The following is a 114,286-nucleotide window of genomic DNA, read 5'->3' on the forward strand; positions in this document are numbered from 1 at the left end:
TGTCGCTGTACAACGCCGGTGTGCCGCTGAAGGCGCCGGTCGCGGGCATCGCCATGGGCCTGGTCAGCGACGAGGTGGAGGGCCAGACCCGCTACGTCGCGCTCACCGACATCCTCGGCGCCGAGGACGCGTTCGGCGACATGGACTTCAAGGTCGCGGGCACCGCCGAGTTCGTCACGGCGCTGCAGCTCGACACCAAGCTCGACGGCATCCCGTCCGAGGTGCTGGCCGCGGCTCTGTCGCAGGCCAAGGACGCGCGGCTGACGATCCTCGAGGTCATCGGCGAGGCGATCGACCGCCCCGACGAGATGAGCCGCTACGCCCCGCGCGTCGTGGCCATCAAGGTCCCGGTGGACAAGATCGGCGAGGTCATCGGCCCGAAGGGCAAGATGATCAACTCGATCACCGAGCAGACCGGTGCCGACATCTCCATCGAGGACGACGGCACGATCTACGTCGGTGCGTCCGACGGCGACTCGGCCGAGGCGGCGATCGGCATGATCAACGCCATCGCCAACCCGCAGCTGCCGAAGATCGGTGAGCGGTTCCTGGGCACGGTGGTCAAGACCGCCGCGTTCGGTGCCTTCGTGTCGCTGGTGCCGGGCAAGGACGGCCTGGTGCACATCTCGAAGCTGGGCCAGGGCAAGCGGATCGCCAAGGTGGAGGACGTCGTCAAGGTCGGCGACAAGATCCGCGTCGAGGTCACCGACATCGACAACCGCGGCAAGATCAGCCTGGTGCCGGTCGGCGAGGACTCCGACAACGGCACCGCGCCCGCGGGCACCGGCGCCGACACCGGCGACGCTGCCGACATCGACGCCACGGCCGCCGAGGTCTCTCCGAATTGACCGACGTTCTTCTGACGCCGGGGGCGGGGGCAGCTGCCCCCGCCCCCGGCGGCGTCTCCCGCACCGCGCTGCCCGGCGGGCTGCGGGTGCTCACCGAGACCGTGCCGGGCGTCCGTTCGGTGTCTCTCGGCATCTGGATCGGCATCGGCTCGCGTGACGAGACGCCGCGGCAGGCCGGCGCCGCCCACTACCTCGAGCACCTCCTGTTCAAGGGCACCCGGCGGCGCACGGCGGTGGACATCGCGGAGCAGTTCGACGCCGTCGGCGGCGAGCTCAACGCGTTCACCGAGAAGGAGCACACCTGCTACTACGCGCAGGTGCTCGACACCGATCTCCCGCTCGCGGTGGACGTGCTGGCCGACGTCGTCACCGCCGCGACGATGGCCCCGGCCGACGTCGAGGTCGAGCGCGGGGTGGTGCTCGAGGAGATCGCGATGCGCGACGACGACCCCGAGGACCTGCTCGCCGAGCTGTTCGACGAGACGATGTTCGGCGACCACCCGCTGGGCCGGCCGGTGATCGGCTCGGAGCAGTCGATCCGGGCGATGAGCCGGGAGACCCTGCACGACTTCTGGCGCGGCAAGTACACCACTCCGCGGATGGTCGTGGCCGCGGCAGGCAACCTCGTGCACTCCGACGTCGTGGAGCTGGTGACGGCGGCACTGGGTGACGCGGCGGCCGCTGCCGGTCCGGCCGCTTCCGTCGGCCCCCGCCGGCCCGCGCCTGCCGTGCTGGCCCCCGGTCCGCGGCTGGTGCTGCAGTCCGAGGACACCGAGCAGGCGCACCTCATGCTCGGCGTCCCCGGTCTGTCGCGCCACCACCCGCTGCGCACGGTGCTCACCGTGCTCAACACCGCGCTCGGCGGCGGTCCGAGCTCTCGGCTGTTCCAGCAGGTCCGCGAGCAGCGCGGGCTGGCCTACTCGGTCTACTCGGCGGTCACCAGCTACTCCGACGCGGGCCACCTCGCCGTCTACGCCGGGTGTGCGCCCGAGCGTCTCGACGAGGTCGTCGCGGTGGTGCGGGGGGTGCTCGCCGAGGTCGCGGCCGACGGGCTGACCCCCGCCGAGGTCGCCCGCGCCAAGGGCAACCTGCGCGGCGGGCTCGTCCTCGGGCTGGAGGACACGCCGTCACGGATGAACCGGCTCGGCCGCGGCGAGCTCGACCACGGCCGGACGCGCCCGGTCCAGGAGAGCCTCGACCGGATCGCGGCCGTCACGCCCGAACAGGTGTCCGACCTGGCCCGCGAGCTTCTCGCCGTCCCCCTCACCGCGGCCGTGGTGGGCCCCTACGACGAGGAGCGGGACCTCCCCGCGTCCCTGCGCTCCCTGGCCTGACCGCGCGGCGCGAGCGGCCCTGCCGTCCGGACGTATCGGACGGCGGAGCCGTTCGTCCGCGTGCCAGGATCGCCCGGTGACGCCCGAGACGCTTGTCGCCGCGCTCCTGATCGTCGTCGGCATCGTCGGGATCCTGCTGCCGGTGCTGCCCGGGTTGGTACTGGTGCTCGCCGGGATCGCGGTGTGGGCGGTCCCGCGGGCCGACGCCCTCGGCTGGACGGTGCTCGGTATTGCCACCGCGATCGTCGTGCTCGGCAGTGTCGCGAAGTACCTGCTGCCCGGCCGCAGGCTGCGCGACTCCGGGGTCCCCGGCCGCACGATCGCGGCGGGTGCGGTGCTGGGCGTGGTCGGGTTCTTCGTGATCCCCGTGGTGGGGCTGCTCCTGGGGTTCGTGCTCGGGGTCTACCTCGCCGAGCTGGCGCGGCTCCGGGACAACCAGCAGGCCTGGCCGTCCACCCGGCAGGCACTCTCGGCGGTGGGCTGGAGCGTCGTCATCGAGCTGGCCACCGGGCTGCTGGCCACGGCCGTGTGGATCGGCGGGCTCGTCATCGGCTGACCCCCGGGCGCTGATTAGTCTGCGGGGCGTGACGGAGAACGGGATCCCGGTCGGTGTGGTGGGTGCGCGGGGGCGGATGGGCGCCCAGGTGTGCGCGGCCGTCGAGGCGGCGCCGGACCTGGTGCTCGTCGCGCAGATCGACGAGGGTGACCCGCTCACCACGCTGGTCGACGCGGGCGCGCAGGTGGCCGTCGACTTCACCCACCCCGGCGTGGCACTCGACAACGTGCGGTTCTGCGTCGAGCACGACATCGCCGCCGTGGTGGGCACCAGCGGGTTCGACGAGGCGAAGCTCGACGCGGTGCGCGCGCAGCTCGCGCAGCGCCCGGGGCACGTCCTCGTGGCCCCCAACTTCGGCATCGGTGCCGTGCTGTCCATGCAGTTCGCGCGGCAGGCGGCGCGGTTCTTCGAGTCCGTCGAGGTGATCGAGCTGCACCACGCGGGCAAGGTCGACGCCCCGTCGGGCACCGCCGTGCACACGGCGGCACTGATCGCCGCGGCGCGGGCCGAGGCGGGCGCGGGCCCGCTGCCGGACGCCACCACGAGCGAGCTGCCGGGCGCCCGCGGGGCCGACGTCGACGGCATCCACGTGCACTCCGTGCGGCTGCCGGGCCTGGTGGCGCACCAGGAGGTCATCCTGGGCACCACGGGGGAGACCCTCACCATCCGCCACGACTCGTTCGACCGGGCGTCGTTCATGCCCGGCGTGCTGATGGCGGTGCGTGCGGTGCGCGACCGCCCCGGCCTGACGGTCGGCCTGGACGACCTGTTGAACCTGACCTGAGCGGCGCCCCCAAGGTTCAGGAAAGCCACGATGCTGCCCTCTGCGGGCAGGAAAGTGGCTTTCCTGAACCTCGCGCTACGCCAGTTCCAGGTCCAGTGAGCCGGTGATCCGCACCTCGCGCAGCTCGCCGTCGCCCGTGTCGAGCACGCGGACCGTGCCGTCGGGCTCCCAGCCGGCGCGGGCGTAGAACCGGCGCGAGGCCTCGTCGGCCTCCGGCACCCAGGCCAGCCCGTAGAGGGCTCCGGAGCGGCGCAGCGCCTCCGCCGCCGTGGCGAGCAGCCGCCCGCCGTGGCCGCGCCTGCCCCACCGCGGCTCCACGAGCAGGGCGCTGATCTCGGCCCAGGCTTCCGGGCCCAGCGTGGGCTCGCTGGTCGGCGTCGACCGCTCCGGCGCCGCGGCGGGCGCGGCGGCGCAGAACCCGACCGTCCACTCACCCTCGGTGGCCACGAGCACGTGGTGGTCGCCGCCTGCCTCCACCGCTGCCGTCCACGCCCGGTGCGCGGCCTCGCTGCGCAGCTGGGCGAGCGCCGCGGCCGGGACGAGCGTGGCGTAGGCGGCCTCCCAGGTGCCGGCCTGGATGCGCACGATCTCGCCGACGTCGGCGGCGGTGGCGAGGTGGACGGTGGCGGTGGCCATGCGCGCCATTCAAGCCGGACACCCGGACGACCACGCACACCGGGTGGCCACCGTGCACACCGCCGGACATGTGTGCGGTGGCCACGATGTGTGCACGGTCATCCCGATTCGGCGCGACATCCGGTTGTTGCCTATGGCAACGTCTGGCCGGTGGACGCCGCCGTCTCTCCCCGCCCGCCCGCTCTCGCCTGGGTGGCGCTCGGCGTCGTGTACGTCCTCTGGGGGTCCACCTACCTCGGCAACCGCCTGATCATCGCCGACGTCCCGCCGCTGTTCGCCGGCGGCGCCCGGTTCCTCGTCGGGGGCTCGCTGCTCGCTCTGGTGGTGCTCGCCGTCGCCGGGCGCAGCGCGTTCCGGATGACGCGGCGCCAGCTCGCCACCATGGCGCTGTCCGGGCTGCTGCTGCCCGCGTGGGGCAACGGCCTGGTGACGCTGGCGCAGCAGAAGGTGGCCTCCGGGCTGGCCGCCCTCCTCATTGCCGCGGTGCCGCTGTACATCGTGGTGCTGCGCGCCCTCACCGGCGACCGGCCGCGGCCGGCCACGCTCGCCGGTGTCGCGGTGGGGGTGGTGGGGCTCGCGATACTGGTGCTCGCCGTGCCGTCCGGCGGCTCCGGCGGCGTGCAGGGCAGCGCGTGGTGGGGGCCGTGGCTGGTGTTGCTGGCCGGGCTCGGCTGGGCGACGGGGACGTTCGCGACCACCCGGCTCCCGGTGCCGGCCAACCCGTTCGCGCTGGCCGCGGGCCAGATGTTCGTCGGCGGGGCGATCCTGATGACGGTCTCGCTGGCCACCGGTGACCGGCTGGACATCGGTTCCGTGTCGGTCGTGGCCTGGTGGGCGTGGGCCTACATGGCCGTGGTGGTCTCGCTCGCCGCGTTCGGCGCCTACGCGTTCGCACTGGCGTCGCTGCCGGTGTCGACGGTGGCCACCTACGCCTACGTCAACCCGGTGATCGCCGTCCTGCTGGGCGTGCTCGTCGTGAACGAGCGGTTCTCGGCGGTCCAGCTCGTGGGGGGCGGGGTGGTGCTGGTGGCGGTCGTGCTGGTCATCGCGGCGGAGCGGCCCCGGAAACGTCGGGGTGAACTGGCACCATCCGGGGCGTGACGTTCCCGTCCCCCGAGATGATCGGACCTACCGAGACGATCGGTCCGGCCGAGACGATCGGACCCGCCGCGGCGCGGCGCGCCGTCCTCGCCGCCCAGGGCTTCGCCGATCCGCGCCCGTCCGGGCCGGTCACCCGTCGCCACCTGGTGCGCACCCTCGGCCGCATCCGGCTGCTGCAGCTCGACTCCGTCAACGTGGCCGTGCGGGCGCACTACATGCCGGTGTACAGCCGGCTGGGCCCCTACCCGTCCGAGCTGGTCGACGAGGCCGCGTGGTCCCACTCGGCGCGCAGGCCGCGCCTGCTCGCCGAGTACTGGGCCCACGAGGCCAGCCTGCTCCCGGTGGAGGACTGGCCCCTGCTGCGTGCCGGGGCGAAGCGCGACGGCTGGTGGCGCCACTACGGCGCGCTGGTGGAGAGCCACCCCGGCCTGGTCGACGACGTGCTCGCCGCGGTCAAGGAGCTGGGCCCGATCGGAGCGGGCGCGCTCGAGACGGCGCTGGGCGGGCAGACGCGGCCGCGACCGCCCGGCGCGTCCTGGTGGGAGCGGTCCGACGTCAAGCGCATCTGCGAGTACCTGTTCGGCATCGGGGCGCTCACCACGGGCACGCGGCGCCACTTCCAGCGGCTCTACGACCTGCCGGAGCGGGTGCTCCCGCCCCACGTGCTCGCGGCGCCGCCCCCCTCGCAGGAGGAGGCGGCCCGCGCGCTGGTCCTGCGCTCGGCGTCGGCGCTGGGTGTGGCCACCGAGGCCGACCTGCGCGACTACTACCGCATCGCGCCCGACCACAACCGTGCGGCGCTGCTCGCGCTGGTGGAGGCGGGGGAGCTGGAGCAGGTGGAGGTGCGCGGCTGGGCGCGTCCGGCCTACCGGGTGCCGGGCGCTCGCGTCCCGCGCCGGATCGCCGGGCGCGCGCTGCTCTGCCCGTTCGACCCGCTGATCTGGGAGCGCCGGCGCACCGAGCGGATCTTCGGGTTCCGCTACCGCATCGAGATCTACGTGCCGGAGCCGAAGCGCGAGTTCGGCTACTACGTGTTCCCGTTCCTGCTCGACGGCGAGCTGGTGGCCCGGGTCGACCTCAAGGCCGACCGCCGGGCGGGGGTCCTGCGGGTGCAGGGGGCCTTCGCGGAGCCGGAGGCCGGGGTGGCGCGGGTGGCCGCCGAGCTGGCGGGGGAGCTGCGGGAGATGGCCGCGTGGCTCGGCCTCGAGGACGTGGTGGTGGGTGAGCGGGGCGACCTCGCCGTCCCGCTCGCCACCGCGCTGCGCTGACCCGCGCGTGCGCGGTGGCGGGTGCCGCAGCCACCCGCCACCGCGCACGACCCCCGCGCCGGCCGGTCAGACGGTCACGGCCGCCCGCGTCACGAGCACGTCGCCGCTGCCGGTCCGGCCGTGCACCTGCAGCGTGGCGGGCCGTTCCGGAGCCACTGCGGTCACCTCCAGGTCGCTGCTGGCCCGGCCCGACCCCGACGTGAGGTCCAGCTCGGCGCCGACCCCGGGGTGCACACCGATGCGCAGGCCGCCGGAGCCGCTGGTGAGATCCAGATGTCCGCTTCGGGCGTCGGCGATCACCACGTCGCCGGAACCGGTGCGTACCCCGAGGTCGCCTGCCACCTCGCCAACCGACACGGTCCCGCTGCTGGCCCGGATCTCGCCGGGGCCGCCGGTGGCGGCCACCGACACCTTGCCCGACCCCGTGCGCACCCGCGTGCGGCCGCTCACCGGTCCGAGCTCCACGTCGCCCGACCCGGTGGTGACGTCGGCGTCACCGTCGACGGCGGCCACGGAGATCTGGCCGGAGCCGGTGCGCACCCCCGCCCACCCGGCGCGCCCGGTCACGCGGATGTCGCCAGCGCCGGCCCGGGCGGCGAGCCGCGAGCCGGCCGGGGCCGACACGGTGATCGCCAGCGGCACCACACGCAACGGGAGGTCCTGCGAGGAGCGGACGATGAGCCGCCTGCCCGACTCCGACCAGGTGATCTCCGCTGCCCGGACGGCCTCCGCCGCGAGCTCGTCGGCGTTGCCGGCCCCACCCGTGCCGCCGGGACCGCCGGGGCCCCCGAGCCAGTTGATGATGCCGGTGAGCCCCTGGGTCCAGGTGTTGCCCGCCGACGGGTCGTGGCGCACCTCCACGCGCACGTCGCCCGCGCTGCCCTCCCCGGTGCCCCCGACCTGCTCGTCGAGATGCACCCGGATCCGGCCGACGTCCACCGTCAGCTCCAGCTCGGCGGTGCCGTCCACGGGCCAGCTCTGCCGGCGCACCAGCTCCGCAGCATCGCCGGCCTCGTCCTTCGCGAAGTCCACCATGTCGCTCATCCCTCGACCCATCCGCGCAGGCGCCGCTCGTCGCGTTCGCCCGGCCCCCCGCTGCGGCGTCCGGGACGCCGCCCGCCCCCGGCCAGTGCTCCCTGCACGGCCTGCGCCACCCAGGAGTTGAGTGACACACCCTGCGCGGCCGCCGCCTGCTCGGCCTGGTTCTTGATCTGTTCCATCATCCGGAGCGTGATCCGGCTGATGTCCCCGGCGTCGGCGCCACCCGGGAACCCGCGGAAGGACGGCGGCTCCTCCGGGGTGGGTTCGGCGGCCGGGTCGGCGGTGACCGCGACGCGGACGTCCCGGCCGTCGAGGCGCACCTCCACCACACGGTCCGGCAGCGCGGCGGTGACCTCGGCCGCGAGGTCGGAGAGCGCGTTCATGAGGGCCAGCCGGGCGGCCGGCTCGATGGCGGCGCCGAGCAGCGCCGCGGTGCGCTGCGTCTGCTCGTCACCCGCCCCGGCTGCGGAGGCGAGATCCTCCCGCAGCTGCGTGACGTACTGACTGAGATCCATGACATCACTGTGACGTCATCTGTGACGCCGGTCAAGGGAATCCATGACATCAGTGATGTCACGGAGTTGCGTCACGCCGTCCGGTTACGCTGCCGACATGCCGCAGATCGTGCCGCTGGGCGTCCAGCTCGTCGCCAAGACCGAGTTCGTCGTCCCCGAGGGCGTGCCGTGGAGCACCGACGCCGACGGGGGACAGGCACTCGCCGAGTTCGCCGGGCGGGCGTGCTACCAGTCGTGGACGAAGCCGAACCCGGCCACCGCCACCAACGCCGGGTACCTGCGTCACATCCTCGAGGTCGGCCACCTGTCGGTGCTCGAGCACGGCACGGTGAGCTTCTACCTCACCGGCGTCTCGCGGTCGCTCACCCACGAGCTCATCCGCCACCGGCACTTCTCCTACAGCCAGCTGTCCCAGCGCTACGTCCCCGAGCGCGACGCCGCGATGGTCGAGCCCGACGTCATCGCGGCCGATCCCGAGCTGCACGAGCTGTTCGCCGAGGCCGCGCAGGCGTCCGTCACGGCCTACGAGCGCCTGCTGGAGGGGCTGGAGAAGCGGTTCGCCGACGTCCCCAACGCCACGCTCCGGCGCAAGCAGGCCCGCCAGGCCGCCCGCGCGGTGCTGCCCAACGCCACCGAGACCCGCATCGTGGTCACGGGCAACTACCGGGCATGGCGGCATTTCATCGCCATGCGGGCCACCGAGCACGCCGACGTCGAGATCCGCGAGCTCGCCGTCGAGTGCCTGCGCCAGCTGCAGCGCGAGGTGCCCAACGTGTTCGGCGACTTCGACATCGCCACCCTGGACGACGGCTCCGAGATCGCGTCCAGCCCCTTCGTCACCGAGGGATGACCCGCACCCTGGCCGGCTCCGGCCTCCACGGGTGGCCGCGGCACCAGGGGCCGCCACACTAGGGTCTGGGCGATGACCCTGGCGAGCAGTGAGCGTGCGGCGATCAGCGACGAGCTCGAGCGGGTGGGACCCGACCGGCCCACCCTGTGCGAGGGCTGGACCACCCGGCACCTGCTGGCCCACCTGCTGGTCCGCGAGCGGCAGCCGTGGGCCGCGCCCGGCATCGTGGTGCCCGCGCTGGCCCCGCTCACCGAGCGGGCGATGCACGGCTACGACACCACCCCGTGGGCCGAGATGGTGGGGCAGCTGCGGGCCGGGGCGCCGGTCTGGTCGCCGTACCGGATCGGGAAGCTCGACGAGGTCGCCAACGGCGTCGAGTTCTTCGTCCACCACGAGGACATCCGCCGTGGCGAGCCGGGCTGGGAGCCGCGGGCGGCCGACCCGACCCGTGACGCCCGCCTGTGGGCCGCAGTGACCCGGATGGGTCGCGCGCTGTACCGGCGCACGCCGACGGGCATCGTCCTGCGCCGGCCCTCGGGCGAGCAGCACGTCGTCAAGACCGGTTCCGGGCTGGTCACGATCGTGGGCGAGCCGGGTGAGCTCGTCCTGCACGCGTTCGGGCGCGACGCCGTGCGCGTCGAGCTGGAAGGTGACACCGCCGACGTCGAGTCGGTGGCCGCGGTGCAGCGGGGCGTCTAGGCGTCCAGGCGACGGTCCCGGGGACTGCTCGCACGCCACCGTCGCCACGCCCGGATGGCCGATCCGGGCGGAGTTGGTGCATCCGGGTGCGGCGCTGGGGGGCACCCGGGGACCCCCGGGCGGTACCGTCACCACATGAGTCCCACCCCTGCTGGAGCGCGCCCGCCGGGCCGGCCGTTCGGCCGGGTGCTGACCGCGATGGTCACGCCCTTCGACGCCGACGGTCGCCTCGACCTCGACAAGGCCGAGGCACTGGCCGCTCACCTCCTCGACCTGGGCAATGACGGACTGGTGGTGAACGGCACCACGGGGGAGGGGCCGACCACCACCGACCAGGAGAAGTCCGAGCTGGTGCGTGCGGTGGTGAGCGCGGTGGGGGACCGGGCCACGGTGGTCGCGGGGGCGGGCACTTACGACACCGCTCACAGCATCGAGCTGGCCCGCTCGGCCGAGAAGGCGGGCGCACACGGCCTGCTGGTCGTCACGCCGTACTACTCGCGGCCGCCCCAGTCGGGGCTGGTGCTGCACTTCTCGGCGATCGCCGACGCCACCGACCTGCCCGTGATGCTCTACGACATCCCGCCGCGCAGCGTCATCCCGATCGAGATCGAGACGCTGCAGCGGCTCTCCGAGCACCCGCGGATCCTGGCCGTCAAGGACGCCCGCAACGATCTGCGCGTCGGTACCCAGATCATCGCCACCACGCCGCTGGCCTACTACTCCGGCGACGACCCGGTGAACCTGCCGTGGCTGGCGGTCGGTGCGGTCGGGTTCGTCAGCGTGATCGGGCACGTCGTGGCCGACCGGCTGCGCGACATGCTCGACGCCTACGAGGCCGGCGACGTCGCCCGGGCCAGGGCGGTCAACGCGAGCACCCTGCCGGTGACCCACGCGATGGGCCGGGTCGGCGGGGTGGTGTTCTCGAAGACGGCGTTGCAGCTGCGCGGCGTCGACGTCGGGAACCCCCGCCTGCCGCTGCCGCCGGCCACGGAGGAGCAGGTGGCGGCCGTCGCGTCCGACCTGCGTGCGGCCGGGGTGTCGCTGGGCCCCGACGCGTACCGCTCGGCCGGTCGCGTCGATCCGGGGCTGGGTGCCTGCGCCCCCGCCGACCTCGACGTCCAGGTCGCCTACCGCTGAGAGCACCCCTGCTTCCCCACTATCGCGAGGACAACTAGTTGAGTCGCCCCCCTGCCCGGTCCGACCGTTCCCGGTCCGATCGCCGTTCCCGGCCGCCCCGGCGTGACCAAGGCCGACCCGTTCCGGCTCCGCCCGAGGAGGTCAACCCGGCCGAGCTCCCCGCCGGCCCCCCGCCGCCCCTGCCCGAGGGCGCCTTGCGGGTGGTCGCGCTCGGCGGGATCGGTGAGATCGGCCGCAACATGACCGTGTTCGAGTACGAGGGCAGGCTGCTCGTCGTCGACTGCGGCGTGCTCTTCCCTGCCGAGGACTCACCCGGCGTCGACCTGATCCTGCCCGACTTCCGGGCGATCGAGGACCGCCTCGACGACATCGACGCCCTGGTGCTGACCCACGGTCACGAGGACCACATCGGCGCGGTGCCGTTCCTGCTGCGCCAGCGGCCCGACCTGCTCATCGTCGGGTCGCGGTTCACGCTCGCGCTGGTGGCCGCCAAGTGCAAGGAGCACCGGCTGACGCCCCACCTCCTCGAGGTGAAGGAGGGGACCAGGCTGCGGCACGGGTCGTTCGACTGCGAGTACTTCGCGGTCAACCACTCGATCCCGGACGCGCTGGCCGTCGCGATCCGCACGCCGGCGGGTCTGGTGCTGCACACGGGCGACATCAAGCTCGACCAGCTCCCGCTCGACGGGAGGCTCACCGACCTGGCCGGGTTCTCCCGGCTCGGCGACGAGGGCGTCGACCTGTTCCTGGTGGACTCCACGAACGCCGACGTCCCGGGGTTCGTGATCGCCGAGCGCGAGATCGGCCCGGTGCTCGACGGGGTGTTCCACAACTCGCCCGCGCGGATCATCCTCGCCTGTTTCGCGAGCCACGTGCACCGCGTGCAGCAGGTGCTCGACGCCGCCGTCGCCCACAAGCGGAAGGTGTGCCTGGTCGGGCGGTCCATGGTGCGCAACATGGGCCTGGCCGCCGAGCTGGGCTTCCTCACGGTGCCCGAGGGTCTGCTCGTCGAGATCGACGATGCGATGGAGCTGCCCGACGACCAGCTGGTGATCGTCTCCACCGGGTCGCAGGGCGAGCCGCTGTCGGCGCTCGCGCGGATGGCGCGCGGCGACCACCGCTCGGTCCGCATCCGGCCGGAGGACACGATCATCCTGGCCAGCTCGCTGATCCCGGGCAACGAGACCGCGGTGTTCGGCGTGATCAACGGGCTCACCCGGCTGGGGGCCAAGGTCGTGCACCAGGGCACCGCGAAGGTGCACGTCTCGGGGCACTCGCCCGCCGGGGAACTGCTCTTCCTCTACAACGCGGTGCGGCCGAGCAACGTGATGCCGGTGCACGGCGAGTGGCGCCACCTGCGGGCCAACGCCGCGCTGGCCACGAGGACCGGCGTGCCGGAGGACTCCGTGGTGCTCGCGGAGGACGGCGTGGTGGTCGACCTCGTCGACGGCAAGGCGTCGATCACGGGGCGCGTCGAGGTGGGCCGTGTGTACGTCGACGGGCTCGCCGTCGGCGACATCGGCGAGAGCACCCTCGGCGACCGGCTCGTGCTGGGCGAGGGCGGGTTCATCTCCATCACGGTGGCGGTCGACTCCACCACGGGCCGCGCCGTGTCGCGCCCGACCCTGTCGGGCCGCGGGTTCTCCGACGACCCCAAGGCACTGGACGCGGTGCTGCCGCTGGTGGAGGACGAGCTGTCCCGCACCGAGTCCGAGGGCATCACCGACACCCACCGCATCGCGCAGTCGGTGCGCCGCGTGGTGGGCAAGTGGGTGGGCGAGACCTACCGCAGGCGTCCGATGATCGTGCCCACGGTCATCGCGGTCTGACCGACAGCACGGCCTGCCGCCGCGCCGGCCCGTTCCGGGTCGGCGCGGTGGCAGGGCTCCGTCAGTCCCCGCTGGGCCCGCCGCGGCGCGGTTCGTGGGGCTCCTGACCGGGCGGCAGGTTGGAGCGGTCGGGAGCGATCACGGTGGACATGTCGCCGGAGTCGGGCAGCCGGACGTGGGGCACGGGGTCGTCCGCACCGATCAGCAGGTCGGCGGTGCCGGGCTGCAGGGTCTCCCCGCGGAAGAACGGCGGTGCCACCCGGCTGTAGATCAGCATCAGCACGGCGCCGAGCAGCAGCGCCCCGATGCCGATCAGGAACACCCCGCCGATGCCGAAGACCGTGGTGGCGCCGGCGTCCGCCGCGGCGTAGTCGATGCTGGAGAGCACGAACGCCACGAGCAGCATCACGCCGCCGAGGCCGGGCAGCACCCCCTTCACCCACAGGTCCCGCCCGTGCAGCTGCCTGCGGTAGTACCAGACGCAGGCGAAACCGGTGAGCCCGTAGTAGAAGGCGATCAGCAGGCCGACGGCGGAGATCGAGTCGGCCAGCACGTTCTCGCTGATCAGCGTGAGCCCGACGTAGAACACGATCGACGCGATGCCCATGGCCCAGGTGGCGTAGCCCGGGGTCAGGTAGCGCGGGTGGATGCCGGCGAAGCGCCGCGGGATCGCCCGGTAGGCGCCCATGGACAGCGCGGCGCGGGCCGTCGGCAGGATCGTCGTCTGGGTGGACGCGGCCGACGACGTGAGCACCGAGATGATCAGCAGGACGACGAAGAAGTGGCCGAGGCCGCTCTCGCCGAACACGGCCGGGCCGATCGCGGCGAACACGTCGTCGGAGTTCTCCGGGTTGCCCAGCCCGATGCCCTCGGTGCCGGTGCCCGCGAAGGCGACGGTGGCCACCGACACCAGTGCGTAGGTGACCAGCAGCAGCAGGGTGGACAGCACCGCGGCGCGTCCCGGGGTGCGTCCCGGGTCGTCGCTCTCCTCGTTGACGGCGACGGCGGTGTCCCAGCCCCAGTACAGGAACACGGCGATCAGCACGGCGTCGACGAGGTCGGACAGGTCCATGCCGCTCGGCCACAGCCACGCGAGACTCGGGACGATGGAGCCCTCCGGGGCGTCTCCGGAGTAGACCTTGACCAGTGCCACCACGGCGAACGCCGCGAGCACCACGAGCTCGATGCCGAGCAGCGCGTACTGCAGCCGCGCCGAGACCTCGATGCCTCGGTAGCAGATGTAGGTCATCACCGCGATCCACACGACGCCCGCGACGGTCGTCCACAGCGTGCTCGCGGCCAGCGAGTCGGCGCCCACCAGCAGGAACGAGTACTGGCCTGCGATCTGGGCGAGGTTGGCCATCACGATGACGTCCGCGGCGATGATGCCCCAGCCGCCCATCCAGCCCATCCACGGCCCGAAGGCGCGCCCGGCCCAGGTGAACGTGGTGCCGCAGTCGGGCTCGGCGCGGTTGAGCTCCCGGTAGGCCACGGCGATCAGGTACATCGGGACGAACGCCAGCAGCATGATCGACGGCGCCTTCTCACCAGCCAGCACCACGATGAGACCGAGGCTGGCGGCGAGACTGTAGGCGGGGGCTGTGGACGCCAGCCCGATCACGACGCTGGACACGAGGCCGAGGGCGCCGCCCTGCAGGCCTTTTGCGCCGGGCGCCGAGCCGTCGGGCGCTGTCACCGGTGGCGTTGCCTCTGTACTCATCGAATCCTCCGGTCGGCCGACGTGTCACGCGCTGTGACGCACGGCGGACCTTAACGCTGCCGACGACGGATTTCGATACCGTCTTTGATCAACGCGATGAAATCCGTGTTGCACCTGTTGATCATCAACTGATTCCGTTCCGAAGTGGGGATCGGGCGTCTACGCTCAGGATCGTGGTCACCACCCCGGAGCCGCACTCCGCCGTCCATGCGTTGCTCGACGACGTCGGCAAGGCGATCGTCGAGCAGCTCCAGGAGGACGGCAGGCGGCCCTACGCCACGATCGCCCGCAGCGTGGGCCTCTCCGAGGCCGCCGTCCGGCAGCGGGTGGCCCGCCTGCAGGAGGCGGGCGTGATCCAGATCGTCGCGGTCACCGACCCGCTCCAGCTCGGCTTCCGCCGCCAGGCGATGGTCGGGGTGCGTGCGGACGGCGACGTCGTCGAGCTGGCCGACGCGCTGGCCGCGATGCCGGAGGTCGACTACGTGGTGATCACCGCCGGCAGCTTCGACGTGCTGGCGGAAGCGGTCTGTGAGGACGACGAGCACCTCCTGGAGCTGGTCGGCAGGCGGATCCGGGCGTTGCCCGGCGTCCGCAGCACCGAGACGTTCGTCTACATGAAGCTGCGCAAGCAGCATTACAACTGGGGAACCCGTTGACCACGACACCCGAAACCGTCACGAGTACCGAGCCGGGCCGCACGCCCCGGGGCACCGACCGCGTCGAGGCCGCGCGCGACCACCTGTGGATGCACTTCACCCGCCACTCCACCTACGAGGAGGGCGGGCAGGTCCCGATCATGGTGCGCGGCGAGGGCTGCCGGGTCTGGGACGCCGCGGGCCGCGAGTACCTCGACGGGCTCGCCGGCCTCTTCGTCGTGCAGGCGGGCCACGGCCGTCGTGAGCTGGCCGAGGCGGCGGCGCGGCAGGCGTCGGAGCTGGCGTACTTCCCGATCTGGTCCTACGCCCACCCGGGCGCGATCGACCTCGCCGAGCGGCTCGCGGCGTACGCGCCGGGGGACCTCAACCGGGTCTTCTTCACCACCGGCGGCGGCGAGGCCGTCGAGAGCGCGTGGAAGCTCGCGAAGCAGTACTTCAAGCTCGTCGGCAAGCCCACCAAGCACAAGGTGATCAGCCGCTCGATCGCCTACCACGGCACCCCCCAGGGAGCGCTCGCGATCACCGGCGTGCCCGACCTGCGCATCCCCTACGAGCCGCTCGTCCCCGGGGCGTTCAAGGTGCCCAACACCAACGCCTACCGGGCGCCGAGCCACGTCGGCGGGGACCTCAAGGCGTTCGGCCGGTGGGCCGCCGACCGCGTCGAGGAGGCGATCCTCGCCGAGGGCGCCGACACCGTCGCCGCGGTGTTCGTCGAGCCGGTGCAGAACGCGGGTGGCTGCTTCCCGCCGCCGCCCGGCTACTTCGAGCGGCTGCGCGAGATCTGCGACACCCACGACGTCCTGCTCGTGTCCGACGAGGTGATCTGCGCGTTCGGGCGGATCGGCAGCATGTTCGCCTGCGACGACTTCGGCTACGTCCCCGACATCATCACCTGCGCGAAGGGGATGACCTCGGGCTACTCGCCGATCGGCGCGATGATCGCGAGCGACCGGCTGTTCGAGCCGTTCCGCTCGGGCACCACGTCCTTCCTGCACGGCTACACCTTCGGCGGCCATCCCGTCTCGGCGGCGGTGGGGATGGCGAACCTCGACATCTTCGAGCGGGAGGGGCTCAACGACCACGTGCGGGCGCAGTCCCCGGTGTTCCGGGCGACGCTCGAGAAGCTGCTCGACCTGCCGATCGTCGGCGACGTACGCGGGGAGGGGTTCTTCTTCGGCATCGAGCTGGTGAAGGACAAGGGCACCAAGGAGACGTTCGACGCGGAAGAGAGCGAGCGCCTGCTGCGCGGGTTCCTCTCCAGGGCCCTGTTCGAGGCCGGGCTCTACTGCCGGGCGGACGACCGTGGCGACCCCGTCATCCAGCTGGCCCCGCCGCTCGTCGCGGGTCCCGCGGAGTTCGACGAGATCGAGGGCATCCTGCGGGGGGTGCTGACGGAGGCGTGGGCCCGACTCTGAGCTCACTGTCGCTGTGGCACGAGCAGGTCGTCGCCGACGGCGACCCGCTCACGCCCCGGCCCCCGCTCTCCGGCGACACCGAGGCCGACGTCTGCGTCGTCGGGGCCGGGTACACCGGCCTCTGGACCGCGTACCGCCTGCTGCGCGGTGACCCCGGCCTGCGTGTCGTCGTGGTCGAACGCGAGGTGGCGGGGTTCGGGGCGAGCGGGCGAAACGGCGGCTGGTGCTCGGCGCTGTTCCCGGCGAGCGCCGCCGCCCTCACCCGGCGGCACGGCGCCGCGGCCGCGCCCGCCATGCGGGCGGCGATGCGCGCCACCGTCGACGACGTGGGTGCGGTGGTGGCCGAGGAGGGCATCGCCTGTGACTGGCGCAAGGGCGGCACGGTGGCTCTCGCGCGCACGCCGGCCCAGCTCGTCCGCGCCCGGGCCGAGGCCGCCGAGTCGGGAGCCGACGAGATCGCACTGGTCGGGGCCACGGAGGCGACCGCGCTGGTGGGCGCGTCGGACGTCCTGGGTGCCACGGTCACCCCGCACTGCGCGCGCATCCAGCCGGCGCGTCTCGCCCGCGGGCTGGCCCGGGCCGTCGAGCGCCGGGGCGGCTGCATCGCGGAGGGCACCACGGCACTGTCGATCGGGCCACGGCAGGTCGAGACCGACCGGGGGGTGGTCCGGGCGCGCGCCACCGTGCGCGCCACGGAGGCGTGGAGCGCCGGGCTCGCGGCGCGCTCGGTCGCCCCGGTGTACTCGTTGATCGTCGCCACCCGGCCGCTGCCCGCGTCCTTCTGGGACGTGGCCGGGCTCGCCGGCGGCCAGACCTTCACCGACCACCGCCACCTCATCGTCTACGGCCAGCGCACCGCCGACGACCGGCTCGTCTTCGGCGGCCGCGGGGCCCCGTACCACTGGCGCTCGCAGATCCGGCCGGCGTTCGACCGTGATCCGCGGGTGTTCGCCGGGCTGCGGGCGGCGGCGGTCGACCTGTTCCCGGCGCTGCGGCCGGACGACTTCACCCACGCCTGGGGCGGCCCGTTGGGCATACCGCGCGACTGGCACGCGGGCGTCGGCCTCACCCCGGACGGCGCAGGCTGGGCGGGTGGCTACGTCGGTGACGGCGTGGCCACGTCCCACCTGGCCGGCGCCACCCTGGCCGCGCTGATCCTCGGCCGCGACGACCCGCTCACCAGACTGCCGTGGGTGGGGCACCGTTCACGGCGCTGGGAGCCCGAGCCCCTGCGCTGGCTGCTGGTGAACGCGGGGCTGCGCCTGATGACCCTGGCCGACGGGGAGGAACGCCTCACCCGGAGACCCAGCGTGGTTGCTGCCTCGCTGTCCCGCGCCCTTGGTGGCTGATCCCCCGGTGCGGGTGCGGGTGCCGCAGCACCCGCACCCGACCCCCGGGGTCACGGCAGACGGAAACCGACGTCCGCCGGAAGCTGCGCGGTGTCCATCTGGGCCTTCTGCAGCTTGCCCGCGAAGTCCCAGTTCATCGACTGCCAGCGGGTGAACTGGTCGAGCACCCACACCCCCGACTGCCGGCTGCCGTTGCCGGAGCGACCGTTGCCGCCGAACGGCAGGTGCGCCTCCGCGCCGGAGGTCGAGTTGTTGACGCTCACCATCCCCGCGCTCACCCGCTCGCGGAACCGGAACGCGTGCACCGGCGTGGAGGTGTAGATCGACGCCGAGAGCCCGTAGCCGTGCCCGTTGGCCAGCTCCACCGCCTCGTCGAACGTGCCGAACGCGGCGACGCCGACGATCGGCCCGAACGTCTCGGTGCGGTAGAGCTCGTCGTCGGCCTGCACGCCGTCGACGACCGTGGGGTGGGCGTAGAGGCCCGCCGCCGCGTCGCCCACGAAGCCCTCCCGCGGGTTGGCCGCGGTGATCCTCCCGGTGCCGGTGGAGCCGTGCAGGGTGTGGTGCGGGCGCACGAGGTCGAGGTGGCGCTCGAAGCTCTGCAGGAAGCGCGTGGAGATCATCGGCCCGTAGAGGACCTCGTCCCGGGTCGGGTCGCCGATCACGGCGGCGCGCACGGCGGTGTCGAAGCGGCGCAGGAACTCGTCGTGCACGCTCTCGTGCACCACGACCGTGCCCAGTGAGGTGCAGCGCTGCCCGGCTGTGCCGAACCCGGAGAACAGGGCGCCCTCCACGGCGAGGTCGAGGTCGGCGTCCGGCATCACCACCAGCGGGTTCTTCCCGCCCAGCTCCAGGCACGGGTTCTGCAGGTGCCGCCCGGCGAGCTCGCCGATCCGCACGCCCACCGCCGACGAGCCGGTGAACCCGATCTTGTCGACCAGCCCGGCGTCGAGCGCCGTCTCGAGCCCCTCGAACGTGGCGGGCCCGTCGGTCAGCACCGTGTTCAGCACGCCGTCGGGGAGCCCGCCGCGCACGAACAGCTCGGTGAACGCCTCCGCGATGGCCGGGGTGTACTCGGCGGGCTTCCACACCACGGCGTTGCCGCAGAGCAGCGCGGGCACGAGATACCAGGACGGCACCGCCACCGGGAAGTTGCCCGCCGTCACGATCGCCGCGACGCCGATGGGCACGCGGAACGTGAAGAGCTGCTTGTCGGGCATCTCGCTGGGGACGGTCTGCCCGTAGAGCCGTCGGCCCTCCCCGGCGAAGAACGTGCAGGTGTCGACCACCTCCTGCACCTCGCCCCTGGCCTCGGCCAGCGGCTTGCCGATCTCCCGGGTGACGAGGGCGGCCAGCGCCTCGGCGTTGGCCTCGACGAGGCGGCCGATCTGCTCGACCACCCGCCCCCGCACGGGGGCCGGGGTGGCGGCCCAGGCGCGCTGGGCCGCGCGGGCGGCCCGGCACGCCTCGACGAACGTCCCGGCGTCGCCGAGCAGCGCCTCGGCCACCGTGTCGCCGCGCGACGGGTCCACCGAGGCGAGGCGCCCGCCCGGGGCCTCGTCGCGCCACTTGCCCTCGACGAACGAACCGATGCTGCGCGGTCCGGTCATGCCGCCACCGCCCGGCTGATCGCGCCGACGGCCAGCGCGAGCTCGTCCTCGCCGATCGTCAGGGCGGGCCGCAGCCGGATCGACCGCTCGCCACCGCCGAGCACCAGCACCTTCTCGTCACGGTGCAGCTTCTGCAGCGCGGCGGCCCGGGCCTGCGGGGAGGGCAGGTCGAAGGCGACGAACAGCCCGCGGCCGCGCACGTTGTCGATCCCGTCGACGGCACGCAGATCATCCAGCAGCCGCTTACCGAGCACCGCGGCCCGGTCCACCAGCCCCTCGGCCTCGATCACCTCGAGGTAGCGCCGCGAGCGGACCATGTCGGTGAGCCCGCCGCCCCACGTCGAGTTGATCCGCGACGACACCCGGAACACGTTGCCGGGCACCTCGTCCACCCGGCCGCCCGCCATGATCCCGCAGACCTGCAGCTTCTTGCCGAACGCCACGATGTCGGGCTGGACGTCGAGCTGCTGGTAGGCCCAGGCCGTGCCGGTCATCCCGCAGCCGGTCTGCACCTCGTCCAGCACGAACAGGGCGTCGAACTCCCGGCACAACGCCTGCATCGCCTGCAGGAACTGCGGGCGCAGGTGGTTGTCGCCGCCCTCGCCCTGGATCGGCTCGGCGATGAAGCACGCGATGTCGTGCGGGTTCGCCTCGAACGCGGCCCTGGCCTGCGCCAGCGCGCGGTCCTCGGCCGCCTGCACCTGCGCGACGTCCATCGGGAACCGGATCGCCGGCACGTCGATCCGCGGCCAGTCGAACGTCGGGAAGCGGGCGGTCTTCACCGGGTCGGTGTTGGTGAGCGAGAGCGTGTAGCCGCTGCGGCCGTGGAAGGCCTTGCGCAGGTGCAGCACCTTCGTGCCGAGCGTCTCGGGGCGCCCGTGCAGGGCGTTGTGCTGCTGCTTCCAGTCGAACGCGGTCTTCAACGCGTTCTCCACGGCGAGTGCCCCGCCCTCGACCAGGAACAGGTGCGGCAGCGCGGGGTCACCGAGCACGCGGCTGAACGTCTCCACGAACGACGCCATGTGCGTGGTGTAGATGTCCGAGTTCGAGGGCTTGTTGACCGCCACCTGGGTGAGCTCGGCCAGGAACGCCGGGTCTCCGGTGAGCGCCGGGTGGTTCATGCCCAGCGGCGCCGAGGCGAAGAAGCTGAACAGGTCGAGGTGGCGCGTCCCGTCCCGCGCGTCGACGATCCAGGAACCCCGGCTCTCCCGGGTGTCCAGGACGAGGTCGAAGCCGTCCACCAGGAGGTGGCGACGCAGGGTGTCGTGCACGTGCTCGGGAGTGACGGTCTCGGGCATGCGTCCAGTGTCTTGACGCGATCCTGACGGCGCAGCCAGCCGAGCGTCGGTATTGCCCGGCGAAGTGCCACCATGTCGGCCGTGACGCCGACGGATCGTCAGATCGACGACCTGGACCGCCGACTGCTGATGCTGCTGGCCGCTGACGGGCGCGCCCCGATGGCGGAGCTGGGGCGCAGCATCGGGCTGTCCCGCACGGCCGTGCTCGCCCGCGTGCAACGCCTCGAGCGCGCCGGGGTGATCCGCGGCTACCGCGCGGACGTGGTGCTGCCGGGGGACGCCGCCGCACACCGGGCCCGCGTCGGGCTCGTGATCCGGACGCCCGACGTCGCCGGGTACGTGCAGCGGCTCCGCGAGCTGCCCGGAGTGTCCGAGATCGAGACGGTGACCGGGGAGTTCGACCTCATCGTGCTGGTGTCGGCGCCCGGCGCGGGAGAGCTCGACGCGGTGCTGGACCGGATCTCGGGCTGGCGCGAGACCGTGCGCACCACCACGTGGGTGGTGCTCACCCGGTACTCCTGACCGTTTCGGGGTAGTCCCTGGGCCACAGCCCCGAACCCAGGAGCAGCCATGACCGTGGCCTCGATCCTCCGCAGGCTCCCGCTCCGGACGTCTGCGGGAGCGTTCATCCTCGACTCCGGACTGCAGAAATGGAGAGCCGACGAGCAGACCGCGGGCGCACTGCACGGCATGGCAGGCGGCAGCTACCCGATGGTCAAGAAGGTCGACCCGCCGCTGTTCCTCCGCGGGCTCGCCCTGACCGAGATCAGTGTGGGCGCCGCACTCCTGCTGCCCGTGGTGCCCACGCTACTGGCCGGGGCGGCCCTGACCGCGTTCTCCGCCGGCCTGGTGGGGCTGTACCTGCGCACCCCCGGACTGCGCGAGGAAGGCAGCGTGCGCCCCACCCAGCAGGGCCTGGCGATCGCCAAGGACGTCTGGCTGCTGGGCATCGGCACCGGGCTCGTGCTGGACGCCCTCACCTCCCGCCGGCAACGCCCGGTCGCCGGCTGAAGTCCATCACCCAGTTGACCTTCCAGGACTGCCCGCCGTCGTAGGAGAAGGACTGCTGCCACCGGGGGGAGGCCCCGGCGAGCCACTCGAAGCGCACCGTGACCGCGTGGCCGCCGACGACGTCGTCGGCGAGGAACACGCCCTGGTCGCCCACGAACGACCCCACCATCGGCGGGTCGAGGTGCCCCGGCCTGCGGCTGGAGCTCCACCAGATGCTCCAGGTGGCCGCCACCGGATCGAACAGCCGCAGGGTGAAGCCCTCGAACGGGTCGCCGTCGGGTGGGTCCGGGACGTCCATGCGGTCGACGTGCCCGACGCCGCGCAGCACCGGGAACACCTCGCTGCTGGCATCGAACTCCACCCACTCCTCGCAGCGCGGATCGGTGTTGTCGCGGAGCTTCGTGTTGTGCACCCGCCATGAGCCGTGGATGAAGTCGAACGCGTGCGCGCCGTGGTCCGTCACGTGGATCACCCTCCCAGTGACCCCCGACACTCTGTGCGGGGGCGTCCGCACCGGACGCGACCGGCGGGTGTCGGTCACCGGACAGGGGCGTCGTTCCGGATACCGTGGGGACATGGCAGGACGGACCACCGCAGGCGGCGGCAGGAGCACCGCGGCGTCGTCGTCCCGGGCTGCGTCGTCGTCCCGGGCGGCGGGCGGCCGCAAACCCGCTGCCCGCAAGGCCGCCGTGCGTGAGCCGGCCCGCTCCACGGCGCGCCGTCCGTCCGGTTCCGGCCGGCGCCCGGCCCCCCGGAAGCCGCCGCCCCGCCGCGGTCCCGACCTGCTCGACCGTGGTCTCGACGCCGTCGGCAGGGGCATCGCCCGGCTCGGCCGTTCGGCAGGCCGCACGATCGGGCGCACCCGCGAGCTCGACCCCGCCCACCGCCGCGACGGGCTCGGCGTCGTCCTCCTCGTGCTGGCCGTGGTGAGCGCCGCGGGCATCTGGTGGGGGGCCGGTGGCCCGGTCGGCCGCGGGTTGTCCGCCGCCGTCGGGTACGTCATCGGGCTCGGATCCACGGTGCTGCCCGTGCTGCTGGCGCTGGCCGGCATCGCGTTGATGGCCACGCGGCCGCACCCGGAGGCACGGCCACGGGTCGCCGTCGGTTCCCTGCTGCTGACCCTCGGCGTGCTCGGGCTCGTACACCTCGCCGCGGGGCGCCCCGACGCGCCGGGGCTCTGGGTCGACGGCGGGGGGGCGCTGGGCTACCTGGCCGCCACGCCGCTCGCCACCGGCCTGACGGCGTGGGTCGCGGTGCCCGTGCTCGTGCTGCTGTCCGGGTACGCGCTGCTGGTGCTCACCGGCACCCCCGTGCGGGAGGTGCCCGAGCGCCTCCGCCGGGTGGGTGGCCAGGTTCCCGACGAGGCCCTCACCGACGCCGGCGAGCTGGACGCCGCCGACCCCGTCATCGAGACGCCCCCCGTCGCACTGCGGCGCCCCTCCCGGCGGCGCCAGGCGTCGCGGGTCGAGGACGCGGCCCCCGACGACTCCGTCGCGAGAGTCGAGTTCGCCGAGGCTCCCGAGGAGGCGCCTGCTCCGCGCCCGAAGCGCAGGCCACCGGCCACCGTGCCGGCCACGCCCCCGGCCGAGCCCGAGCCCGACGGCCCCGTCGGCGAGCAGCTGCGCCTCACCGTCTCCCCGAGCGAGGGCGAGGGCACCTACGTCCTGCCGCCCAGCGACCTGCTGCCCACCGGGCCGGTCGCCAAGACCCGCAGCAGCGCGAACGACGCGATGATCGAGTCGATCACCGGCGTGCTCGACCAGTTCTCGGTGGACGCGCAGGTCACCGGCTTCACCCGCGGCCCGACGGTCACCCGCTACGAGATCGAGCTCGGCCCGGCGGTCAAGGTCGAGAAGATCACCCAGCTCACCAAGAACATCTCCTACGCGGTCGCCACCGACAACGTGCGGATCCTGGCGCCGATCCCCGGCAAGTCCGCCGTCGGCATCGAGGTGCCCAACACCGACCGGGAGATGGTCCGCCTCGGTGACGTGCTGCGCAGCGGCAACGCGCGCGCCGAACAGCACCCGCTGGTCATCGGCCTGGGCAAGGACATCGAGGGCCACTTCCTCACGGCCAACCTGGCGAAGATGCCGCACCTGCTGGTGGCCGGCTCCACCGGCTCCGGAAAGTCGAGCTTCGTCAACTCGATGCTCGTGTCGCTGCTCTCGCGGGCCACACCGGACGAGGTCCGGATGATCCTCATCGACCCCAAGATGGTCGAGCTCACCCCCTACGAAGGCATCCCGCACCTGATCACGCCCATCATCACCCAGCCGAAGAAGGCGGCCTCAGCGCTCGCCTGGCTGGTGGAGGAGATGGAGCAGCGCTACCAGGACATGCAGGCCAACAAGGTCCGCCACGTCGACGACTTCAACCGCAAGGTGCGCTCCGGCGAGATCACCGCGCCGCTGGGCAGCGAGCGGGAGTACCGGCCCTACCCGTACATCCTCTGCATCGTCGACGAGCTGGCCGACCTCATGATGACAGCGCCACGCGACGTCGAGGACGCGGTCGTGCGCATCACGCAGAAGGCCAGGGCCGCGGGCATCCACCTGGTGCTCGCCACGCAGCGGCCCTCGGTGGACGTCGTCACGGGCCTGATCAAGACCAACGTGCCGTCGCGGCTGGCGTTCGCCACCTCGTCGCTCACCGACTCGCGCGTCATCCTCGACCAGCCGGGCGCCGAGAAGCTCATCGGCATGGGCGACGGCCTCTACCTGCCGATGGGAGCCGGGAAACCCACCCGCATGCAGGGCGCGTTCGTCGGCGACGAGGAGATCTCCTCGGTCGTCACGTTCGTCAAGGAGCAGGCCGAGCCGACCTACACCGAAGGGGTCACCGTCCAGAAGGCGGGCGAGGCCAAGGAGGTCGACCCCGACATCGGCGACGACCTCGACCTCCTGGTGCAGGCCGCCGAGCTGGTGGTCACGTCCCAGTTCGGGTCCACCTCGATGCTGCAGCGCAAGCTCCGGGTGGGGTTCGCGAAGGCGGGGCGGCTCATGGACCTGCTCGAGTCGCGAGGTGTGGTCGGGCCGTCCGAGGGGTCGAAGGCCCGGGACGTGCTGATCAAGCCCGACGAGCTCGAGAGCGTGCTCTGGCTGATGCGCGGCGGCGGCGGTCCGGAGCCCGACGACTCCGAGGACTGACGGCTCACCGGTCCGTCCGCTCACCGTAGGAGACGGCGCCACCCGCCGAATCGATCGGCATGTCCCGATCGGGTGAGCAGGGGAGGGGCCGGTCGTTGCGTCATCACAGAGCGTGCCAGAGTGTGCCCGATCGGTCGATTCCGGCTGAGCGGCAACACATCGGGAAGGTATCCGGGGCATGTTCTGGACCGGTCGTCGCCGGAGAGAAAAGAAGCAGGTCACCGGGGGTCGGCAGGCTCTCATGCCGATCCCGCTCACCGGCGGCCTCGTGAGCGGCGAGGTGCGCGACAGCGAGGGGAAACCCCTCCCGGGAGCTGATGTCTCGATCTTCGACCGGAGCAACAAGCGGGTCGCGTGGTCGGAGACCGACGTCTACGGGTTCTTCGCGGCGGCCGTGATGCCCGGCTCCTACCGGATCCGGGCCGAGGCGGGCGGCTACCAGAGCTTCCACGAACGCACCGAGGTCGAGTGGGGCACCCACAACGCACTCGGCAAGCTCACCCTCGTGCCCGACGAGACACTCACCGTCCCCACCTCCGGGCTCTACGAGATCGACCCCGAGCACTCGGCCATCCGGTTCATCGCCCGCCACATCGCGATGTCGAGGGTGTACGGCCAGTTCATGGAGTTCGCCGGACAGATCTACATCGCCCCGCGCTTCGAGGACTCCCAGGTGGAGGTGCTGATCGACGCCGCGAGCGTCTTCACCAACGCCGAGAAGCGGGATGCGCACCTGCGTTCGGCCGACTTCCTCGACGTCGCCCGCTTCCCCAAGCTGCACTTCACCAGCCACCGCTTCTCCCGCCCCGGCGGCAACCGCTGGCTGATCGACGGAGAGCTCACCCTCCACGGGATGACCAGCGACGTTCAGCTCGATGCCACCTACCTCGGCATGCAGGAATGGAACGGGATGCGCGCGGGCTGCACCGCCACCACCGAGCTGCACCGGGAGCATTTCACCGTGAACTGGCAGCAGATCCTGGCCCGCGGGGTGCCGGTCGTGGGCTCGACGATCCAGATCAGCCTCGACATCCAGGGCATCCTGCAGCAGCGCTGACCAGCGCTGACCAGCGCTGACCCTCCCGCGAGCCGCCCGGATCCCGCGCGCGAGTCGCCCGTCCCGGTTCCGCGAGTCGCCCGGTACGGGCGCGCGAGTCACCCGAATCGCGTGCGCGAGTCGCCCGGATGCCGTCGGTGAGTTGCCGCCCGTGGCGGTCCCGCGCGTCCCCCGGGCCGTACGGGCTGATCGCGGGTCCCTGCTCCGCGACTCCCGCACCGGCTCGGGCGACTCGCGCGCGGAAACGGGGCGACGCGCGGACCTGGATCGGGCGACTCGCGGGGCGGCGGGGGTCAGGCGTGCCGGCGTTCGGCGAGCCAGGCCGTGGCGGTGGTGCCCGCGAGCTCGCGGAAGTCGCGGGACAGGTGGGCCTGGTCGACGTAGCCGGTGTCGCCCGCGGCCCGGGCGAGAGCGGGCCGGCGGGGACCCAGCAGCAGGTCGCAGGCCCTCTCGAACCGCATCACCCGGGCCGCCGCCTTGGGGGCGAGGCCGGTCTCCTGGCGGAACTTCTCCGCCAGGTACCGGCGGCTCCAGCCGACCTCGCGCGCCAGGTCGGCGATGCGCAGGTTGCCGCCCGTCTCCTCCAGCCGGTCCCAGGCGTAGCCGACCTCGGGGAGCACGCCGGATGCACCGCGCCCCCGGCCGGCGAGCGCCGCGAACTCGGCGTCGAGAAGCGCGAAGCGCTCCGGCCACCCGGGTGCGGCGGCGAGCCGGGCCAGCAGCGTGCCGGCGCGTCGTCCGAGCAGCGCCTCGAGATCCACGACGTCACCGGCGAGCTCCCCGGCGGGCACCCCGAGCAGCGCGCGGGCTCCCCGCCAGGTGAGCCGCAGCTGCAGGCCGGTCTGCGGGTCGCCCTGGGCAATCCGGGCCGGCCGGGTGTGGAGGCCGGCGACCATCGCGGCGAACGCGCCGGGCGGCTTGCCCGGGTCGGCGTTGGCGAGCATCTCGACCTTCCCGTCGAGACACAGCACGAACGTGAGATGCGGCGACGGCACCCCCAGATGGACCGACCGCGGTGCGGCGTCCATCCGGTAGCCGGTGTACGCGCTGACGTACGGGCGGAGCGCAGCGGCCGGCCTGCGCCCGTGCATCTGCCACGCGGCCGGGACGGGGACGAGCTCCGGGTCGCTGACCGGTGCGGCCATTCCCGCAGGCTACCGGCCCCGTCCGACAACGGCGGCCGGAAACCGTCAGGGGCCTGCGGGAAGCTGCAGGAGCATCCGCACGTTGCCCAGTGTGTTGGGCTTCACGTGCGCGAGGTCGAGGAACTCGGCCACGCCGGCGTCGTAGGAGCGCAGCATCGCCGCGAAGACGTCCGGCTCGACGGGGGTGCCGTCGATCTCGGCGAACCCGTGGTGGGCGAAGAACTGCTTCTCGAACGTCAGCACGAACAGCCGGCGCAGGCCGAGCTCGCGCGCGTTGGCGATGAGCGCGCTGACGATGGCGTGCCCCACCCCACGGCCCACGACGTGGGGATGCACCGCCACCGTGCGGATCTCGCCGAGGTCCTCCCACAGGACGTGCAGGGCGCCGCAGCCGACGACCTCGCCGTCGAGCTCGGCGACCACGAACTCCTGCACCGACTCGTACAGGGTGACGGTTTCCTTGGCGAGCAGCAGACGTCCCGCGTAGGAGTCCACGAGCTGCTTGATCGTCGTCACGTCGGCGGTTCTGGCCCGCCGTACGGCCATCGTTGCCACGACGGGTCAGACTAGATCACCGATGGCGGATACCCTGGTGCCCGTGCCAGAAACCCGCAGCGTCGAGGCCCGCTCCGCTGACGCTCCGCGGCGAGACGACGAGCGCTCCCCGGTCGCTCCACGCCGTGCCGCCCTGCTGACCCTGGGCTGTGCCCGCAACGAGGTCGACTCCGAGGAGCTCGCCGGCCGGCTGGAGGGCTCCGGCTGGGAGCTGGTCACCGCCGACGGCGACGACTCACCGGACGTGATCGTCGTCAACACCTGCGGTTTCGTGGAGCAGGCGAAGAAGGACTCGATCGACACCCTCCTGGCCGCCTCGGACGCCGCGAAGGCGAGCGGCGCGAAGGTCGTGGCGGTCGGGTGCCTGGCCGAGCGGTACGGCGCCGAGCTGGCCGAGAGCCTGCCCGAGGCCGATGCCGTGCTCGGCTTCGACGCCTATCCCGACCTCGCCGAGCGCCTCTCCGACGTCATCGGCGGCCACGCGCCCGCCCCGCACGTGCCGGTCGACCGGCGCACGCTGCTGCCGATCTCGCCGGTCGAGCGCCCGGCGGCCGCGGTCGACGTCGCCGTGCCCGGGCACGCCTGGCTGCCCAACCTCGCGCGCACGCGCCTGTCCGACGGCCCGGTCGCGCCGGTGAAGCTGGCGTCCGGCTGCGACCGCCGCTGCGCGTTCTGCGCGATCCCGTCGTTCCGCGGCTCGTTCGTCTCCCGGCCGCCGGACGACGTGGTGGCGGAGGCCGCGTGGCTCGGGATGCAGGGGGTGCGCGAGCTCGTCCTCGTCAGCGAGAACTCCACGTCCTACGGCAAGGACCTGCCCGGCGGCACGCGCGCGTTGGTGCAGCTCCTGCCGCGGCTGGCCCACGTGCCGGGCGTCGACCGCGTCCGCCTCAGCTACCTGCAGCCCGCCGAGGTCCGTCCCGACCTGCTGCGGGTCATCGCGACCACGCCGGGCGTCGCGCCCTACTTCGACCTGTCGTTCCAGCACGCGAGCCCGGCGGTGCTGCGGCGAATGCGCCGGTTCGGGTCGCGGGAGGACTTCCTCGACCTCTGCGCCCGTATCCGCGCCCTCGCTCCCGAGGCCGGGATCCGCAGCAACGTGATCGTCGGCTTCCCCGGCGAGACGGAGGACGACCTCGCGGAGCTGGAGGCATTCCTCGTCGGGGCGAGGCTCGATGCGGTCGGGGTGTTCGGCTACTCCGACGAGGACGGTACGGAGGCGGAGACCTACGACGGCAAGCTGCCTCCCGAGGAGGTCCTCGCGCGCGTCTCCCGGATCAGCGCGCTGGTCGACGAGCTCATGGCCCAGCGCGCGGAGGACCGCGTCGGCACGGAGGTCGAGGTGCTCGTCGAGGCGGAGGAGGACGAGGACTTCGAGTGCACCGGCCGCGCGGCGCACCAGGCACCCGAGGTCGACGGCGAGTGCGTCTTCGAGCGCGGGTCCGGGCTGGCGGTCGGCGACATGGTGCGCGCGGTCGTCGTCGGCACCGAGGGCACCGACCTCGTCGTGTCCCCCCGCGAGCTGCTGCCCCGCAGCGACCTGCAAGGCACCGCTGTGGGCGCCGCCGCGCGGGAGTCCGGGTGAGTTCTGCACCCGCGGGCCCGCCGCCGCTGCTGAACATCGCCAACGTGCTGACCGGCGTCCGGCTGGCGCTGGTGCCGGTGTTCGTCGTCGTGCTGCTCGTCGACGACGGCACGAGCACGGAATGGCGGCTCGCGGCGTTCGGTGTGTTCGCGCTCGCCGCGATCACCGACCGGTACGACGGTGAGCTGGCGCGGCGCCGGGGCCTCGTCACCGCGTTCGGCACGATCGCCGACCCGATCGCCGACAAGGCGCTCACGGGGGCGGCCCTGATCGGGCTGTCGGTGATCGGGCTGGTGCCGTGGGTGGTCACCATCGTGATCATGGCCAGGGAGATCGGTGTGACGGTGCTGCGGTTCTGGGTGCTGCGCCACGGCATCATCCCGGCCAGTCGCGGCGGCAAGGCCAAGACGCTGGCGCAGGCGCTGGCGATCGGGCTGTACCTGCTCCCGCTCGAGCTGCTGGGAGCGGCCGACGTCGTCGACAAGCTGAGATGGTCGGTGCTCGCGGTGGCCATCCTGCTGACCGTCGTCACCGGGCTCGACTACGTGCTGCGGGCGATGCGGCTGCGCTCCGCGGCCGCCGCGGCGCTTCCCGAGCGCTGACCCACGCGTCGTGTTCGCCGTGGGCGGACGCGACCGGCCGCCGCGTCCGGCGACGCCGCGGGTCTGGAATCGGTACGGTGATCTCACCGGCGCGGTGTCCACCTTGGCCGGCGGACGACGAGGAGGGTCGCATGGCGGTGCTGATGCGGGAGGCGATCGGCGGCAGTCTGCGGCGTGCTCGTACGGCGCGCAGGCGGACCCTCCGGGACGTCTCGCGCCGGGCGCGGGTGAGCCTCGGTTACCTGTCCGAGGTGGAGCGCGGCCGCAAGGAACCCTCCAGCGAGCTCCTCGCCGCCATCTGCGACGCACTCGACATCGCGCTGCACGATCTGCTCACCGAGGCCGCGGAGGCCATGGCCGCCGACGCGCTGGCCGCCGACGCCGTGCCGCTGCGCCGCCCCGTCGGCCTGCGCCACATGGACCTCCGGATCGCCGGGGCCACGGACGACCCGTCCGCGATGCCGCTGGCGCCGATCACGCCGGTCGCCCCGCGTCATCCCGTTCCGCAGCCCGCCCCGCAGCCCGTGGCGCTGAAGCCGGTCGACGCGGTGTGCGCCGCCGCCTGACCCAGCCGCCGCCTGCTCCACCGCCCACGTCATCGGCACCCGTCACTCCGGCGGGTGCCGATACGTATCTGCACGTCGTCGTCACCGTGCGGAGCGTCCGAGCGGTAGCCTGACCTCCGGGTCGCCCCGACGGCGACCTCCGGATGATCCCCGATATCGTCGGCGAGCGGTGGAAGCCGGGCCGGTCCGATGCCACGATGGGAACCGGCGCACCGGCGGACATGCCGGACGGCCCGGACAACGACATGCAGCGACGAGCGGCGTCGCACTCGGAGGGCGGAGCAGATGGCCAACGGTTTCACGAAGGCCTGGAAGTACCTGATGGCGCTGTTCTCGTCCAAGGTCGACGAGTACGCCGACCCCAAGGTGCAGATCCAGCAGGCCATCGAGGACGCTCAGCGGCAGCATCAGGCGCTGTCCCAGCAGGCGGCCGCGGTGATCGGCAACCAGCGTCAGCTGGAGATGAAGCTCAACCGGCAGCTCGGAGAGATCGAGAAGCTGCAGGCGTCGGCCCGGCAGGCACTCGTGCTCGCCGACCAGGCCCGTGCCTCGGGCGACGAGACGAAGGCGCAGCAGTACGAGCAGTCGGCGCAGGCCTTCGCCACCCAGCTGGTCACGGCCGAGCAGTCCGTCGAGGACCTCAAGACGCTGCACGACCAGTCGATCCAGGCTGCCGGCCAGGCCAAGACGGCCGTCGAACGCAACTCGATGATGCTGCAGCAGAAGATCGCCGAGCGCACCAAGCTGCTGAGCCAGCTCGAGCAGGCGAAGATGCAGGAGCAGGCCGCGGCGTCGCTGCGGTCGATGACCGAGCTCGCGGCGCCGGGCAACACCCCGTCGCTGGAGGAGGTCCGCGACAAGATCGAGCGGCGCTACGCCAACGCCATCGGTTCCGCGGAGCTCGCGCAGAACTCGGTGCAGGGCCGCATGCTGGAGGTGCAGCAGTCCACGGTCGACATGGCCGGGGCGAGCCGTCTCGAGCAGATCCGCGCGTCCCTGCACGGTGCGCCGGTGGCGGGTGAGGTCACGGGCGGCGACACGGCCGCCATCCCGGCCTCGCCGCAGACCAACAAGCAGCAGCAGCCCGGCACCGCCTGACGGACACGCACAACCACCGACGCCGCCCGCCCCCGCAGGGGACGGGCGGCGTCGTTGTTGCCGGATCCGAACCGTGGAGGGGGCGACTCGGGCGCAGAATCCGGGCGACTCGCGGGCAGGATTCGGGCGACTCGCGGGCAGGGGGGTCAGCGGCGGCGCGGGGCGCGCGGGGGAGTGGGGCCGGGCTGGCAGCGGGGGCACCAGTAGGCGAGCCGGGCGTAGACCCCGTCCCCCTGCTCCGCGGTGCGGATCCGCGTGCCGCAGCGGCGACACCGCTGACCACCCCGCTCGAACACCCAGGTCTGACGCCCCCGCGCCAGCTCACCGGTGGTGGACTGCTGGGGGCGGTCGGCGTTGCGCAGCAGCAGCTCACGCGCCAGCGCGATCACCGCGGCTGCATCCGGGACGTCCCGTACGAGGGTCCACGGCGAGAGCCCGAGCAGGAAGCACACCTCGGTCTTGTAGAGGTTCCCGACGCCCGCCATCACCCGCTGCTCCAGGAGCACCAGCCCGAGCTCCGACGCACCGCGCGCGGTGAACCGGCGCAGCGCCTCCGCGGCGTGCGCGTCGTCCCAGGCGGGGTCGAGCAAGTCGGGACCGAGGTGCCCGACCAGCCGGTCCTCCTCAGCGGTCGGCAGGAGCTCCAGGTCGTGCAGCAGGAACCCGACGGCGGTGCGCTCCGCGGTCTCCAGCACCGCGCGGGCCTGGTGGGAGGGCCGCTGCCATGCCATCCCGGGCCGGTAGAGGTGCCACGACCCGTCGAGGCGCAGGTGGCTGTGCAGGCTGCGGCCGTCGTCGAAGCGGGTGAACAGGTGTTTCCCGATGGTGGCGACGTCGAGCACGGTGCGGCCGGCCAGGTCGTGCTCCGCGAGCTGCGGATGGCGGAGCTCGCCCCGCAGGAGCGTCCCGCCGGAGAGCGCGGCGCGTAGGCGCTTCCCGGTGAGGTAGACGGTGTCGCCCTCCGGCACGGGCCGACGGTAGCGCGGGTCGCGCCGATCCACCGATCGGTGGATCGGCGGTCCACCTCGGGTGCCGGGTACTCCGCCGCGACGGTCGATCTCCACGGGCCTGCGGGGCAGCACGATCGTTTCATGCCCGTCATCGAGGTGGACCACCTGCACAAGCGGTACCGCGACCAGGTCGCGGTGCACGACGTCTCCTTCTCCGTGGAGGAGGGGGAGATCTTCGGCGTCCTGGGTCGCAACGGCGCAGGGAAGACCACCACCGTGGAGTGCATCGAGGGGTTGCGCTCCCCGGACGGCGGCTCCATCTCGGTGCTCGGGCTGGATCCCGGGCGCGACCGCGCTGCGCTGCGCCGCGTGCTCGGCATCCAGCTGCAGGCGAGCGAGCTGCCGGAGAAGCTGCGTGTGGGGGAGGCGCTCGAGCTCTACGCGTCGTTCTACCCGTCGCCGCTCGACCCCGGCGAGCTGCTCGAACGCTGGGGTCTCGCGGCGAAGCGGGACACCGCGTTCGGGAACCTGTCGGGAGGCCAGAGGCAGCGGCTGTCGATCGCACTGGCGCTGGTGGGGAACCCGCAGGTGGCGATCCTCGACGAGCTGACCACCGGGCTCGACCCGCAGGCCCGGCGCGACGCCTGGGAGTCGATCGAACAGTTCCGCCGCGGCGGCGTGACCGTCGTGCTGGTCACCCACTTCATGGAGGAGGCCGAGCGGCTCTGCGACCGGATCGCCGTGATCGACGCGGGGCGCGTGGTCGCGATCGACACGCCGGCCGGGCTCGTGGCCGGGCTCAGTGACGGCCAGCGGCTGCGGTTCCGCCCGTCGGTCCCGTTCGAGGACGCGGTGCTCACGCAGCTGCCCGAGGTGGCGTCGGTGCAGCGGAACGGGCCTCAGGTCGAGGTCAGAGGCGGCGGAGACCTGCTGACCGCGGTGACGTCCACGCTGGCCCGCCACCAGGTCGTGGCCATCGACCTGCGCCTCGAGCAGCCCACCCTCGACGACGCGTTCGTCGCCCTGACCGGCCGTTCTACCGAGAACTGAGGAGTCGACCGATGACCGAGACCACGACCGCAACCCCGACCCCGACCCCGACCCCGCAGCACCGCGCGCCGCGTCCGCTGCGCGCACTCGCGCTGGCGGAGACCCGGCTGTTCCTCCGCGACCCGATGACCCTGCTCATCGCGGTGGTCCTGCCGACGGTGGTCCTCGCGGCCCTCGGCGCCGTGCCGGCGCTGCGTGAGCCCAGCGAGATTTTCGGCGGGCTCCGGTTCACCGACTACTTCGCGCCGTCCCTGCTCGCGATCAACATCGCCGTACTCGGCCTGCAGAACCTCCCCACCGGGCTCGCCACCTACCGGGAGAAGGGGATCCTGCGACGGCTCTCGGCATCTCCCATGCACCCGGCGGCGGTGCTGGTGGTGCAGCTGCTGATCAACGTCGTGACCGTGGTCATCGGCACGGTGCTGATGCTCGCCGTCGCCGTGTACGTCCTCGACGTGCCGGCGCCACGGCACCCGGTCGCGTTCGCCCTCACGTTCCTGCTCGGCACGTCGGCGGTGTTCGCGCTCGGGCTCGTGATCGCGGCCGTGACACCGCGGGCCCGGCTCGCCACCGGGATCGGTGCCGTCGCGTTCATGCTGACGCAGTTCTTCGCCGGGGTGTACCTGCCCAAGTTCCTGCTCCCCGAGGCGCTGGTGCGGATCGGGGAGTTCGTGCCGCCCGGCGTCGGGGCCTTCCAGGCGGCCTGGATGGGGGACGGGCCGGCGCCGCTGCACCTGGTGGTGATGGCGGTGATCGCTGTGGCGGCGACCACTGTTGCCGCTAGGTTCTTCCGGTGGGAGTGAGATCATGAGCGGCGCACAGCGCGGTGCGGCGGTGACGCAGGGCTGCGGGCCGGCGACCGGGCCGCTGTCGGGCACCGAGGAGGAGCTCGACGCCCGCGAACGCAGGTTCGACTCGTTCATGGAACGCTACGTGCCCTATCTCGGGCTGGCGATCGGCACCGCGCTGACGCCGGTGATCGCGTCCACGGCCGGGTACTGGCTGGTCACCAGTCCGCTCGTGCTCGTCGCCGCGGCCTGGTCGTACGTGTTCGTGACGCGGCGGCCCACGCTCGCGTCGGACTCCCGGCTGGGACCCGTGTACGTCGCCGGGCTGCTGGTCATGATGGCCGTGCTCGTGTACCAGTCGCCCTTCTACGGGTTCCAGGCCCTGGCCGGGTACATGCACTCGTTCGCCTACCTGCGTGGGCACTGGCGCTGGGTAGGCGTGGTGGCCACGGCGGCGCTCGCCGGGTACTCGCAGCTCGGCGGCGGCCTGATCACCGAGATCAGCCTGGGCCTCATGGCGGGTCTGCTGGCGATCACGCTGGTCAACAGCCTGGTGGCGGGGGGTTTCACCTACTTCGGCACGCTGTCCACCCAGCAGTCCCACCGCAGGCGGGAGATCATCGTCGCGCTGAACGAGACGAACCGGCGCCTGTCGGAGTCGCTGGAGGAGAACGCGGCCCTGCACGTCCAGCTGCTGGCCCAGGCCCGCGAGGCCGGGATGCTCGACGAGCGGGCGCGGCTGGCGCGGGAGATCCACGACACGATCGCGCAGGGCCTGACCGGCATCGTCACCCAGCTGGAGGCGGCAGGCGCCGCCGACGACGACCCGGCAGTGCGGCGTCGCCACATCAGCACCGCCAGCGCGCTGGCCAGGGAGAGCCTCACCGAGGCCCGGCGCTCGGTCGACGCCCTCGCGCCCGGCCAGCTCGTGGAGGCACAGCTGCCCGACGCGATCGCCGAGATGGGCAAGACGTGGGCGGAGACCGCCGGCGTCGAGCTCACGGTGGACACCACCGGCGAACCGAGGCCGCTGCTGCCCGAGCTGGAGGTCACGCTGTTCCGGGTGGCCCAGGAGGCACTGGCCAACGTCGGGAAGCACGCGTCGGCCACGCGGGCCGGACTCACGCTGTCGTACATGGACGACGTGGTGGTGCTCGACGTCCGGGACGACGGCAGGGGCTTCGTCCTCCGGCCCGGGGCGAAGCCCGACGCCGGGAGCGGTTTCGGGCTCGCGGCCATGGAGCAGCGGGTCCGGCGCGTGTCGGGGACGTTCACGGTGGAGAGCACACCGGGCGAGGGGGCGGCAGTGAGCGCGAGTGTTCCGGCGATCCCCGCGGAGGTGCGGTGATGACCGACGTGATCCGCGTGCTGATCGTCGACGACCACCCCGTCGTCCGCGACGGCCTGCGCGGCGTGATCGACGGCGAGCCGGACATGCAGGTGGTGGGGGAGGCGGGGCACGGCGCCGAGGCGCTGGCCCGGGTGGCCGCCGACCCCGTCGACGTCGTCCTCATGGACCTGCGGATGCCGACGATGGGCGGGGTGGAGGCGATCGGGCAGCTACGGCGCCGTTCGCCGTCGGTGCGTGTCCTCGTGCTCACCACGTTCGACACCGACCGCGACGTGCTCCCGGCCATCGAGGCGGGCGCCACCGGCTACCTGCTGAAGGACACTCCCCGCGACGAGCTGCTGCGGGCCGTGCGGGCCGCCCACCGCGGGGAGGCCGTGCTGTCGCCCGCCGTGGCCGGGCGTCTGATGGGCCAGGTCCGGTCGCCGGCCCAGGACCAGCTCAGCGGCCGCGAGCTGGAGGTGCTGCGGTTGGTGGCCGCCGGGTTCACCAACCGGGAGACCGCGCAGAAGCTGTTCATCAGCGAGGCCACGGTGAAGACCCACCTGCTGCACGTCTACGCGAAGCTGGAGGTGCGGGACCGCGCCTCCGCGGTGGCGGCGGGGTACCAGCGCGGGCTGCTGATGCCCGAGGAGCGGTGACCGGTCCGTCAGCCGGGGACGGCCGTGCGCACGGCGTAGAGGACGTCCTCCCGGACGGGGACGAACCCGAGCCGGGCGGCCACGGCGAGGCTCGCGGTGTTGTCCGGTGACGTCGTCCACGTGGGGGTGCGGCCGCGCGCCCGGACATCCGCGATCAGCGCGGCCGCGCACGCCGTCGACAGCCCGCGTCTGCGCTGGGCCGGCACCGTCACCACGCCGATGTCCTCGTGGCCGCCGCCCACGTAGAACGGCACCGCGACCGACGCGAAGCCGCCCCCGGCCGTCGCCCCGTACGCGACCTCCGCGGCGGCGAGCGCCTCCGGGCCGCCCCAGGTCTCGTGGATCCAGGCGCTGTCCTGGTCGAGGGCGGCGAGTGCCGGCGCGTCGGCCGCGGTGAGCAGCCGCACGTCCCGCGCGGGCGGCGGCACGGTCACCTCTGCCGGGAGTGCGGCGACCAGCCGGTCCCAGACGGCCGTGGCCGGGTCCAGGGCGCGCAGTGCGGGCAGCCACTCCGGCGGCGCCTCGACGAACCCCGCGACGTCGTCGAGGTCCCCGTCCGCGAGGTAGCCGGGATCTCCGCGCAGCGCGTAGTTGCCGGGCAGCTCGGCGAGCACCACCCGCGGGTCCGGCCAGCGGTCCACGCGGCACCGGCCCCGGCCCGTGCGCGCGACGTGCTCGAAGATCAACGGGCCCGGCCGCTCCGGGGCGAACCACCGGCGCAGCTCCGGGCGGGCGTCCGCGGGGATGGTGAGCATGTTCCGGCACCCTGGCACGTTGGCGGCTTTCGCGCCACCGAGAACGGTACGGTGGCGGGCATGAGGGCGACGGCGGCGCAGGCTCTTGGCCTGTTGCTGCTCGGTTCCGTGCTCATCGGCACCGCCGTGGTGATCGAGCAGTCGCTGCTCATGGGCGTGCTCGGGGCGCTGCTGTGCGCCTGGGGCCTGGCCCGGCGCCCCGCTCTCGTACTTCCCGCAGCGGCCTGCGCCCGGCTCGCCGTGGCCGTGCGCGAGCACCACCGCGCGCTGGCGCGGCGCGCCGTGCCCCGCCAGCGCGACCCGGACGCCGCCGGGCACACCCGGTCCCGCGCCCCGTCGGAGCTCCTGCCGGCGGTGTAGCGCCTGCGCGTGGCGCCGCCGGACGAGTCCCGTCCCGGCTGCCCTGGAGTCCCGCCATGCGTACGTCCGTCCTGCTCGTCCCCGGCACGGGGGGCACACCGTGCTAGATCCCGTCTACTACGCCGTCTCCGCCGTCATGTGGTGCTGGCACCAGTTGTTCGGTCTCCTGCTCGGCCCGTCCAGCGGCGTCGCGTGGGCGCTGTCGGTGGTCTTCCTGGTGCTCACCCTGCGCGCGCTGCTGATCCGGCCCTTCCTCGCGCAGGTGCGCTCCGGGCGGGCGATGCGGGCCATCGCGCCCCAGCTCGCGCAGCTGCGCAAGCAGTACGCCGACGACCGCCCGCGGCTCATGCAGGAGACCAAGGCGCTGCAGAGCGCCCACGGGGTGAACGCACTCGGCGGCTGCCTCCCGGCCGTGCTGCAGATACCGGTGTTCCTCGGGCTGTTGCACGTGCTGCGCTACTTCAACCGCCCCGGCCTGACGTTCGAGCAGAACGCCGCCATCCCGAACTACGTCTTCTCGCCCGACCAGGTGCGCTCGTTCCTGGAGGCCCGCCTCTTCGGAGCGCCGCTGTCGGCGTACCTGAGCATGCCCCAGCAGCTTCTCGACTCCTTCGGCGGCCACGTCGAGCGGCTCGACGTCGCGGTGGTCGCGGTGCCCCTGATGCTGGTGGCCGCCGTCGCCACCCACTTCTCCGCCCGTCACTCCGCGAAGCAGCAGCCGCCGGACGGTCCCACGGCGTCGATCATGCGGTTCACCCCGTGGATCTTTCCCCTCGGTGCGCTGGTGGGCGGGCTGTTCTTCCCGTTCCCCATCGCGATACTCGTCTACTGGCTGACGAACAACGCCTGGACGCTCGTCCAGCAGCGGATCGTGTTCAGCCGCCTCCCCGCCCTGGTGTCCCCGCCCGCGCCGGTGGTTGCCCCGGCCGCGCCTGCCCTCGTCCCGGCCACCCCGCAGGACGGGGACCCGGCGGTGAACCGCGCCGGAGGTGGGGGAGGGGCGAAGCGCAAACGGCACGCCTCCGGGCACCGTCCGAGCCGCAGGCGCCGCTGACGGTCCGGGCGACTCGCGGGGGTTTTCCGGGCGACTCGCGGGCGGGTTTCGGGCGACTCGCGGGTCAGCGGGCGGGTTCGGTCGTGAAGTCGTCCCAGCGGACGCGGCGCGTCATCTGCCAGTAGTCCACGATGCGCCAGGGCAGTGCGGAGATGACGCGGCCGAGAGTGTTGCGGTACCAGTTCCGCATGGCGGGATGCGTCCAGATCATCCGCGCGTGCGCCTCGTCCTGGCGGCGGGCGTAGTCGGCGTACGCCTCGGGCCGTACCTCGATCGCTCCGATACCGCAGTTCACCATGTCGGTGATGACCTCGACGATGTAGCGCACCTGGCACTCGGCGATGGTGATGTGGCTGCCCCCGTGGCCGAGCGCGGTACCGGGGCCTGCGGTCAGGAACAGGTTGGGGAACCCGGCCACGGCGATGCCGAGGTAGGCGTCGGCGTTCTCGGGCCCCCAGACGTCACGGATGGATCGGCCGTCCCGGCCACGCAGGTCCATCGGATGCAGGTACTCGTAGGTCTCGAACCCTGTGCAGAGCACGACGACGTCGACGTCGACCTCCGTGCCGTCCTCCGCCCGGACGCCGGCGGGAGTGATCGCGGCGACCGCCTCGGTGACGAGGTCGACGTCGTCGCGGCGCAGTGCGGTGAACCAGCCGTTGTCCAGCAGCATCCGTTTACCGAACGGCGGGTAGGTCGGCAGGGATTTCTCGACCAGATCGTCACGCCCCTCCAGTTCGGAGAGCAGGTGGCGGGTGAAGTGGCGCCGGTGCGAGTCGTTCACGGCGTTGACGGCACGTTCCGGATGCTCCCATTCCGGGTCGACCTGCAGCGCCGGGTGGACCTTGTCGTTCATGATCCAGGCCAGGCGGGTGCGGTACCAGCGGCGATAGAAGGGCACATGCTCCGTCAGGAACTGGACGGCGTCGCCGACGCGCTCGAAGTACACGCTGTTCGGTGCGATCCACTGCGGGGAGCGCTGGAACACCGTGACGTGCCCGGCCCGGCCCGCGATCGCCGGCACGATCTGCATGGCGCTCGCGCCCGTCCCCACGACCGCCACGCGCTTGCCGGTGAGATCGAGGTCGGCGGGCCACCGGGCGGAGTGGAAGATCGGCCCGTGGAAGTCGCCGAGTCCGGGCAGGTCGGGAACCTTCGGCCGGTTGAGCAGGCCCACCGCCGTGATGACGACGTCTGCCTCGAACTCCTCGCCCGTCGTGGTGGTGACGCGCCAGCCCTGCCGGCCGGCGTCGTAGTCGGCGTGCGCCACCTCCGTGCCGAACCGGATCATCTCGCGCAGGCCGTAGTGGTCGGCCACGTCACGCAGGTAGCCGAGCACCTCGTCGCGCTTGCCGTAGTGGGCGCTCCACTGCCGCGGTGCGAACGAGTAGGAGTACAGGTGGCTCGGGGTGTCGACGCCCGCGCCGGGATAGCGGTTCTCCAGCCAGGTGCCGCCCACGTCGGCGTTCTTCTCCAGGACGACGCAGTCGATACCCGCCTCGCGGAGCCGGATCGCGGCGAGCATGCCCGACACACCCGCCCCGATGACGATCGCGCGGAACCCGGTATCGGCCGGAGCGGAAACCGGTGCCGTCGCCCGGAAGCCCATGTCCTCCGCGGCCATCGCCACGTACTCGGCAGGCACCGGCTCGCCGGCCGCGAGGGTCATCAGCTCCAGCAGGGTGGCACCCGTCGGCGCGGGTACCGCGGGCGGGCGACCCGCTGACCAGGCCAGCACGGCGTCGACGGCCGCGGTCCGGATCTCGGCCCTGACGCGCTCCGGGAAACCGCCGTCGATGTTCTCGTCCATCCCCCGGCTGCGGGTGGGGCGGTAGGGATCGGCGAGCCAGCGCGGGTCGCCGGTGAGCTGGTAGAGCACCGGCACGAGCGCGGGCAGGTTGGCGTGCTCCATTGCGCGGGTCAATGCCTGGGAGTCGAGCGGTGCTCCCGGCTCTGGTTCGGCCAGGACGGTGGGCACAGCGCTCATGCCCATAGCCTAACCGCCGTTAGGCAATCGGGGCAGATGATAATCTCGGACGTGCCGGTCAGCGGAACAGCCCGTGGTGTCAGTGTCTAACGGCAGACAGGACGACTCACTGATGGAGCCGACGCCCGATATCGCGTGGCAGCACCGCGCCCCGGTCGGCCGGGCCACCATCGGCGACCAGCTGCGCCGCCACGCCCGCACCCGGCCGCACAAGGTCGCTCTCGTCGCCTACGACACGGCGGGAGCGCGCAGCCAGATCACCTACGGGGAGCTCGACCGTCGCGCCAACCGGTTCGCCCACCTCCTGCTCAGCCGCTCGATCCGCAGGGGTGACGTCGTGGCGGTGGTGGCCCGCAACGGCATCGACGTGGCCGCCCTCTACTACGGGACGCTGAAGGTCGGCGCCGCCATGAGCCCGGTCAACGTGATGTTCGGGGAGCGGGAGATGCGCGAGCAGCTCGCGCACGCCGAGCCCGCTGTGGTCGTGGTCGCCGGAGAATTCGCCGACCGTGTCACGGCGGCGGCCCCCGGCCTCCCCCTGCTGACGTTCGGCGACGCCCTCGAGCGGAGCCTCGCCGACCAGCCCGACACCGAGCCCGTGGCCGATGTCGACGAGCACGACGTGGCGATGCTCGTCTACACCAGCGGCACCGAGGCCACGCCGAAGGGCGTGCTGATCCAGCACCGCAACTACCTGATCTCCACCGCGCCGGCGTGGGGCTGGGGCCTGGAGACCGGTCCGGACGACACCTGGCTCTTCGTCATGCCGTTCCACACCATCTCTGGGCTCGGCTCGATGACCACGCTCACGCTGATGGGGGCCACCCTGGTGCTGCCGGCAGGCGCGGGCGCCGCCCACTCGCTGGAGGTCATCGCGCGGGAGCGCGTCACCGTGATCGCGCAGACCCCGACGTTCTACCTCGCGCTGGCAGGCGCCGAGGCGTTCGGGCCCGGCGTCGTCGGCGCCGTCCGCCGCTGCCTCACCTACGGGGGCCAGGTCACCCCCGCGGTGGTGGAGGCGTGGTCGGCGGCCGCCCCCGGCGCGCGGTGGGGCACCTACTGGGGGCAGTCGGAGCTGTCCCAGCTCGGGACGGTCGGTTGGTTCTCGACCCTCGACGACGTCCCCGGCGGCGACCCCACCTGGATCGGCAAGCCGGTGACGCACCTGGAGGCGCGGGTGGTCGACGCCGACGGCAACGACGCCGAGCTCGGCGAGCTGGTCTGCCGATCACCGTCGGTCATGCTCGGCTACCACCGCGAGCCGGAGAAGACCAGGCACGTGATGCGCGGCGGCTGGTTGCACACCGGCGACATCGTTCGGGTCGACGCCGACGGCAACCTGTTCTTCCACGACAGGCTCACCGACGTGATCAAGTCCGGTGGCATGAACGTCTCGTCGCAGGAGGTGGAGCGGGTGCTGCAGGCCCACCCCAGCGTGCTGCGCGCCGCGGTGGTGGGGCGGCCGGACCCGGTCTGGTCCGAGGCGGTCACGGCCTTCGTGGTGCCACGCTCCGGCGCCGTCCCCGACCGGGACGCCATCGTGGCGTTCTGCCGGGAGCAGCTCGCGGTGTTCAAGGTGCCGAAGGCCGTGCACGTCGTGCCCGAGCTGCCGGTCGACGCGCAGGGCAAGATCCTCAAGCGCGAGCTGCGAGCGGTGGAGCTTCCGCGGTGATCGCTCCGGAGCAGGTCGATGCGCCCCCGCCGGGGGACGGACCGGAGTCGACCGGGCCCGCCCCCGCTGCGCGGCGGCGGGTACGCCGGGCGGAGATCGTCGCCGCGGCCGCGCGGATCTTCGCGCAGCAGGGATATGCGGCCGTGGGGATGCGCGACATCGCCGAGGCCGTCGGGATCCGCGGGGCCAGCCTGTACCACCACTTCGCCTCCAAGGAGGAGATCCTCTACGCGGTGTGCCTGACCGTCACCCGCGAGCTGAACGAGCAGAACCTCCCCTTCCTCGACGCACCGGGCACACCCGGGCAGCGGTTGGCCGCATTCGTGCGCGCGCACCTGGAGTTCCTGCAGCCCCGGCGCGTCGAACACATCGTCGGGCTCCACGAGCTCGCCGCGCTCAGCCCGGCGCACCGGTCCGAGATCGACGGGTACCGGCGCTACTACCAGCGCCGCGTCCGGGACGTGATCGACGCCGGGATGAGGTCCGGGGAGTTCGCCCCGGCCGACCCCCGCCTCGCCGCCTTCGCCGCGTTCGGTGTGCTCAACGGGATCAGCAGCTGGTTCCACGAGGACGGTGCGCTGGACCTCGAGGAGGTCGTGCGCGGCTACGTGGTGCTGATCGTGGGCCGGATGCTCGGCTCACGGGAGTACGCGACCAGCTAGCTCGGGATTGCGACCCGTCCGACACACCACATGTCCTCGCACCGGTAGGCCTAGTGGATGACGATCCGAGATCCACTTTCCCGTGTAGCGGAGAAAATGGTGACGCATTGTCACTTCATCGGGCAGACGTGCATGCTGTGGCCCTGCATCTACCGCTGTCGAAGAACCTCGGGCACACTGTTGGCTCCTCTGGTCGGGAGAGGGGGGACTCAATGCGCCCGACGGCCTGTAGATATGAGTGAGACGCTAATTCTGTGCGCGCGGGCCAGTCGCCGCGGTCGGTTCTTCCTTCGATATCCACAATCGATGAGAGAGAGTCTGCCATGGCGCGTGGAGTTTCTCTGCACGTCGGCTTGAACAGTGTTGACCCAAACGCTTACGCCGGCTGGGGTGGGGCGCTCGAAGCAGGTGAGAGTGACGCTCTGGCCATGGCGCAGCTGGTTTCGAGAGTGGGCTACGAGTCCCATCGGCTGCTGAGTGCGAAAGCAACGGCCGATGCCGTACTCGAGGAAATACGACGGGCTGCGCAGGACGCCCGGGCGGGTGACATCTTCGTCCTGACGTATGCGGGCCACGGCGGGCAGTTCGATGACCTCACGAACGACGAGAGTGATCGCAAGGACGAGACGTGGTGCCTTTACGACCGCGAGATACTGGATGACGAGATCTCCATGGCGCTGGCGGCCTTCCGGGAAGGGGTGCGGGTTGTCGTCCTGTCGGACAGCTGTCATAGCGGAACGGTCACCAGGAAGAGATACAACGACTACCTGCGGTCTCGGCAGTTCCGTGCGATCGAGGAGTCGGGCGACTCGACCGATGGAAGCGGACGACTTCGCGGCGTCCCCGAACTCGTCCAACGAAAGTTGCTCGACGACGGACGGCGCCGCTACCAGAGAATAAGAGCGGAGACGACCGTGCGGGCGGCGGAGCAGGCGCCTGCCAGCATACTGCTGGTCGGTGCCTGTCAAGACAATCAAGAGGCGCTGGAGGACAGCAACCAAGGGGCCTTCACCGGCGCGGTGCTCGACGTCTGGAAGGGCGGTTCGTTCAACGGTGACTACCGTGATTTTCACGCCGCGATCCAGAAGTTACTCCCGCCTACTCAAAGCCCGAGCCTGTCCAGGACGGGACAACCGTGGCCTGCTTTCGAAAGGCAGCGACCGTTCAACCTGGCGCCGCCCGGCGACCTGTCGTCGATCGGAGCCGGCAACGGCGCGTTGGCTGCTGGGGCGGAGTCGATTCCCGAGCGCATGCGGTTCAGGGCCGAGGTGTCGGTGGCGCCGGATGATCCGGTCGCGCAGAGATTCTTCGACGTCCTCCGGGCGGTGGCGGATGTCGAGGCGGGACGGGGTCGGGCGGCACCATCGGTCGGTGAACCGGAACTACGCCCCGAGCAACTGGCTGATCTGGTGAGAATGGCCAACACGCGCGCGTACACGGTTGATGAACTATCGGATCTGTTCTCGCTCTCCGTGATGCGCGTACGGCAGATACTCGAAGGACGCTGACAACAACCCGAGTTCGGCGTGTCGGCTGTCGAGAGACATCATGGATTCGGTTCGAAAGAATGAGATCCTCATGACGACCAAGAAACATTCCGCTGCGGCACAGCGAGATGCAGAGCGCAGCCTCGAGGCTGCCGACTACCACCACCAGTCCCATGGAAGCTCGAGTTCAGGTACTTCTCATCACTCATCAACTCCTTTCGCGGAGGCGCAAATGGCTAGCCGAGGGCCGGTGGACGATGAACTGGCGCATCATCAGACGCATAGTGAGTCCGGTGGTGGCGGGGGAAGTGTCGAGGCTGTCGCGGAGAGTGTGGCGGCGACGTTGCGGGCGGCGGTTGAGCGTGAGTTGACCGGTCGTGGTCGGGGCCGGGATGGCGGTGGGGAGGTCGAGGGGCTTCTGCACAGTCAGACTCATAGCGAGGGCGCTCATGCCGTGGAGATGGAGGTTCTGCGGCGTGGCCGGGGCGCGGTGGACGATGATCTGGCGCATCATCAGACGCATAGTGAGTCCGGTGGTGGCGGGGGAAGTGTCGAGGCTGTCGCGGAGAGTGTGGCGGCGACGTTGCGGGCGGCGGTTGAGCGTGAGTTGACCGGTCGTGGTCGGGGCCGGGATGGCGGTGGGGAGGTCGAGGGGCTTCTGCACAGTCAGACTCATAGCGAGGGCGCTCATGCCGTGGAGATGGAGGTTCTGCGGCGTGGCCGGGGCGCGGTGGACGATGATCTGGCGCATCATCAGACGCATAGTGAGTCCGGTGGTGGCGGGGGAAGTGTCGAGGCTGTCGCGGAGAGTGTGGCGGCGACGTTGCGGGCGGCGGTCGAGCGTGAACTGGGCGCTCGCGGCCAAAGTCGAGATGCAGGGCCGATCAACCACAGCCAGAGCGGAGGTGGCGGAACCAGCGAAAGCGTCGACACGATGGTTCGTGATCTTGGGGATGCGCTTCGAACCGCTGTCGAAAGGGAGCTGACCTCGAGAAAGGGTAGTCGTAAAGGTCGGGATGCGAAGTGAGCGACCTGGCGTCCGGATCTGCGGCGGTAGCCGACGAGGTCATTGTCCCGCCGCTTGGTCTCGTCATCCTCAAGGTTGCCGGCCGGTGCAATTTGAATTGCTCGTACTGCTACGAGTTCAACCTGGCCGACCATCAGCTCAAGGCGCAGCCGAGATTCATGTCGGACGAGGTATTCGATGCCACTCTCCGATGCGTCGCGAGACATGTCGAGAAAAGTGGCCAGAAACGCATTGGGCTGTCCTTCCATGGTGGAGAGCCCACCCTGGTCGGCCCCGATCGGTTCGCTGACTGGTGTGCGCGGGCCGAGTCGATGCTCAGTGGGGTCGACGTACGGTTTGCCATGCAAACGAACGGCACGCTCCTCACTGAGCGGTGGGTCGACGTGCTGCTCCGACATGAAGTTGACGTCGGTATAAGTCTCGACGGTCCGCGTGAGGTCAACGACATGTTCAGGGTGGACCATGCCGGTCGTGGCTCGCACGGCAAAGTGGTGCAAGGAATCAAGCTTCTGCAGGCTGCGGGTCGGGCTCCCGGGATCCTGTCCGTGATCCAGCTCGGCGCAGATCCTCTCGTCATTCATCGACACTTCCTTGATATCGGGTGCTCGAGTATCAGTTATCTCATGCCCGACTACACTCACGACACGATCGGCGACGTCCGGGCTCGCTACGGTCCGGCCCCGTGTGCCGATTTCCTCATCCCCATCTTCGATGACTGGTGGTTCAACTCGACCATCGAGGTCCGAGTTCGCAACTTTTGGGAGGTCAGTCGCCTCATTTTGGGCGGTAAGAGCCGGATCGACGCCTTGGGCAATATTCCCCTCGGATTCGTGATCGTCAATCCCAGTGGTGATATCGAGGGCCTGGACGTGTTGAAGGCTTGCGAAGACGGGTTGACGCAGACGGGTCTCAATGTCAGGTCGGACGACTTTGTCTCGCTGCGTAGCAGGAGCCCTATGCATGCCCAGATGGTCTTCGAGGGTGCACCGCTGCCGACGGGCTGCACTGATTGCGTGGAGAGGTCGACCTGTGCCGGCGGGTACCATCCTCATCGCTATTCGCGAGCTAATGGGTTCGACAACAGAAGTGTCTGGTGTGAAGATCTGCTGAGGATCTTCGGGCACATCAGGGCCAGGTTGGGGGTTGCGGCAAACGATACTGTGAAATTGCGAACCGAGCAGCTTGTCGCGTGATCTCCGTTGAAACTATTATTCCGGTGTTGAAATGGCGTACCACCGGTCATGTCTCAGAATTGCTCGGTTTGCAAGCGCGCCGGGTTTTCGAGCGGCTGGCCGTCGCTGTGCCGACCCTGACTGGCGACACGCTCGAGGGGTTGGTCGGACTGAGCGATCGCCAGTGGCGACGCCTGGTCTTCGCACCGGAGTTCTACAGTGACGTGATGGCGGGCCGCGGGGCGGACGCGATTCGGGGGCACACGCTCGCAGAACTCGGGGTGTGTGGAGATGCTCGCGCGATCGCCAGCCTTCTTGGTCGAAACGGTATCGCCAGCACGGCACTTGGTGACGTCACATGGATACAGCGAGGAGATCGGCGACTCACGATCACGGCGCCGTCGGCGCAAGGTATTGTCGTTGACGCCATGAGCGTGCACCTCAGGCGTCCACGGTCGGGTCTGCCTCGGAGTATTCAACTGTACGACGAGACCGAGCGGGATCGTCTCTGCTCCGATATCAGCGGCGCACTTCAACAGATCTACGGCGCCAGCCCTACCGCGGGCGTCCTCGTCAATTCCGTCGTCCGGACGATCGTGGTGCGGAAGGATGCCGCACAACGATCGGTCGCCTCATGCTCGTGGCCTGGGCTCCCAGGTTGCGTGGGTCTCGTGAACCCGCTGGGTCTGGCGCGCTCCTGGCTCGTCAACTCGCTCGTGCACGAGGCTGTTCATTGCTATCTGTGCCTGACGGAGTTGCTGGGCGACTGGTACCTCGATGAGGCAGCGATGACGGCTCGCACGGTGCGGTCACCCTGGTCCGGGCGTCCTCTTCCTTTCCATTCCTTCGTTCATGCGTGCCTGGTGTGGTTCGGGTTGCTGAACTACTGGCGTCTCGATCACTCCGAAGACTCCGCCCAGTACGTGCGCCAGGCGGCACGGGGCTTTCTCCGCCCTCGCGACATCGTCTCCCAGATTCGGGCAGGTGACGGGTTGCGCCCCGAAATCGCGGACCTGGTGCTGGATGTTTGTGGTATGGGCCGGACAGTTGCATCTGAGCATGCGGAGTGTGGCCGGCAGTAAGCCACGCGGCGGTGTAGCAGCCGGCGGTGCTTCCGTTGGTGGAGCGAGATGCTCTGGCGCACCGGTGCCCATCCGGCACGAAGGGGCGGGGTCGGCTGGCCGAGGTGGGATCCCGAAATCACGCTCGCAGGCGCAGCCCCTTCGGGGTGACCCGGAAGCCGGCTTCGGTGAGCACCTCGGCCAGTGCGGAGTCGAGCGAACCGACGCCGTCGGCACGCTCGACGGCCAGCGAGCCGAGCCAGCCCTCGTGCACCGCCCCGGCCAGCGCCTGGGCGGCGGCTGCCAGCTCGTCCCGATCGACCGTGAACGACAGCAACGACCGCCCGCCCCGCTCGACGTACAGCGCGGGCGCGCCCTCGACCAGGACGACGAGCGCCCCGGCCTTCCGGCCCGGCCGGTGCTTCGTGTCGCCGACGGTGGCGGGCCAGGCGAGCGCCGCCCCGTAGGGCTGCGCCGGGTCGGCGGCGGCGAGCACCACGCGGGACAGCCCGTCGCCCTCGCCCCTCACCGCTCCGTCGTAGCCGTGGTCGGGATCGGGGCCGGCGGGGCTGCCGTCGGGCCGGGAGAGGGAACGCAGCCGGTCGATCGCGCCCGGCACGGCGAACTGCGCCGCCCCGAGCCCTTCCACGACGTAGCCGCGCCGGGCGCGGCCGGAGTCCTCCATGGCCCGCAGCACCCGGTACACCGCCGCGAACCCGCCGCTCACCCGCTCGGTGGCCAGCGCGCCGCGGGTGAGCACGCCGTGGCGTTCGAGGAACGCCTCGGCACGGGCATGGGCCCGCCGGGTGGGATCGGGCTCGCGCTCGGCGGCGAGGGCCCACCGGCCGCCCACCGACGGCGGCCCGCTCCGGCTGGGCATCGCCGGGCGGCCCGCGCGCAGCTGGGCGTATCGGCCGCGCGGGGCGGACCGCCTGCTCCGGTGCGCCGGGCCCCCGCGGCCACCCGCCCCGCGCCCACCCAGCCGCGCCCGCAGCGGGGCGAGGGTGTCGTTGCTCAGGAGCCCGGCCCACACGAGATCCCAGATCGCGGTGACCACGGCGTCGTCGGCCGGCACGGCCTCTCCACCCTCCACGAGGGTGCGCCCGGCCCGGTCGGCCAGCTCCCGGAAGAAGAGCGCACCTCCGGAGAAGCCCGGGGCACCGGCCGTGCCGCCGGCCGCCGGTGCCGCGGGATCGGCCCACCCGAGCGCCGCGAGCACCGCCCGGTGCAGAGGCGTCTCGGCGACATCGGGTTCGGCCTCGGGGAGCAGCAGGTCGGCGACGTCGGTGGGCGCGACGGCGAGCCAGCCGTCGGTGCCGGCGAGCGGGCCGCAGCCGGTCCAGGTGACCTCACCCGACGCGGTGAGCTCGTCGAGCAGCGCCGGCGTGTAGCCGGGTAGCCGAGCGGGCAGGACGAGGGACTCCAGCGCGCTGGCGGGCAGGGGAGCCCCGGCGAGCTGCTCGACCACCCCGAGCACGTCCTCGGCGCCGGGCGCGCGCCGCATCCGGCCGCGCCGCTCGCCCCCGGCACCGGCCTGCACGCCCTGCCAGGCCGGCAGGAACCGCCCCAGCGCCCGCTGCTCGACCGGCTCCACCTCGGCCCGCAGCCGGGCCAGCGACGCCCGGCGCAGGCGTCGGAGCACCTCGGCGTCGCAGTACTCGACGCTGCTCTGCGGGCCCACCGACGTGGGCCGCAGCTCGCCGCGCACGAGCCGGCCGGAGCCGACCAGCCGGTCGAGCACGCCCGCCACCACCGCGACGCCCAGCCCGAACCGGGCGGCACACTCCGCGGCCGCGAACGGCCCGTGGGTACGGGCGTAGCGCAGCACCAGATCACCCAGGGGGTCGGCCACGGGCTCGGTGAACGTCTCCGGCACGCCGACGGGCAGCGCGGCGCCCAGCGCGTCGCGTACCCGGCCGGCGTCCTCGACCGGCAGCCAGCGCTCCTCCCCGGCGATCCGCACGCGGATGACCCGCCGGGCCGCCTCCAGCCCGGTGAGCCACTCCTCGCGCACCCCGCGAGCGGCTGCCTCCGCGGTGGTGAGGTCGCCGAGGAACCGCAGGAGGTCGGACGCGCCTTCGGCGTCGCGGGCGCGGCGCTCCTCGGCGAGCCGCTGCAGCGACGCCTCGACCTCGGCCAGCACCTCGGGATCGAGCAGCTCGCGGATGGCCTCGGAGCCCAGCAGCTCGGCCAGCAGCGTGGAGTCGAGCGCCAGCGCCGCGGCCCGGCGCTCGGCCAGCGGGGCGTCGGACTCGTACAGGAACATCCCGACGTAGCCGAACAGCAGGCTGCGCGCGAACGGCGACGGCGAAGCCGTGGCCACCTCGACGACGTGCACCTTGCGGGCCTGCACGTCGGCCATCAGCTCACGCAGGCCCGGCAGGTCGTAGACGTCCTGCACGCACTCGCGCATCGCCTCGAGCGTGATCGGGAACTGCTCGTAGCGCCCCGCCACGGCCAGCAGCTGCGCCGACTTCTGGCGCTGTTGCCACAGGGGGCTGCGGCGCTTGGGGTCGCGGCGGGGGAGCAGCAGCGAGCGGGCCGCGCACTCGCGGAACCGCGACGCGTAGACCGACGATCCGCCGAGCTCGGCGACCACGATCTGCTCCACCTCGCCCGGGTCGAGCAGCACGTCCTCGGCGGTGGGCACGACCTCGGCGCCGGAGTCGTCGACGCCATAATGATCACCCACAGCGGGCAGCCGCAGCACGATGCCGTCGTCGGCGCTGGCGGCGTGCACCTCGACCCCGCGCCGCTCCCGCATGCGCGCGGCGATCGCGAGCCCCCACGGCCCGTTGACCTGCGCCCCGAACGGGGAGTGCACGACCATCCGCCAGTCGCCCAGCTCGTCGCGGAACCGCTCGATGAGGATGGTGCGGTCGCTCGGCACGTGGCGCGTGGTGTCGCGCTGCTCGTGCAGGTAGGACAGCAGGTTGTCGGTGGCCCACACGTCGAGCCCCGCCGCGGTGGCCCGCTCCCGGGCGGCGTCGTCGGGCAGCGCCGACATCTCCCGCACGAACTTCCCGACCGCCCGGCCCAGCTCCAGCGGCCTGCCGATCGACTCGCCCTTCCAGAACGGCATCCGCGCGGGCTGCCCCGGTGCCGGGGTGACGATCACGCGGTCGTGGGTGATGTCCTCCACCCGCCAGCTCGACGTGCCGAGCAGGAACGTGTCGCCGACGCGGGACTCGTAGACCATCTCCTCGTCGAGCTCGCCGACCCGCGAGCCCCTGCCGTCGGCCCCGCCCGGCGTGGTGACGGTGAAGAGGCCGCGGTCGGGGATCGTGCCCCCCGAGGTGACGGCCAGCCGTTGCGCACCGGGCCTGCCCTGCAGCTGGTCGGTGACCCGGTCCCAGGTGATCCGGGCCCGCAGCTCGCCGAACTCCTCGGACGGGTAGCGCCCGGCGAGCATGTCGAGCACCGAGTGCAGCGCCGACTCGGGCAGCGCGGCGAACGGCGCGGCTCTCCGCACGACCCGCGCGAGGTGGTCGAGCTGCCAGGGCTCCAGCGCCACCATCGCGACGATCTGCTGCGCGAGCACGTCGAGCGGGTTGCGCGGGTAGCGCATCGACTCGATGGCGCCCGACGTCATGCGTTCGGCGACGACCGCGCAGGACACCAGGTCGCCCCGGTACTTCGGGAAGACCACGCCCCGTGAGATCGCACCCACCTGGTGGCCGGCCCGGCCGACCCGCTGCAGGCCGGAGGCGACGCTCGGGGGCGCCTCCACCTGCACGACGAGGTCGACAGCGCCCATGTCGATGCCCAGCTCCAGGCTGGACGTGGCCACGACGCAGGGCAGCACCCCGGCCTTCAGCTCCTCCTCCACGAGTGTGCGCTGCTCGCGCGACATCGACCCGTGGTGGGCCTTCGCCACCGTGGCCGCGGCACCGCCCCCGATGCCCGACTGCCCGATCGCCTCCGCAGGGAAGGCGTCGAGATCCTGGACCTCGCCGCCCTCCAGCTCCTCGGCGGCCAGCTCGTTGAGCCGCGCCGTGAGCCGCTCGGCCAGCCGCCGGGAGTTGGAGAACACGATGGTGGAACGGTGGGCCCGGACCAGCTCCAGCAGCCGCCGCTCCACCGCGGGCCAGATCGACGGCCGCTCGGCGGTGCCCGCTGCCGACCCGATGACCTCCTCGTCGGAGCTGCCCGGCGCCGGACGCTCGTCGAGGGCCGCCAGATCGGGCACCGGCACCTCGACGGAGACCTCGATCGTCTTCGGGATCGGCGGCTGCACGACCTCGACCGGGCGCGCGCCTGCGAGGAACGTGGACACCTCGTCGAGGGGGCGCACGGTGGCCGAGAGCCCGATGCGCTGGGCCGGCTTCTCCAGCAGCTCGTCGAGCCGCTCCAGGGACAGCGCGAGGTGGGCGCCGCGCTTGGTGCCCGCCACGGCGTGCACCTCGTCGAGGATGACCGTCTGCACCCCCCGCAGCGACTCCCGCGCGGCCGAGGTGAGGATCAGGAACAGCGACTCCGGGGTGGTGACCAGTACGTCGGGCGGAGTGCGGGCGAACTGGCGGCGCTCGTCGGCCGGGGTGTCGCCGGTGCGCATGCCGACGGTGATGTCCGGGACCGGGAGCCCGAGGCGCTGCGCCGCCTGCCGGATGCCGGCGAGCGGCGAGCGCAGGTTGCGCTGCACGTCGACGGCGAGTGCCTTGAGTGGGGAGACGTAGAGGACCCGGCAGCGGTGGCGGGGCTCCTCCGGCGGCGGCCCGGTGGCCAGCCGGTCGAGCGCCCACAGGAACGCGGCGAGCGTCTTGCCCGAGCCGGTGGGGGCCACGACCAGGGCGTGCTTCCCCGCCTGCGCCGCGCGCCACGCGCCCTCCTGCGCCGCCGTGGGCACGGCGAAGGCACCGCCGAACCAGTCACGGGTGGCGGCGGAGAAGCCGTCGAGTGCGCTCACGCCGACCATCATGCGCCCGACCACCGACAGTCCGCGGCGTTCCGCCCCGGCCGTCCCCGGCGGTCAGGTCCCCGCGGTGAGCTCCCGCACGAGCTCGGCCACCGCGCGGTCGGCACCGCTGCCCGGCCGCCACGTGCAGGCGAGCCCGATGGCGACCACCTCGCAGGAGGCCAGCACGTGGCGCACGGCCGCGGCGACGGCGGGCAGCCGGGGACCGTCCGGCACGGGGAACAACAGCCCGGGCAGGTCGCGCGCATCGACCACGTCGACGTCGAGGTGCAGGTAGACCGGTCGGTGGGGCGGCAGCCCGGTGCCGACGTCCGCCACCGGCACGCGCCGGATCGCCGACGTGGCGAGGTATGCCTCCTCCGGCGGGTCGAGGTCCCGCGCGTCGACGAGCAGCACGTCCGGCTCGGGCACGACGCGCAGGCCGATCCGTTCCGCGACCGTCCGGTCCGCTCCGCCGACCAGCTGACGCACCGGCATGCCGCCGAGGTAGCCCGAGGCCGACGTCTCCGGGGTCTGGACGTCGCCGTGGCCGTCGAACCAGACGAGCGCCGGATCCAGCCCGGCCCGCTGCAGACCGGCGACCACGCCGAGCGAGGTGGTGCAGTCCCCGGAGAGGACCAGCGGCACCCGGCCCGCGGTGACGTCGGCGGCGACGGCGTCCGCGACCTCGTCGTAGAGCACGGCCATCCGCTCCCACGGCGAGCCGGGCCCGAGCTCCGGGGGCGCGATGCTGCGCTGCGGGGCGAGCGGCAGCTCCAGCGCAGGCAGGTGCTCGTCGAGGTGGAACGGCACGGCGATCACGGTCACGCCCTCATGCTGCCCGCTCCCGCTGGGGCCAGGAAAATGCGTTTCCGGCGAAGCCACGTTCCCGGACCGCCGCCACCACCACGCACACACGACGAGGAGCGCCCCTGATGCCCGACGTCATCCGCCTGATCCTGGACGACCACGAGACCTTCCGGAACCGGTTCGCGGAGCTGGAGAAGCTCCGGGACGCCCCGGAGGCCGCCGCCGAGCTGTGGAAGGGGCTGTCGGCCCACCTCGAGGTCCACGCCTCCGCGGAGGAGGAGCACTTCTATCCCGCGCTCCTGCAGCACGTCGAGGACAGCGAGGACGAGACGAAGGACGCGATCAAGGACCACGACGAGATCCGCGACGGCATCCGGCGCGCGGCGGCCGCGGAGGTCGGCAGCGACGAGTGGTGGGCCGGCATCCAGGACGCCCGCGAGGCCAACGACGAGCACCTCGCCGAGGAGGAGCGCGACGACATCCCCGACTTCCTGCGCGCCGCGTCGGTGGAGCTGCGCCAGGAGCTGGGGGCCAGGTTCGAGCGGTTCGAGGACGAGCACCCCGGTGCGCGCGGGCTCTCGGGCGAGGACAAGGACCCCGACGAGTACGTGGCCGGGAACAGCTGACCTCGTGGTCGACGCCAGGTTCCTGAAGGCGGTCCGAGTGCCGGTCAGCGCCTGCGGTTCAGCCACCACCAGCGCACCAGCACGACGAGCGACGCCAGCAGCCCGGCCAGCACGACCAGCTGCCCGACCGGCGACGACAGCCCGGTGGGGTCCTGCGCGAGAACGGACATCACGGACAGGACGCTACCGGCTGAGCCATTCGGGCGTCGCCGTGCCGAAGGACGGTGCGGGCGGGGGCCACGCCAGCGGGCGCCCGTCGAGCGTTCCGGGCGGACGGGCGAGCGTGAGGACGCCGCCGGGGGTGTCGAGCTCCTGCAGGTAGGGGGCCGGGTCGCCGTCCTGCGCCGGGGCGGCCTCCTCCCGGGGCAGCCCCTGCAACCAGGCCGCGGTGCCCACCAGCGACAGCCGGACGTGGTGGCTCCCGCCCTCGGTGTGCTGGCGGGTGAGCGCGAGCAGGGCCGCCGTGGCGGCCAGGTAGCCGGTGGCGTGGTCGAGCACCTGGGCCGGGAGGGCCCCCGGCCGGTCACCGTCGCCCTCGGCCAGTGCGATCCCGCACGCCGCCTGCACGATGCTGTCGAACCCGCGCCGGTGCGCCCACGGACCGCTGTGGCCCCACGCCGACAGCGTGACCGTCACCAGCCCGGGATGTCGCTGCGCGAGCTCCTCGGGGGCGAGCCCGAAGCGGTCGAGGGCCCCGGGGCGGTACCCGGTGACCACGACGTCGGCGCCGGCCAGCAGCCGCTCCAGTTCCGCCGGCCCGGCCCGGAGGTCGAGCAGCGCGCTGCGCTTGCCGGGCAGCGTGTCGGCGGCCTGCAGCGGGATCTCCGGCCGGTCCGGCGCGTCGAGCCGCAGCACGTCGGCGCCGTGGACGGCCAGCGTGCGGGTGGCGACCGGGCCGGCGATGACGCGGGTCAGGTCGAGCACCCTCGGCCTGCGCACGGGGCGGGCGGGAGCGACGCCGAGCACCCGGTGCTCGAGGAGCGCGGGCGGTGGGCCCGCGACGGCCCGGAAGGCGTCCTCGGTGCGCACGACCGCGCCGATGCCGCCGGCCTCGTACAGCGCGTCCTCCAGCTCCAGGCCGGGCCGCTCCGCGATCGCCGCCGGGACCTCCTCCGCCGTGCAGCCCAGCACGTGCAGGGCCGCCGCCCGGTGCCACGGGTAGTTGGCGTGCAGCCGCAGCCACCCGTCGGCGGTGCGGTGGAACGCCGAGAGCGTGTCGAACGGGCTGCCCAGCGGCTGTCCGTCGAGGCGTACGTACCTCTCGCTGCGCAGTGCCACGGCGAGCCCGCGGGTGTCGAGCCCGACCCGCGCGCCGGTGCCCAGCGTGCCGGCGAGCAGGCCGGCGCCGACCGCGGCGGCGCCGGCGCGGGTGACGGGGAACGTCGACGCCAGGGTGGCCGCCGGTCCGGTGAGGGAGAGCCGGTCGAGCTCGCCGGGCGCGCCACCGGCGGCGGCCCAGAGCGACGGCAGCGGGTCGGTCACCCGGCCAGCGTCCCAGCTACCGTGGTCGGGGTGCGACTGACGTACTTCCGGGAACTGATGGAGGGCGAGTTCGGCACCGCCCGGGCCGCCTCGGTGTCCCACGACCACGTGTTCGCCGAGCTCGGTGGCCGCACCGTGGAGCAGGCCCTCGAGGCCGGGATAGACCCGCGCGACGTGTGGAAGGCGGTCTGCGACGCCTACGACGTGCCGCCGGTGCGCCGCTGAGCGCACCGAACCGGCCACCGTGCGGCAGGGGGCGGGCGATCCTAGCCGTCGGGCGTGTCGGCTAGGGGATCGAACAGGTGTTCGCTATGCTCCTGTCCACACCGCGGTGCGGCTGTCCACAGATCGCCACCGCTCCCGCAGATTGTCAGTGGCGCCTCCTACTGTCGACGCCAGACCGACAGACAGTCCCGAGTACCTGAGGTGGAGACCGGCGATGACCCCCGCACCCGACCGCGAGAAGGCACTCGAACTCGCGCTCGCCCAGATCGAGAAGAACCACGGCAAGGGCTCGGTGATGCGTCTCGGCGACGACACCCGGCCGCCCATCGGGGTGATCCCCACCGGGTCCATCGCCCTCGACGTCGCTCTCGGGGTGGGCGGCCTTCCCCGCGGCCGCGTCGTGGAGATCTACGGCCCCGAGTCCAGCGGTAAGACCACCGTCGCCCTGCACGCGGTGGCCAACGCGCAGGCGGCGGGCGGTATCGCCGCGTTCATCGACGCGGAGCACGCGCTCGACCCCGAGTACGCCAAGGCTCTCGGCGTCGACACCGACGCCCTGCTCGTCTCCCAGCCCGACACCGGTGAGCAGGCGCTCGAGATCGCCGACATGCTGATCCGCTCCGGCGCGCTCGACATCATCGTCGTCGACTCGGTGGCCGCGCTCGTGCCGCGCGCCGAGATCGAGGGCGAGATGGGCGACAGCCACGTCGGCCTGCAGGCCCGGCTCATGAGCCAGGCGCTGCGCAAGATCACCGGTGCGCTGAGCAACTCCGGCACCACGATGATCTTCATCAACCAGCTGCGCGAGAAGATCGGCGTCATGTTCGGCTCGCCGGAGACCACCACGGGTGGCAAGGCGCTCAAGTTCTACGCCTCGGTGCGGCTCGACATCCGCCGGATCGAGACCCTCAAGGACGGCTCCGACATGGTCGGCAACCGCACCCGGGTCAAGGTCGTGAAGAACAAGGTGGCGCCGCCGTTCAAGCAGGCGGAGTTCGACATCCTCTACGGCGTCGGCATCAGCCGTGAGGGTTCGCTGGTCGACGTGGGCGTCGAGCAGGGCATCGTCCGCAAGTCCGGTGCCTGGTACACCTACGAGGGCGACCAGCTCGGCCAGGGCAAGGAGAACGCCCGCAAGTTCATGCGTGAGAACCCCGACGTCGCCGCCGAGGTCGAGAAGAAGATCAAGGAGAAGCTCGGTATCGGGGCCCAGCTCGACGCCGAGACTCCGCTGCCGGCACCGGTCGACTTCTGAGCATGACGCCGGGCCGGGAGAGCACCACCCCGGAGCAGGACACCGTCCGCGTCGCCCGGTTCGACGAGGTCGGCAGTTTCGCCGGGGCCACCGGTGACGACGGAACCGGCAGCGGCGATGGAGCCGGCAGCAGCGACGACGGGGCGGCGGCTCCGGTGGCCCGGCTGGACGCCACCGGCCCCGCCGGCCTGGTCCGTCCGGCGGCCGACCTCACCGGCCTGGATGCGCTCGCCTCCGAGGCGGCGCCGGTCGCATCGTTCGCGCCCGGCGACGACGGGGGAGCCGGTGGCGCCACGGAGCCGGACGTGGCGCCCGTGGCCCTGTTCGACGCCGGACAGCTGGCGAGCGCCCGCGATGTGCCGGTGGCCGAGCTCGGCACCGACACCCGGGGCCGCTCGACCGGGCGCCGGGCACCGTCACCGGGCCGGGGTGAACGTCGCCCGCGGCGCGAGGAGCGCAGTGTCCCTGACCGGAGCGCCCCTGACCGGAGCGGCCCGGGCCGGCGTGCTGACAGCCGGGGTGGCGCTGCACGGGATGACCCCGCGCGGGATGGCGGCGCCGACACCATTCCGGACGCCGACCCTCCCGCGCCGGAGACCGGTGGCCGGAGGGGCCGGGGCCGGGCGGAGCGCAGGTCCGGCGCCGGTCCGGAGCGCGACGGCGATCCGGTCGTCATGGCGCGGGAGATCTGCCTCCGGCTGCTCACCGACCGCGCGCGCACCCGGCAGGAGCTGGCGCAGGCACTGCGGCGCAAGGGCATCCCCGACGATGCGGCCGCCACGGTGCTCGAGCGGTTCGACGAGGTCGGCCTGATCGACGACGCCGCCTTCGCCGGACAGTGGGTCCGCTCCCGCCACGCGTACCGCGGCCTCGCCCGCCGGGCGATCGCGGTCGAGCTGCGCCGCAAGGGCGTCGACGACGAGGTGGCGGGCGAGGCGCTGGCCGAGGTCGACGGCGAGTCCGAGGAGCGGCGGGCGCGCCAGCTGGTCGACCGCAAGCTCCGCTCGCTCACGGTCACCACCCCCGAGCAACAGGCGGTCGCCGGGCGCCGGCTGGTCGGGATGCTCGCCCGCAAGGGCTACGGCGCCGGCGTGGCCTACCGCGTGGTGCGGGAGGCGCTGGCCCAGCACGGCGCGGAGCTCGACGACGCGGAACTTCCCGACGACTGACCAGATGGGCTGCGCGCCGGCTGTGGTCCTCGCAGCAGCCCTGGGCCCTGCAAGGACCACAGCGAGCGCGCGAGCGATCGGTGTCATGCCTCCGGACGCGCCGTCTGCAGCAGGGCCTGCTGGGCCGCGCCGGCCAGCCAGGCCTCGGCGCGGTCGAAGTCCCATCCTTGCTCGCCCACGAGGGTGTACCAGGCCGAGCGGCCCAGGTAGAACCAGAGCAGGTCGACAGCGGCGGCGTGGTCCAGCGCCGGCTTCAGTGCGTCCAGGGCCGTGAGCCGGTCGGCCACTGCCGACATGACACCGAGGTAGGCCGCCTTGGCCTCGTCCAGGACGGGCGCGGCGGACGGTTCCCCGAGGCTGCGGTAGAGCAGGCCCCAGACAAGATCCCAGTGTCGCTCCTGCGCCTGCCGGGTGCCCGCCGCGGTGATCGCGATGACCCTGCGCGGGTCGTCGGTGCTCGCGATGCCGGTGAGGGTCTGCTCGACCGCGGGGTCCTCGACCGCCGGCGTCAGCAGGGCCTTCAAGATCGCCGCCTTGCCGCCGGTACTGCCGTAGACGGTCGGGACCGCCACTCGCGCGGCCGTGGCGATGTCCGCCACGGTCACCTGCGCGTAGCCCTCGGCGAGGAACAGCCTGCGGCTGCTCTCGAGGATCGCCTCGCGGGTGGCGAGCGCGGCGTCCCGACGTCGAGGTGAGTTGTAGGAGCGCATCCCCGCATGTTACTTCTGACATAGAGAGATTAATTGACAATATATGCCTACTATCAATACTGTGGCGCTGGTGAGAGACACCCGGGCGACGGCGGTCGTCGAGACTCGCCTCGTGCACGACCTCCATCGGAGGGTGAGCACTGTGCTGGCAGAAGCCGCTGCTCGCCCAGCGGCCTCCGCGGCTGCCCTGGCCGAGCTGCGCGACTTCCTCGTCGTGCAGCTGGAAACCCACCACGAGTGCGAAGACCACATCCTGTGGCCGATGATCGAGGACCGGGCTCCTGGGACCGCAGAGTCGTTCGCCGCCCTCAGCGCTGAGCACGACCAGTTGGACGCCGCACTCGACGCGCTCGCCGAGGCGCCGGTCGACGACACCGACCGGACCGCGCTCCTCGACTCGGCGGTCGCACTGCGCGAACTGGTCCACACGCATCTGGAGCACGAGGAGCCCGTCCTGCTCCCGGCCCTGCGCGATCACGTCTCCGAAGAGGCGTGGGAAGGCTTCGTCCGGCAGGTCCGCGCGGCGACGCCCGAGGTGGGAACGCACCTGCTGGTCGGTTTCTTGGAGCAGGTCGGCACCCCGGAGGAGGCGGACATCGTTCTGCGGGACGTGCCCGCGCCGGTGCGGGCGGCCTTGCGCGAGCAGGCGCAGGGAACTCTCGGCCGGCTGACGGGGGACTGCTGACGGGCCAGGGTGCGGTGCACCGGGGACGACGTCGTGACCATGCACGGACGAGGAGCCCACGAGATGCGGATCGGCTTCAACCTGCCGCAGTTCGGCAGCCATGCGCACCATCCGGAGGGCGTTGCGGAGTTCGCCCGCCGGGCCGAGGAGATGGGGGCGGACAGCCTCTGGGTGGGGGACCGGCTGCTGGCCCCGCTCGAGCCGGAGGTCAACTATCCGGGCACCACGGCGTTTCCGGCGGAGTTCCGGGCGGGGCTGGACCCGTTCGCGGCGCTGACCGTCGCTGCTGTGGTCACCACCCGGCCGCTCCTGGGGAGCAGCGTGCTCGTCGCGCCCTGGTACGCCCCGCCACTACTCGCCCGTTCCCTCGCCACCATCGATCAGCTCAGCGGTGGCCGCGTGATCGCCGGCCTCGGCGTCGGGTGGTCTCCCGAGGAGTTCCGGTCCGTCGGCGTGCCGATGGGGGAGCGCGGTTCCCGGTTCGACGAGTGCCTCGATGCACTCGCGGCGTACTGGGGCACCAACCCCGTCGAGCACCACGGGAGGTTCTGGTCCACCGCCGCCGGCTACGTCGACGTCAAGCCGGTGCAGCGTCCCGGCCCACCCGTCTACCTGGCCGCGTTCACGCCTGCCGGCATGACCCGGGTGGGACGTCGCGCCGACGGTTTCCTTCCGGCGGTGACTCCCGGCCCATTCGAGCCGACGATCGTCACCGGCCCGATGAGCCGCATCCGGGCCGCGGCCGCACGGGCGGGCCGCGACCCGCACGAGCTCGGCGTCATTCTCCGGGTCAACACGATGGCGGGTGACTCGGTGCACGGCATCGCCGAGGTCGTGCTCCGGGCTCGTGACGAAGCCGCGGTGGACCACGCCTTCGTCGACCTCACCTACCGCGACCTGGCCACGAGCGTCGAGCACGCCGTGGATCTGGCCGGGCGCGTGCTCGATCTGGTTCGCTAGTCCTCGTGGCCGAGCGCGCGCAGCTGCGGCTGCTCGCGCAGGCTGCGCTTCAGCTCCGCGAACCCGGGGAAACGGGCCAGGGCGATGACGTGGTCCCACAGCTCGGCGGCCTGCTGCTCGTCCGGGACCCTGCTGATCACCGGGCCGAAGAACGCGACCCCGGCCGGGGGCTGGAAGTGCAGGATCGGGGTGCCGACGTCCTTGCCGGTCAGCGACAGCGCCTCGTCGGTCTCGGCCTGGATCTCGGGGTCCAGGGAGGAGTCGTCGAGGGCGTCGGCCAGCGTTGCCGGCAGGCCGAGCCCGGTGAGCACCGGTTCGACGAAGTCCCTGGTGCCGCGCGCCTCACCCTCGGGGGCGTCCCCGGCCTTGGCGTCGAAGATCTGCGTGCCCAGCGCTTCGTAGAGCCGGCCGACGGCGTCGCGCCCCTGCTCGGCCCGCGTGCGCGCCGCCACCCGCAGCAGCCGCAGGCCCGCCGTGTGCACCCCGTCGTAGCCCGGCGCGAAGTGGGTGTCGTAGTCGAGGTGGGAGTTGAGCAGTCGCAGCGAGATGAACCGCCAGTCCACCCGGTAGTCCCGCTGCACCTGCACGGTCCGCACCCACTTGCTGGTGATCCAGGCGAACGGGCACACCGGATCGAAGTAGAAGTGGATTTCGGCATCGGCCATGTTTCGCAGGCTAATCCGCGCAGCGGCGACCGGACTGATCCCTCCGTCACTCCACCGGTTCGGCACCGCGCGGCGCCGAGGAGTCCGGGCGGCGCAGCACCTGCACGTCCCCGGGGAACCCGTCGCCCGCCGACAGCACGGCGAGGAAGGACAGCAGGGTGTCGCGGAACGCGCGCACGGCGTGGGTGGGGGTGAGATCGGCGCGTCGGGCGAGCGCGACGGTCCGGTACAGCGGAGGGGTGAGCACGGTGCGGCGCAGGCGCGGCCTGCCCGCGAACACCAGGTCCGGCACCACCGCCACACCGGTGCCGGCCTCCACCAGCCGCAGCACCGCGTCCATCTCCCCGCCCTCCACCGCGAACCGGGGCGTCACCCCGGCGTCGGCGTACGCCTTCAGGGTGGCCTCGCGCAGGTCGTAGCCCTGCCGGGGGACCACGAGTGAACGCCGGGACAGCTCCAGCACCGTCATCGAGCCCCGCGACGACGGCGCGCGGTCCGAGGTCGGGGAGGCCACCGACAGCCGCTCCCGCAGCACCGGCATGGTGTGCAGCGCCGGGTCGATGCCCGGCGGCGGGACGATCACCAGCGCCACGTCGAGCTCGCCCCGCACGAGCGAGCGCACCAGCGGCTGCGAGCCGCTCTCCACCAGTTCCAGCCGGACGTCGGGGTACTTCTCGTGGAACACGCGCAGCACGTCGGCCAGCACGCCGATGCACAGTGACGGGGTGGCCCCCACCCGGACGCGGCCGCCGCGGAGCCCGACGATCTCGGCCACGGCGGTGCGGGCGCTCTCCGAGTCGGCCAGCATGCGCCGGGCGAGTGGCAGCACCGCCTCTCCTGCGGGGGTGAGGACGGGCCCGTCCCGGCTCCCGCGGTCGACGAGCGGCGCACCGAGCTCGTCCTCGAGGGCCCTGAGCTGGCGCGACAGCGTGGGCTGCGCCACGCCGAGGGACTCGGCAGCCCGAGTGAAGCTGCGCACGTCGGCCACGGCGACGAAGTACGCAAGCTGCTGAAGCGTCACGCTAATAGCGTACGTGCATCGGCAGTGGCAGTTCGATGCATTGGACGTTTACCGCCGCCCGTACCCACCCTTACCCCATGGTGACCCTGGGACAGCGCCCGGCGACCCGTGCACGGCACACGCCGCGGCCGTCGTCGGTCCAGCTGAAGATCGTGATGGCGGTGTCCGGCGCCCTCGCGCTGCTCTACCTGGTGGCCCACATGATCGGCAACCTGAAGATCTTCCTCGGTGCCGAGGCGATCAACACCTACGCCGCGTGGCTGCGCACCGTCGGCGAGCCGGCTCTCCCGGCGGAGACCCTGCTGTGGCTGGTGCGGGTGGTCCTCACCGTCGCGATCGTGGCCCACATCGTCTCGGCGGTGATCCTCACGCGCCGCGCGCACCGCGCCCGCCCGGTCAAGTACGCGCACCGGCAGCCCGTGCAGGGGAGCTACGCCGCCCGCACGATGCGCTGGGGCGGGGTGATCATCCTGCTCTTCATCATCTACCACCTGCTCGACCTCACCACCCTCACGCTGAACCCCAACGGCGTCCCCGGCGACGTCCACGCGAACCTCGTGGCCGACTTCGCGCCGAGCCGGTGGTACGTCACGCTCTTCTACGCGCTCGCGGTGATCGCGGTCGGCTTCCACGTCCGCCACGGCCTGTGGAGCGGCCTGCAGACGCTCGGCCACAACAGCGCCGCCGCCCAGAACACCCTCAAGGGAGTCGCCCTCGTGGTCGCGGTCCTGCTGACCGTCGGCTTCCTGTCCGTCCCGTTCGCGGTCCTGACCGGATTGGTGCGTTGACATGACCAGCAGCTACACGGACTACACCGTCGGCGCCCCGGTGGCCGACACCGCCGCGCCGGGCGGTCCGATCGAGGAGCGCTGGGAGCGCAGGCGGTTCGGCGTCAAGCTGGTGAACCCCGCCAACAAGCGGAAGATGAAGATCATCGTGGTCGGCACCGGCCTGGCCGGCGGCAGTGCCGCTGCGAGCCTGGCCGAGCTCGGTTACCAGGTCAGCTCGTTCTGCTACCAGGACAGCCCGCGCCGCGCCCACAGCATCGCCGCGCAGGGTGGCATCAACGCCGCGAAGAACTACCGCAACGACGGCGACAGCGTGCACCGGCTGTTCTACGACACCGTCAAGGGCGGCGACTTCCGGTCCCGGGAGTCCAACGTGCACCGGCTGGCCGAGATCAGCCTCCAGATCATCGACCAGTGCGTGGCGCAGGGCGTGCCGTTCGCCCGCGAGTACGGCGGCCTGCTCGACACCCGCTCCTTCGGTGGCGCGCAGGTCTCCCGCACCTTCTACGCCCGCGGCCAGACGGGCCAGCAGCTGCTGCTGGGTGCGTACCAGGCGCTGGAGCGTCAGATCGATGCGGGTGGGGTCACGATGTACCCGCGCCACGAGATGCTCGACCTGATCATGGTCGAGGGCCGGGCCCGCGGGATCGTCGCCCGGGACCTCATCACGGGGGAGACCCGCAGCCACCTCGCCGACGCCGTGGTGCTCGCCTCCGGTGGCTACGGCAACGTCTTCTACCTCTCCACCAACGCCAAGGGCTGCAACGTCACCGCGACCTGGCGGGCGCACCGGAAGGGCGCGCTGTTCGCCAACCCGTGCTACACCCAGATCCACCCCACGTGCATCCCGGTCAGCGGAGACCACCAGTCGAAGCTCACGCTGATGAGCGAGTCGCTGCGCAACGACGGCCGCGTGTGGGTGCCGAAGCGCAAGGGCGACGACCGCGCGCCCGGGGACATCCCCGAGGACGACCGCGACTACTACCTCGAACGCAAGTACCCGGCGTTCGGCAACCTGGTGCCCCGCGACATCGCCTCGCGCGCGGCCAAGGACGTCTGCGACGAGGGTCGCGGTGTCGGGCCTACCGGGCTGGGCGTCTACCTCGACTTCGCCGACGCGATCACGCGGCTGGGCCGCTCCGCCGTTGCGGCGAAGTACGGGAACTTGTTCGAGATGTACCAGCGCATCACCGGCGAGGACCCCTACGCCGTGCCGATGCGGATCTTCCCGGCCGTGCACTACACGATGGGCGGGCTGTGGGTGGACTACGACCTGCAGAGCACGATCCCCGGCCTGTTCGTGGTCGGCGAGGCGAACTTCTCCGACCACGGCGCCAACCGGCTCGGCGCGTCCGCGCTGATGCAGGGCCTGGCCGACGGCTACTTCGTGCTGCCCAACACGATCGGCGACTACCTGGCGGGCGCGCGGCTGGGCCCGGTCGACCCGGCCAACGACGAGGTGCGTGCCGCCGAGCAGGACGTCGCGAACCGGGTGGAGACGCTGCTGTCGATCGACGGGACCCGCACGGTCGACTCGTTCCACCGCGAGCTGGGGCACCTGATGTGGGACCACTGCGGGATGGAGCGCACCGACGAAGGCCTGCGCAAGGCGCTCGACCGGATCCCTGAGCTGCGCCGCGAGTTCTGGAGCAATGTGAAGGTCCCGGGCACGGGTGCGCAGCTCAACCAGTCGCTGGAGCGGGCCGGGCGCGTCGCGGACTTCCTCGAGCTCGCCGAGCTGATGTGCCTCGACGCGCTGCACCGCACGGAGTCCTGCGGCGGCCACTTCCGGGCGGAGAGCCAGACCGAGGACGGCGAGGCCGCCCGCGACGACAAGAACTTCTCCTACGCCGCGGCCTGGGAGTTCACGGGCCAGGGCGAGCCCCCGGTCCTCCACAAGGAGGACCTGCACTTCGAGTACGTCATGCCGAGCCAGCGGAGTTACAAGTGAAGCTCAACCTCAAGATCTGGCGCCAGGCCGGCCCCGAGGACAGGGGGCGCCTCGTCGCCTACCGCGTCGACGACGCCGACGAGGACATGTCGTTCCTCGAATTGCTCGACGTGCTCAACGAGCGGCTCGCCCTCGACGGCGAGGAGCCGGTGGCGTTCGACCACGACTGCCGCGAGGGCATCTGCGGCGCGTGCAGCATGGTGATCAACGGCGAGCCGCACGGCCCGCAGAAGGCGACCACCACCTGCCAGCTGCACCTGCGGCACTTCCGGGACGGCGAGTCCATCACGATCGAGCCGTTCCGGGCCGCCGCGTTCCCGGTGGTGCGCGACCTGGTCGTGGACCGTGGCTCCCTGGACCGGATCGTCGCGTCGGGCGGCTACATCTCCGCCCCGACGGGCTCCGCCCCCGAGGCGCACGCCACGCCCGTCCCGAAGGCGAACGCCGACCGGGCGTTCACCGCCGCCGCGTGCATCGGTTGCGGCGCGTGCGTCGCGGCGTGCCCGAACGGCAGCGCCTCGCTGTTCCTCGGCGCCAAGATCACGCATCTCGGTGAGCTCCCGCAGGGCCAGCCGGAGCGCTCCGACCGCGTGGTCCGCATGGTCGAGACCCACGACACCGAGGGCTTCGGAGGCTGCACGAACACCGGTGAGTGCGCGGTGGCGTGCCCGAAGGAGATTCCGCTCGACGTGATCTCCCAGCTGAACCGCGACTACCGGAAGGCGACGACAGGAGGCCGCCGCTCAGCCTGACCTCTGCGCGCGAGGCAGCTCGCGCCGACATCGAAACCACGTTCCTGCCGGGGCAAAAGCAGGAACGTGGTTTCCGCCGTGCGCGCACCAGAATCGCCGTGAGTGAATCGCGTCACGTGGGGAATGCCCGGAGAAGGCCCCGCAAGCCGCGAACGTCGGGCCGTCGTAGGCTCCCGCCAGATCCAGACGTCCCGACGCCGCGGCTTCTGTGCGGTCGGCGTCGGCACCGCAGAAGAATGAGGACTTCCTGACGTGTCATCCACCACAGAGGCGTCCGCAGGCCGGGCGCAGATAGCGGCACGGACACTCCGCACCGACCGGTGGTGGTTACCGCCCCTGGCCAACTTCGTAGGGCTCGCGCTGTGGGTCGTCTACGCCACGGTGCGGGCCTTCATGCAGGACTGGTACTTCGTCCCGCAGTACAACTACCTCACGCCCTTCTACTCGCCGTGTGTGTCCAACGGCTGCGTGGAGCAGGCGGCGCACTTCGGACGGTTCCTGCCCGACGTGTGGTGGCTGCCGTACGCGTCGTTGACGCTGCCGTTCCTGCTGCTGTTCCGGCTCACCTGCTACTACTACCGCAAGGCGTACTACCGCGCGTTCTGGCTCTCCCCGCCGGCGTGCGCGGTGGCCGAGCCGCACAAGAAGTACACGGGGGAGACCCGCTTCCCGTTGCTGGGCCAGAACCTGCACCGCTACTTCTTCTACATCGCGGCGATCATCTCGCTGATCAACACCTATGACGCGATCGAGGCATTCATCAAGGAGGACGGCAGCTTCGGGCTCGGCCTGGGCAACATCATCCTGGTGATCAACGTGGTGATGCTGTGGGCGTACACGGTGTCGTGCCATTCCTGCCGCAGCATCATCGGTGGCCGGCTCAACCACTTCTCCAAGCATCCGCTGCGCTACAAGCTCTGGGTGCAGGTCTCGCGGCTCAACGGCAAGCACATGCAGCTCGCCTGGACCACACTGGCCACGCTGGCCATCACCGACTTCTACATCATGGCCGTTTCGGCCGGGTGGTTCGCCGACCTGCGGATCGTGGGGTGAATGCAGTGACTGCTTCAGAACAAGCGACGACATCGAACGGTCCCACCGAGAACATCGAGCGCCACGAGTACGACGTCATCGTCATCGGCGCGGGTGGTGCCGGGCTGCGCGCCGCCATCGAGGCGAGGATGCAGGGCAAGCGCACCGCCATCATCTCCAAGTCGCTGTTCGGCAAGGCGCACACGGTGATGGCCGAGGGCGGCTGTGCCGCGTCGATGGGCAACGTCAACCCCAACGACAACTGGATGGTCCACTACCGCGACACCATGCGCGGCGGGAAGTTCCTCAACAACTGGCGGATGGCCGAGCTGCACGCCAAGGAGGCGCCCGACCGCGTCTGGGAGCTGGAGACCTACGGTGCGCTCTTCGACCGCACCAAGGACGGCAAGATCAGCCAGCGCAACTTCGGCGGCCACACCTATCCGCGCCTCGCGCACGTCGGTGACCGCACCGGGCTGGAGATGATCCGCACCCTGCAGCAGAAGGTCGTGTCGCTGCAGCAGGAGGACCACCGCGAGACCGGTGACTACGAGGCCAACATCCGGGTCTTCCACGAGACCACGATCACGGAGCTGTTCAAGGCCGACGGGAAGATCGCGGGCTGCTTCGGCTACTACCGCAGCACCGGGAAGTTCGTGCGGTTCGACGCGCCGGCGATCGTGCTCGCGACGGGCGGGGTGGGCAAGAGCTACCAGGTCACGTCGAACTCCTGGGAGTACACCGGCGACGGCCACGCGCTGGCCCTGCGCGCGGGCGCCACGCTGATCAACATGGAGTTCCTGCAGTTCCACCCGACGGGCATGGTCTGGCCGCCGTCGGTGAAGGGGATCCTCGTCACCGAGTCGGTGCGCGGTGACGGCGGCGTCCTGCGGAACTCCGAGGGCGAGCGGTTCATGTTCAACTACGTCCCCGACGTCTTCAAGGACCAGTACGCCACCACCGAGGAGGAGGGCGACCGCTGGTACACCGACGCGGACAACAACCGCCGTCCCCCGGAGCTGCTGCCCCGTGACGAGGTGGCGCGCGCCATCAACTCCGAGGTGAAGGCGGGGCGGGGCAGCCCCCACGGGGGCGTGTTCCTCGACATCGCCTCCCGGCTGTCGCCCGAGGAGATCCAGAAGCGGCTGCCGTCGATGTACCACCAGTTCAAGGAGCTGGCCGACGTCGACATCACGAAGGAGCCGATGGAGGTCGGGCCCACCTGCCACTACGTGATGGGCGGGGTCGAGGTCGAGCCGGACACCACGATGTCCACGGTGCCGGGCCTGTTCGCGGCGGGCGAGGTCGCCGGTGGGATGCACGGCTCCAACCGGCTCGGCGGCAACTCGCTGTCCGACCTGCTCGTGTTCGGCCGTCGAGCCGGCATGGGCGCCGCCGAGTACGTCGACGGGCTCGCGGGTGTGCGGCCCGCGGTGCGTATCGACGACGTCGCCGCGGCCGAGCAGCGGGCGCTGCTGCCGTTCTCCTCGGCCACCGAGGGCGGGGAGAACCCGTTCGTCGTGCAGCTGGAGCTGCAGAAGACGATGAACGACCTGGTCGGCATCATCCGCAAGGCCGACGAGATGGAGATGGCCCTCAAGAAGCTCGAGGACATCGCCACCCGCACGCGGACCGTCAGCGTCGTGGGCCACCGGGAGTTCAACCCCGGCTGGCACCTGGCGCTGGACCTGCGCAACATGCTGCTCGTCTCGCTGTGCGTGGCGAAGGCGGCGCTGGAGCGGCAGGAGAGCCGCGGCGGCCACACCCGCGACGACTACCCGGCGATGGACTCCGACTGGCGGCACGTGCTGCTGGTGCTGTCGGCGCTGGGCGAGGACAACGTCGAGCTGGTGCGCAAGGAGCAGGTGGCGATGCGGCCTGAGCTGCTGGACCTGTTCGAGCTGGACGAGCTGAAGAAGTACTACACCGGTGAGGAGCTGGGCGGACACCGCGCCGGCTCCGCTGCAGACTCTGGGGTGGAGAACGCATGAGTTACGACGCCCATTTCCGGGTGTGGCGCGGCGACTCCGAGAAGGGTGAGCTCGTCGACTACCCGGTGGAGGTGAACGAGGGCGAGGTCGTCCTCGACATCATCCACCGACTCCAGCAGACCGAGGCCGGTGACCTGGCGGTCCGCTGGAACTGCAAGGCCGGCAAGTGCGGGTCCTGCAGCATGGAGATCAACGGCAAGCCGCGGCTGGCGTGCATGACCCGGATGTCGACGTTCACCGAGACCGAGACCATCACGGTCACGCCGCTGCGGACGTTCCCGGTGATCCGGGACCTCGTCACGGACGTGTCGTTCAACTACACGAAGGCCCGCGAGGTGCCGAGCTTCGCGCCGCCGCCGGACCTGGAGCCGGGCGAGTACCGGATGCAGCAGGTCGACGTCGAGCGGAGCCAGGAGTTCCGCAAGTGCATCGAGTGCTACCTGTGCCAGAACACCTGCCACGTGGTGCGTGACCACGAGGAGAACAAGGAGAACTTCGCCGGCCCGCGCTACCTCATGCGGATCGCGGAGCTCGACATGCACCCCCTCGACGTCGCCGACCGCAAGCAGGAGGCGCAGGAGGAGCACGGCCTGGGCTACTGCAACATCACCAAGTGCTGCACCGAGGTGTGCCCCGAGCACATCAAGATCACCGACAACGCGCTCATCCCGCTCAAGGAGCGCGTGGTCGACCGCAAGTACGACCCGCTGGTCTGGCTGGGCAGCAAGATCTTCAAGCGCTCCGGCGCGTAAGGGCGCCCTGCCCGCCAGGTTCAGGAAAGCCACTTTCAGGCCCTCTCCGGGCAGGAAAGTGGCTTTCCTGAACTTCGGGGGCCCTCAGCGGCCCATGCTGCGGCGGATCTCGTCCAGCTTCGCCTTCCCCGCTCGCTCGCGCTCGGCCTCCTGCTCCTCGATGCTGCGTGCCGCCGCCGTCTCTTCGGCGAGCTCGGCCGCGCCGAGTGAGGTGGCGTAGCGGGTCTCGATCTTGTCGCGGACGTAGTCCAGGCTCGGGACGCCGTGGTCGTCGTAGTCGGGTGCGGGAGGCGGTGCCACCGGTCCGGGGTCGGGCACGATCTCGGCCTCCACCGGCTCGGGCCGGGCGGGTGTCGCGGGTGTTGCGGGCCCAGAATCCGGGCATTTGGGCGAATCCGCCGGGAGATTCGAACTATCGGGCGAATCGTTCATCGCGCAGTTCCTCCATTTGGCCGGGTAGAACAGCACCGTGCGCTGCAGACCTTCACTCGAATGCTCACGCTCCGCGATCGGGCAATCGCGTAACGCGACCGATCCACTTTCGTTATCCGAGCGGGACGCCACATGGTCGTTCCAGCCTGCACGTGGAGGAACCAACGCATGACGGCTGCCCCGACAGCGGGACTCGCGCAGTCCACCGGACAGACCCGAGTCTCCCGAATCGCGCCATCCGGCGCTCCCGTCGACCTGACCCTGCCAGCAGCGTTCGGTGACTACCAGTGGTACGGCAACACCCGGTTCACCGGCCCGCGGACGGCCCGCCAGTTCTTCCTCGCGCCCGCGGGGGAACACCGGGTGATCCCCAGACACGTGCTGCCCGGGGCGCGGGAGCGGCGGCAGTCGATGCGCGGCTTCGACGCCGTGGTCTTCGAGGCGCCCGACCGCAGCGACTCCGCGCTCGTGCTCTCCGGGCCCCACCACGAGGCCACCACCTGGTTCGGCGGCCCCGCGCCCGACGCCGCAGGCGTCTCACGGTTGCTGGCCACGTTCCGGTTCGCCGACTCGTCGTCCGGCGCGGCGCTCACCCCCGCGTCGGACCTGCTCGTCAAGCAGAGCGATGTGGCGCTGATCGGGCGCAACGCGCAGTCGATGCTGGTCGTGCGCCGCTCCACCGAGGTGCTGCAGACCCTGCCGCCGTGGGCGGGCATGCCGCTGCCCGGCGGCGAGCTGTGGCGCTCGGGACGCAGGCTGGATCCCGGGGGCTCGTCCCGCGTCGCGGGCACTCCGCACGAGTGGCGCTACCTGTTCGCGAGCGAGAGCGTCGCGATGGACCTGGTCCTGCACGGCCCCGAGTCCGGCAAGCCGGCCCTGCCCATGGGTGAGGACCAGGTCGTCGCCGCGCTGGCCGCGCTCAGCGGCCGGTGGAGGGGCTGAGCCGTGTCCGTCGCACTCGCGGTGGCGCTGCTCGCGCTGCTCGTCGCGCTCTTCACGCTGGTGGCGCTCGTCGCGGTGTACGCGAGGGTGCGCGCACTGGAGGCCGCAGGCCCGGCCGAGCTGTCCGGGTACGTCGCACTGGTCGGGCGCCGGGCGCCGGCTGCGGTCCGGCCCGGTCCGGGGCAGCGGGCGGCCGTCGTGGCCGTGCTGGACGCCCACTGCGCGCTCTGTCACGCCGTGTGGGACGCGCTCTGCGCCGTCCAGGAGGACCCGCACGTCCGCGTCGTCGCGCTGGTCGACCGGCCGGAGGACTTCGCCGTCCGCGCCGGGGGCCGGGCCGAGCTGCTGGCCGACCCCGACGCCAGGGCCGACCTGTTCGAGGGGTACTCGCCGACCCTGCTGGCCGTCGACGCCGGCGGCGTCGTCACGCACCGCAGCTTCGTCTACTCCGACACCGACCTGGGCGCCCTCGTCCAGGACCTGACGCAGCGTCCCGATCCGATGCCGGGCGCCGAGCGCCACTCCGAAGGACGAGAGGTGACCCGGGCATGACCCACCTGGACGAGATCCCGATGACGTCGGCGCCGCCCGCGCAGGCGGTCCCGAGTGCCGTGGTGGCCCGCATCCGCGCCATCCGGCCCAGTCGCCGCACGGTGCTGCGCGGGCTCGTGATCGGCGCGGCCGCGGCGGCACTCGTGCCCCTGGACTGGTACCTGAGCCGTCGGGAGGCCGCGGCGCAGGACGACGAGGACGAGGACGAGGACGACGACAGGTCGGAGCACCTCACCTGTACGCCGTCGTCGTACGACGAGGAGTCCAACAACTGGCCGGACGACGGCGCGGCGCTCTGCTACGGCGGCTGGCGCCGTGGCTCGTACCCGTGCTCGGGCGGGTTCCACCGCGAGGGCGAGTACGAGTCCCAGGGCGACTACTACGAGTCGACGCGGCTCACCACGTCCTGTGACGGCAAGAACGCGTGGCGCTGGCGCGGCTACCGCTGCTCCGACGCGGTCACCGAGGTCTACTACGACGACGGCGACAGCTACCGCGGGCTGACGATCGCCGCGTGCGAGCTCCCGGACACCGAGGGGGAGCCGGCCGCCGCGCTCGTCGGAACCGGGTCGAGCCCGTCGTGACGGTCCCGCCGCGGGCGCGTCCCCGCTGGCTGCTGCACCCGGTGACGGCGGCGCTCACGCTGCTGCTCGTCGGGGCGTTCGCCGCGTTCGTGGCGGGCAGCGCGGTGCGGGACCTCGCGGCGGGGGGCGCGCTGCTCCTGCTGGTCACCGTGGCGGGCGCCGCTGCCGGGTTCGCCAACTCGGGCAGCACTTGAAGTCACAACTCGGCGTTCCTGCTGAGCGCGTCGGTCTGGCGCGACAAGCCCGTGATCCGGTACTTCGGCACCGGACTGCTGCTCGGCGCCGTGCTGGTGGCCTTCGCGGCCGCCGTGCTCGGTGCGCTGCCGCAGGCGCTGGTACCCGCGGTGGCGCGGGAGGTGCTCTTCGGGCTGGTCGTGGTGCCGGTGCTGCTGCGGGAGTTCGGGCTGCTGCGGTTCCCGGTGCCGGAGAACGCCCGGCTGGTGCCGGAGGACGTGCAGCACATGCGGGAGTGGGGTGCGCTGCAGTTCGGGTTTGAGATGGGCACCGGGGTGCGCACCTACTCGCCATCGGCGTTGCCGCACCTCGTGCTGGTGGCGATCGTGCTCGTCGTGCCGTTCCCGGCCGCGTTCGGGGCGGCCGCGGGCTTCGCGATCGGACGGCTGGCGATGCCGCTCCTGTCCAACGCCTGGAGCGACGACGGCGCGTGGAGCGAGCTGTGGGCGCGCTCGGAGCGGATCGCCCGCCCGCTACTGGCCCTGACCTGCGGTGGGACGCTCGTCGCTGCCATGCTCGAGTGGTGAAGACCGCCGAGGTGGTCGTCGTGTACGACGTCTCCTGCCCTGTCTGCTCCCGGATCGCGCGGGAGCTGCCCGACCTGCTGCGGGTGCCGGTGAAGGTCCGGTCCTGCCGCGACCCTCAGCTCGCCGCCCGCTATCCCGCGCTGCCCGCCTCCGTGCGGGCCTGTGCCGCTCCGGCGCTGGGCACCGTCCGTCCCGACGGCTCCGTGCGGTGGTGGCCGGGGGTGAGCGGGGCCCTCGCCGTGCTGCCCGTGGTGCGCCGGGGCGCCCTGTGGGAGGCGCTCGCCGTGCTGCGTACCGCGCTGCGCGCCCGGGCGTGACGGCGATCTCAGCCGGCCGCCGACTAGCGTGACGGTGTGACGATCACGGAGCTTCCCTACGGTTCCTGGCCCACGCCGATCACATCCGAGCTCGTCGTCACCGCCTCCGCGCGGCTCTCGGAGCTCCGCGTCGACGGTTCCGACATCGTGTGGTCCGAGGGCCGCCCCGCCGACGCCGGGCGCGTCCAGCTGGTCCGGCGCGCGGCGGACGGCACCACCACCGACCTGCTGCCGGCCGGGATGAACGCCCGCACGGCGGTGCACGAGTACGGGGGCGCGGCCTGGTGGGTGCGCGACCGGGTGCTGTGGTTCAGCGAATGGTCCGACCAGCGGCTGTACCGGCTCGCACCGGGAGCCGACCCCGTCGCCCTCACGCCCGAGCCGGCCATGCCGCGCGGCGACCGCTTCGCCGACGGTGACCTCGCGCCCGACGGGAGCTACCTGGTCTGCGTCCGGGAGCGGCACACCGGCGCCTCGGCCACCGAGGTGCGCAACGAGATCGTCCGGCTCGCCGCCGATGCGCCGTCGGAGCCGGAGGTGCTCGTCACCGGTCCGGACTTCGTCGCCGCGCCCCGGGTCAGCCCGGACGGCAGATCGCTCGCCTGGCTGCAGTGGAACCACCCGTCGATGCCGTGGGACGACACCCTGCTGATGATCCGCGACCTCGAGACGGGGGAGGAGACGGTCGTCGCCGGTGGCCGCGGCGAGTCGGTGGCGGAGCCCCGGTGGCAGCCGGACGGGTCGCTGTGGTTCATCAGCGACCGCACCGACTGGTGGAACATCTACCGCTGGGTGCCGGACGTGGACATCAGGCCGGTCGTGCGGATCGACGCGGAGATCGGTGTGCCGGGCTGGGCGTTCGGCTCGGCGCGGTTCGTCGTGCTCCCCGACGGCCGGGTGGTGTTCGCCCGGCAACGGGCCGGGTTCGACGGACTGGCCGTGGGCGAGCTCGACGGGTCGATCACCGACCTGGACCTGCCGTTCTCGGCGATCGGTGCGGTGCGGGCCACCGGCACCGACACGGTGGCCGTCGTCGCGGGGAGTCCAGCCGCCGAGACGGGCGTCTTCCTCGTGGACATCGGGACCTGCGACGTCGGGGAGCTGCGGCCGCCCCGCGACGTCGGCGTCGACCTCTCGACGATCTCGGTGCCCGAGGCCGTCTCGTTCCCGTCGGTGGACGCCGCCGGGGAACGCCGCACGGCCCACGCGCTGTTCTATCCGCCCACCAACGAGGGGTACCGCGCCCCCGACGGCGAGCTCCCGCCGCTGCTCGTGGTGATCCACGGCGGCCCCACGTCGGCGGCCGTGCCTGCGCTGAACCTGTCGGTCCAGTACTGGACGAGCCGCGGGTTCGCCGTCGTCGACGTGAACTACGGCGGCTCCACCGGATACGGCCGCGCCTACCGCGAGCAACTGCTGGGCGAGTGGGGCGTGATCGACGTCGCCGACTGCATGGCGGCCGCGGAGTGGCTGGCGGCGCACGGCCGGGTCGACCGCAACCGGCTGTGCATCCGCGGCGGCTCGGCGGGCGGCTACACGACGCTCGCGGCGCTGGCCCGCGCCGACACCCCGTTCGCGGCCGGGGCGAGCCACTACGGGGTGGCCGACCTCGCGGCACTGGCGGCCGACACGCACAAGTTCGAGAGCCGCTACCTCGACCGCCTCGTCGGCCCCTACCCGGCGTCCCGCGAGCTGTACGAGGAGCGCTCGCCGATCCACCACGTCGACCGGTTCGAGCGGCCGCTGATCGTCCTGCAGGGCGACGAGGACGAGATCGTCCCGCCGCGCCAGAGCGAGCTGATCGTCGACGCGCTGCGGGCGCGCCGGCTGCCCGTGGCCTACCTGCTGTTCGAGGGTGAGCAGCACGGGTTCCGGCGCGCCGAGAACATCCGCAGGGCCCTGGACGCGGAGCTCAGCTTCTACGCCCAGGTGCTCGGGTTCGAGCTGCCCGCCGGGGAGGGCATCGAACCGGTCGCCGTGGAGAACCTCTGACGGCATCTCTACTGAACTACCCCGACAGTGATCTGCTGAAGCCGGGCGCCTGTTCCGCTCGGTGCCCGGCTTCTTCTTCGCCCGATGCGATGTGGGCACAGGTCTCCCCAGTGATCACAGAGGCTCTGCCGACCGCGCGATCTGCGCGCCCCTCTTATGCGGCGAGGTGCAGGAGTGGTTTTCGGCGGGGTCTTCGTTGGGGGTCGATCCAGGCGGGTGGGATGAACTCGGGGAGCCCGTCGCGGATGCGGACCTGCCAGTCGGAGTGGTGCAGCAGCCGATGGCACGCCCGGCAGAGCATGACGCAGTTGTGCAGGGCGGTGTCGCCGCCGTCCTGCCAGGCTGTGATGTGGTGGACCTCGCACCAGGACGCGGGCCGGCCACACCCGGGTCGGGCGCAGCCGCGGTCGCGGGCAGCGATGGCGCGGCGCAGACCATCGGGAATGGTGCGGGTGACCCGCCCGACATCGAGCGGCTGACCTTTCCCGTTCAACACCACAGGCACGACCGCGGCATCACAGGCCAGCATCCGCAACGACTCCGGCGACAACGTGCCCCCGAAGTCCAAGCAGGCGGCACGGGCCCGGTTCTCCAGGTCCTCGAGCCGGACCAGCACGTTCAGGTGCGGGCGCCGCCCGCCGCACTCGGGGACGTCGCCGTGGTCGAGCACATACCCGCACACGTCGGCGAGGGCCTCGGCCTGGCGCTGGGCGAGGCTGCGGTGCTCCTCGGCGGTGGCGGGCCGGGCGTGGGCGTCGATCACGGTGGCGATGGCATCGAACATGGCCGCGTCATCGAACCGGCCCTTCAGGGTGCCGCCCGCCTTCCTGCGGTGGCGTACCAGGTGCAGTTCGTTGACCGGGGCGGGTGGGCGGTCATCGGGCTCGGGGCCGTCGGCGTCGAGGGCCTCGACCAGCGCGGTACCCCAGGCTTGCAGTTCGGAGGGGGTGTAGACGGCCGCCTTCTCGGCGAGTTGGGCTTCGGCACCGGCCCACACCGGCGGGCTGAGCCGCTCGGCGGCCGGGCTCGCGAGGACCCGGGCGATCACGGCGACGTGGCGTAGGCCGGTGTGTCCGGCGGCGAACACCTCGGCCGTAGCCGCCAGCCGGGCGGGTAGCGCGGTGCCGTCGAGCCCGACCCGTGGGCAGACCTGTTCGGCGGCGACCACCCGCTGGCGGGCCTCGAACCGTTCCCACCCGAGCAGATCCCCCAACGCCGCCGGAGTCGACGTGTAGCCGCGCTCGGCGAACGTGCCCCGCCGCTCCAAAGTGGCCACGGCGGCAACGACGACCCGGTCCAACCGCCGGCTGGTGCCCTCGCACAAGGTGAGCACCGAGAGCAGCTCGTCATCGGTCGCGCCGGACTCAGCGGCCGCCGACAGCGCGTCGATCGCCTCGACCAGGAGGCGATGCGCGGTGGTGAGCGGGCTGTCCGACACCCCTTCATCATAATCGAACATATGTTCGAATCGATGTTCGTCGTCGCAGGTCAACCGCCGTTCAGCGCTCGTGGCGGTGGCCTGCCGGGCGAGGGCCGTCCGCAGCAGCGACCAGCCCAAACTCGGCCCGGCCCGCGTCGGCCCACTGGCTGGCGGGCTCCACAATGCACGCTGTTCTGACCCGCCCCGGACTCGCCCGCCCGGCCTGGCTCGACCGCCCCACCGGCACGGTGATCCGCCGCTGTGAACGCCCCCCGCCCGGGCGAGCCGGTGCACATGGATGTGAAGAAGCTCGGCCGGCTCCGCGACGGCAGGCGCCGGCGGGCGCACGGCCGCGACAGCGACAGTCCCGCCAGACCCGCACCGGCCACTGGTCGGGTTCAACTACGTCCACGCCGCCATCGACGACCACACCCGCCTGGCCTACGCCGAGATCCACCCCGACGAGAAAGCCCACCACGGCCACTCGCTGGGGTCAGGCGCCGCCGGTGGCCGCTGTGTCCAGTGTCCCCGGGTCGGCCGGTGCCACGGCCGTGCGCCTAGCCCGGGAGAGCCTGCGCTCCACGTACTCCGCCAGCCTGCCGAGCGCGTAGTTGATGACGATGAAGATCAGCGCTACGACCGCGTAGATCTGGATGGGGTTGTGCAGCGTCTGAATGATGATGTTCGCCGTGCGGACGAACTCCTCGTAGCTGATGATGAAGCCCAGCGAGGTGTCCTTGACGATCACCACGAGCTGGCTGATCAGCGCGGGCAGCATCACCCGGAACGCCTGCGGCAGCAGGATCGAGGAGAGCACCTGGCCCCGGGTCAGCCCGAGCGAGTAGCCCGCCTCCGCCTGCCCGCGCGGCAGCGACGCCACGCCCGCGCGGATGATCTCCGCGATGATCACCGAGTTGTACGCGGTGAGGCCGATGACCAGGTACCACAGGATCGGCAGGTCCAGGCCCACCTCGGGGAGCACCCGTGCCGCGAAGAAGATCGCGATGACCACGGGGACGCCACGCAGGAACTCGATCACCCCGACGACGAGCCAGCGGTAGTACCGGTTGGCCGTGATCCGGCTGACCGCGAACAGGGTGCCGATCACGAGCGAGAAGACCAGCGTCAGCGCCGCGGCGATCAGGGTGGCGACCAGCGCCTGCCCGAGCAGCCGCCACACCGCCAGGAAGCTGGGGTCGAAGGGGTTCACCAGTGGCCCCCACCGCTCGGCGGAGAACTGGCCCTGGCCCGCCAGCCGGACGACCACGAGTGCGATCACGACCAGCACGATCGCGCCGGCGACACCGCTGGAGATCAGGGTGCGGCGCCGGGTGACCGGACCGGGTGCGTCGTAGAGGACCGAGGTGGTCATCGGGCCACCGACACCTTCCGCTCGAGGACACCCAGCAGGATCCCGCCGGGGATGGTCAGGACCAGGTAGCCCAGCAGCACGCCGGTCAGGACGGCCCCTGCGGCATAGCCCTGCGCCGAGGTGAGCTGGACGCCGTTGGCGAACAGGTCGCCGCCGACCCCGAACGCGCCGACGATGGCGGAGTTCTTGATCATGGCGATGATCACGCTGCCGAGCGGCGGCACGACCGTGCGCAGCGCCTGGGGCAACACGATCAGCGAGAGCGACTGGCTGAACGTCAGCCCGACCGCGCGGGCCGCCTCGGCCTGCCCTGCCGACACGGAGTTGATGCCACTGCGCACGGCCTCGCAGACGAAGGCCGCGGTGTAGCAGGTCAGGCCGATGACGCCGAAGTAGAAGTAGGACCCGTTGACCCCCAGTTCGGGCAGCCCGAAGGCCACGGCGAACAGGACGACGGCCAGCGGGGTGTTGCGGAAGACCGTGACCCATGCGGAGCCGACCATCCGCAGCGGTGGCACCGGTGAGACCCGGAAGCCCGCCAGGATCGTGCCCAGGACGAGCGCACCGACCGCGGAGAACAGGCAGATGCGCAGCGTCTGGAGGAAACCCTGCGCGTACAGCGGAAACTGCTCGACGATGACGCCCACGACACCTCTTTCGCGCGGAGGAACGCAACCGGGGTGCCGACCGGCCTGGTCGGCACCCCGGTTGCGTCGGAGATCAGCTGCAGGTGCCGGCTGCGGGCAGCGGCGGAACCTCCGGGCTGACCTTCCCGACGGTCGAGTCCCAGGCGGCCTTGTAGCTGCCGTCGGTCTCCGCCTCCTTGAGCGTCTGGTTGATGAACTCGCAGAAGGCGACGTCGCCCTTCTTGATGCCGATGCCGTAGGGCTCCTCGGTGAACTTCTTGTTCACGAGCTTGAACGCCCCGCCCGAGTTCTCGATCAGGCCGGTGAGGATGACGTTGTCGGTGGTGACGACGTCGACCTGGCCGGTGCGCAGGGCGTCGGCGCACTTGGAGTACACGTCGAACAGCGTGAGGTTCGCCGGGTCGATGTACTTCTTGATGTTCTCCGACGGGGTCGAGCCGGCGACGGAGCAGACCTTGGCGTTGGCGCCGCGCAACGAGTCCGGACCGGTGATGGTGGTGTTGTCGCTCTTCACCATCAGGTCCTGGCCCGCGACGTAGTACGGGCCGGCGAAGCTGATGCGTTCCTTGCGCTTGTCGTTGATCGTGTAGGTGGCGACGACCATGTCGACGCGGTTCTGCTCGATCACCTCCTCACGCACGGCGGACGGCGCCTCGGTGTAGACGATCTTGTCGGCCGGGATGCCGAGCTTGGCCGCGATGATCTTGGCGATCTCGACGTCGAAGCCGGCGGGGTTGCCGTCGAGACCCTTCAGGCCGAACAGCGGCTGGTCGAACTTGGTGCCCAGCCGCAGGGCCTGGGCCTTGTTGAGGGTGTCCATCGTGGAGCCGGCCGGGAAGGACACGCCCTCGGCGACCGACGGCGCGGCACCCGAGGAACCGAGCGATGACGACTGGTCACCGCAGGCGGTGGCAGCGAGCACCACCGCCGCCGCGACCGCGGCGATCCGGGTGAGGTGTGCGAGACGCATGGTGGTGCGGGTCCTTCCGTTGGAGCGGGAAAACGAGGCAGGTGCCGACCGGGATGTGGCCCGTCAGTGCGTGAGGATCTTGCCGAGGAAGTCCTTGGCACGGTCGGACGTCGGGCTGGAGAAGAAGGCGTCCGGCGCGGCGTCCTCGACGATCTCGCCGTCGGACATGAACACCACCCGGTGCGCGGCCCTGCGGGCGAAGCCCATCTCGTGGGTGACCACCAGCATCGTCATGCCGTCGGCGGCGAGCGTGGTCATCACGTCGAGGACCTCCTGCACCATCTCGGGGTCGAGGGCGGAGGTCGGCTCGTCGAAGAGCATCACCTTGGGCTTCATGGCCAGCGCACGGGCGATCGCCGCGCGCTGCTGCTGGCCGCCGGAGAGCTGGGCCGGGTACTTGTCGCGCTGGTTCGCGATCCCGACCCGTTCGAGGAGCGCGAGCCCGTTCTTCTCGGCGTCGGACTTCGACGCCTTGCGGACCTTGAGCGGCCCGAGGGTGACGTTCTCGAGAATCGTCTTGTGCGCGAACAGGTTGAAGCTCTGGAAGACCATGCCGACGTCGGCGCGCAGCGCGGCGAGTGCCTTGCCCTCGGCGGGCAGCTCCTTGCCGTCGACCTCGATGGTGCCGCTGTCGATCGGTTCCAGGCGGTTGATCGTGCGGCAGAGCGTGGACTTGCCGGACCCCGACGGGCCGAGCACCACCACGACCTGGCCGCTCGCGACCTCGAGGTTGATGTCGCGCAGGACGTGCAGCTCGCCGAAGTGCTTGTCGACGGACGCCATCCGGATCATGGGCGTGTTGGTCATCGCGGGCCTCCGGGCATGGCGGGACGCTATGGGGGTGTGGATGGCACAGTCCAGCACCTTGAGCAACCCATAGGGTTTCGCTCCGATAACGCTCGGCGAGAAGGTGTGGAGGAACGTGCACATCCTGCTGGTGGAGGACGATGATCGGATCGCGGCCGCACTGCGTCCGGCGCTGCACCGCCACGGCATCACCACCACGCGGCTCTCGCGCGGCCGCGGTGCCGTCGACCACTTGGCCGGTGTCGATGTCGTGCTGCTCGACCTCGGCCTGCCCGACATCGACGGGGTGGACGTCTGCCGGGCGATCCGCGAGGTCAGCGAGGTCCCGGTGATCGTGGTGTCGGCACGCGGCGAGGTGGACGACCGCATCCTCGGGCTGCACTCCGGGGCCGACGACTACATCGTCAAGCCCTACGACATCGGCGAGCTGGTGGCGCGGGTCCATGCCGTGTACCGGCGGCGCCGGGTCGCCTCGCCCGCCGGGCCGGAGGACATCGTGAGCGTCGACGACGTGAGCGTCGACCTGCACCGCCACTCGGTGACGGTCGGGGGCACGCCGGTGAACCTCACCCGCAAGGAGTTCCAGGTGCTCGCGCTGCTCGCGAGCTCGGGCGGCGCCGTGTGCACGCGCAGCCGGATCGTGGCGGAGGTGTGGGGCCGGTCCTGGGCGGGCGCCAACCGGACGCTCGACGTCCACGTGGCCACGCTCCGCACCAAGCTCGGCCGCCCCGAGCTGGTGCAGACGGTCCGGGGCGTCGGCTACCGGCTGGGTGTGCCCGAGAGCGGCGCCCCCGGAATCGGCGCGGAGTAGGGGTGGCCGCCCGGTTACTGGTGATCGTGCTGTTCCTGGTCGGCCTGCTGGCCGCGGGCCTCGGGGTACCGCTGGCGCTGACCAACGCCTACGCCAACCAGCTCGAGCTGTTCACCGACCGGTTGACCGACACGATCTTCTACGCCTCCCTCGCCGAGCGCCCGATCACCGACGCGGACACCACGGGGCTGACCGCCGACCTGACCCGCTACGACGCCGTGTACGGCGTGGCGGTGCTGGTGGTCGACCGCGAGGGTGAGCTGGTGGCCGCCTCGCGGCGCCCGGCGCCGGTGCTGGACGACGCCGGCCGGGAGCGGGTCGAGCTGGCACTGGCGAACCGGCGCTCGGAGGCCTACCCGCTGCTCCTGCCGTGGGACGACCGGCCGATGGTGCTCGCCGAACCGGTGCTGGTCGACACCGAGGTGCGCGGAGCCGTCGTCACCGTGTCGCCCACCACCGCGCTGCGCGCCGAGGAGCTGCGGGTGTGGTCGCTGGTCGCGGCCGCCGGGCTGCTCGCCCTCGTGATGGCCGTACTGGTCGCGCTCCCGATCGTCCGGTGGATCCTGCGTCCGGTCCGCAGGCTCGACGAGGGCACCGGGCGGGTGGCGGCCGCGGTGCTCGCCGGAGCCGGGGCGGAGCCGGTTGCCGACGGGACCGGGCCCCCCGAGCTGCGCAGGCTGTCGGTCTCCTTCGACCGGATGGCGGAGACGGTGACGCAGGCGTACTCGGCGCAGCGCGCCTTCGTCGCCGACGCGAGCCACCAGCTGCGCAACCCGCTCACCGCGCTGCGCCTGCGGCTGTCCAACCTGGAGGGGCACCTCGACGCGGCCGGCGCCGAGGACCACGTCGCCGCTCTGGAGGAGACCGACCGGCTCTCCACGCTGCTCGACGGGCTGCTCGCGCTGGCCCGCGCCGAGCGCACCGCCCCGGTGGCGGACGTCGAGGTCGATCCGGTCGTCGCGGACCGGCTCGACGCCTGGCGGCCGCTCGCCGAGCACACGGGCCTGCAGCTCCTGCGCAACGGGCGGCGCGGGCTGCGGGCGGCGGCGCCGACCGGGGCGATCGAGACCGTGCTCGACGCGCTGCTGGACAACGCGGTGAAGTTCTCCCCGCGCGGTGGCACGATCACCGTGCGCACCGCGGCCACGGCGTCCCACGTCGAGATCGCCGTGCGGGACACCGGCCCGGGGCTGGCCCCCGACGAGCTGGAGCGGGCGACGGGCCGGTTCTGGCGCAGTCCCGCGCAGAGCAACGTCGAGGGCTCCGGGCTCGGGCTGGCCATCGCCGCACGCACCGTCGAGGTCGCGGGCGGTGAGCTGCGCCTCGAACTACCGGCCGGTGGCGGCCTGCAGGTGATCGCGCGGCTGCTCCGGGTGGCCCCGGAGGCGGCCGGGGAGGAGCCCGGAGGCGGCTGAGATCAGCTGGTCTTCAGCAGGCGGAAGAACCGCTCCGCGCCGGGGTGCAACGGCACCGGCTGGGTGCCGATGGCGGCGCGCGGGTCGATGGTGAGGGCCGACGGACTGGCCAACGCCAGTTCCGGCTGCGCCTCGAACATGCCTTTGACCAGCGCATTCGCCAGATCGTCCGGCATCGATGCGGCCACCAGCAGGAAGTTGCGCACCAGGAGTGTGGTGACGGGGGCGGGGATTCCGTAGGTCGTGGCCGGGACCGTGCCGGGCGCGTACGCCGGAAAGGCCGCCCGTACCTCCTTGACCACGTCCTCGAGGTCCAGCAACCGGATGGGCAGCGTCGTCGCCAGCCGGCTGACGCCCTCGGTGGGCACCCCGCCCGACCAGAAGAACGCGTCGATCGCGCCGCTCTCCATGGCGGCGACGGACTCGTTGATCCCGAGCTGCTGCGCCTGCAGATCGGTGTCCGGCACCAGCCCGGCCGCGCGCAGCAGCCGGGTGGCGATCACGTACACGCCCGAGTCGGGGGCTCCGATCGACACCCGCGCCCCCCGCAGGCCGGCCAGCGTCGTCGCGGGCGAGGACGCCCTGACGACGACGTGCACGACGTCGTCGTAGATCCGGGCGAGCGCGCGGGGGGCCCGCGGGTCGCCGGGCGTGGACCGCTCCAGCTGGTCGGCAGCCGTGTCCACCTGGCTGAACACCACATCGGCGCCGCCGTCGGCGAGCAGCCGCAGGTTGTCCACCGAGCCCGCTGTCGACAGCACCCCCGGACGGAGGTCGAGCCCGAGCTTCCGCTGCCACGCGTCGGCCAGCGCGTTTCCCAGCCGGAAGTAGACGCCCTGGGTGCCGCCCGTCGCCAGCGTCAGCCGGGTGCCGGCGTAGGGAGACGAGCAGGCGGCGAGCCCCCCCAGCACGCCGAGCGCGCCGAGCCCGCGCAGGACGGCGCGCCGTCCCATCACGCCCCCACCCGCCACGGGGGCATCCTGCCGTGCCCGGCCGATGCGGTCGACCGCCTCTCGACGGCCTACTCTTTTTCTGTGACCCGCAGCTACACCATCCGCACCTATGGGTGCCAGATGAACGTGCACGACTCCGAGCGCATGGCCGGGCTCCTGGAGGCGGCGGGGTACGCGAAGGCCGAGTCGGACGATGCCGACGTCGTCGTCTTCAACACCTGCGCCGTTCGGGAGAACGCCGACAACCGGCTCTACGGCAACCTCGGCCACCTCCGGCCGGTGAAGGACGCCCGGCCGGGCATGCAGATCGCGGTGGGCGGCTGCCTCGCGCAGAAGGACCGCTCGGAGATCGTCCGGCGCGCCCCCTGGGTCGACGTGGTGTTCGGCACCCACAACGTGCACGCCCTGCCGGTCCTGCTGGAGCGGGCCCGGCACAACGAGGCCGCCCAGGTCGAGATCGCCGAGTCGCTCGAGGTCTTCCCCTCCACGCTGCCCGCCCGCCGCGAGTCGGCCTACGCCGGCTGGGTGTCGATCTCCGTGGGCTGCAACAACACGTGCACCTTCTGCATCGTGCCGTCGCTGCGGGGCACGGAGAAGGACCGCAGGCCGGGTGACGTGCTGGCCGAGGTGTCCGCACTGGCGGCCGACGGCGTCCTCGAGGTCACCCTGCTCGGGCAGAACGTCAACTCCTACGGCGTCGAGTTCGGCGACCGCGGCGCTTTCGCCAAGCTGCTGCGGGCCTGCGGCGACGTCGAGGGCCTCGAGCGGGTGCGCTTCACCTCGCCGCACCCGCGCGACTTCACCTCCGACGTGATCGCGGCCATGGCCGAGACGCCGAACGTGTGCCCGCAGCTGCACATGCCGCTGCAGTCCGGCTCCGACGACGTGCTGCGCCGGATGCGCCGCTCCTACCGGTCCACGCGCTACCTGGGGATCATCGACGAGGTGCGCGCGTCGATCCCGGACGCGGCGATCAGCACCGACATCATCGTCGGGTTCCCCGGCGAGACCGACGCCGACTTCGAGGCCACCCTCGACGTCGTGCGTGCCGCCCGGTTCGCCAACGCCTTCACGTTCCAGTACTCGCCGCGGCCGGGCACCCCCGCGGCCACGCTGCCCGACCAGGTGCCCAAGGCCGTGGTGCAAGAGCGGTACGAGCGGCTCGTCACGCTCCAGGAGGAGATCTCCTGGGAGGCCAACCGCGCCATCGAGGGCCGGGTCGTCGAGGTGCTGGTGTCCACGGGGGAAGGCCGCAAGGACGGCGCCACCCGGCGGATGAGCGGCCGCGCCCGTGACGGGCGGCTGGTCCACTTCGCTCCGGGTCCGGAGGGTTCCGGCACGATCCGGCCGGGGGACGTCGTCGAGGTCACCGTCGGGTACGGGGCGCCGCACCACCTGGTGGCCGACGGTCCTGTGTTGTCCCATCGGCGCACGCGCGCGGGTGACGTCCACGAGACGGGTACCCGTACCGGGGGCGGCGCCACCGGGCTGGGCCTGCCCGCGTTCGGTGCGCCGGAGCCGGTGGCGGCGGCACCCGCGTGCGGGACGAGCGCGTGACCCGGCGCAGTGAGGGAGAGACGTGATGAGTGACCGGAAGATTCCCGACGAGCTGGTGGCCCTCGACGCGGAGCTGAGCGGGAGGCGCTTCCCGATCGTCCGCCAGATCGACCCCGGCCCGACCGCGATGGGAGTGTCCGTCGCGATCCTCGTGCTGATCGTGGGGCTGATCCTGCCGTGGACCGGGTCGATCCACGGGTGGCAGGTGCTCGCGGGCCTCGAGCCGCAGCTCGGCGTGCTGCCGCGGCTGTTCACCTTCACCTCGCTCGGCTTCGGCCTCGTGGTCTCGGCACTCGCGCTCGCCACCCGGTGGTGGGCGCTCGCCTGGCTGGCCGCGGTGGGCTGCGGGATCTCCGTGGTGACCGGGGTATGGGCGATCTGGTCCCGGCAGGTGTCGATCACCGCGGGCGGCACCTCGGCCGGGATCGGGCTCGTGGTGGCCCTGCTCGCCGTGATCGCGCTCGCCGTGTGCTGGGTGCGGATCGTCGGGCGCCGCTGAGGCCGGGCAGCCAGCGGGCTGCCCGCCCCTCAGCGCTGCCCGTCCTCAGCGCTGCTTGACCGCCTGCTCCGCGGTGGTGAGCCACTCGCGCCACTGCTCGGCCTGGCTCCGGGCCTGCTCGGCACGCCGGGCGTCACCGGCCGCGCTGGCCTTCTCCGCCTGCGCCTCGAACTGGGCCACCCGCTCGCGGAACTGGGCCACCCTCGCCTCGGCCTCGGGGTCCGTGCGCCGCCACTGCCGCTCGGCGGCCTCCCGCACCCTCTCCTCGACGGCCCGCAGGCCGGCCTCGAGCGGCCGGATGTCGTCGCGCGGGACCTTGCCGATCTCCTCCCAGCGCTCCTGGACGCGCCGCAGCGCCGCGCGTGCCCCGGCCGGGTCGGACAGGTCGATCTTCTCGGCCTCGACGAGCAGCGCCCGCTTCGCGTCGGCGTTGGCCGCGAACTCGGCGTCGCGCTCGGCGAACGTGCCGGCGCGGCGCGCGAAGAACGCGTCCTGAGCGGTGCGGAAGCGCTGCCACAGCGAGTCGTCGGCGTCCTTCTGCGCGCGCCCCGCGGCCTTCCACTCCGTCATCAGGTCGCGGAAGCGGGCCGCCGTGGGACCCCAGTCGTCGGAGTCGCTCAGCTTTTCGGCCTCGACGACCAGCTCCTCCTTGCGGGTCTTGGCCGTGGCGCGCTGGCGGTCGAGGTCGGCGAAGTGGGAGCCGCGGCGCCGGTTGAACGACTCACGCGCCTTCGAGAACCGCTTCCACAGCAGCTCGTCGGTCTTGCGGTCGACGCCGCGGATCGCGCGCCACTCGTCGAGGATCGCCTTGAACCGGTCGCCCGCCTGCTTCCACTGCGTGGCCTCCTCGGCGAGGGTCTCGGCCTCCGCCGCGAGCTCCTCCTTGCGGGCCACCGCGGCGGCGCGCTGGGCGTCGCGCGCCGACCGGGCCGCGGCGACGGCCTCCTCGGCCTGGGTCACCAGCTCGTCCAGCCGGGCCCGCAGCCCCACCAGGTCGCCGACCACGGTGGCCTCGTCCAGCCCGTCACGCAGCGTCTTCGCGCTGCTCAGGGCGTGCTTCGGCTCGCCGCCGCCCGCCGCGAGCCGGGCGGCGAGCAGTTCGACCTCGGTGAGCAGGTCGTCGAACCGGCGGGCGAAGTGGGCGAGCCCCTCCTCGGGGGCCCCGGCCTGCCAGGAGCCGACGATGCGCTCACCCTCGGGAGTGCGGACGTAGATCGTGCCCTCGGCGTCGACCCGCCCCCAGCGGCCCGGGTCGGTGCCGGCGCTGGCCACGGGGGAGGGCTGGGCCACCGGCGCCGCCACCTCCGGAGCGACCGCCGCCGGCGTGGCCACGGGGGGCGTCGGGTGCGGCACCCCCGGCACCGCCGGCGGCCCCGGCCGGGGCGGGGCGGGCACGGCGGCAGGCCCGGGCCGGGGCGGCGCAGGCACGGCAGGCGGCCCGGGCCGCGGCGGCTCGGGGGTGGCGGGAGAGGCGTCGGTGGCCGGCGGCGCGGCGGCCTCGGTGGCCGGGCTCGGCTCGACCGGCGAGGGGACCGGCTCGGCGGCAGGTGCCGGGCTCGTCTCGGCAGCCGGGGCCGGGCTCGCTTCGGCGGCAGGCGCCGGGTCCTGTTCCGGGGCGGGGGCCGGGCTCAGCTCGGCCTCCGGGGACGTGGCCGCCGCCTCGACGTCGGCTCCGGGCTCGGCGGTGGCGCCGGACCCGCCGTGGGCGAACGACAGCGGTGAGGGGCGGGGGGCCGGGGTCTCGGTGACCTCGGTGTCGTCGGCGACCTCGGTGGCCGGGGCCGCCGGGCCGGCGGCCGCGCCGTCGGCCCCCAAGGGCTCCTCCTGGACCGTGGGCCGCGTCGCTGCCGCCTGCTCGACCTCGGGGGCGGGCTCGGCCCCGCTCCCGGTGGTGGTGAGTGGCGTTTCCGTCCCCTGCTGCTCCGACACCGTCGTCCTCCTTGCTCCGGCCCACCGCGGACGGTGGGCGCCCCGCCCGCGGGCGGAGCCGTGCACAGCGACCGTCGCCGGTCCTCGTGACCGGCGGTCGTCCCGCGATTCAAACAGCTCGGGGGGCCGACCGGAACAACCTGCAGGGGCGCTACGCAGCCAGCGGCCGGTCCTGGTCGGCGAGCCGCGCCCGAACGCGCTGGTGGGAGGGCCGCGGCCTACGCTCGGAGGCGTGCTGACGTTGGTCGCCGTGCTGCCCGAGCCGCCGCTGCTCGTCCCCGAGCTGGCGACGGGCGCGGCCACCGAGACGGCCGAGCTACGGGCCGCGTGCGTCGGCGCTGCGGCGCGGCTGGGCGCAGCCTCGGCCCGGTGGGTCGCCGTGGGCGCCGACGCGGGCGGACGGCGCACCGTGCGGCCACCGGCCAGGGGCAGCTTCGTGGGTTTCGGGGCGGACGTCGTGGTGGGTCTCGACCCGGCATCGGCCGCCGTGCCGGTCGATCCGGAGCTCCCGCTGCCGCTGCTGATCGCCGGCTGGGTGGCCGCCGCCGGGGGTGTCGCCGTCAGCATCCGGGGCGAGCTCGTCGCGCCGGACGAGGACCCACGGGCGTGCGCCGAGCTCGGCACGGCGCTCGCCGCCGAGCTCGCGGCCGACCCGGACCCGGTGGGCCTGCTGGTCGTCGGGGACGGCGCCACCACCCACACCGCGAAGGCCCCGGGATACCTCGACGAGCGCGCCGGCCCGTTCGACGCGGCGGTCGCCGCCGCTCTGCGCGACGCCGACACCGACGCGCTGGCCCACCTCGACGCCGGCCTCGCCACCGCACTGCACGTCGCTGGCCGGGCCCCGTGGCAGGTGCTCGCCGGTGCGGCCGCGGGCAGGCGCTGGCGCGGGGAGCTGACGTACTCGGCGGTCCCGTACGGCGTGGCCTACCACGTGGCGGTCTGGACGCCGCTGCCGTGAGCGCGCCACCTCTGGTCGCCGTCGTCGGCCCGACGGGGACCGGCAAGTCCGACCTGGGCCTCGCCCTGGCCGCCGAGCTGGGCGGCGAGGTGATCAACGCCGACGCGATGCAGCTCTACCGCGGGCTGGACATCGGCACGGCGAAGCTCACGGCCGCCGAACGGGCGGGGGTCCCGCACCACCTGCTCGACGTCCTCGACGTCACGGAGGTCGCGTCCGTGGCGGCCTACCAGCGCGCGGCGCGGGAGGTGGTGGAGCGGTTGCGAGCCGCAGGCCGCACCCCGGTGCTGGTGGGCGGCTCCGGCCTGTACGTGCAGGCCGTCGTCGACGAGCTGGAGTTCCCCGGCACGGATCCGGGTCTGCGGGCCGCGCTGCAGGCCGAGCTGGACGGGAGCGGGCCGCAGGCGCTGCACGCCCGGCTCGCCGAGGTCGACCCGGCTGCGGCCGCGGTGGTGCTGCCGACCAACGGCCGCCGGATCGTCCGCGCGCTGGAGGTGATCGCCCTGACCGGGCGCCCGTTCCCGGCCCGGCTGCCCACCGGCGGTGCGCCCCGCTACGACGCCGTGCTGCTCGGCGTCGACCGGGACACCGCCGAGCTGGACGTCCGCCTGGCCCGGCGGGTGGCGCGGATGTTCGCCGCCGGGCTCGTCGACGAGACCCGCGGGCTGCTCGGCCACGGCCTCCGCGACGGGCTCACCGCGTCGCGGGCACTGGGTTACCAGCAGGTCGTGGCCGCCCTCGACGGAGCAGGGGACCTCGCGTCCGCCGCCACCGACACCGTGCGGGCCACACGGCGGTTCGTGCGCCGCCAGCGCTCCTGGTTCCGCCGCGACCCCCGCATCCGGTGGCTCGACGGCGCCGCACCGGACCTGTTCGACCGGGCCGTCGCCGCGCTGCCCGCGCAAGTAGGCTCATGACGTGCAGTTCAGCAAGGGGCACGGCACGGAGAACGACTTCGTCCTGCTCCCCGACCCCGACGCCACCCTGGACCTGGCCCCGGCCAGGGTCGCCGCACTGTGCGACCGCCGCCGCGGCCTCGGCGCCGACGGCGTGCTGCGCGTGGTGCGCTGGGCCGCCCTGGAGGACGGGCCCGCGCCCGAGCCGGGCGTCGAGTGGTTCATGGACTACCGCAACGCCGACGGCACGGCCGTCGAGATGTGCGGAAACGGCGTGCGCGTCTTCGCGCGCTACCTGCAGCACGCCGGCTGGCTCGGCGGCAGCGAGACGCCGGTGGGCACCCGCAGCGGCGTGCGAGTCGTCCGGATGGACCCCACCAGCCCCGACGGTGAGATCTCGGTCGACATGGGGCCTGCGATCGTCGGGGAGCACAGCACCGCGAGCGTCGACGGTGCGCTCTTTTCCGGCGTGGCCGTCGACGTCGGCAACCCCCACCTGGCGTGCGTCACCGGCCACCACATCGACGCGCTCGATCTCACCGCTGCCCCCGGCCACGACCGGGCGCTGTTCCCGCACGGGGTGAACGTCGAGTTCGTCTCCCCGCTCGTCGCGACCGGCGGGGGCTCCGACGGAGAGGTGACGATGCGCGTGCACGAGCGGGGCGTGGGGGAGACGCGCTCCTGCGGCACCGGCACGGTCGCCGCGGCCGTGGCCGCGCTGCGCGACGCCGGCCGGCACACCGGCACGGTGGCCGTGCACACCCCCGGCGGCCGACTCCGGGTCACCGTCGAGGCCGCCACCACCGTGCTGCACGGGCCTGCCGTTCTCGTGGCCCACGGCGAGCTGACCAGGTCCTGGTGGGAGGCCGCCGGCCGGGAGCCCGCCCGGATGAGCAGCTGACCGCGTCCGCCACGCGATGTTCCGCGTAGAAACAAACCAGACAGCCAGGGCGTTGACATGGGAGCATGAATCCCACGATGACTGAACCCGTCCTGTCCACCACCACCGGTGACCGGCGCCCGCGCGCTGCGGATGCGCGGTCCGCTGATGCCACCCGCGGCGACCTGGAGCTCGAGGAGCGCACATCGCTCCGTCGCGTCGCCGGACTGTCCACCGAGCTCACCGACGTCACCGAGGTCGAGTACCGGCAGCTGCGCCTCGAGCGCGTCGTGCTCGTCGGAGTCTGGACCGAGGGCAGCGCCGAGCAGGCCCAGGCCTCGCTCACCGAGCTGGCGCGCCTCGCCGAGACCGCCGGTTCCGAGGTGCTCGACGGCCTGATCCAGCGCCGTTCCCGGCCCGACCCCGCCACCTTCATCGGCACCGGCAAGGTCGACGAGCTGCGCGACGCCGTGCTCTCCGCCGGTGCCGACACGGTGATCTGCGACGGTGAGCTCTCTCCCGGCCAGCTGCGCCAGCTGGAGGAGAAGCTCAAGGTCAAGGTCATCGACCGCACCGCGCTGATCCTCGACATCTTCGCCCAGCACGCCCGCTCCAAGGACGGCAAGGCGCAGGTCGAGCTGGCACAGCTGTCCTACCTCCTCCCGCGCCTGCGCGGCTGGGGCGAGGCGCTGTCGCGCCAGGTGGGTGGCCGTGCGGCAGGCGGTGTCGGGATCGGCGGCCGTGGCCCCGGTGAGACCAAGATCGAGCTCGACCGGCGCCGCATCCGCAACCGGATGGCCAAGCTGCGCCGCGAGATCTCGGGCATGAAGCAGGTGCGCGAGACCCAACGCTGGGCGCGCAGGCGCAACGAGGTGCCGTCGGTCGCGATCGTCGGCTACACCAACGCGGGCAAGTCCAGCCTGCTCAACGCGCTCACCGACGCCGGTGTGCTCGTCGAGGACGCGCTGTTCGCCACCCTCGACCCCACCACGCGCCGCACGTCCACCTCGGACGGGCGCACGTTCACGCTCACCGACACCGTCGGGTTCGTGCGGCACCTGCCCCACCAGCTCGTCGAGGCGTTCCGGTCCACGCTCGAGGAGACGGCGGCCGCCGACCTGCTCGTGCACGTGGTCGACGCCTCCGACGCGCTCCCGGAGGACCAGATCAAGGCCGTTCGCGAGGTGCTCGTCGAGATCGGGGAGCAGAACGCGGGCTCCATGCCGCGGGAGCTGCTCGTCGTCAACAAGACGGACGCGGCGGGCGACCTGCAGCTGGCGCGCCTGCGCCACCTGCTCCCGGACGCCGTGTTCGTTTCCGCCAGGCGCGGCGACGGCGTGCAGAAGCTCCGCGAGCGGATCGCCGAGCTGCTGCCGCGCCCGGAGGTCGACGTCGAGCTGCTGCTGCCCTACGCACAGGGCTCGCTGGTGGCGCGCGTGCACTCCGAGGGTGAGGTGCTGGCGGAGGAGCACACCCCGCACGGCACCCGGATGCACGCCAGGGTCGGCGCCGAGCTGGCCACGGCCGTACTGCCGTTCGCACTGGTCGGAGCCCCGCTCGAGGACGGTGCCGCGCGCTGATCCGGCTGCTCGTGGCCGGTGCGCTCGCGGCGTCCCTCGCCGGGGTCCCCGCACCGCAGGCTCGCTGCACCATCGACGACCCCCGGCTCGGCGAGCTGTCCGGGCTGGTCGTCGACGGTGACGCGGTGTGGGCGATGAGCGACGGTGGCCGCCGCGTCCAGCTGCACCGGCTGGACCCCTCCACCTGTGCGGTGATCGACTCGCGCACCGCCGGGGTGGACCCGTACGACCCCGAGGACCTGGCCCGCGGTCCGGACGGCTCGCTGTGGGTGGCCGACACCGGGGACAACCAGCGGCGCCGGGAGTCCGTGGCGGTGATCGTGCTGCCGCGCCGGGGGGCGGCCCAGGTGCACCGGCTGACCTATCCCGACGGCCCGCACGACGCGGAGGCCCTGCTCGTGGACGCGGCCGGCCGGCCGGTGGTGATCACCAAGGAGGTCGGCCGCCCCGCGGGTGTGTACCGCACTGCAACCCCACCCACAGGCGAGGGCCCCACCCCGCTGGTGCAGGTCGGCGAGCTGACGCTGCCGCAGTCCGCCACGGTCGGCGGACCGGTGGGCGGAGCGGGATCGCGGCTGGTCACGGGGGCCGCGGAGAACGCGGACGGCTCGGTGGTGGCGGTGCGCAGCTACACCGACGCCTGGCTCTACCCGGTGCCCGACGACGACGTCGTCGAGGCGTTGACGGGTACGCCGGTGCAGGTGCCGCTGCCGGACGAGCCGCAGGGCGAGGCGGTGGCGTTCGAGCCCGACGGCACGCTCCTGTCCGGTTCGGAGACCCGCGTGGTGCCCGGAGAGCTCCGCGCGGTGCCGGGAGCGACGGCACTCGTGGCCGACCGGCTCCCGGCCGACAGCGCTCCACCTCCGGCGCCCGCCGCGGCGGCGGAGCCCACACCCGCATGGCAGCCCGCCGTGATCGGCGGCGGCGTCGCGGTGGGCCTGCTGCTGCTGGTGGCGGCGGCGCTGGCCGTGCGCCGCCGCTGAACCACCGGGCCCGGCCGACGGGCCCCGGGCACCCGCAGCCGGGTCAGAGCCTGCGCAGTACCGCCACCACGCGGCCGAGCACGCTCGCGTCGTCACCGGGGATCGGGTCGTACGCCGGGTTGGCCGGCATCAGCCAGACGTGCCCGTCACGCCGCTTGAACGTCTTGACCGTGGCCTCGCCGTCGATCATCGCGGCGACGATCTCGCCGTTCTCCGCGACGGGCTGCTGACGCACGACGACCCAGTCGCCGTCGGTGATCGCGGCCTCGACCATCGAGTCGCCGCGGACGTTGAGCAGGAACAGGGTGCCCTCCCCGACGATCTCGCGGGGGAGCGGGAACACGCTCTCGACGGCCTGCTCGGCGAGGATCGGCCCACCGGCGGCGATGTTGCCCAGCAGCGGCACGAACGCGGGCGTCGGGCGGAGGTCGTCGGAGCCGGTGGTCTCGACCGTGGTCGCGGCCGTGGTGACCACGGCGTCGGCGACCGGCGCGTCGTCGGGCCCCCGCACGTCGACGGCGCGGGTGCGGTTGGGATCGCGGCGCAGGTACCCCTTGCGCTCCAGCGTGCGCAGCTGGTGGTGCACCGACGAGGTGGAGGTGAGCCCGACGGCGTCGCCGATCTCCCGGACGCTCGGCGGGTACCCGAAGCGCTCCACCCAGTCGCGGATCACCTCGAGGACCTTGCGCTGGCGCGGAGTCAGGCCTACCGGCCCCGTCGGGGGGTCGGGAAAGGGGCTGACCTGCGCCGACTCGCCGTTCCGCGCCGCTGTGGCGCCGCCGGGTGTGTCCGGGCCGGCCTCGCTACCGGCCCCGGTGCCGGGCTCGTCCCGTGCCATTCGTCGTGCCTCCTCAGTGGTCGCCCCCGCCGGCGCGTGGTGGCTGCCGGGGGTGCGACGCGATGTCCGAGATCGTCCGTGGTGCTGTGCAGGTGTGCTCTGTCGGTGCTGTGGTGCCGGTGGTGCTCGTGCTGCAGTGGTGCCCGCGGGCCGCCGGTGCGGACGCCGTCCGAACCGGTGACGCGGGGCCACCGCCGTCGGCACGACGGTAGCCCCGATCCCGTTCTTCGCCAAACGCATGTTCGAACGACACGCCCACTTTTCTCGATTCTGTCGGTGCTCGGTGGTACACATCGTCAGGCGTTCGTTCGAACGGTTGTTTGATCGCACGGCGGCGGTGAGAGGCGGAGGCGGCGATGGACGAGCACGGGAAGATCGGACGGCCGGCCGAGGATCGAGCCTGGGGAGCACGTCGGCGCCCAGGTCGGGGAGTGTTGCGGCTCGCCGTTCAGGGGGCGGTGGCCGGGCGGCGGGGATCCGGGCCGGTGCCCGTGGCCGAGGAGGCCGTGCCGGTCGCGTCCGGCGCGCCCGGTGGGGGAGTGGTCCGGCGGATGCGCCCCGGTGGCCGGCCGAGCGCCGGGTACGGGTGGGGCGGGTCGCGGCGCGGTTCACGGGGGCCGCGCCCGGTGCGTCCGGTGGCGGTGCCGGTGATCGTCCGGCCCGCGGCGCTGCCGCGGCCGGTCTGGCCCGCTCTGCCGTCGTCCTCGGGGCCACGGCTGCTCGTCCGGCGCCCCGTGGTGGTCGAGCCGGTGTCTCCGCTGACGATCCGGGTGCGCCGGGTGCTGGGCGGTGCTGCCCTCACCGTGGCGGCCGCGGCGCTAGTGGTCGGCCTCGGGCTGCTGGCCGGCACCGTGGCACAGTCCCGGGTGGGTGCGGGAGGTCCGGCGCCGGCGGTGGCCACGGTCACCGTGGGGCCCGAGGCCACCGTCCAGGATGTCGCACGTGGCGTCGCGCCGACGGCGTCGGGAGCGCAGGTGGCGGCGCTCACGGAGCGGATCGTCACCGTCAACTCCCTCACTTCGGTGGAGCTCCGCCCCGGGCAGGTGCTGCGCGTCCCGCTGGGCTGACCCTCGGCGTCCGCCACGTCGCGCACCGCGAGGTCAGTTCCCGTTAGGTGGACGGGGTCGGCACGTATGGGGCCTCCGACTTCCCTTGCCCCTACATGTTGTGGTTACACTCGTGTTGTTCGTCCACCGGCTGGGTTTTCCGGGCGGCCAGGGCGACAACACCGTGGTGAAGGGATCGGTCCGATGCGCTGCCCGTTCTGTCGGTACTCGGACTGCCGGGTCATCGACTCCCGCGAGGTCGACGACGGCCAGGCGACGCGGCGCAGACGTTCCTGCGCCTCGTGCGGTCGCCGCTTCACCACCGTGGAGGAGGCCGTGCTCGCCGTCGTCAAGCGCAGCGGCGTCACGGAACCGTTCAGCCGCGAGAAGGTCGTCACCGGCGTCCGCCGCGCCTGCCAGGGCCGGCCCGTCGACGAGGACGCGTTGCAGCAGCTTGCGCACCGCGTGGAGGAGGCCGTCCGCGCGGGCGGCACGGCCGAGATCCCCAGCCACGAGGTCGGACTGGCCATCCTCGGTCCGCTGCGTGAGCTCGACGAGGTCGCCTACCTCCGTTTCGCGAGCGTCTACCGGTCGTTCTCCTCCATCGAGGACTTCGAGAAGGAAATCGCGGAGCTCCGCACTCCGGGCAGCGACCAGTCCGCCGACTGAACACCGACGCCCGGTACCTGCCACAGGCACAGCACGGCCACCAGGCACAGCACGGCACCACGTCCACCACGCGCAGACACATCACCAGCGCAGCCATACCGCGTACCGACGGACCCCGCCGCCGGCATCGCAGGAGAGGGAGAGCATGACCGAGACCGTCGGAACCGCGTCAGGGCGAGGGAAGAAGGGCCCCGGCAAGGCGGGCCGGCCCGCCGGCCTCACCGTCGAGCGGATCTACACCAGCCCCGGTGTCCACCCGTACGACGAGGTCACCTGGGAGCGCCGCGACGTCGTCATGACCAACTGGCGCGACGGCACGGTCAACTTCGAGCAGCGCGGGGTCGAGTTCCCCGCCTCCTGGTCGGTCAACGCCACCAACATCGTCACGAGCAAGTACTTCCGCGGCGCCCCGGGGAGCCCGCAGCGGGAGTCGAGCCTGCGGCAGCTGATCGACCGGGTCGTCGGGGTGTACCGCCGCGCGGGCCTCGACAACGCCTACTTCGCCACCGAGGACGACGCGGAGATCTTCGGCCAGGAGCTCACCTGGATGCTGCTGCACCAGGTGTTCAGCTTCAACTCCCCGGTGTGGTTCAACGTCGGCACGAGCTCCCCGCAGCAGGTCAGCGCGTGTCTTCCGTATGGCGCACTGGTCAGCACACCCGCCGGTCTGGTCCCGATCGGCGAGCTCGTCGCGAGCGACGCCGTCGGCACGAAGGTCTTCGACGCCCACGGCCTCACGAGCATCGTCGCGACGAAGGCCAACGGCGTGCGCGACGTGCTCCGGCTGCACACGAAGTCGGGCCACGCCCTCGACGTCACCCCGGATCACGTCGTCTGGAAGAGCACAGGGGCCGGTACCGGTCGCTGGGTGGAGGCCGGCACTCTCGAGGCGGGTGACCAGCTCGAGTGGCACCGCACCCACTCCTACGGGGAGTCGGTCATCGAGGTCGCCCAGCTCGCCGAGGCGTCGTTGGCCGGTTGGTTGCAGGCCGACGGGTTCGTCGGCCAGTACGAGACCGGCACCAACAGGTCGCTCACGATCGAGGCGATCACCGTCACCGACGCCGAGCGGAGCTGGGTCACCGCCGCCCTCGACGCGGTGTTCCCCGGCGTCCACCGGCACGAACGCACGGTCACCACGCAGGACACGTCGCTCGACTGCCGTCGCACCCGCCTCTATGGCGCTGAGCTCTCCGACTTCGTGGAGCGCTGGGCACTCCGCACGCGGGGCGTCGAGATGACGGTGCCCGCCCACCTCTTCACGGCCCCGCTGCCCGTCGTCGCGTGCTATCTCCGCAGCCTGTTCCAGGCCGAGGGATACGTGTCGCGCCGGGAGCGTTCCACGCTCCTCGGCATGGACATGATCAGCGAGCAGCTGATCCGCGGTGTCCAGGCTCTGCTCGGCCGGTTCGGGATCTTCGCCCGGGTCGGGCGCAAGGCCGACCCCCGGCCGGACCGGCACGACCTGTGGGGCATCCGCATCCAGAACGCGGGTGACCGCCGTACCTTCGCCGACGAGATCGGGTTCATCGACCCGATCAAGGAGGCCAAGCTGGAGGCGTCCTTCGATCTGCCCGGGCGCCCGGCCCGCGAGGTGAAGCGGCTCGAGATCGCGCGGATCGAGGAGCTCGGTGCGCAAGAGGTCTACGACATCCAGACCGAGTCCGGTGAGTTCCTCGCCGGCGGTCTGCGGGTACACAACTGCTTCATCCTCGCCGTCGACGACACGATGGAGTCGATCCTCAACTGGTACCGCGAGGAGGGGCTGATCTTCAAGGGCGGCTCGGGTGCCGGCCTCAACCTCTCCCGCATCCGCTCCTCGAAGGAGCTGCTGTCCTCCGGCGGCACCGCGTCCGGCCCGGTGTCGTTCATGCGCGGCGCCGACGCCAGCGCGGGCACCATCAAGTCCGGTGGCGCCACGCGCCGCGCGGCGAAGATGGTCGTCCTCGACGTCGACCACCCCGACATCGAGGAGTTCGTCGCCACCAAGGCCAAGGAGGAGGCCAAGATCCGGGTCCTGCGCGACGCAGGCTTCGACATGGACCTCGGTGGCTCCGACATCACCTCGGTGCAGTACCAGAACGCCAACAACTCCGTGCGGGTCACCGACGAGTTCATGCGCGCCGTCGAGGCCGACGGCGAGTTCGGCCTGCGGGCCCGCATGACCGGCGAGGTCATCGAGAAGGTGGGCGCGAAGAAGCTGTTCCGCACCATCGCGCAGGCCGCGTGGGAGTGCGCCGACCCGGGCATCCAGTACGACGGCACGATCAACGACTGGCACACCTGTCCCGAGTCGGGCCGGATCTCCGCGTCCAACCCCTGCTCGGAGTACATGCACCTCGACAACTCGAGCTGCAACCTCGCCTCGCTGAACCTGCTGAAGTTCCTCGGCGACGACGGCCAGTTCGACGCGGTGCGGTTCCGCAAGGCCGTCGAGCTGATCATCACGGCGATGGACATCTCGATCTGCTTCGCCGACTTCCCCACCGAGCCGATCGCCGACACCACCCGCAAGTTCCGCCAGCTCGGTATCGGCTACGCCAACCTCGGTGCGCTCCTGATGGCCACCGGCCACGCGTACGACTCGGAGGGCGGCCAGGCACTGGCCGCGGCCATCACGTCGCTGATGACGGGCGCGGCCTACAAGCGGTCGGCCGAGCTCGCCGGCGTGGTGGGCCCCTACGAGGGCTACGCGCGCAACGCCGAGTCGCACCAGCGCGTCATGCGCAAGCACGCCGCGGCCAACGACGACGTGCGCACCTTCCCGGCGAGCAGCGCGGTCCACAAGCTCGCCACAATCACCTGGAAGGACTGCCTCGCCACAGGCGAGCGCAACGGGTGGCGCAACGCCCAGGCATCGGTGCTCGCCCCCACCGGCACCATCGGCCTGATGATGGACTGCGACACCACCGGAATCGAGCCGGACCTCGCGCTGGTCAAGTTCAAGAAGCTGGTCGGCGGCGGCTCCATGCAGATCGTCAACCAGACGGTGCCGCGCGCGCTCACGAAGCTGGGCTACCAGGCCGAGCAGGTCGAGGCGATCGTCGAGTACATCGGTGAGCACGGCCACGTGATCGACGCCCCCGGCCTGCGTCAGGAGCACTACGAGGTGTTCGACTGCGCGATGGGCGAACGCTCGATCGCGCCCATGGGCCACGTCCGGATGATGGCCGCGGTGCAGCCGTTCATGTCCGGGGCCATCTCGAAGACGGTCAACATGCCGGAGGCGGCCACCGTCGAGGACGTCGAGAAGATCTACCTGGAGGGCTGGAAGCTCGGCCTCAAGGCGCTCGCGATCTACCGCGACAACTGCAAGGTCGGCCAGCCGCTGTCGGCGGGCAAGTCGGCGAAGGCCACGCAGAAGGCCGAGGTCGCCGCCCCGGTCGAGGCGCGGCCGGTGCGCCGCAGGCTGCCCAAGAAGCGCCCCAGCGAGACGGTCTCCTTCACCGTCGGCGGGGCCGAGGGCTACCTCACCGCGGGTTCCTACCCCGACAACGGCCTCGGCGAGATCTTCGTCAAGCTGGGCAAGCAGGGTTCCACCCTCTCGGGTGTGATGGACGCGTTCTCGATGTCGATCTCGGTGGGCCTGCAGTACGGGATCCCGCTCGAGTTCTACGTCTCGAAGTTCTCCAACCTGCGCTTCGAGCCCGCCGGCATGACCGACGACCCGGACGTCCGGATCGCCACGAGCGTGCTCGACTACCTGTTCCGCCGGCTCGCGCTCGACCACCTGCCCTACGAGAAGCGCGCGCAGCTCGGCATCTTCTCCGCGGAGGAGCGCACGAAGCAGGTGGCGGGCACCGACTACTCCGCGGGTTACGGCGACGTCGACGTCGAGAGCCTGCGGTTCACGGTCGATGCCGCCCCGGCGGGCGACGAGGTGGAGCGCACCCCCGGTGCCACCCGCGCTCCCGTCGAGGTCGGCAGCTCCACCGAGCTGCTGGAGCTGCGTCTCGGCAAGGCCGCCGACGCACCGCTGTGCATGACGTGCGGCACGAAGATGCGTCCGGCCGGTTCGTGCTACCTCTGCGAGGGCTGCGGCTCCACCAGCGGCTGCAGCTGACAGACGGGTCTGCGTAACGCGGAACCCGCTGTTCGTGGGGGTGGCGAGAGGCATGAGCTCGCCACCCCCACGCACCCCGTCGTGGCTATCCCGGAAGCCCGTGCCCGACCAGATCGTCGGCGCGGGCGAAGCGGTAGCCCCGGTCGAGCAGCCCCTCGATGACCGCGGGCAGCGACTCGACGGTCTGCGACCGGTCGCCGCCCCCGTCGTGCATCAGAACGATCGATCCCGGCCGCACCTGTGCCAGCACGGTCGCGGTGATGGACGGCGCACCGGGCCGAGCCCAGTCGTCGGTGTCCACGTCCCACAGCACCACGGTAGGGCCGCCGTCACGGCCCAGCCACGAGACGACGTCCGGGCTCCGGGAGCCGTACGGCGGGCGGAACATCCGCACGGGACGTGCACCGGCGGCGCTCTCGATGGCGTCGTCGGTGCGCTCGAGCTGCACCTCCAGCTCCCGCTGGGACAGATCCGGCAGGAACGGGTGCGACCAGGTGTGGTTGCCCAGCGCGTGCCCGGCCTCCGTCATCCTTGCCAGAAACTCGGGGTGGGCGGCGGCGTGCATTCCGACGCAGAAGAAGGTGGCCTGCACGCCGTAGCGGGCCAGGACGTCGAGCACGCGACCGGTGACGGGCGGGTTGGGTCCGTCGTCGAAGGTGAGGGCCACGACCGGCTCCTCCTCGTCCCGCACGCCTGCGGTCACCCAGCGACCGCGGGCGGCGAGCGCGGCGACGTCGGCCTCGCTCGCCCGGGAGGACAGCTCCTGGTCGGCGGACCGGCCGGTCAGCGAGCCGCTCGCCAGGACGAGGGGAGTGAGGTCGGCGCCGCGGGACGCCGCAAGGCGGGCCAGCGTGTCGGCGTCGACGGAGCCCAGGGCCGGACGCTGCGGCAGCGTCCGGGGGTCGGCCCGGAGTACCCGGAGCCCGGCCGCCATCAGCCAGCCGTCGACCATGCCGTTGGTGCTGTCGACGACGCAGGTGACGCCCGCTCCGAGTTCTCGGTCGCGGTCGCGCAGGAAGTCGGCCAGCGCGCTCACCTGTCCGGCGGGGAAGTGCACCGGCGACCCGACCGGAGCGGACGACGCGTCCCGGAAAGCCACGTCGAGCCCCCGGCCGGTCCAGGCGATCCCGGCGAAGAGCATGGGAGCCTCCCTCTCCAGTGGTCAGTACGTCCGGGTGACCTGGCTGAGCCCCCTGGACCGGAACGCGCCGAGACCGGGCGCCATCCACCCGACGTCCCGTGGTCCGGCGGTCACGCGTCGGCCCGGCTCAGCGGGAGACCGGCCCGCAGCACCTGCTTGGCCTGTTCAGGAACGCCCAGCCGGTCCAGCCCGAGCAGAGCCGCGCCGACGACCGGGTTGACCTCCGTGACCACCGTCCGGGCCCGGGGTGCCGCGGCGGCGAGCCGCTCGTCGATCGCGTCACACAGGACCGGGTCCCGGCTGGTCAGCACGCCGCCGCCGAGCACGACGACGGTGGGCAGCTCCAGCAGCGACAGCCGGGTCAGCGCCGCCCGCGTCATAGCGACGACCTCGTCGGCGAGCCTCTCCACGATGCCCCGGGCCACGCCGTCACCGTCGCGGGAGGCGGCCAGCACGGTCGGCGCGAGCTCGACGAGCCGCCGATGCTTCAGGCGGCCGAAGTGGATGGCCTCGTACACCGAGGGGACGTCGGGCAGGTCGAAGTACGCCGGGACCAGCGTGCGCAGCGAGGTGTCGGGGCCGCGCATGTCGACCGCCCGGGCCGCCCACCACAGCGCCTCGTCACCGAGATCCATGCCGCCGCCCCAGTCACCGGAGATCCGGCCGAGGGAGGCGTACCGCGCGTGCCGGCCGTCCCGGGCGACGCCGACGCAGTTGATCCCCGCCCCGCCGACCACGGCGACGGCGTCGGGCGCGTCGGTACCGGCGCGCAGCAGCGCGAAGCTGTCGTTGTCGACGACGTGCTCACGTGCCCAGGCCCGGCCGCCGATGGCGGCGCTCATCGTCTCCTTCTCGCTCGGGAAGTCGACGCCGGCGAGGTACAGCTCGGCCAGGGTGGCCACCGGACCCCGTTCGTCGAGCCCGGCCTGCGCGGCGGTTTTGCGCACCAGCTCGTCGAGCAGGTCCACCGAGCCCTGGACACCCAGGTGGTGGGGCGAGGACCCCGGTCCGCGGACGTGGCTGAGCGTCTCCCCGGCCGCGGTCACCAGTACGACGTCGGTCTTGCTGTTCCCGCCGTCCACGGCGAGGACGAGGTCCGGGTGCCCAGCGCCCGGCTCCTGCGCGAGGGTCACCGGGCCCAACCGAGATGGTCGCGGTTGGCAGCGAGCAGCAGGTCGGTGAGCGTGTCCGCCTGGTCGACCTGCCCGACGAGCGGGTGGGCCAGCAGGGCCCGGAAGACGCGGTCGCGCCCGCCGTGGACTGCGGCGTCGAGCGCCAGCTGTTCGTAGGCGAAGGTGTGGCTGATCAGCCCGGAGTACAGCGGCGGGACCGCGTCGACCGGCAGCGCGGCGGCCCCCTGGGCGGTGATCGTCGCCGGCACCTCGATGACGGCGTCGTCCGGGAGGAAGGGGAGCGTGCCGTCGTTGCGCAGGTTCACGACCTGCACGTCGCCCCGGTCCGCGGTCAGTGACGCCAGCAGGTTGATCGCCGCCTCGGAGTAGTAGGCGCCGCCGCGCTCGCCGAGGAGGGCGGGCTTGGTGTCCACGGCCGGGTCGGCGTACATCTCGAGCAGGGTCTGTTCCATCTCGGCCACCCGCGCGCCGCGCGACTGCGCCCCGTGGGCGGCGGCGACCGCCGTGTCGTGCTGCCAGAAGTAGTGCAGGTAGTACGACGGGACGACGCCGAGACTGCGTACCAGCCACTCCGGCTGGTCCACGCGCGCCGCGATGTCCGCGCCGTGCCGGTCGATCAGCTCCGGCAGCACGTCGCGGCCAGCTACGGTCACCGACCGCTCCCAGGTCAGGTGGTTGAGGCCCACATGGCCGAGGCCGACCTCGTCCGGGGCGACGTCGAGCAGCTCGGCGAACCAGCGCTGGAAACCGATGGCGACGTTGCAGAGGCCGATGGCGCGGTGGCCGGCCTGCAGGAGTGCCCGGGTGACGATCCCGACCGGGTTGGTGAAGTCGACGATCCAGGCGTTCTCGGCGGCCCGCTTGCGCACGGTCTCCGCGATATCCAGCACGATCGGCACCGTCCGCAGCGCCTTGGCCAGGCCACCGGCCCCGGTCGTCTCCTGGCCGATGCAGTCGCACGTCAAGGGCCAGGACTCGTCGTTCATGCGCGCCTCCTGGCCTCCCACCCGCAGCTGGAGCAGCACCGCATCGGCGTCGGTCACACCGGCGTCGACATCGGTCGTGGTGATGACCTGCGCGGGGTGGTCGGCGCGCGCCAGCATCCGGCGGGACATCGCGCCGACGACGTCGAGCCGATCGGCTGCGGGGTCGGCGAGCACCAGGGTCTCCACGGGCAGCACGTCGCGCAGTCGCGCGATCCCGTCGACCAGCTCGGGTGTGTACGTCGACCCACCGCCGACGACCGTGACCTTCATCAGGGGGCTCCAGGTGCGTCGTGCCGCGGGGCGCGGGTCAGTGCATCGAAAGGAAACGTTCCTTACAGTCGGTGCCGACGCTAGCGCGGCCGGAGCGGCTCCGGCAAGGGAGCGGCGGGCCGGCGACTACCGCGCGTCGCGCGGCACCGGTGCGAGCTCGGCCCGACCCCCGTCCGCGAACAGCCGGGCGCGCAGCCGGCCCAGGCCGGTGTCCAGACCGCCCTGCAGCACCGCACTGCCGGGCGCCTGGCTCACCGCGAGCCGGGTGGTGAAGGGCGAGATCGCCCTCAGCTCCTCCTGCACCAGCTGGACGAGGACTTCGCCGCCCGGAGCACAGGTGGGGCCGGCCAATACCACCAGGGGAGGGTCGAGGACGGCGACGATCGGCGCCAGTCCGCCGGCCAGGCGCCGGGCGAGCTCCGAGAGGAAGGGCATCCCCTGACCGAGGTCCCGGCGGGCAGCCGCCACCGCGGCCCCGGGGGCGGTCGGCAGGTCGTGCTCCCGGGCCAGTGCGGCGACCGCCTCGGCGCCGACCAGGTCGTGGAAGGTGGCCGGCAGGGCACCGCCGTCGGTGGGACGCAGGCCCAGTCGCATGTAGCCGATCTCTCCGGCGCCACCCGTCGCACCGGTGTGCAGCGTGCCGCCGAGGTCGATGGCGAGCCCGAGCCCGGTGCCGGCCCACAGGAGTGCGAAGGCGGGGACCTCCCGGGCCGCACCCTGGCCCCGTTCCCACACGGCCGCGAGCTTGACGTCGTTCTCGACGACGAGCTCGCAGCGCAGCGCACGGCGCAGCCGGGTCAGCGTCTGCGGCTGCGCCCAGCCCGGGATGTGGTCGGCGAAGGCCAGCCGGTCGTGCTCGGCGTCGTAGGCGCCCGACACCCCGAGGACCACCAGGTCCAGCTCGCGCTGCTTCACGCCGGCGCGTCGGCAGGCGTCGGCCAGCACCCGGCGGAAGGACGGGAGCGGGTCGTCGGATGTCGTGTAGTCGACCTGGGCGGAGACCTCGCCGAGCACTTGTCCGGCGAGGTCGGCGACCGCCGCGGTGGCGCCGTAGTCGTCGACGTCGACCGCCGCGACGTGGCCGGCGCGCTCGTTGAGCCCGTACAGCTGGGCGTTCGGACCGGGCGCCCCGGACGTCGTCCCCCGCGGCACGATGAGACCGACCTCGGCCAGCCGCTGGAGGAGCTGCGTGGCGGTCGGCTTGGACAGGCCGGTGAGTCCGGCGAGCTGGGTCCGCGTCAGGCTCCCGTGCTGCAGGAGCAGTTCCAGGGTCACGCGGTCGTTGATCGCGCGCACCGTCCGCGGGGTGGCCCCGGAGACGTCGCCGTCGTCGCGGCGCGCCCGGGAGACCGCCGGGGCGGGGCCGTCGCGCGGAGCGGGATGTGCCTGAAACGTCACCGGGTTCTCCGTCCGGTCCGGGCCGCCGAGATCGAATCGCAACCGACGGATGCCCGAGCGCCGGCGGGTGCACTCGGGCTGTGGTCTGCGGTTGCCCGGTTGCCGGGATGGCGTCCCGGCACCGGTAGTTCGTTGGAAATGAAGTTTACAGACGTGTGGACGGCAATGCGGCTGCGCGCTAGCGTCCACGATCACCTCGGCGGCCGTCGGACCTCCGGGCCGTCCCCGTCGAGCCGGCGGGTCCGGCGGACGACGAGGTCAGCACTACACGTGGACGCCGCTGCGGGTGCCCTGCAGTTCCTTGCCCTGCTCGTCGCACCGGCCCGCCAATGTCGAGACGAAGGACGCTGTCGATGAGGCTGACGAAGATCCTCGCTGCCGGCGCTGCCGGCGCGATGCTGCTGACCGGGTGCTCCGCGGGCGGGGGCGGGGGAGACAGCGCGGCCGCCTCTGGCGTGCTGACCATCGCCAACGTGGCCGGACAGACGTGGACCTGCGGGTTCAACCCGTTCAACCCCGCGGTCAACTACCTGTCCTTCGGGTTCGTCTACGAGCCGCTGATCTACATCAACGCGCTGAAGAACAACGCCGAGACACCCATGCTGGCCGGCTCCTACGAGTGGGCGCCGGACAAGAAGTCGATCACCTTCGCCGTCCGGGACGGCGTGAAGTGGAGCGACGGCGAGCCGATGACCGCCGCCGACGTCGCCTTCACCTTCAACCTGTTGAAAGCCAACCCGGGGCTGGACATCAACGCCCTCTGGGACTCGATCCTCACCGACGTGAGCGCCAGCGGGAACGCGGTCACGATGCGGTTCTCGGCGCCTGCTGACCCGTACTTCTACTACTTCGCCGGTCAGACCCCGATCATCGCCCAGCACGTCTGGGGCACCGGAGAGGCGGCGCAGGACCCGGTCAAGTACCAGGACGCCCAGCCGATCGGCACCGGCCCGTACAAGGTCGACCCGTGCAGCGCGAACAACATCGTCTACACCGCGAACGAGAGCTACTGGCAGCCCGGGCTGCCCAAGGTGAAGAAGATCAACTATCCGGCCTACACCGACAACAACCCCGCCAACCTCGACCTGGCGTCGGGCAAGGACCAGTGGGGCGGTCAGTTCATCCCGGGTATCGACAAGCTCTACATCTCCCGGGACAAGGAGAACCACCACTACTGGTTCCCGCCGACCACCAACGTCGCGCTGTACTTCAACATGAAGCACCCGAACACCGCCGACGTCGCCGTCCGGCGCGCACTGGCGTTCGCCATCGACCGTGAGGCCGTCTCCAAGGTCGGCGAAGGTGGCTACCAGCCGGCCGCCAACCAGACGGGTGTCGTGCTCCCCACCTTCCAGCAGTGGTACGACTCGGACGCCGCGAACGCGGCAGGCTACAAGGTGGACAGGGCCAAGGCCGCCGACCTGCTGGCCGGTGCCGGGTACTCCCCGGCGCACCCACTCGAGCTCAGCGTGATCACGATCAGTGGCTACACGGACTGGGACGCCTCGCTCGCCGAGATCAAGCAGCAGCTCCAGCCGCTTGGCGTCCACCTGACCATCGACGACCTGGCCGGGCAGACCTTCCAGGATCGGCTGGCCAAGGGCGACTTCGACCTCGCCTACTACAGCCAGGTGGGCGGGGCAGGGCCCTACTACGAGCTGCGCCAGATCCTGCACAGCGCCAACAGTGCGCCCCTGGGTCAGGACGCGGCCAGCAACTACGAGCGGTACGAGAACCCCGCGATCGACAAGGCGCTCGACTCCTTCGCCGGAGCGGACGAGGCCACGCAGCACCAGCTGTTGAACACCGTGCAGCAGGCGATGCTCACCGACGTCCCGGTGATCCCGACGACCGAGAACGTCAACTGGTACCAGTACGACACCAGCGACTTCACCGGCTGGCCGACGGAGGCCGACCCGTACGCCCTGCCCGCGCCGTACCAGATCCCGGACAACGAGCAGGTGGTCCTGCACCTGGCGCCGAAGAACTGACCAGGGCGGAGAGACGAGGGCCGGGCATGAGCACGCGGAGGCTGTCGTGAGATTCCTGTTGCACCGGCTGGGCTTCTTCGTGCTCACGCTCTGGGCCGCGGTCACGGTGAACTTCCTGATCCCACGGCTGATGCCGGGGGACCCGGCCACGGCGATGATGGCCAGGTTCCACGGCCGGCTGAACCCGACCGCCGTCCACGCGATGCAGGTGGCGTTCGGGATCGACGACACGGAGGGGCTGTGGTCGCAGTACCTCAGCTACCTGCACAACACGGTGACCGGGAACTTCGGTACGTCGCTGACCTACTTCCCGCTGTCGGTGGGCAGCCAGATCCGCCAGGCGCTGCCGTGGACCCTCGGCCTGATCGGCGTGGCCACGGTCCTGGCCTTCGTGGTCGGCACGTTCGTCGGGACGGTCTCGGGCTGGCGCCGCGGCGGGAAGATCGACAGCATCGTGCCGCCGGTCTTCGTCGTGACCTCGGCGCTGCCCTACTTCTGGGTCGGGATGATGCTCATCCTGGTCTTCTCGGTCTGGACCGACGGCGCATTGCCGAACGACGGCGCCTACGACATCAACCTGGTCCCGAGCTTGTCGGGACCGTTCGTCATCGACGTGCTCCGGCACGCGCTGCTGCCCGCGGCGACGATCCTGATCACCTCGGTCGGCGGCTGGATCCTCACCATGCGGAACAACATGGTGACGGTGGTCGCCGAGGACTACGTGCGGATGGGCCGGGCCAAGGGCCTGTCCAACCGGACGATCATGTACCAGTACGCGGCCCGCAACGCGCTGCTGCCCAACCTCGCCGGCTTCGCGATGTCCCTGGGCTTCGTCGTCGCCGGAGCGATCCTGGTCGAGTACGTCTTCAACTACCCGGGCCTGGGCTACATGCTGCTCAACGCGGTGAACAACCTGGACTACCCGCTGATGCAGGCCCTGTTCCTCATGATCACCGTCGCGGTCCTGGTCGCTGTGCTCGTCTGCGACTTCCTGACCGCCTGGCTCGACCCTCGGGCGAGGAGTGGTTCGTGACCGCCCTGCTGACCGGCACCGCCGGCCCGACCGAGATGCCGCGCCGCTCGTCGCGGCGGCGTGGGTCCGGGTTGTTCCGGGCGATACGCACCAGCGGCAAGGCCACGACGGGCGCGGTCATCCTCGTGCTCTTCGTGGTGCTGGCGGCGTTCCCGCAGTTGTTCACCCCGGTCCGGGATCCCGACGCCCGCGCCTTCGACCTCATGCTGCCCCCGTCGGCGCAGCACCTGCTCGGGACGACCGCCTTCGGGCAGGACATCCTCGCCCAGCTGATCTACAGCACCCGCCAGTCACTGGTGATCGCTGTCGTCGTCGGCGGGCTGGCCACCGTGCTGTCGGTGCTGATCGGTGTCTCCGCGGCTTACCTCGGCGGGGTCGCCGACAGCGTGTTGTCGGCGGTCACCGACATCTTCCTGGTGGTGCCGACCTTCCCGCTGATCATCGTGATCGCCGCGTACGCCGGGACGGGCAACCCGACGGTGATCATCGGCGTCCTGGTCTTCACCGGCTGGTCCTATGGCGCCCGCCAGCTGCGCGCCCAGGCGCTGTCGCTGCGCAACCGCGACTTCCTGGAGTCGGCCCGGGTCCGGGGCGAGCGGCGGTCCTACATCATCCTGTTCGAGGTCCTGCCGACCATGACCTCACTGATACTCGCCAACTTCCTCGGCAGCGCGCTCTACGCGGTGCTCACCGCGGCCGGCCTGCAGTTCATCGGCCTCGGCGACAACAGCTCGCTGAGCTGGGGGACGATGCTGTACTGGGCGCAGAACAACTCCGCGCTGCAGAGCGGGCAGGCGCTCTGGGTGGTGGCCCCCGGGCTGTGCGTCGCGCTCCTGGGTGCGTCCTTCGCCTTGCTCAACTACGCGTTCGACGAGATCGGCAACCCTGCCCTGCGACCCGTACGGAGGACCCGTGCCCAGCGAGCCCGTTCATGAGGCTTCCGGTCCGGTGCCCGGCTGCGTGCTGGAGGTGCGTGACCTGACCGTCGAGTACGACACCGCGGCGGGCCCGGTCCGCGCGGTCGAGTCCTTCGACCTCGACGTCCACCGCGGCGAGTTCGTCGCCGTGGTGGGGGAGTCCGGATGCGGCAAGTCCACGATGCTGTTCGGGCTGGCCCAGCTGCTCAGCCCACCGGCGCGGGTCAGCGCCGGCCGCGTCCTGTTCACGGGTCGAGATCTCGTCACGATGACGGCGAAGGAGCTGGCGGCCATCCGTTGGCGCGACCTGTCGGTGGTCATGCAGAGCGCGATGAACGCGCTGAATCCGGTGAAGCAGCTCGGTGCCCAGTTCGCGGACGCGATGCGCGCGCACGGGGAGCGCTCCACGGAGGTCGTCCGCAGCCGGTCGGCCGAGGTGCTCCACCTGGTGGGCATCGACACCGTGCACCTGAAGAGCTATCCCCACCAGCTCAGCGGGGGCATGCGCCAGCGGGCCATGATCGCCATGGCACTGCTGTTCACCCCCGACCTGGTGCTCATGGACGAGCCGACGTCCGCCCTCGACGTGGTGGCGCAGCGCTCCCTGATGATGCAGATCAAGCAGCTGCAGGAACAGCTCGGCTTCGCCGTCGTCTTCGTCACCCACGACATGTCGCTGGTCAGTCACTTCTCCGACCGGGTGGTCGTGATGTACGCGGGCCAGGCGGTCGAGCTCGGCCCGACCCGCGCGCTGTTCGCCGAGCCCGCCCACCCCTACACCCGGGGCCTGCTCGACGCGTTCCCGTCGATCCGGGGGCCACGGGTCCCGCTGACCGGCATCGCCGGGAGCCCGCCGAACCTGCTGCATCCGCCGACCGGCTGCCGGTTCGCGCCGCGCTGCCCCGCCCGATTCGAGATGTGTGACGTCCCGCCTCCGCGCTACGACGTCGGGCCGACCGCGGCCGCCTGTCACCTCCACGCCCCCGCCGTCGAGGAGGCCCTCCGATGACCACACCTCCCGGTGCGGCGTCCGCCGACGGTCGGCCGCCGCTGCTGGAGGCGCGCGGCCTCACCCGCCACTTCAAGGTCGGTGGCGCGATCGCCCGGAAGACGCTGCACGCCGTCGACGACGTCTCCTTCGGGATCGGCGACCGCGAGATCGTGGCGCTCGTCGGCGAGAGCGGCAGCGGCAAGAGCACCGTGGCCCGGCTGCTCGCACGGGTCCACGGGCCGACGGCCGGTGAGATCCTCTACCAGGGGCGGCCCCTGTCCAGCTTGCGGTCCCGCCGCGACCTGCTGGCCTACCGGTCCGACGTCCCCATGGTCTTCCAGGACCCCTTCGCGTCCCTCAACCCCGCCTACCGGGTCTCCCACGGGATCCTGCGTGGCATGGCGCTGCACCGCCCGGACATCCCGCGCCACCAGCGGCGGGCCGAGGCGGAGGCGATCGTCGCGCGGCTCGGCCTCGACGCGGCGGGCGACGTCCTGGACCGGTACCCCTACGAGCTCAGCGGCGGTCAGCGGCAGCGGATCGGCTTCGCCCAGGCGCTGGCCTACCGGCCGAAGCTGATCGTGGCCGACGAGCCGGTCTCGATGCTCGACGTCTCGGTGCGGATCGGCCTGCTCAACCTGATGGCGCAGCTGCGCGACGAGCAGGGCGTCTCGCTCCTGTACATCACCCACGACATCGCCAGCGCGCGTTACGTCGCCGACCGCGTCATGGTCATGTACGCCGGGCACCTCGTGGAGGCCGGACCGGTGGAGGACGTGCTGCAGGTTCCCAAACACCCCTATACCCGGCTGCTGGTCGACGCGGTCCCGGACCCGCGGGGGCCGCTGTCGGTGGACCAGACCTCCGACCGGGGGGAGCCGCCTCGCGTGATCGACCCGACGCCGGGCTGCCGGTTCCGCCTGCGGTGCCCACTCGCGGTCGACACCTGCGCGCAGATCACCCCGGAGCTCGTCGAGCTGGCGCCCCAGCACTCGGCGGCCTGCCACGTCGCGGCCGCGCGGGAGGGCCACGGCGACGTCGCTCTCACCGGCGCCGCACCGTGACCGCGCCACCGGCCCCTGCGGACTCGCCCTGGGCAAGGAACACGGCCGTGACGACCAGCTGCACTCCGCCGGGGGCGCCCGGTCAGGTGGCCGGGCTCGGGAAGGTGTGGTGCACGGCCTCCACGTTGTTGCCGTCGAGATCGCGGAGGAACACCGCGTAGTAGCCGGGGTGGTACTCGGGCCACACCCGCGGAGCGTGCAGGATCTCCGCTCCGGCCTCCAGGGCCGCGACGTGGACCTCGTCGACCGCGGTGCGCCCGGGTGCGGTGAACGCGATGTGCACCTCCCGGCCGGACGGGGCCGTGGTGGGCCCGAGCCAGAAGCGCGGGAACCCGTCGGGGCCGGAGAGGCCCACCGCCGTGTCTCCGTCGAGGCCCATGCGGATCGCCTCGCGGATGCCCAGCGGGGCGAACACCCGCAGATAGAACGCGGCGGCGGCGTCGACGTCGGTCGTCTGGATCGAGAGATGGTCGAGCAACGGAGCCTCCGGGCGTTGGTGGCCCACGGTAGCCGGAGCCACCGACGACCTCGGCCGTCTCGTCAGGTCGCGTTGCGCTCGCCGGTGGCGTGCCGTGGGCTGTTGTCCACGGAATCGGGGGCGCGCAGGAGCTCACGCCACTGCTCTGCGCTCCAGGGCGCCGGTTCGGTGGTGGCGAAGAAGTCCTCCAGGAGCGCCACGAAGCGAGCCGGGTCGCTGTGGAACGGGAAGTGCCCGGCCCCCTCGAACACCTCGAGCCTGCTGCCGGGCATCGCCTCGTGGGCACGGCGGGCGTGGGCCACGGGCACCACGGCGTCGCGCGATCCCCACACGAGGAGCGTGGGCATGCCGCGCGTGAGATAGCAGCGGTCGAGCATCGTCACCACCTGGCCGCGCCAGTCGACCACGGCCCGCAGCGTGCGGATGAAGGCGGCACGTGCGGTGGCGTCCGGGAGCGCGTCGACCATGCGGAGGAGGTCCGGGGCGTCCTGGCCGAGGCCGGAACCCATCAGCCGCAGCAGCTGCACGGCCATCCCGACCTGCAGCCGCGCGGTCGGGATGCGCAGCAGGTGCAGGAGCCCGGTGGCGCCGGGCAGTGTCATCGCCCGCAGTACCGGTGTGACGTCCAGGCCGGCGCCGCCGCTGCCCACCAGCACGAGGCGCTCCGTCCGCTCCGGGAACTGGTAGGCGAACTGCATCGCCACCCCGCCACCGAGCGAGTGCCCGACGAGCGTCGCCCGCTCCACGCCGAGCACCCCCAGCAGGTCGCGCAGGCCGTTGGCGTAGGCGGCCACGGAGTAGTCGGCCCGTGGCTTGTCGGAGCTGCCGTGCCCGAGCAGGTCGGGAGCGATCACGAGATGCCGGCGGGCCAGCGCCGGGATGACGGGCTCCCAGGTGGCGGAGCTGTCGCCGATCCCGTGGACCAGCACCACCGGTGGGCCCTTTCCGGCCAGCCGGAAGGCCCTCCGGTAGCCGTGGACCACGCGGAACCGCAGCACGGTGTCACCGACCGGGACGAGCCGGCCGGTGTGCTGGCTGGTGCGCGTGGACATGGCCACACCGAGGGTAGGTCGGGTGTGGTGGCAGTCCGGTTACCGCAGTGTTTCGGACGGGCGGTGGCGGCTCGGCCGCGGACAGGCGATGTGGTCGTGCTCGGTGCCCGGGGGAACGGGCCCGAGCAGTCGGTCACCAGCCGGCCGACGGGCGCGTCGAGGCGTGCATCCGGCCGCCGTGGTCGGCCCACGGCCCTGCCGTGGCGCCCCCTGGTTCAGCGGGCCCGGGCCGCGGCCGTGTGGGCCTCGACGGCCGCTCGTCCGGCTTCGTAGCGGGCCGCGCGGATGTGCTCCTCCACCGCCGCGCGCTGCACCCGGAACGAGCGGCCGAAGCGCACTGCCGGCAGTTCTCCGCTGTGGACGAGCCGGTAGACGGTCATCTTCGAGACCCGCATTCGCTGGGCGACCTCGGCCACGGTGAGGAACGGCGCCCCGATCACGTCCGGGTGTCGGGTTCCCTCAGCAGCCATCGTGCACATCCTCCTCGTGCCCCCGTTCGGGGGCTTGTTGATCGCAGTGCGTTGGACAGTAACGGACAGGAGCGCCACTTTCGGGTGCGTCGACGATCACTGAAGAGTGGTGTTGCGTCGATCGTGTGCGCTCTGCACATGCGCGGCCTCCCCGCCGCCCGGGCAGCGGGTCGCCGGGGCGCCTATCGTCTCGGAGTGATCTGCGATGACGACCCGGACGCCGACTGGACCGCGCCGGGAGTGTTCCGCTGTGCCCCTGGGGTCCATCGCATCCCGTTGCCGCTCCCGAACGACGGGCTGCGTGCGGTCAACGTGTATGCGGTGGCGGACGGCGACGGGTGGACGCTGATCGACTCGGGATGGGCGCTGGCACAGGCGGGCGACCTGCTGCAGGAGGCGTTGGCGCAGCTCGGTGCCGGTCTGGGTGACGTGCGCCGGTTCCTCGTCACCCACGTCCACCGGGACCACTACACGCAGGCCGTGGTGCTGCGCAGGCGCTTCGGCATCCGGGTCGCGCTCGGGCGGGGGGAGCAGCCCGCGCTCGAGGTGATCAACGGGCCGCGGACGGAGCCTGCGCACCTCACGCGGCTGCGCCACGCCGGTGGTCACGAGCTGCTCGCGCGCCTCGCGAAGCTGCCTGCCGAACCCCACGACCCGACGGTGTGGGAGTACCCCGACGACTGGATCGACGACGGCGCGGAGATCGTCCTCGACCCGGCCCCGGACGGGAAGCGGGTGCTGCAGGCGGTGGCCACCCCCGGGCACACCCAGGGGCACCTGGTCTTCGCCGACCAGGCAGGCGAGCTGCTGTTCTCCGGTGATCACGTGCTGCCGCGGATCACTCCCTCGATCGGGTTCGAGGCGGCGCCGGCCCGCCGCCCGCTCGCCGACTTCCTCACCTCGCTCGAGCTCGTCCGGGGCCGGCCGGATGCGGCACTGCTCCCGGCCCACGGTCCGGTGGGCCGGCGCGTGCACGAACGTGTGGACGAGCTGATCGCCCACCACGCCAAGCGCCTCGACGCCACGCTCGGTGCCCTCCAGGACGGCCGCTCCACCGCGTACGAGGTGGCTGCGGTGCTGCCGTGGACCCGGCGTGACCGGCGCCTCGAGGAGCTCGACCCGTTCAACGCGATGCTCGCCACCCTGGAGACCGCAGCCCATCTCGACGTGCTGGTCGAACGGGGTGTGGTGCGGAGCGTCGAGACGGACGGCGTCAATCACTACACAACGTGATAACAATTCACTCTTCGTAGATCCCAGCGGCGACACAGGGCGTCGGCGCCCGTACGCTCTGCGCCGTGCAGGGGTTGGGTGCCGGACCGAGCAGGGTCCTCGTGCGTGCTGGGCTCGCCCTGGCGACGTGCGTGCTGGCCGTGGTCGCCGTCGTCGTCGCCACCGAGGGCGGCACCTTCCCCGGTGGTCCGGCTCCCACCGTGACGCTCGCTCCGACGGCAGCTGTCGGCTGTGACGCGGCGGGCCCCTACACCGCGCCCGAGCGGGGCAGCGTGGGTCTCCCGACCGGTGTCAGCCGGCTGTGCCGCTCAGGGCCGCTGACGGTGTCGGTGGCCGGTGCGGTGTTCGACGGCTGGGACGTGAGCGGCGGGATCGTCATCGACGCTCCGGACGTGGTGGTGCGGCGCAGCCGCGTCACCGGCGACGGCGCCACCCCCTACGGGATCGTCACCACGGCCGCCGGGTCGGTACGCATCGAGGACGTCACGCTCACCGGCGACTTCCCGGAGGCGGCGATCGGGGGCGACCGCTGGAGCGGCGAGCGGATCGAGATCGTCGGGGTGACGCACGACGGCGCCCAGCTGGGGGACGGCGCGCGGCTGCGCAACAGCAGCGTGCACGACTTCGCCCCGGTGCGCGGCGGCGATGTCCACGGACTGGTGCTGCGCGGAACCGGGAGCGACGTCCTCGTGGAGGACAACCGGATCGAGCTCGGTGACGGGCCGGGGCGGGGCAGCGCCCTGTTGCTGGCTCCGGAGAAGGCAGGACAGCGCGCCGACGGCGCGATGGTGATCCGGGGCAACGTCCTCGGCGGCGGCCGCTACACCGTCCGGCAGGACTCGCCGGCCGCGATGATGACCGACGTGGCGATCACGGGCAACCGCTTCCGTCGCGGCGCCGGTGACGTTCCGTTACGGGTTTCCCGCCGGGCCGTGCTCGACGACAACACCTATCTCGACGGCGGTCCACTCCCGCCACGGTGACGTGCGCCGATCCCGAGCCGTTCGGCGCGGCAACACGCCCGATCGACGTGTCTTGTTGGCCGTGTCGCGACAGACCG

Annotated in this window: 106 protein-coding genes (1 of these 106 running past the window's edge); 70 read left to right on the forward strand and 36 right to left on the reverse strand. The window is 72.2% G+C overall.

Features of this window, described 5'->3' with window-relative positions:
* The 4 genes from ACQPZA_RS09185 to dapB form a co-directional block, all read left to right on the forward strand.
* On the forward strand, positions 1-848 hold the final stretch of the coding sequence (locus ACQPZA_RS09185) for a polyribonucleotide nucleotidyltransferase (RefSeq protein WP_169396365.1). The gene continues 1,432 nt to the left of window position 1, outside the view; only the last 848 of its 2,280 coding nucleotides appear in the window; its start codon lies off the left edge, out of view; its stop codon occupies positions 846-848.
* Positions 845-2,182, forward strand: coding sequence for a M16 family metallopeptidase (locus tag ACQPZA_RS09190; protein ID WP_433279810.1), 1,338 nt, complete (start codon positions 845-847; stop codon positions 2,180-2,182). The genes ACQPZA_RS09185 and ACQPZA_RS09190 overlap by 4 nt, the downstream gene beginning before the upstream one ends.
* 76 nt (positions 2,183-2,258) lie before the next feature.
* Positions 2,259-2,738 (forward strand): DUF456 domain-containing protein, encoded by a 480-nt coding sequence (locus tag ACQPZA_RS09195; RefSeq protein ID WP_169396367.1) that lies wholly within the window; start codon positions 2,259-2,261, stop codon positions 2,736-2,738.
* Positions 2,739-2,757: 19 nt separating this feature from the next.
* The gene (gene dapB, locus ACQPZA_RS09200) at positions 2,758-3,522 is read left to right on the forward strand and encodes a 4-hydroxy-tetrahydrodipicolinate reductase (RefSeq protein ID WP_281359762.1); all 765 of its coding nucleotides are present in this window, start codon (positions 2,758-2,760) and stop codon (positions 3,520-3,522) included.
* A gap of 75 nt (positions 3,523-3,597) precedes the next feature.
* On the opposite strand, the gene ACQPZA_RS09205 is transcribed toward dapB, so the two are convergent.
* Complete coding sequence (locus tag ACQPZA_RS09205) at positions 3,598-4,158, reverse strand: N-acetyltransferase family protein (protein ID WP_433279811.1); 561 nt, start codon at positions 4,156-4,158, stop codon at positions 3,598-3,600.
* Between the two features lie 150 nt (positions 4,159-4,308).
* Between ACQPZA_RS09205 and ACQPZA_RS09210 the strand changes: the two genes are divergently transcribed.
* Both ACQPZA_RS09210 and ACQPZA_RS09215 read left to right on the forward strand, forming a co-directional pair.
* Positions 4,309-5,259 (forward strand): EamA family transporter, encoded by a 951-nt coding sequence (locus ACQPZA_RS09210; RefSeq protein ID WP_433279812.1) that lies wholly within the window; start codon positions 4,309-4,311, stop codon positions 5,257-5,259.
* Positions 5,260-5,276: 17 nt separating this feature from the next.
* Positions 5,277-6,527, forward strand: a complete 1,251-nt coding sequence (locus ACQPZA_RS09215) for a winged helix-turn-helix domain-containing protein (RefSeq protein ID WP_433282736.1) — start codon at positions 5,277-5,279, stop codon at positions 6,525-6,527.
* Between the two features lie 66 nt (positions 6,528-6,593).
* Here the strand turns inward: ACQPZA_RS09215 and ACQPZA_RS09220 are convergent, their stop codons facing one another.
* Positions 6,594-7,571, reverse strand: a complete 978-nt coding sequence (locus tag ACQPZA_RS09220) for a DUF4097 family beta strand repeat-containing protein (RefSeq protein WP_433279813.1) — start codon at positions 7,569-7,571, stop codon at positions 6,594-6,596.
* Positions 7,568-8,083, reverse strand: coding sequence for a toxin-antitoxin system HicB family antitoxin (locus tag ACQPZA_RS09225; protein ID WP_169400593.1), 516 nt, complete (start codon positions 8,081-8,083; stop codon positions 7,568-7,570). Before ACQPZA_RS09225 ends, ACQPZA_RS09220 begins: the two co-directional genes overlap by 4 nt.
* Positions 8,084-8,180: 97 nt before the next feature.
* Here ACQPZA_RS09225 and thyX point away from each other — a divergent pair, with 97 nt between their 5' ends.
* The 4 genes from thyX (at position 8,181) to ACQPZA_RS09245 (ending at position 12,598) form a co-directional block, all read left to right on the forward strand.
* Positions 8,181-8,933, forward strand: coding sequence for an FAD-dependent thymidylate synthase (gene thyX / locus ACQPZA_RS09230; protein ID WP_433279814.1), 753 nt, complete (start codon positions 8,181-8,183; stop codon positions 8,931-8,933).
* A gap of 72 nt (positions 8,934-9,005) precedes the next feature.
* Entirely contained in the window at positions 9,006-9,632 is a 627-nt protein-coding gene (locus ACQPZA_RS09235; RefSeq protein ID WP_433279815.1) for a TIGR03085 family metal-binding protein, read from the forward strand.
* Between the two features lie 135 nt (positions 9,633-9,767).
* Positions 9,768-10,769, forward strand: a complete 1,002-nt coding sequence (gene dapA, locus ACQPZA_RS09240) for a 4-hydroxy-tetrahydrodipicolinate synthase (protein WP_433279816.1) — start codon at positions 9,768-9,770, stop codon at positions 10,767-10,769.
* Between the two features lie 179 nt (positions 10,770-10,948).
* The gene (locus ACQPZA_RS09245) at positions 10,949-12,598 is read left to right on the forward strand and encodes a ribonuclease J (RefSeq protein ID WP_169399223.1); all 1,650 of its coding nucleotides are present in this window, start codon (positions 10,949-10,951) and stop codon (positions 12,596-12,598) included.
* Between the two features lie 61 nt (positions 12,599-12,659).
* Here the strand turns inward: ACQPZA_RS09245 and ACQPZA_RS09250 are convergent, their stop codons facing one another.
* Positions 12,660-14,318, reverse strand: a complete 1,659-nt coding sequence (locus ACQPZA_RS09250; protein WP_433279817.1) for an APC family permease — start codon at positions 14,316-14,318, stop codon at positions 12,660-12,662.
* 173 nt (positions 14,319-14,491) lie between these two features.
* Here ACQPZA_RS09250 and ACQPZA_RS09255 point away from each other — a divergent pair, with 173 nt between their 5' ends.
* From ACQPZA_RS09255 to ACQPZA_RS09265, 3 genes are read left to right on the forward strand one after another with little or no spacing between them, the layout of a single operon-like run.
* Positions 14,492-14,974, forward strand: coding sequence for an Lrp/AsnC family transcriptional regulator (locus ACQPZA_RS09255; RefSeq protein ID WP_312859447.1), 483 nt, complete (start codon positions 14,492-14,494; stop codon positions 14,972-14,974).
* On the forward strand, positions 14,971-16,389 hold the full coding sequence (locus ACQPZA_RS09260; protein ID WP_433279818.1) for an aspartate aminotransferase family protein: 1,419 nt from the start codon (positions 14,971-14,973) through the stop codon (positions 16,387-16,389). Before ACQPZA_RS09255 ends, ACQPZA_RS09260 begins: the two co-directional genes overlap by 4 nt.
* A complete protein-coding gene (locus ACQPZA_RS09265) occupies positions 16,374-17,738 on the forward strand; it encodes an NAD(P)/FAD-dependent oxidoreductase (RefSeq protein WP_433279819.1) in 1,365 nt (454 codons plus the stop codon). Before ACQPZA_RS09260 ends, ACQPZA_RS09265 begins: the two co-directional genes overlap by 16 nt.
* A 50-nt stretch (positions 17,739-17,788) precedes the next feature.
* Here ACQPZA_RS09265 and ACQPZA_RS09270 read toward each other — a convergent pair whose 3' ends face one another.
* Both ACQPZA_RS09270 and lat read right to left on the reverse strand, forming a co-directional pair.
* The gene (locus tag ACQPZA_RS09270) at positions 17,789-19,348 is read right to left on the reverse strand and encodes an aldehyde dehydrogenase family protein (RefSeq protein WP_433279820.1); all 1,560 of its coding nucleotides are present in this window, start codon (positions 19,346-19,348) and stop codon (positions 17,789-17,791) included.
* On the reverse strand, positions 19,345-20,646 hold the full coding sequence (gene lat, locus ACQPZA_RS09275) for an L-lysine 6-transaminase (RefSeq protein ID WP_169399214.1): 1,302 nt from the start codon (positions 20,644-20,646) through the stop codon (positions 19,345-19,347). Before lat ends, ACQPZA_RS09270 begins: the two co-directional genes overlap by 4 nt.
* A gap of 81 nt (positions 20,647-20,727) precedes the next feature.
* Here lat and ACQPZA_RS09280 point away from each other — a divergent pair, with 81 nt between their 5' ends.
* Positions 20,728-21,168 carry an Lrp/AsnC family transcriptional regulator gene (locus ACQPZA_RS09280; RefSeq protein ID WP_169399213.1) on the forward strand — a complete coding sequence of 147 codons (441 nt, stop codon included), beginning with the start codon at positions 20,728-20,730 and terminating at the stop codon, positions 21,166-21,168.
* 48 nt (positions 21,169-21,216) lie between these two features.
* The gene (locus ACQPZA_RS09285; RefSeq protein ID WP_433279821.1) at positions 21,217-21,657 is read left to right on the forward strand and encodes a hypothetical protein; all 441 of its coding nucleotides are present in this window, start codon (positions 21,217-21,219) and stop codon (positions 21,655-21,657) included.
* Here ACQPZA_RS09285 and ACQPZA_RS09290 read toward each other — a convergent pair.
* Entirely contained in the window at positions 21,623-22,120 is a 498-nt protein-coding gene (locus ACQPZA_RS09290; RefSeq protein ID WP_433279822.1) for a hypothetical protein, read from the reverse strand. The genes ACQPZA_RS09285 and ACQPZA_RS09290 overlap by 35 nt on opposite strands.
* A gap of 112 nt (positions 22,121-22,232) precedes the next feature.
* Between ACQPZA_RS09290 and ACQPZA_RS09295 the strand changes: the two genes are divergently transcribed.
* Together ACQPZA_RS09295 and ACQPZA_RS09300 are read left to right on the forward strand one after the other, a co-directional pair.
* The gene (locus ACQPZA_RS09295) at positions 22,233-24,806 is read left to right on the forward strand and encodes a DNA translocase FtsK 4TM domain-containing protein (protein ID WP_433279823.1); all 2,574 of its coding nucleotides are present in this window, start codon (positions 22,233-22,235) and stop codon (positions 24,804-24,806) included.
* Between the two features lie 241 nt (positions 24,807-25,047).
* A complete protein-coding gene (locus ACQPZA_RS09300; protein ID WP_169399209.1) occupies positions 25,048-25,863 on the forward strand; it encodes a YceI family protein in 816 nt (271 codons plus the stop codon).
* A gap of 293 nt (positions 25,864-26,156) precedes the next feature.
* Here ACQPZA_RS09300 and ACQPZA_RS09305 read toward each other — a convergent pair whose 3' ends face one another.
* Together ACQPZA_RS09305 and ACQPZA_RS09310 are read right to left on the reverse strand one after the other, a co-directional pair.
* A complete protein-coding gene (locus ACQPZA_RS09305) occupies positions 26,157-27,008 on the reverse strand; it encodes a helix-turn-helix domain-containing protein (RefSeq protein ID WP_433279824.1) in 852 nt (283 codons plus the stop codon).
* 45 nt (positions 27,009-27,053) lie between these two features.
* A complete protein-coding gene (locus ACQPZA_RS09310) occupies positions 27,054-27,554 on the reverse strand; it encodes an amino-acid N-acetyltransferase (protein WP_169399219.1) in 501 nt (166 codons plus the stop codon).
* A gap of 142 nt (positions 27,555-27,696) precedes the next feature.
* On the opposite strand from ACQPZA_RS09310, the gene rimO reads away from it, so the two are divergent.
* From rimO to ACQPZA_RS09330, 4 genes are all read left to right on the forward strand, one after another.
* Positions 27,697-29,145, forward strand: a complete 1,449-nt coding sequence (rimO, locus tag ACQPZA_RS09315) for a 30S ribosomal protein S12 methylthiotransferase RimO (RefSeq protein ID WP_433282738.1) — start codon at positions 27,697-27,699, stop codon at positions 29,143-29,145.
* On the forward strand, positions 29,142-29,747 hold the full coding sequence (gene pgsA / locus ACQPZA_RS09320; protein WP_433279825.1) for a CDP-diacylglycerol--glycerol-3-phosphate 3-phosphatidyltransferase: 606 nt from the start codon (positions 29,142-29,144) through the stop codon (positions 29,745-29,747). The genes rimO and pgsA overlap by 4 nt, the downstream gene beginning before the upstream one ends.
* 131 nt (positions 29,748-29,878) lie before the next feature.
* Positions 29,879-30,313: a helix-turn-helix domain-containing protein gene (locus ACQPZA_RS09325; RefSeq protein ID WP_169399207.1), complete on the forward strand. Its 435-nt coding sequence runs from the start codon at positions 29,879-29,881 to the stop codon at positions 30,311-30,313.
* A 285-nt stretch (positions 30,314-30,598) separates the two neighbouring features.
* The gene (locus ACQPZA_RS09330; protein WP_169399206.1) at positions 30,599-31,411 is read left to right on the forward strand and encodes a PspA/IM30 family protein; all 813 of its coding nucleotides are present in this window, start codon (positions 30,599-30,601) and stop codon (positions 31,409-31,411) included.
* A gap of 146 nt (positions 31,412-31,557) precedes the next feature.
* Here the strand turns inward: ACQPZA_RS09330 and ACQPZA_RS09335 are convergent, their stop codons facing one another.
* Positions 31,558-32,379: a DNA-formamidopyrimidine glycosylase family protein gene (locus tag ACQPZA_RS09335; protein WP_433279826.1), complete on the reverse strand. Its 822-nt coding sequence runs from the start codon at positions 32,377-32,379 to the stop codon at positions 31,558-31,560.
* A gap of 123 nt (positions 32,380-32,502) precedes the next feature.
* On the opposite strand from ACQPZA_RS09335, the gene ACQPZA_RS09340 reads away from it, so the two are divergent.
* From ACQPZA_RS09340 to ACQPZA_RS09355, 4 genes are read left to right on the forward strand one after another with little or no spacing between them, the layout of a single operon-like run.
* Positions 32,503-33,411 (forward strand): ABC transporter ATP-binding protein, encoded by a 909-nt coding sequence (locus ACQPZA_RS09340; RefSeq protein ID WP_433279827.1) that lies wholly within the window; start codon positions 32,503-32,505, stop codon positions 33,409-33,411.
* Between the two features lie 11 nt (positions 33,412-33,422).
* The gene (locus ACQPZA_RS09345; RefSeq protein WP_433279828.1) at positions 33,423-34,214 is read left to right on the forward strand and encodes an ABC transporter permease; all 792 of its coding nucleotides are present in this window, start codon (positions 33,423-33,425) and stop codon (positions 34,212-34,214) included.
* Between the two features lie 4 nt (positions 34,215-34,218).
* On the forward strand, positions 34,219-35,547 hold the full coding sequence (locus tag ACQPZA_RS09350) for a sensor histidine kinase (protein WP_433279829.1): 1,329 nt from the start codon (positions 34,219-34,221) through the stop codon (positions 35,545-35,547).
* Complete coding sequence (locus ACQPZA_RS09355) at positions 35,547-36,188, forward strand: response regulator (RefSeq protein WP_433279830.1); 642 nt, start codon at positions 35,547-35,549, stop codon at positions 36,186-36,188. Before ACQPZA_RS09350 ends, ACQPZA_RS09355 begins: the two co-directional genes overlap by 1 nt.
* Before the next feature lie 8 nt (positions 36,189-36,196).
* On the opposite strand, the gene ACQPZA_RS09360 is transcribed toward ACQPZA_RS09355, so the two are convergent.
* Positions 36,197-36,943, reverse strand: a complete 747-nt coding sequence (locus ACQPZA_RS09360; protein ID WP_433279831.1) for a GNAT family N-acetyltransferase — start codon at positions 36,941-36,943, stop codon at positions 36,197-36,199.
* Between the two features lie 60 nt (positions 36,944-37,003).
* On the opposite strand from ACQPZA_RS09360, the gene ACQPZA_RS09365 reads away from it, so the two are divergent.
* Complete coding sequence (locus tag ACQPZA_RS09365) at positions 37,004-37,303, forward strand: DUF6412 domain-containing protein (protein WP_169400081.1); 300 nt, start codon at positions 37,004-37,006, stop codon at positions 37,301-37,303.
* Between the two features lie 100 nt (positions 37,304-37,403).
* Positions 37,404-38,357, forward strand: a complete 954-nt coding sequence (gene yidC, locus ACQPZA_RS09370) for a membrane protein insertase YidC (protein ID WP_433279832.1) — start codon at positions 37,404-37,406, stop codon at positions 38,355-38,357.
* A gap of 64 nt (positions 38,358-38,421) precedes the next feature.
* On the opposite strand, the gene ACQPZA_RS09375 is transcribed toward yidC, so the two are convergent.
* Positions 38,422-40,344, reverse strand: a complete 1,923-nt coding sequence (locus tag ACQPZA_RS09375; RefSeq protein WP_433279833.1) for a flavin-containing monooxygenase — start codon at positions 40,342-40,344, stop codon at positions 38,422-38,424.
* 112 nt (positions 40,345-40,456) lie between these two features.
* Here ACQPZA_RS09375 and ACQPZA_RS09380 point away from each other — a divergent pair, with 112 nt between their 5' ends.
* The 3 genes from ACQPZA_RS09380 to ACQPZA_RS09390 all read left to right on the forward strand — a co-directional run bounded on the left by ACQPZA_RS09380 (position 40,457) and on the right by ACQPZA_RS09390 (position 44,186).
* Positions 40,457-42,016, forward strand: coding sequence for a class I adenylate-forming enzyme family protein (locus ACQPZA_RS09380; protein ID WP_433279834.1), 1,560 nt, complete (start codon positions 40,457-40,459; stop codon positions 42,014-42,016).
* The gene (locus tag ACQPZA_RS09385; RefSeq protein WP_433279835.1) at positions 42,013-42,678 is read left to right on the forward strand and encodes a TetR/AcrR family transcriptional regulator; all 666 of its coding nucleotides are present in this window, start codon (positions 42,013-42,015) and stop codon (positions 42,676-42,678) included. The genes ACQPZA_RS09380 and ACQPZA_RS09385 overlap by 4 nt, the downstream gene beginning before the upstream one ends.
* A gap of 323 nt (positions 42,679-43,001) precedes the next feature.
* Positions 43,002-44,186, forward strand: coding sequence for a caspase family protein (locus tag ACQPZA_RS09390; RefSeq protein WP_433279836.1), 1,185 nt, complete (start codon positions 43,002-43,004; stop codon positions 44,184-44,186).
* Between the two features lie 187 nt (positions 44,187-44,373).
* On the opposite strand, the gene ACQPZA_RS09395 is transcribed toward ACQPZA_RS09390, so the two are convergent.
* Entirely contained in the window at positions 44,374-45,057 is a 684-nt protein-coding gene (locus ACQPZA_RS09395) for a hypothetical protein (RefSeq protein WP_433279837.1), read from the reverse strand.
* Between the two features lie 131 nt (positions 45,058-45,188).
* Here ACQPZA_RS09395 and ACQPZA_RS09400 point away from each other — a divergent pair, with 131 nt between their 5' ends.
* Together ACQPZA_RS09400 and ACQPZA_RS09405 are read left to right on the forward strand one after the other, a co-directional pair.
* The gene (locus tag ACQPZA_RS09400) at positions 45,189-46,385 is read left to right on the forward strand and encodes a radical SAM protein (protein ID WP_433279838.1); all 1,197 of its coding nucleotides are present in this window, start codon (positions 45,189-45,191) and stop codon (positions 46,383-46,385) included.
* Positions 46,382-47,446 (forward strand): aKG-HExxH-type peptide beta-hydroxylase, encoded by a 1,065-nt coding sequence (locus ACQPZA_RS09405; protein WP_433279839.1) that lies wholly within the window; start codon positions 46,382-46,384, stop codon positions 47,444-47,446. Before ACQPZA_RS09400 ends, ACQPZA_RS09405 begins: the two co-directional genes overlap by 4 nt.
* A 118-nt stretch (positions 47,447-47,564) precedes the next feature.
* Here the strand turns inward: ACQPZA_RS09405 and ACQPZA_RS09410 are convergent, their stop codons facing one another.
* Positions 47,565-52,343 carry an ATP-dependent helicase gene (locus tag ACQPZA_RS09410; protein ID WP_433279840.1) on the reverse strand — a complete coding sequence of 1,593 codons (4,779 nt, stop codon included), beginning with the start codon at positions 52,341-52,343 and terminating at the stop codon, positions 47,565-47,567.
* A 51-nt stretch (positions 52,344-52,394) separates the two neighbouring features.
* Entirely contained in the window at positions 52,395-53,147 is a 753-nt protein-coding gene (locus ACQPZA_RS09415; RefSeq protein ID WP_433279841.1) for an arginase family protein, read from the reverse strand.
* Positions 53,148-53,254: 107 nt separating this feature from the next.
* Here ACQPZA_RS09415 and ACQPZA_RS09420 point away from each other — a divergent pair, with 107 nt between their 5' ends.
* Entirely contained in the window at positions 53,255-53,755 is a 501-nt protein-coding gene (locus tag ACQPZA_RS09420; protein ID WP_433279842.1) for a hemerythrin domain-containing protein, read from the forward strand.
* Positions 53,756-53,799: 44 nt separating this feature from the next.
* Here the strand turns inward: ACQPZA_RS09420 and ACQPZA_RS09425 are convergent, their stop codons facing one another.
* Entirely contained in the window at positions 53,800-53,928 is a 129-nt protein-coding gene (locus tag ACQPZA_RS09425) for a hypothetical protein (protein ID WP_281359816.1), read from the reverse strand.
* A gap of 10 nt (positions 53,929-53,938) precedes the next feature.
* Positions 53,939-55,237 carry a CoA transferase gene (locus tag ACQPZA_RS09430; RefSeq protein ID WP_433279843.1) on the reverse strand — a complete coding sequence of 433 codons (1,299 nt, stop codon included), beginning with the start codon at positions 55,235-55,237 and terminating at the stop codon, positions 53,939-53,941.
* A gap of 30 nt (positions 55,238-55,267) precedes the next feature.
* Here ACQPZA_RS09430 and ACQPZA_RS09435 point away from each other — a divergent pair, with 30 nt between their 5' ends.
* The 3 genes from ACQPZA_RS09435 (at position 55,268) to ACQPZA_RS09445 (ending at position 57,886) form a co-directional block, all read left to right on the forward strand.
* Entirely contained in the window at positions 55,268-55,462 is a 195-nt protein-coding gene (locus ACQPZA_RS09435) for a DUF3046 domain-containing protein (protein ID WP_169397592.1), read from the forward strand.
* A gap of 214 nt (positions 55,463-55,676) precedes the next feature.
* On the forward strand, positions 55,677-56,717 hold the full coding sequence (gene recA / locus ACQPZA_RS09440; RefSeq protein ID WP_169397591.1) for a recombinase RecA: 1,041 nt from the start codon (positions 55,677-55,679) through the stop codon (positions 56,715-56,717).
* Positions 56,718-56,719: 2 nt separating this feature from the next.
* Positions 56,720-57,886 carry a regulatory protein RecX gene (locus tag ACQPZA_RS09445; protein ID WP_433279844.1) on the forward strand — a complete coding sequence of 389 codons (1,167 nt, stop codon included), beginning with the start codon at positions 56,720-56,722 and terminating at the stop codon, positions 57,884-57,886.
* An 83-nt stretch (positions 57,887-57,969) separates the two neighbouring features.
* Here the strand turns inward: ACQPZA_RS09445 and ACQPZA_RS09450 are convergent, their stop codons facing one another.
* Complete coding sequence (locus ACQPZA_RS09450) at positions 57,970-58,596, reverse strand: TetR/AcrR family transcriptional regulator (RefSeq protein WP_433279845.1); 627 nt, start codon at positions 58,594-58,596, stop codon at positions 57,970-57,972.
* 70 nt (positions 58,597-58,666) lie between these two features.
* On the opposite strand from ACQPZA_RS09450, the gene ACQPZA_RS09455 reads away from it, so the two are divergent.
* Entirely contained in the window at positions 58,667-59,281 is a 615-nt protein-coding gene (locus ACQPZA_RS09455; protein ID WP_433279846.1) for a hemerythrin domain-containing protein, read from the forward strand.
* A gap of 39 nt (positions 59,282-59,320) precedes the next feature.
* Positions 59,321-60,241: a TIGR03619 family F420-dependent LLM class oxidoreductase gene (locus tag ACQPZA_RS09460; RefSeq protein ID WP_433282740.1), complete on the forward strand. Its 921-nt coding sequence runs from the start codon at positions 59,321-59,323 to the stop codon at positions 60,239-60,241.
* Here the strand turns inward: ACQPZA_RS09460 and ACQPZA_RS09465 are convergent.
* Positions 60,238-60,906 carry a mycothiol-dependent nitroreductase Rv2466c family protein gene (locus tag ACQPZA_RS09465; RefSeq protein ID WP_433279847.1) on the reverse strand — a complete coding sequence of 223 codons (669 nt, stop codon included), beginning with the start codon at positions 60,904-60,906 and terminating at the stop codon, positions 60,238-60,240. The two genes, ACQPZA_RS09460 and ACQPZA_RS09465, sit on opposite strands and share 4 nt — an antisense overlap.
* A gap of 46 nt (positions 60,907-60,952) precedes the next feature.
* A complete protein-coding gene (locus tag ACQPZA_RS09470; RefSeq protein WP_169397587.1) occupies positions 60,953-61,927 on the reverse strand; it encodes a LysR family transcriptional regulator in 975 nt (324 codons plus the stop codon).
* A gap of 77 nt (positions 61,928-62,004) precedes the next feature.
* On the opposite strand from ACQPZA_RS09470, the gene ACQPZA_RS09475 reads away from it, so the two are divergent.
* The 6 genes from ACQPZA_RS09475 to ACQPZA_RS09500 all read left to right on the forward strand — a co-directional run bounded on the left by ACQPZA_RS09475 (position 62,005) and on the right by ACQPZA_RS09500 (position 69,193).
* Complete coding sequence (locus ACQPZA_RS09475; protein ID WP_169397586.1) at positions 62,005-62,715, forward strand: succinate dehydrogenase cytochrome b subunit; 711 nt, start codon at positions 62,005-62,007, stop codon at positions 62,713-62,715.
* Position 62,716: 1 nt separating this feature from the next.
* Positions 62,717-64,666, forward strand: coding sequence for a fumarate reductase/succinate dehydrogenase flavoprotein subunit (locus ACQPZA_RS09480; RefSeq protein ID WP_433279848.1), 1,950 nt, complete (start codon positions 62,717-62,719; stop codon positions 64,664-64,666).
* Positions 64,663-65,418, forward strand: coding sequence for a succinate dehydrogenase/fumarate reductase iron-sulfur subunit (locus ACQPZA_RS09485; protein WP_169397584.1), 756 nt, complete (start codon positions 64,663-64,665; stop codon positions 65,416-65,418). The genes ACQPZA_RS09480 and ACQPZA_RS09485 overlap by 4 nt, the downstream gene beginning before the upstream one ends.
* Before the next feature lie 252 nt (positions 65,419-65,670).
* The gene (locus ACQPZA_RS09490) at positions 65,671-66,471 is read left to right on the forward strand and encodes a hypothetical protein (RefSeq protein ID WP_169397583.1); all 801 of its coding nucleotides are present in this window, start codon (positions 65,671-65,673) and stop codon (positions 66,469-66,471) included.
* 5 nt (positions 66,472-66,476) lie between these two features.
* Entirely contained in the window at positions 66,477-68,441 is a 1,965-nt protein-coding gene (locus ACQPZA_RS09495; RefSeq protein WP_433279849.1) for a fumarate reductase/succinate dehydrogenase flavoprotein subunit, read from the forward strand.
* Positions 68,438-69,193, forward strand: a complete 756-nt coding sequence (locus ACQPZA_RS09500; protein ID WP_169397582.1) for a succinate dehydrogenase/fumarate reductase iron-sulfur subunit — start codon at positions 68,438-68,440, stop codon at positions 69,191-69,193. The genes ACQPZA_RS09495 and ACQPZA_RS09500 overlap by 4 nt, the downstream gene beginning before the upstream one ends.
* A gap of 84 nt (positions 69,194-69,277) precedes the next feature.
* Here ACQPZA_RS09500 and ACQPZA_RS09505 read toward each other — a convergent pair whose 3' ends face one another.
* Positions 69,278-69,511 (reverse strand): hypothetical protein, encoded by a 234-nt coding sequence (locus ACQPZA_RS09505; protein WP_433279850.1) that lies wholly within the window; start codon positions 69,509-69,511, stop codon positions 69,278-69,280.
* A gap of 282 nt (positions 69,512-69,793) precedes the next feature.
* On the opposite strand from ACQPZA_RS09505, the gene ACQPZA_RS09510 reads away from it, so the two are divergent.
* From ACQPZA_RS09510 to ACQPZA_RS09540, 7 genes are read left to right on the forward strand one after another with little or no spacing between them, the layout of a single operon-like run.
* On the forward strand, positions 69,794-70,567 hold the full coding sequence (locus ACQPZA_RS09510) for a hypothetical protein (protein ID WP_433279851.1): 774 nt from the start codon (positions 69,794-69,796) through the stop codon (positions 70,565-70,567).
* A 3-nt stretch (positions 70,568-70,570) separates the two neighbouring features.
* Complete coding sequence (locus ACQPZA_RS09515; RefSeq protein ID WP_433279852.1) at positions 70,571-71,119, forward strand: hypothetical protein; 549 nt, start codon at positions 70,571-70,573, stop codon at positions 71,117-71,119.
* Positions 71,116-71,703 carry a hypothetical protein gene (locus ACQPZA_RS09520; RefSeq protein ID WP_169397578.1) on the forward strand — a complete coding sequence of 196 codons (588 nt, stop codon included), beginning with the start codon at positions 71,116-71,118 and terminating at the stop codon, positions 71,701-71,703. The genes ACQPZA_RS09515 and ACQPZA_RS09520 overlap by 4 nt, the downstream gene beginning before the upstream one ends.
* Positions 71,700-71,897: a hypothetical protein gene (locus tag ACQPZA_RS09525; protein ID WP_433279853.1), complete on the forward strand. Its 198-nt coding sequence runs from the start codon at positions 71,700-71,702 to the stop codon at positions 71,895-71,897. Before ACQPZA_RS09520 ends, ACQPZA_RS09525 begins: the two co-directional genes overlap by 4 nt.
* 51 nt (positions 71,898-71,948) lie before the next feature.
* Positions 71,949-72,464, forward strand: a complete 516-nt coding sequence (locus tag ACQPZA_RS09530) for a hypothetical protein (protein WP_433279854.1) — start codon at positions 71,949-71,951, stop codon at positions 72,462-72,464.
* Positions 72,461-72,781 carry a hypothetical protein gene (locus tag ACQPZA_RS09535; protein ID WP_246266805.1) on the forward strand — a complete coding sequence of 107 codons (321 nt, stop codon included), beginning with the start codon at positions 72,461-72,463 and terminating at the stop codon, positions 72,779-72,781. The genes ACQPZA_RS09530 and ACQPZA_RS09535 overlap by 4 nt, the downstream gene beginning before the upstream one ends.
* A gap of 36 nt (positions 72,782-72,817) precedes the next feature.
* Positions 72,818-74,773 (forward strand): S9 family peptidase, encoded by a 1,956-nt coding sequence (locus tag ACQPZA_RS09540; RefSeq protein WP_433279855.1) that lies wholly within the window; start codon positions 72,818-72,820, stop codon positions 74,771-74,773.
* Between the two features lie 154 nt (positions 74,774-74,927).
* On the opposite strand, the gene ACQPZA_RS09545 is transcribed toward ACQPZA_RS09540, so the two are convergent.
* The 5 genes from ACQPZA_RS09545 to ACQPZA_RS09565 all read right to left on the reverse strand — a co-directional run bounded on the left by ACQPZA_RS09545 (position 74,928) and on the right by ACQPZA_RS09565 (position 79,974).
* Positions 74,928-76,211 (reverse strand): DUF222 domain-containing protein, encoded by a 1,284-nt coding sequence (locus tag ACQPZA_RS09545; protein ID WP_433279856.1) that lies wholly within the window; start codon positions 76,209-76,211, stop codon positions 74,928-74,930.
* A 475-nt stretch (positions 76,212-76,686) separates the two neighbouring features.
* Positions 76,687-77,565 carry an amino acid ABC transporter permease gene (locus ACQPZA_RS09550; RefSeq protein WP_433279857.1) on the reverse strand — a complete coding sequence of 293 codons (879 nt, stop codon included), beginning with the start codon at positions 77,563-77,565 and terminating at the stop codon, positions 76,687-76,689.
* The gene (locus ACQPZA_RS09555; RefSeq protein WP_433279858.1) at positions 77,562-78,212 is read right to left on the reverse strand and encodes an amino acid ABC transporter permease; all 651 of its coding nucleotides are present in this window, start codon (positions 78,210-78,212) and stop codon (positions 77,562-77,564) included. The genes ACQPZA_RS09550 and ACQPZA_RS09555 overlap by 4 nt, the downstream gene beginning before the upstream one ends.
* 73 nt (positions 78,213-78,285) lie before the next feature.
* Positions 78,286-79,182, reverse strand: coding sequence for a glutamate ABC transporter substrate-binding protein (locus ACQPZA_RS09560; protein WP_433279859.1), 897 nt, complete (start codon positions 79,180-79,182; stop codon positions 78,286-78,288).
* A 63-nt stretch (positions 79,183-79,245) separates the two neighbouring features.
* The gene (locus ACQPZA_RS09565) at positions 79,246-79,974 is read right to left on the reverse strand and encodes an amino acid ABC transporter ATP-binding protein (protein ID WP_169397597.1); all 729 of its coding nucleotides are present in this window, start codon (positions 79,972-79,974) and stop codon (positions 79,246-79,248) included.
* Between the two features lie 130 nt (positions 79,975-80,104).
* Between ACQPZA_RS09565 and ACQPZA_RS09570 the strand changes: the two genes are divergently transcribed.
* Positions 80,105-80,800 carry a response regulator transcription factor gene (locus ACQPZA_RS09570; protein WP_433279860.1) on the forward strand — a complete coding sequence of 232 codons (696 nt, stop codon included), beginning with the start codon at positions 80,105-80,107 and terminating at the stop codon, positions 80,798-80,800.
* Positions 80,801-80,802: 2 nt separating this feature from the next.
* The gene (locus ACQPZA_RS09575; protein ID WP_433279861.1) at positions 80,803-82,215 is read left to right on the forward strand and encodes a sensor histidine kinase; all 1,413 of its coding nucleotides are present in this window, start codon (positions 80,803-80,805) and stop codon (positions 82,213-82,215) included.
* Positions 82,216-82,217: 2 nt separating this feature from the next.
* Here the strand turns inward: ACQPZA_RS09575 and ACQPZA_RS09580 are convergent, their stop codons facing one another.
* The gene (locus tag ACQPZA_RS09580; RefSeq protein ID WP_433279862.1) at positions 82,218-83,186 is read right to left on the reverse strand and encodes a TAXI family TRAP transporter solute-binding subunit; all 969 of its coding nucleotides are present in this window, start codon (positions 83,184-83,186) and stop codon (positions 82,218-82,220) included.
* Positions 83,187-83,249: 63 nt separating this feature from the next.
* Here ACQPZA_RS09580 and miaB point away from each other — a divergent pair, with 63 nt between their 5' ends.
* Complete coding sequence (gene miaB, locus ACQPZA_RS09585; protein WP_433279863.1) at positions 83,250-84,725, forward strand: tRNA (N6-isopentenyl adenosine(37)-C2)-methylthiotransferase MiaB; 1,476 nt, start codon at positions 83,250-83,252, stop codon at positions 84,723-84,725.
* Between the two features lie 25 nt (positions 84,726-84,750).
* Positions 84,751-85,224, forward strand: a complete 474-nt coding sequence (locus tag ACQPZA_RS09590) for an Rv2732c family membrane protein (protein ID WP_433279864.1) — start codon at positions 84,751-84,753, stop codon at positions 85,222-85,224.
* 45 nt (positions 85,225-85,269) lie between these two features.
* Here ACQPZA_RS09590 and ACQPZA_RS09595 read toward each other — a convergent pair whose 3' ends face one another.
* Positions 85,270-86,586, reverse strand: a complete 1,317-nt coding sequence (locus ACQPZA_RS09595) for a DUF349 domain-containing protein (RefSeq protein WP_433282742.1) — start codon at positions 86,584-86,586, stop codon at positions 85,270-85,272.
* A 799-nt stretch (positions 86,587-87,385) separates the two neighbouring features.
* Between ACQPZA_RS09595 and ACQPZA_RS09600 the strand changes: the two genes are divergently transcribed.
* From ACQPZA_RS09600 to ACQPZA_RS09620, 5 genes are all read left to right on the forward strand, one after another.
* Complete coding sequence (locus ACQPZA_RS09600; RefSeq protein WP_433279865.1) at positions 87,386-88,114, forward strand: hypothetical protein; 729 nt, start codon at positions 87,386-87,388, stop codon at positions 88,112-88,114.
* Positions 88,111-89,031 carry a tRNA (adenosine(37)-N6)-dimethylallyltransferase MiaA gene (gene miaA / locus ACQPZA_RS09605; RefSeq protein ID WP_433279866.1) on the forward strand — a complete coding sequence of 307 codons (921 nt, stop codon included), beginning with the start codon at positions 88,111-88,113 and terminating at the stop codon, positions 89,029-89,031. Before ACQPZA_RS09600 ends, miaA begins: the two co-directional genes overlap by 4 nt.
* A 1-nt stretch (position 89,032) precedes the next feature.
* Positions 89,033-89,911, forward strand: coding sequence for a diaminopimelate epimerase (gene dapF, locus ACQPZA_RS09610; protein WP_433279867.1), 879 nt, complete (start codon positions 89,033-89,035; stop codon positions 89,909-89,911).
* A 77-nt stretch (positions 89,912-89,988) separates the two neighbouring features.
* Positions 89,989-91,470, forward strand: a complete 1,482-nt coding sequence (gene hflX / locus ACQPZA_RS09615; protein ID WP_169395148.1) for a GTPase HflX — start codon at positions 89,989-89,991, stop codon at positions 91,468-91,470.
* A gap of 11 nt (positions 91,471-91,481) precedes the next feature.
* The gene (locus tag ACQPZA_RS09620; protein ID WP_433279868.1) at positions 91,482-92,453 is read left to right on the forward strand and encodes a hypothetical protein; all 972 of its coding nucleotides are present in this window, start codon (positions 91,482-91,484) and stop codon (positions 92,451-92,453) included.
* A 43-nt stretch (positions 92,454-92,496) separates the two neighbouring features.
* Here ACQPZA_RS09620 and lexA read toward each other — a convergent pair whose 3' ends face one another.
* Positions 92,497-93,291 (reverse strand): transcriptional repressor LexA, encoded by a 795-nt coding sequence (lexA, locus tag ACQPZA_RS09625; protein WP_169395147.1) that lies wholly within the window; start codon positions 93,289-93,291, stop codon positions 92,497-92,499.
* Positions 93,292-93,776: 485 nt separating this feature from the next.
* Between lexA and ACQPZA_RS09630 the strand changes: the two genes are divergently transcribed.
* The 3 genes from ACQPZA_RS09630 (at position 93,777) to ACQPZA_RS09640 (ending at position 99,069) form a co-directional block, all read left to right on the forward strand.
* Positions 93,777-94,358 carry a hypothetical protein gene (locus ACQPZA_RS09630; RefSeq protein ID WP_433279869.1) on the forward strand — a complete coding sequence of 194 codons (582 nt, stop codon included), beginning with the start codon at positions 93,777-93,779 and terminating at the stop codon, positions 94,356-94,358.
* Positions 94,359-94,541: 183 nt separating this feature from the next.
* Entirely contained in the window at positions 94,542-95,006 is a 465-nt protein-coding gene (gene nrdR, locus ACQPZA_RS09635; RefSeq protein ID WP_169395145.1) for a transcriptional regulator NrdR, read from the forward strand.
* Between the two features lie 145 nt (positions 95,007-95,151).
* A complete protein-coding gene (locus ACQPZA_RS09640; protein WP_433279870.1) occupies positions 95,152-99,069 on the forward strand; it encodes a vitamin B12-dependent ribonucleotide reductase in 3,918 nt (1,305 codons plus the stop codon).
* Positions 99,070-99,154: 85 nt separating this feature from the next.
* On the opposite strand, the gene ACQPZA_RS09645 is transcribed toward ACQPZA_RS09640, so the two are convergent.
* From ACQPZA_RS09645 to ACQPZA_RS09660, 4 genes are all read right to left on the reverse strand, one after another.
* A complete protein-coding gene (locus ACQPZA_RS09645; protein WP_433279871.1) occupies positions 99,155-100,210 on the reverse strand; it encodes a polysaccharide deacetylase family protein in 1,056 nt (351 codons plus the stop codon).
* Positions 100,211-100,320: 110 nt separating this feature from the next.
* Positions 100,321-101,343 carry an N-acetylglucosamine kinase gene (locus ACQPZA_RS09650; protein WP_433279872.1) on the reverse strand — a complete coding sequence of 341 codons (1,023 nt, stop codon included), beginning with the start codon at positions 101,341-101,343 and terminating at the stop codon, positions 100,321-100,323.
* Positions 101,340-102,599: a 6-phospho-beta-glucosidase gene (locus tag ACQPZA_RS09655; protein ID WP_433279873.1), complete on the reverse strand. Its 1,260-nt coding sequence runs from the start codon at positions 102,597-102,599 to the stop codon at positions 101,340-101,342. Before ACQPZA_RS09655 ends, ACQPZA_RS09650 begins: the two co-directional genes overlap by 4 nt.
* 126 nt (positions 102,600-102,725) lie before the next feature.
* Positions 102,726-103,997, reverse strand: a complete 1,272-nt coding sequence (locus ACQPZA_RS09660) for an ROK family transcriptional regulator (protein ID WP_433279874.1) — start codon at positions 103,995-103,997, stop codon at positions 102,726-102,728.
* A 353-nt stretch (positions 103,998-104,350) separates the two neighbouring features.
* On the opposite strand from ACQPZA_RS09660, the gene ACQPZA_RS09665 reads away from it, so the two are divergent.
* The 5 genes from ACQPZA_RS09665 to ACQPZA_RS09685 are packed head-to-tail and all read left to right on the forward strand — an operon-like array spanning position 104,351 to position 109,993.
* Positions 104,351-105,988 (forward strand): ABC transporter substrate-binding protein, encoded by a 1,638-nt coding sequence (locus ACQPZA_RS09665; RefSeq protein WP_433279875.1) that lies wholly within the window; start codon positions 104,351-104,353, stop codon positions 105,986-105,988.
* A gap of 46 nt (positions 105,989-106,034) precedes the next feature.
* Complete coding sequence (locus ACQPZA_RS09670; protein WP_433279876.1) at positions 106,035-107,021, forward strand: ABC transporter permease; 987 nt, start codon at positions 106,035-106,037, stop codon at positions 107,019-107,021.
* Complete coding sequence (locus ACQPZA_RS09675) at positions 107,018-107,956, forward strand: ABC transporter permease (protein ID WP_433279877.1); 939 nt, start codon at positions 107,018-107,020, stop codon at positions 107,954-107,956. The genes ACQPZA_RS09670 and ACQPZA_RS09675 overlap by 4 nt, the downstream gene beginning before the upstream one ends.
* Positions 107,934-108,947, forward strand: coding sequence for an ABC transporter ATP-binding protein (locus ACQPZA_RS09680; protein ID WP_433279878.1), 1,014 nt, complete (start codon positions 107,934-107,936; stop codon positions 108,945-108,947). Before ACQPZA_RS09675 ends, ACQPZA_RS09680 begins: the two co-directional genes overlap by 23 nt.
* The gene (locus ACQPZA_RS09685) at positions 108,944-109,993 is read left to right on the forward strand and encodes an ABC transporter ATP-binding protein (protein WP_433279879.1); all 1,050 of its coding nucleotides are present in this window, start codon (positions 108,944-108,946) and stop codon (positions 109,991-109,993) included. Before ACQPZA_RS09680 ends, ACQPZA_RS09685 begins: the two co-directional genes overlap by 4 nt.
* 82 nt (positions 109,994-110,075) lie before the next feature.
* Here the strand turns inward: ACQPZA_RS09685 and ACQPZA_RS09690 are convergent, their stop codons facing one another.
* The 3 genes from ACQPZA_RS09690 to ACQPZA_RS09700 form a co-directional block, all read right to left on the reverse strand.
* The gene (locus ACQPZA_RS09690) at positions 110,076-110,513 is read right to left on the reverse strand and encodes a VOC family protein (RefSeq protein ID WP_433279880.1); all 438 of its coding nucleotides are present in this window, start codon (positions 110,511-110,513) and stop codon (positions 110,076-110,078) included.
* Between the two features lie 20 nt (positions 110,514-110,533).
* Positions 110,534-111,523, reverse strand: coding sequence for an alpha/beta fold hydrolase (locus ACQPZA_RS09695; protein ID WP_433279881.1), 990 nt, complete (start codon positions 111,521-111,523; stop codon positions 110,534-110,536).
* A 215-nt stretch (positions 111,524-111,738) separates the two neighbouring features.
* Positions 111,739-111,993: a helix-turn-helix domain-containing protein gene (locus ACQPZA_RS09700; RefSeq protein ID WP_433279882.1), complete on the reverse strand. Its 255-nt coding sequence runs from the start codon at positions 111,991-111,993 to the stop codon at positions 111,739-111,741.
* Positions 111,994-112,188: 195 nt separating this feature from the next.
* Between ACQPZA_RS09700 and ACQPZA_RS09705 the strand changes: the two genes are divergently transcribed.
* Both ACQPZA_RS09705 and ACQPZA_RS09710 read left to right on the forward strand, forming a co-directional pair.
* Positions 112,189-113,226 carry an MBL fold metallo-hydrolase gene (locus ACQPZA_RS09705; protein ID WP_433279883.1) on the forward strand — a complete coding sequence of 346 codons (1,038 nt, stop codon included), beginning with the start codon at positions 112,189-112,191 and terminating at the stop codon, positions 113,224-113,226.
* Positions 113,227-113,291: 65 nt separating this feature from the next.
* A complete protein-coding gene (locus ACQPZA_RS09710; RefSeq protein ID WP_433279884.1) occupies positions 113,292-114,209 on the forward strand; it encodes a hypothetical protein in 918 nt (305 codons plus the stop codon).
* Positions 114,210-114,286: the final 77 nt, after the last annotated feature.

Source organism: Pseudonocardia xinjiangensis, assembly GCF_050948425.1.
Lineage (GTDB): Bacteria > Actinomycetota > Actinomycetes > Mycobacteriales > Pseudonocardiaceae > Pseudonocardia > Pseudonocardia xinjiangensis.

Coding starts and splice junctions, on each gene's coding strand:
- thyX (WP_433279814.1), top strand. CDS start 8,181: ATGCCGCAGATCGTGCCGCTGGGCGTCCAGCTCGTCGCCAAGACCGAG.
- ACQPZA_RS09700 (WP_433279882.1), bottom strand. CDS start 111,993: ATGGCTGCTGAGGGAACCCGACACCCGGACGTGATCGGGGCGCCGTTC.
- ACQPZA_RS09350 (WP_433279829.1), top strand. CDS start 34,219: ATGAGCGGCGCACAGCGCGGTGCGGCGGTGACGCAGGGCTGCGGGCCG.
- ACQPZA_RS09420 (WP_433279842.1), top strand. CDS start 53,255: ATGCCCGACGTCATCCGCCTGATCCTGGACGACCACGAGACCTTCCGG.
- ACQPZA_RS09285 (WP_433279821.1), top strand. CDS start 21,217: ATGACCGTGGCCTCGATCCTCCGCAGGCTCCCGCTCCGGACGTCTGCG.
- ACQPZA_RS09365 (WP_169400081.1), top strand. CDS start 37,004: ATGAGGGCGACGGCGGCGCAGGCTCTTGGCCTGTTGCTGCTCGGTTCC.
- hflX (WP_169395148.1), top strand. CDS start 89,989: ATGACTGAACCCGTCCTGTCCACCACCACCGGTGACCGGCGCCCGCGC.
- ACQPZA_RS09250 (WP_433279817.1), bottom strand. CDS start 14,318: ATGAGTACAGAGGCAACGCCACCGGTGACAGCGCCCGACGGCTCGGCG.
- ACQPZA_RS09375 (WP_433279833.1), bottom strand. CDS start 40,344: ATGAGCGCTGTGCCCACCGTCCTGGCCGAACCAGAGCCGGGAGCACCG.
- ACQPZA_RS09520 (WP_169397578.1), top strand. CDS start 71,116: ATGACCCACCTGGACGAGATCCCGATGACGTCGGCGCCGCCCGCGCAG.
- lat (WP_169399214.1), bottom strand. CDS start 20,646: ATGCCCGAGACCGTCACTCCCGAGCACGTGCACGACACCCTGCGTCGC.
- ACQPZA_RS09480 (WP_433279848.1), top strand. CDS start 62,717: ATGACCAGCAGCTACACGGACTACACCGTCGGCGCCCCGGTGGCCGAC.
- ACQPZA_RS09590 (WP_433279864.1), top strand. CDS start 84,751: ATGAGTGACCGGAAGATTCCCGACGAGCTGGTGGCCCTCGACGCGGAG.
- ACQPZA_RS09345 (WP_433279828.1), top strand. CDS start 33,423: ATGACCGAGACCACGACCGCAACCCCGACCCCGACCCCGACCCCGCAG.
- recA (WP_169397591.1), top strand. CDS start 55,677: ATGACCCCCGCACCCGACCGCGAGAAGGCACTCGAACTCGCGCTCGCC.
- ACQPZA_RS09460 (WP_433282740.1), top strand. CDS start 59,321: ATGCACGGACGAGGAGCCCACGAGATGCGGATCGGCTTCAACCTGCCG.
- dapA (WP_433279816.1), top strand. CDS start 9,768: ATGAGTCCCACCCCTGCTGGAGCGCGCCCGCCGGGCCGGCCGTTCGGC.
- ACQPZA_RS09445 (WP_433279844.1), top strand. CDS start 56,720: ATGACGCCGGGCCGGGAGAGCACCACCCCGGAGCAGGACACCGTCCGC.
- ACQPZA_RS09390 (WP_433279836.1), top strand. CDS start 43,002: ATGGCGCGTGGAGTTTCTCTGCACGTCGGCTTGAACAGTGTTGACCCA.
- ACQPZA_RS09560 (WP_433279859.1), bottom strand. CDS start 79,182: ATGCGTCTCGCACACCTCACCCGGATCGCCGCGGTCGCGGCGGCGGTG.
- ACQPZA_RS09465 (WP_433279847.1), bottom strand. CDS start 60,906: ATGGCCGATGCCGAAATCCACTTCTACTTCGATCCGGTGTGCCCGTTC.
- ACQPZA_RS09310 (WP_169399219.1), bottom strand. CDS start 27,554: ATGGCCGTACGGCGGGCCAGAACCGCCGACGTGACGACGATCAAGCAG.
- ACQPZA_RS09340 (WP_433279827.1), top strand. CDS start 32,503: ATGCCCGTCATCGAGGTGGACCACCTGCACAAGCGGTACCGCGACCAG.
- ACQPZA_RS09475 (WP_169397586.1), top strand. CDS start 62,005: ATGGTGACCCTGGGACAGCGCCCGGCGACCCGTGCACGGCACACGCCG.
- ACQPZA_RS09225 (WP_169400593.1), bottom strand. CDS start 8,083: ATGGATCTCAGTCAGTACGTCACGCAGCTGCGGGAGGATCTCGCCTCC.
- ACQPZA_RS09215 (WP_433282736.1), top strand. CDS start 5,277: ATGATCGGACCTACCGAGACGATCGGTCCGGCCGAGACGATCGGACCC.
- ACQPZA_RS09325 (WP_169399207.1), top strand. CDS start 29,879: ATGGCGGTGCTGATGCGGGAGGCGATCGGCGGCAGTCTGCGGCGTGCT.
- ACQPZA_RS09640 (WP_433279870.1), top strand. CDS start 95,152: ATGACCGAGACCGTCGGAACCGCGTCAGGGCGAGGGAAGAAGGGCCCC.
- ACQPZA_RS09305 (WP_433279824.1), bottom strand. CDS start 27,008: ATGGCCGCACCGGTCAGCGACCCGGAGCTCGTCCCCGTCCCGGCCGCG.
- ACQPZA_RS09220 (WP_433279813.1), bottom strand. CDS start 7,571: ATGAGCGACATGGTGGACTTCGCGAAGGACGAGGCCGGCGATGCTGCG.
- ACQPZA_RS09550 (WP_433279857.1), bottom strand. CDS start 77,565: ATGACCACCTCGGTCCTCTACGACGCACCCGGTCCGGTCACCCGGCGC.
- ACQPZA_RS09360 (WP_433279831.1), bottom strand. CDS start 36,943: ATGCTCACCATCCCCGCGGACGCCCGCCCGGAGCTGCGCCGGTGGTTC.
- ACQPZA_RS09665 (WP_433279875.1), top strand. CDS start 104,351: ATGAGGCTGACGAAGATCCTCGCTGCCGGCGCTGCCGGCGCGATGCTG.
- ACQPZA_RS09450 (WP_433279845.1), bottom strand. CDS start 58,596: ATGCGCTCCTACAACTCACCTCGACGTCGGGACGCCGCGCTCGCCACC.
- ACQPZA_RS09330 (WP_169399206.1), top strand. CDS start 30,599: ATGGCCAACGGTTTCACGAAGGCCTGGAAGTACCTGATGGCGCTGTTC.
- ACQPZA_RS09355 (WP_433279830.1), top strand. CDS start 35,547: ATGACCGACGTGATCCGCGTGCTGATCGTCGACGACCACCCCGTCGTC.
- ACQPZA_RS09655 (WP_433279873.1), bottom strand. CDS start 102,599: ATGAAGGTCACGGTCGTCGGCGGTGGGTCGACGTACACACCCGAGCTG.
- ACQPZA_RS09205 (WP_433279811.1), bottom strand. CDS start 4,158: ATGGCCACCGCCACCGTCCACCTCGCCACCGCCGCCGACGTCGGCGAG.
- ACQPZA_RS09695 (WP_433279881.1), bottom strand. CDS start 111,523: ATGTCCACGCGCACCAGCCAGCACACCGGCCGGCTCGTCCCGGTCGGT.
- ACQPZA_RS09235 (WP_433279815.1), top strand. CDS start 9,006: ATGACCCTGGCGAGCAGTGAGCGTGCGGCGATCAGCGACGAGCTCGAG.
- ACQPZA_RS09380 (WP_433279834.1), top strand. CDS start 40,457: ATGGAGCCGACGCCCGATATCGCGTGGCAGCACCGCGCCCCGGTCGGC.
- ACQPZA_RS09410 (WP_433279840.1), bottom strand. CDS start 52,343: ATGATGGTCGGCGTGAGCGCACTCGACGGCTTCTCCGCCGCCACCCGT.
- ACQPZA_RS09510 (WP_433279851.1), top strand. CDS start 69,794: ATGACGGCTGCCCCGACAGCGGGACTCGCGCAGTCCACCGGACAGACC.
- ACQPZA_RS09295 (WP_433279823.1), top strand. CDS start 22,233: ATGGCAGGACGGACCACCGCAGGCGGCGGCAGGAGCACCGCGGCGTCG.
- ACQPZA_RS09300 (WP_169399209.1), top strand. CDS start 25,048: ATGCCGATCCCGCTCACCGGCGGCCTCGTGAGCGGCGAGGTGCGCGAC.
- ACQPZA_RS09565 (WP_169397597.1), bottom strand. CDS start 79,974: ATGATCCGGATGGCGTCCGTCGACAAGCACTTCGGCGAGCTGCACGTC.
- ACQPZA_RS09270 (WP_433279820.1), bottom strand. CDS start 19,348: ATGACCGGACCGCGCAGCATCGGTTCGTTCGTCGAGGGCAAGTGGCGC.
- lexA (WP_169395147.1), bottom strand. CDS start 93,291: ATGGCACGGGACGAGCCCGGCACCGGGGCCGGTAGCGAGGCCGGCCCG.
- ACQPZA_RS09685 (WP_433279879.1), top strand. CDS start 108,944: ATGACCACACCTCCCGGTGCGGCGTCCGCCGACGGTCGGCCGCCGCTG.
- ACQPZA_RS09500 (WP_169397582.1), top strand. CDS start 68,438: ATGAGTTACGACGCCCATTTCCGGGTGTGGCGCGGCGACTCCGAGAAG.
- nrdR (WP_169395145.1), top strand. CDS start 94,542: ATGCGCTGCCCGTTCTGTCGGTACTCGGACTGCCGGGTCATCGACTCC.
- ACQPZA_RS09645 (WP_433279871.1), bottom strand. CDS start 100,210: ATGCTCTTCGCCGGGATCGCCTGGACCGGCCGGGGGCTCGACGTGGCT.